Source organism: Bradyrhizobium sp. LeoB3 (genome assembly GCF_055456055.1).
Window position 1 is genome coordinate 1 of record NZ_JBVBEF010000006.1, and the last position, 114182, is coordinate 114182.

General features: G+C 63.0%; 101 protein-coding genes, 3 tRNA genes and 3 pseudogenes (1 of these 107 running past the window's edge). 64 read left to right on the forward strand and 43 right to left on the reverse strand.

Annotated elements, in window-relative coordinates; translation table 11 throughout:
- Positions 1–351: 351 nt before the first annotated feature.
- The 5 genes from ACZXDY_RS07310 to ACZXDY_RS07330 form a co-directional block, all read right to left on the reverse strand.
- Entirely contained in the window at positions 352–618 is a 267-nt protein-coding gene (locus tag ACZXDY_RS07310) for a hypothetical protein (protein WP_464345004.1), read from the reverse strand.
- A 673-nt stretch (positions 619–1291) separates the two neighbouring features.
- A complete protein-coding gene (locus ACZXDY_RS07315; RefSeq protein ID WP_155255395.1) occupies positions 1292–1450 on the reverse strand; it encodes a hypothetical protein in 159 nt (52 codons plus the stop codon).
- Positions 1451–1630: 180 nt separating this feature from the next.
- Positions 1631–1981, reverse strand: coding sequence for a hypothetical protein (locus ACZXDY_RS07320; protein WP_028166795.1), 351 nt, complete (start codon positions 1979–1981; stop codon positions 1631–1633).
- Between the two features lie 174 nt (positions 1982–2155).
- A complete protein-coding gene (locus ACZXDY_RS07325) occupies positions 2156–3337 on the reverse strand; it encodes an acetate/propionate family kinase (RefSeq protein ID WP_464345005.1) in 1182 nt (393 codons plus the stop codon).
- A gap of 31 nt (positions 3338–3368) precedes the next feature.
- Complete coding sequence (locus ACZXDY_RS07330) at positions 3369–5777, reverse strand: phosphoketolase family protein (RefSeq protein ID WP_464345006.1); 2409 nt, start codon at positions 5775–5777, stop codon at positions 3369–3371.
- Between the two features lie 132 nt (positions 5778–5909).
- Here ACZXDY_RS07330 and ACZXDY_RS07335 point away from each other — a divergent pair, with 132 nt between their 5' ends.
- Positions 5910–6032, forward strand: a complete 123-nt coding sequence (locus tag ACZXDY_RS07335) for a hypothetical protein (RefSeq protein WP_464345007.1) — start codon at positions 5910–5912, stop codon at positions 6030–6032.
- A gap of 40 nt (positions 6033–6072) precedes the next feature.
- Here the strand turns inward: ACZXDY_RS07335 and ACZXDY_RS07340 are convergent, their stop codons facing one another.
- The gene (locus ACZXDY_RS07340) at positions 6073–6312 is read right to left on the reverse strand and encodes a hypothetical protein (RefSeq protein ID WP_130225705.1); all 240 of its coding nucleotides are present in this window, start codon (positions 6310–6312) and stop codon (positions 6073–6075) included.
- Between the two features lie 205 nt (positions 6313–6517).
- Here ACZXDY_RS07340 and ACZXDY_RS07345 point away from each other — a divergent pair, with 205 nt between their 5' ends.
- Positions 6518–7294, forward strand: coding sequence for a cyclase family protein (locus ACZXDY_RS07345; protein WP_028166799.1), 777 nt, complete (start codon positions 6518–6520; stop codon positions 7292–7294).
- 98 nt (positions 7295–7392) lie between these two features.
- On the opposite strand, the gene ACZXDY_RS07350 is transcribed toward ACZXDY_RS07345, so the two are convergent.
- On the reverse strand, positions 7393–7668 hold the full coding sequence (locus ACZXDY_RS07350; protein WP_130225706.1) for a hypothetical protein: 276 nt from the start codon (positions 7666–7668) through the stop codon (positions 7393–7395).
- Between the two features lie 355 nt (positions 7669–8023).
- On the opposite strand from ACZXDY_RS07350, the gene ACZXDY_RS07355 reads away from it, so the two are divergent.
- Complete coding sequence (locus ACZXDY_RS07355; protein WP_464345008.1) at positions 8024–9835, forward strand: carbamoyltransferase family protein; 1812 nt, start codon at positions 8024–8026, stop codon at positions 9833–9835.
- Positions 9836–10017: 182 nt separating this feature from the next.
- Here ACZXDY_RS07355 and ACZXDY_RS07360 read toward each other — a convergent pair whose 3' ends face one another.
- Positions 10018–11172 carry an OpgC domain-containing protein gene (locus ACZXDY_RS07360; RefSeq protein ID WP_028166802.1) on the reverse strand — a complete coding sequence of 385 codons (1155 nt, stop codon included), beginning with the start codon at positions 11170–11172 and terminating at the stop codon, positions 10018–10020.
- A gap of 223 nt (positions 11173–11395) precedes the next feature.
- Between ACZXDY_RS07360 and ACZXDY_RS07365 the strand changes: the two genes are divergently transcribed.
- A complete protein-coding gene (locus ACZXDY_RS07365) occupies positions 11396–11704 on the forward strand; it encodes an ETC complex I subunit (protein ID WP_035691450.1) in 309 nt (102 codons plus the stop codon).
- 240 nt (positions 11705–11944) lie between these two features.
- Here ACZXDY_RS07365 and ACZXDY_RS07370 read toward each other — a convergent pair whose 3' ends face one another.
- A complete protein-coding gene (locus ACZXDY_RS07370; RefSeq protein WP_456641585.1) occupies positions 11945–12397 on the reverse strand; it encodes a DUF2000 domain-containing protein in 453 nt (150 codons plus the stop codon).
- Positions 12398–12490: 93 nt separating this feature from the next.
- Between ACZXDY_RS07370 and ACZXDY_RS07375 the strand changes: the two genes are divergently transcribed.
- The gene (locus tag ACZXDY_RS07375) at positions 12491–12907 is read left to right on the forward strand and encodes a MarR family winged helix-turn-helix transcriptional regulator (protein WP_464345009.1); all 417 of its coding nucleotides are present in this window, start codon (positions 12491–12493) and stop codon (positions 12905–12907) included.
- On the opposite strand, the gene ACZXDY_RS07380 is transcribed toward ACZXDY_RS07375, so the two are convergent.
- Together ACZXDY_RS07380 and ACZXDY_RS07385 are read right to left on the reverse strand one after the other, a co-directional pair.
- The gene (locus ACZXDY_RS07380) at positions 12904–13368 is read right to left on the reverse strand and encodes an Lrp/AsnC family transcriptional regulator (RefSeq protein ID WP_028166805.1); all 465 of its coding nucleotides are present in this window, start codon (positions 13366–13368) and stop codon (positions 12904–12906) included. The two genes, ACZXDY_RS07375 and ACZXDY_RS07380, sit on opposite strands and share 4 nt — an antisense overlap.
- A 26-nt stretch (positions 13369–13394) precedes the next feature.
- Positions 13395–14045, reverse strand: a complete 651-nt coding sequence (locus ACZXDY_RS07385) for a TetR/AcrR family transcriptional regulator (protein WP_464345010.1) — start codon at positions 14043–14045, stop codon at positions 13395–13397.
- 319 nt (positions 14046–14364) lie between these two features.
- Here ACZXDY_RS07385 and ACZXDY_RS07390 point away from each other — a divergent pair, with 319 nt between their 5' ends.
- The 3 genes from ACZXDY_RS07390 to ACZXDY_RS07400 are packed head-to-tail and all read left to right on the forward strand — an operon-like array spanning position 14365 to position 18877.
- Complete coding sequence (locus ACZXDY_RS07390) at positions 14365–15969, forward strand: carboxyl transferase domain-containing protein (protein WP_464345011.1); 1605 nt, start codon at positions 14365–14367, stop codon at positions 15967–15969.
- 2 nt (positions 15970–15971) lie between these two features.
- On the forward strand, positions 15972–17978 hold the full coding sequence (locus ACZXDY_RS07395; protein ID WP_464345012.1) for an acetyl/propionyl/methylcrotonyl-CoA carboxylase subunit alpha: 2007 nt from the start codon (positions 15972–15974) through the stop codon (positions 17976–17978).
- Complete coding sequence (locus ACZXDY_RS07400; RefSeq protein ID WP_464345013.1) at positions 17978–18877, forward strand: hydroxymethylglutaryl-CoA lyase; 900 nt, start codon at positions 17978–17980, stop codon at positions 18875–18877. Before ACZXDY_RS07395 ends, ACZXDY_RS07400 begins: the two co-directional genes overlap by 1 nt.
- Positions 18878–18975: 98 nt before the next feature.
- Here ACZXDY_RS07400 and ACZXDY_RS07405 read toward each other — a convergent pair whose 3' ends face one another.
- Genes ACZXDY_RS07405 through ACZXDY_RS07415 form a run of 3 tightly spaced genes read right to left on the reverse strand, consistent with a single transcriptional unit; the run spans position 18976 to position 21904 of the window.
- Positions 18976–20334, reverse strand: coding sequence for a TRAP transporter large permease (locus ACZXDY_RS07405; protein ID WP_456641591.1), 1359 nt, complete (start codon positions 20332–20334; stop codon positions 18976–18978).
- On the reverse strand, positions 20331–20885 hold the full coding sequence (locus tag ACZXDY_RS07410) for a TRAP transporter small permease (protein ID WP_464345014.1): 555 nt from the start codon (positions 20883–20885) through the stop codon (positions 20331–20333). The genes ACZXDY_RS07405 and ACZXDY_RS07410 overlap by 4 nt, the downstream gene beginning before the upstream one ends.
- Positions 20882–21904 (reverse strand): TRAP transporter substrate-binding protein, encoded by a 1023-nt coding sequence (locus ACZXDY_RS07415; RefSeq protein WP_464345015.1) that lies wholly within the window; start codon positions 21902–21904, stop codon positions 20882–20884. The genes ACZXDY_RS07410 and ACZXDY_RS07415 overlap by 4 nt, the downstream gene beginning before the upstream one ends.
- A 322-nt stretch (positions 21905–22226) precedes the next feature.
- On the opposite strand from ACZXDY_RS07415, the gene ACZXDY_RS07420 reads away from it, so the two are divergent.
- Entirely contained in the window at positions 22227–22472 is a 246-nt protein-coding gene (locus tag ACZXDY_RS07420; RefSeq protein ID WP_028166814.1) for a pentapeptide MXKDX repeat protein, read from the forward strand.
- Between the two features lie 211 nt (positions 22473–22683).
- Here the strand turns inward: ACZXDY_RS07420 and ACZXDY_RS07425 are convergent, their stop codons facing one another.
- Both ACZXDY_RS07425 and ACZXDY_RS07430 read right to left on the reverse strand, forming a co-directional pair.
- On the reverse strand, positions 22684–23040 hold the full coding sequence (locus ACZXDY_RS07425; protein ID WP_464345016.1) for a DUF6481 family protein: 357 nt from the start codon (positions 23038–23040) through the stop codon (positions 22684–22686).
- A gap of 217 nt (positions 23041–23257) precedes the next feature.
- Entirely contained in the window at positions 23258–23473 is a 216-nt protein-coding gene (locus ACZXDY_RS07430) for a hypothetical protein (protein ID WP_464345017.1), read from the reverse strand.
- A gap of 208 nt (positions 23474–23681) precedes the next feature.
- Here ACZXDY_RS07430 and ACZXDY_RS07435 point away from each other — a divergent pair, with 208 nt between their 5' ends.
- From ACZXDY_RS07435 to ACZXDY_RS07445, 3 genes are all read left to right on the forward strand, one after another.
- Positions 23682–23858, forward strand: a complete 177-nt coding sequence (locus tag ACZXDY_RS07435) for a hypothetical protein (RefSeq protein WP_165435193.1) — start codon at positions 23682–23684, stop codon at positions 23856–23858.
- Positions 23859–23964: 106 nt separating this feature from the next.
- Positions 23965–24198 (forward strand): hypothetical protein, encoded by a 234-nt coding sequence (locus tag ACZXDY_RS07440; RefSeq protein WP_028166817.1) that lies wholly within the window; start codon positions 23965–23967, stop codon positions 24196–24198.
- A 377-nt stretch (positions 24199–24575) separates the two neighbouring features.
- Entirely contained in the window at positions 24576–25682 is a 1107-nt protein-coding gene (locus ACZXDY_RS07445; RefSeq protein ID WP_464345018.1) for a helix-turn-helix transcriptional regulator, read from the forward strand.
- A 612-nt stretch (positions 25683–26294) separates the two neighbouring features.
- Here the strand turns inward: ACZXDY_RS07445 and ACZXDY_RS07450 are convergent.
- A complete protein-coding gene (locus tag ACZXDY_RS07450) occupies positions 26295–26561 on the reverse strand; it encodes a hypothetical protein (protein WP_464345019.1) in 267 nt (88 codons plus the stop codon).
- 329 nt (positions 26562–26890) lie between these two features.
- Positions 26891–27136 (reverse strand): H-NS histone family protein, encoded by a 246-nt coding sequence (locus ACZXDY_RS07455; protein WP_464345020.1) that lies wholly within the window; start codon positions 27134–27136, stop codon positions 26891–26893.
- Positions 27137–27484: 348 nt separating this feature from the next.
- Between ACZXDY_RS07455 and ACZXDY_RS07460 the strand changes: the two genes are divergently transcribed.
- Positions 27485–27955: an arsenate-mycothiol transferase ArsC gene (locus ACZXDY_RS07460; protein WP_464345021.1), complete on the forward strand. Its 471-nt coding sequence runs from the start codon at positions 27485–27487 to the stop codon at positions 27953–27955.
- Positions 27956–28482: 527 nt separating this feature from the next.
- Here the strand turns inward: ACZXDY_RS07460 and ACZXDY_RS07465 are convergent.
- The 4 genes from ACZXDY_RS07465 to ACZXDY_RS07480 form a co-directional block, all read right to left on the reverse strand.
- The gene (locus tag ACZXDY_RS07465; protein ID WP_464345022.1) at positions 28483–28857 is read right to left on the reverse strand and encodes a helix-turn-helix domain-containing protein; all 375 of its coding nucleotides are present in this window, start codon (positions 28855–28857) and stop codon (positions 28483–28485) included.
- Between the two features lie 4 nt (positions 28858–28861).
- Positions 28862–29116, reverse strand: coding sequence for a type II toxin-antitoxin system RelE family toxin (locus ACZXDY_RS07470; RefSeq protein WP_130223516.1), 255 nt, complete (start codon positions 29114–29116; stop codon positions 28862–28864).
- Between the two features lie 313 nt (positions 29117–29429).
- Positions 29430–30077 (reverse strand): hypothetical protein, encoded by a 648-nt coding sequence (locus tag ACZXDY_RS07475; protein WP_464345023.1) that lies wholly within the window; start codon positions 30075–30077, stop codon positions 29430–29432.
- Between the two features lie 101 nt (positions 30078–30178).
- The gene (locus ACZXDY_RS07480; protein ID WP_464345024.1) at positions 30179–31126 is read right to left on the reverse strand and encodes a hypothetical protein; all 948 of its coding nucleotides are present in this window, start codon (positions 31124–31126) and stop codon (positions 30179–30181) included.
- 767 nt (positions 31127–31893) lie between these two features.
- Here ACZXDY_RS07480 and ACZXDY_RS07485 point away from each other — a divergent pair.
- Together ACZXDY_RS07485 and ACZXDY_RS07490 are read left to right on the forward strand one after the other, a co-directional pair.
- Positions 31894–33555, forward strand: a complete 1662-nt coding sequence (locus tag ACZXDY_RS07485; RefSeq protein ID WP_464345025.1) for an AAA family ATPase — start codon at positions 31894–31896, stop codon at positions 33553–33555.
- A 616-nt stretch (positions 33556–34171) separates the two neighbouring features.
- The gene (locus ACZXDY_RS07490) at positions 34172–35809 is read left to right on the forward strand and encodes a terminase large subunit (RefSeq protein WP_464345026.1); all 1638 of its coding nucleotides are present in this window, start codon (positions 34172–34174) and stop codon (positions 35807–35809) included.
- 3 nt (positions 35810–35812) lie between these two features.
- Here the strand turns inward: ACZXDY_RS07490 and ACZXDY_RS07495 are convergent, their stop codons facing one another.
- Positions 35813–36076: a hypothetical protein gene (locus tag ACZXDY_RS07495; RefSeq protein WP_464345027.1), complete on the reverse strand. Its 264-nt coding sequence runs from the start codon at positions 36074–36076 to the stop codon at positions 35813–35815.
- Between the two features lie 792 nt (positions 36077–36868).
- Between ACZXDY_RS07495 and ACZXDY_RS07500 the strand changes: the two genes are divergently transcribed.
- From ACZXDY_RS07500 to ACZXDY_RS07535, 8 genes are all read left to right on the forward strand, one after another.
- Positions 36869–38029, forward strand: coding sequence for a phage major capsid protein (locus ACZXDY_RS07500; protein WP_464345028.1), 1161 nt, complete (start codon positions 36869–36871; stop codon positions 38027–38029).
- A 3-nt stretch (positions 38030–38032) separates the two neighbouring features.
- Positions 38033–38311, forward strand: coding sequence for a head-tail connector protein (locus ACZXDY_RS07505; RefSeq protein ID WP_464345029.1), 279 nt, complete (start codon positions 38033–38035; stop codon positions 38309–38311).
- On the forward strand, positions 38311–38838 hold the full coding sequence (locus ACZXDY_RS07510; RefSeq protein WP_464345030.1) for an HK97 family phage prohead protease: 528 nt from the start codon (positions 38311–38313) through the stop codon (positions 38836–38838). Before ACZXDY_RS07505 ends, ACZXDY_RS07510 begins: the two co-directional genes overlap by 1 nt.
- Positions 38835–40100, forward strand: a complete 1266-nt coding sequence (locus tag ACZXDY_RS07515; RefSeq protein ID WP_464345031.1) for a phage portal protein — start codon at positions 38835–38837, stop codon at positions 40098–40100. Before ACZXDY_RS07510 ends, ACZXDY_RS07515 begins: the two co-directional genes overlap by 4 nt.
- Positions 40097–40438, forward strand: coding sequence for a phage head closure protein (locus ACZXDY_RS07520; RefSeq protein WP_464345032.1), 342 nt, complete (start codon positions 40097–40099; stop codon positions 40436–40438). Before ACZXDY_RS07515 ends, ACZXDY_RS07520 begins: the two co-directional genes overlap by 4 nt.
- Complete coding sequence (locus tag ACZXDY_RS07525; protein ID WP_464345033.1) at positions 40407–40874, forward strand: hypothetical protein; 468 nt, start codon at positions 40407–40409, stop codon at positions 40872–40874. Before ACZXDY_RS07520 ends, ACZXDY_RS07525 begins: the two co-directional genes overlap by 32 nt.
- The gene (locus tag ACZXDY_RS07530; RefSeq protein WP_464345034.1) at positions 40871–41128 is read left to right on the forward strand and encodes a hypothetical protein; all 258 of its coding nucleotides are present in this window, start codon (positions 40871–40873) and stop codon (positions 41126–41128) included. The genes ACZXDY_RS07525 and ACZXDY_RS07530 overlap by 4 nt, the downstream gene beginning before the upstream one ends.
- Positions 41129–41756: 628 nt before the next feature.
- Positions 41757–42467, forward strand: coding sequence for a tyrosine-type recombinase/integrase (locus ACZXDY_RS07535; protein WP_464345103.1), 711 nt, complete (start codon positions 41757–41759; stop codon positions 42465–42467).
- On the opposite strand, the gene ACZXDY_RS07540 is transcribed toward ACZXDY_RS07535, so the two are convergent.
- Positions 42426–42502 (reverse strand) — tRNA-Arg (locus ACZXDY_RS07540). The genes ACZXDY_RS07535 and ACZXDY_RS07540 overlap by 42 nt on opposite strands.
- A 454-nt stretch (positions 42503–42956) precedes the next feature.
- On the opposite strand from ACZXDY_RS07540, the gene ACZXDY_RS07545 reads away from it, so the two are divergent.
- The 7 genes from ACZXDY_RS07545 (at position 42957) to ACZXDY_RS07575 (ending at position 55172) form a co-directional block, all read left to right on the forward strand.
- Positions 42957–43616 (forward strand): class I SAM-dependent methyltransferase, encoded by a 660-nt coding sequence (locus tag ACZXDY_RS07545; RefSeq protein WP_464345035.1) that lies wholly within the window; start codon positions 42957–42959, stop codon positions 43614–43616.
- A gap of 287 nt (positions 43617–43903) precedes the next feature.
- Positions 43904–49111 carry an alpha-2-macroglobulin family protein gene (locus tag ACZXDY_RS07550; protein ID WP_464345036.1) on the forward strand — a complete coding sequence of 1736 codons (5208 nt, stop codon included), beginning with the start codon at positions 43904–43906 and terminating at the stop codon, positions 49109–49111.
- 83 nt (positions 49112–49194) lie between these two features.
- The gene (gene pbpC / locus ACZXDY_RS07555; protein ID WP_464345037.1) at positions 49195–51309 is read left to right on the forward strand and encodes a penicillin-binding protein 1C; all 2115 of its coding nucleotides are present in this window, start codon (positions 49195–49197) and stop codon (positions 51307–51309) included.
- A 74-nt stretch (positions 51310–51383) separates the two neighbouring features.
- Positions 51384–53129, forward strand: a complete 1746-nt coding sequence (locus ACZXDY_RS07560) for an ArnT family glycosyltransferase (protein ID WP_464345038.1) — start codon at positions 51384–51386, stop codon at positions 53127–53129.
- A gap of 3 nt (positions 53130–53132) precedes the next feature.
- Positions 53133–53990, forward strand: a complete 858-nt coding sequence (locus ACZXDY_RS07565; RefSeq protein ID WP_464345039.1) for a phosphatase PAP2 family protein — start codon at positions 53133–53135, stop codon at positions 53988–53990.
- A gap of 82 nt (positions 53991–54072) precedes the next feature.
- Positions 54073–54834: a glycosyltransferase family 2 protein gene (locus ACZXDY_RS07570; protein ID WP_028166826.1), complete on the forward strand. Its 762-nt coding sequence runs from the start codon at positions 54073–54075 to the stop codon at positions 54832–54834.
- Positions 54834–55172: a lipid-A-disaccharide synthase N-terminal domain-containing protein gene (locus ACZXDY_RS07575; protein WP_028166827.1), complete on the forward strand. Its 339-nt coding sequence runs from the start codon at positions 54834–54836 to the stop codon at positions 55170–55172. Before ACZXDY_RS07570 ends, ACZXDY_RS07575 begins: the two co-directional genes overlap by 1 nt.
- A gap of 24 nt (positions 55173–55196) precedes the next feature.
- Here the strand turns inward: ACZXDY_RS07575 and pdxR are convergent, their stop codons facing one another.
- Entirely contained in the window at positions 55197–56609 is a 1413-nt protein-coding gene (pdxR, locus tag ACZXDY_RS07580) for a MocR-like pyridoxine biosynthesis transcription factor PdxR (protein ID WP_464345040.1), read from the reverse strand.
- An 89-nt stretch (positions 56610–56698) separates the two neighbouring features.
- Here pdxR and ACZXDY_RS07585 point away from each other — a divergent pair, with 89 nt between their 5' ends.
- A complete protein-coding gene (locus ACZXDY_RS07585) occupies positions 56699–57115 on the forward strand; it encodes a cupin domain-containing protein (RefSeq protein WP_028166829.1) in 417 nt (138 codons plus the stop codon).
- A 25-nt stretch (positions 57116–57140) separates the two neighbouring features.
- Complete coding sequence (locus ACZXDY_RS07590) at positions 57141–57614, forward strand: carboxymuconolactone decarboxylase family protein (protein ID WP_464345041.1); 474 nt, start codon at positions 57141–57143, stop codon at positions 57612–57614.
- A 39-nt stretch (positions 57615–57653) separates the two neighbouring features.
- Here ACZXDY_RS07590 and ACZXDY_RS07595 read toward each other — a convergent pair whose 3' ends face one another.
- Positions 57654–57938: a hypothetical protein gene (locus ACZXDY_RS07595; protein ID WP_464345042.1), complete on the reverse strand. Its 285-nt coding sequence runs from the start codon at positions 57936–57938 to the stop codon at positions 57654–57656.
- Between the two features lie 400 nt (positions 57939–58338).
- Between ACZXDY_RS07595 and ACZXDY_RS07600 the strand changes: the two genes are divergently transcribed.
- The gene (locus ACZXDY_RS07600; protein WP_028166831.1) at positions 58339–58746 is read left to right on the forward strand and encodes a hypothetical protein; all 408 of its coding nucleotides are present in this window, start codon (positions 58339–58341) and stop codon (positions 58744–58746) included.
- Between the two features lie 75 nt (positions 58747–58821).
- Here ACZXDY_RS07600 and ACZXDY_RS07605 read toward each other — a convergent pair whose 3' ends face one another.
- Both ACZXDY_RS07605 and ACZXDY_RS07610 read right to left on the reverse strand, forming a co-directional pair.
- Complete coding sequence (locus ACZXDY_RS07605; protein ID WP_464345043.1) at positions 58822–59118, reverse strand: EF-hand domain-containing protein; 297 nt, start codon at positions 59116–59118, stop codon at positions 58822–58824.
- 58 nt (positions 59119–59176) lie between these two features.
- Positions 59177–60871: a Na/Pi cotransporter family protein gene (locus ACZXDY_RS07610; RefSeq protein ID WP_464345044.1), complete on the reverse strand. Its 1695-nt coding sequence runs from the start codon at positions 60869–60871 to the stop codon at positions 59177–59179.
- 280 nt (positions 60872–61151) lie between these two features.
- Between ACZXDY_RS07610 and ACZXDY_RS07615 the strand changes: the two genes are divergently transcribed.
- Positions 61152–61397, forward strand: a complete 246-nt coding sequence (locus tag ACZXDY_RS07615) for a PilZ domain-containing protein (protein WP_028166833.1) — start codon at positions 61152–61154, stop codon at positions 61395–61397.
- A gap of 164 nt (positions 61398–61561) precedes the next feature.
- A complete protein-coding gene (locus ACZXDY_RS07620; RefSeq protein WP_464345045.1) occupies positions 61562–62389 on the forward strand; it encodes a tetratricopeptide repeat protein in 828 nt (275 codons plus the stop codon).
- A gap of 13 nt (positions 62390–62402) precedes the next feature.
- Here the strand turns inward: ACZXDY_RS07620 and ACZXDY_RS07625 are convergent, their stop codons facing one another.
- The 5 genes and pseudogenes from ACZXDY_RS07625 to metC all read right to left on the reverse strand — a co-directional run bounded on the left by ACZXDY_RS07625 (position 62403) and on the right by metC (position 68102).
- Positions 62403–63692, reverse strand: coding sequence for an AAA family ATPase (locus ACZXDY_RS07625; protein WP_464345046.1), 1290 nt, complete (start codon positions 63690–63692; stop codon positions 62403–62405).
- Positions 63689–64423 (reverse strand): CpaD family pilus assembly protein, encoded by a 735-nt coding sequence (locus ACZXDY_RS07630; RefSeq protein ID WP_464345047.1) that lies wholly within the window; start codon positions 64421–64423, stop codon positions 63689–63691. The genes ACZXDY_RS07625 and ACZXDY_RS07630 overlap by 4 nt, the downstream gene beginning before the upstream one ends.
- Before the next feature lie 16 nt (positions 64424–64439).
- The gene (locus ACZXDY_RS07635; protein ID WP_208826332.1) at positions 64440–65891 is read right to left on the reverse strand and encodes a type II and III secretion system protein family protein; all 1452 of its coding nucleotides are present in this window, start codon (positions 65889–65891) and stop codon (positions 64440–64442) included.
- 14 nt (positions 65892–65905) lie between these two features.
- Positions 65906–66702: pseudogene (cpaB, locus tag ACZXDY_RS07640) on the reverse strand (Flp pilus assembly protein CpaB).
- Between the two features lie 206 nt (positions 66703–66908).
- On the reverse strand, positions 66909–68102 hold the full coding sequence (gene metC, locus ACZXDY_RS07645; protein WP_464345048.1) for a cystathionine beta-lyase: 1194 nt from the start codon (positions 68100–68102) through the stop codon (positions 66909–66911).
- 317 nt (positions 68103–68419) lie between these two features.
- On the opposite strand from metC, the gene ACZXDY_RS07650 reads away from it, so the two are divergent.
- From ACZXDY_RS07650 to ACZXDY_RS07665, 4 genes are read left to right on the forward strand one after another with little or no spacing between them, the layout of a single operon-like run.
- Positions 68420–69436 carry an amino acid ABC transporter substrate-binding protein gene (locus tag ACZXDY_RS07650; protein ID WP_028166840.1) on the forward strand — a complete coding sequence of 339 codons (1017 nt, stop codon included), beginning with the start codon at positions 68420–68422 and terminating at the stop codon, positions 69434–69436.
- Between the two features lie 15 nt (positions 69437–69451).
- Positions 69452–70654, forward strand: coding sequence for an amino acid ABC transporter permease (locus tag ACZXDY_RS07655; RefSeq protein ID WP_464345049.1), 1203 nt, complete (start codon positions 69452–69454; stop codon positions 70652–70654).
- Complete coding sequence (locus ACZXDY_RS07660; protein WP_464345050.1) at positions 70654–72177, forward strand: amino acid ABC transporter permease; 1524 nt, start codon at positions 70654–70656, stop codon at positions 72175–72177. The genes ACZXDY_RS07655 and ACZXDY_RS07660 overlap by 1 nt, the downstream gene beginning before the upstream one ends.
- An 11-nt stretch (positions 72178–72188) precedes the next feature.
- Entirely contained in the window at positions 72189–72929 is a 741-nt protein-coding gene (locus ACZXDY_RS07665) for an amino acid ABC transporter ATP-binding protein (RefSeq protein ID WP_028166843.1), read from the forward strand.
- A 125-nt stretch (positions 72930–73054) separates the two neighbouring features.
- Here ACZXDY_RS07665 and ACZXDY_RS07670 read toward each other — a convergent pair whose 3' ends face one another.
- On the reverse strand, positions 73055–74089 hold the full coding sequence (locus ACZXDY_RS07670; RefSeq protein ID WP_464345051.1) for a cysteine synthase A: 1035 nt from the start codon (positions 74087–74089) through the stop codon (positions 73055–73057).
- Positions 74090–74650: 561 nt separating this feature from the next.
- On the opposite strand from ACZXDY_RS07670, the gene ACZXDY_RS07675 reads away from it, so the two are divergent.
- From ACZXDY_RS07675 to ACZXDY_RS07695, 5 genes are all read left to right on the forward strand, one after another.
- Positions 74651–76063: an efflux transporter outer membrane subunit gene (locus ACZXDY_RS07675; protein ID WP_464345104.1), complete on the forward strand. Its 1413-nt coding sequence runs from the start codon at positions 74651–74653 to the stop codon at positions 76061–76063.
- Positions 76053–77471 (forward strand): efflux RND transporter periplasmic adaptor subunit, encoded by a 1419-nt coding sequence (locus ACZXDY_RS07680; protein ID WP_464345052.1) that lies wholly within the window; start codon positions 76053–76055, stop codon positions 77469–77471. The genes ACZXDY_RS07675 and ACZXDY_RS07680 overlap by 11 nt, the downstream gene beginning before the upstream one ends.
- A gap of 105 nt (positions 77472–77576) precedes the next feature.
- Positions 77577–80705 carry an efflux RND transporter permease subunit gene (locus ACZXDY_RS07685; RefSeq protein ID WP_464345053.1) on the forward strand — a complete coding sequence of 1043 codons (3129 nt, stop codon included), beginning with the start codon at positions 77577–77579 and terminating at the stop codon, positions 80703–80705.
- Positions 80705–83809: an efflux RND transporter permease subunit gene (locus ACZXDY_RS07690; RefSeq protein ID WP_464345054.1), complete on the forward strand. Its 3105-nt coding sequence runs from the start codon at positions 80705–80707 to the stop codon at positions 83807–83809. Before ACZXDY_RS07685 ends, ACZXDY_RS07690 begins: the two co-directional genes overlap by 1 nt.
- 34 nt (positions 83810–83843) lie before the next feature.
- Positions 83844–84563, forward strand: a complete 720-nt coding sequence (locus ACZXDY_RS07695) for a tRNA-uridine aminocarboxypropyltransferase (protein ID WP_464345055.1) — start codon at positions 83844–83846, stop codon at positions 84561–84563.
- A 44-nt stretch (positions 84564–84607) separates the two neighbouring features.
- Here ACZXDY_RS07695 and ACZXDY_RS07700 read toward each other — a convergent pair.
- Both ACZXDY_RS07700 and ACZXDY_RS07705 read right to left on the reverse strand, forming a co-directional pair.
- Positions 84608–84681 (reverse strand) — tRNA-Cys (locus tag ACZXDY_RS07700).
- A gap of 109 nt (positions 84682–84790) precedes the next feature.
- Positions 84791–84973 carry a hypothetical protein gene (locus ACZXDY_RS07705; RefSeq protein ID WP_028165620.1) on the reverse strand — a complete coding sequence of 61 codons (183 nt, stop codon included), beginning with the start codon at positions 84971–84973 and terminating at the stop codon, positions 84791–84793.
- Between the two features lie 556 nt (positions 84974–85529).
- Here ACZXDY_RS07705 and ACZXDY_RS07710 point away from each other — a divergent pair.
- From ACZXDY_RS07710 to ACZXDY_RS07730, 5 genes and pseudogenes are all read left to right on the forward strand, one after another.
- Entirely contained in the window at positions 85530–86432 is a 903-nt protein-coding gene (locus tag ACZXDY_RS07710) for an ABC transporter substrate-binding protein (RefSeq protein WP_028165621.1), read from the forward strand.
- Positions 86432–88060, forward strand: a complete 1629-nt coding sequence (locus tag ACZXDY_RS07715) for an amino acid ABC transporter permease/ATP-binding protein (protein WP_464345056.1) — start codon at positions 86432–86434, stop codon at positions 88058–88060. The genes ACZXDY_RS07710 and ACZXDY_RS07715 overlap by 1 nt, the downstream gene beginning before the upstream one ends.
- Positions 88061–88112: 52 nt before the next feature.
- On the forward strand, positions 88113–89354 hold the full coding sequence (locus ACZXDY_RS07720) for an acetamidase/formamidase family protein (protein ID WP_464345057.1): 1242 nt from the start codon (positions 88113–88115) through the stop codon (positions 89352–89354).
- A 746-nt stretch (positions 89355–90100) separates the two neighbouring features.
- Positions 90101–91855 (forward strand): annotated as a pseudogene (locus tag ACZXDY_RS07725) (acetamidase/formamidase family protein); the annotation flags it as partial.
- A 16-nt stretch (positions 91856–91871) separates the two neighbouring features.
- The gene (locus ACZXDY_RS07730; protein WP_464345058.1) at positions 91872–92255 is read left to right on the forward strand and encodes a RidA family protein; all 384 of its coding nucleotides are present in this window, start codon (positions 91872–91874) and stop codon (positions 92253–92255) included.
- Positions 92256–92458: 203 nt separating this feature from the next.
- Here ACZXDY_RS07730 and ACZXDY_RS07735 read toward each other — a convergent pair.
- The 3 genes and pseudogenes from ACZXDY_RS07735 to ACZXDY_RS07745 all read right to left on the reverse strand — a co-directional run bounded on the left by ACZXDY_RS07735 (position 92459) and on the right by ACZXDY_RS07745 (position 94461).
- A pseudogene (locus ACZXDY_RS07735) lies at positions 92459–93347 on the reverse strand (NAD(P)/FAD-dependent oxidoreductase).
- A complete protein-coding gene (locus ACZXDY_RS07740) occupies positions 93337–93501 on the reverse strand; it encodes a hypothetical protein (RefSeq protein WP_464345059.1) in 165 nt (54 codons plus the stop codon). The pseudogene ACZXDY_RS07735 and the gene ACZXDY_RS07740 overlap by 11 nt, the downstream one beginning before the upstream one ends.
- Positions 93502–93639: 138 nt before the next feature.
- Positions 93640–94461: a phytanoyl-CoA dioxygenase family protein gene (locus ACZXDY_RS07745; RefSeq protein WP_464345060.1), complete on the reverse strand. Its 822-nt coding sequence runs from the start codon at positions 94459–94461 to the stop codon at positions 93640–93642.
- Between the two features lie 155 nt (positions 94462–94616).
- Between ACZXDY_RS07745 and ACZXDY_RS07750 the strand changes: the two genes are divergently transcribed.
- From ACZXDY_RS07750 to ACZXDY_RS07790, 9 genes are all read left to right on the forward strand, one after another.
- Positions 94617–94949: an ArsR/SmtB family transcription factor gene (locus ACZXDY_RS07750; protein WP_208826363.1), complete on the forward strand. Its 333-nt coding sequence runs from the start codon at positions 94617–94619 to the stop codon at positions 94947–94949.
- A gap of 14 nt (positions 94950–94963) precedes the next feature.
- A complete protein-coding gene (locus ACZXDY_RS07755; RefSeq protein ID WP_464345061.1) occupies positions 94964–95425 on the forward strand; it encodes an SRPBCC family protein in 462 nt (153 codons plus the stop codon).
- 12 nt (positions 95426–95437) lie between these two features.
- Positions 95438–95875: a YybH family protein gene (locus tag ACZXDY_RS07760; protein WP_464345062.1), complete on the forward strand. Its 438-nt coding sequence runs from the start codon at positions 95438–95440 to the stop codon at positions 95873–95875.
- A gap of 136 nt (positions 95876–96011) precedes the next feature.
- Positions 96012–96086: transfer RNA gene (locus tag ACZXDY_RS07765), tRNA-Asn, on the forward strand.
- A gap of 228 nt (positions 96087–96314) precedes the next feature.
- Positions 96315–96494 (forward strand): hypothetical protein, encoded by a 180-nt coding sequence (locus ACZXDY_RS07770; protein ID WP_208826368.1) that lies wholly within the window; start codon positions 96315–96317, stop codon positions 96492–96494.
- Positions 96495–96629: 135 nt separating this feature from the next.
- Positions 96630–97295 carry a protein-L-isoaspartate O-methyltransferase family protein gene (locus ACZXDY_RS07775; RefSeq protein WP_028165629.1) on the forward strand — a complete coding sequence of 222 codons (666 nt, stop codon included), beginning with the start codon at positions 96630–96632 and terminating at the stop codon, positions 97293–97295.
- Between the two features lie 330 nt (positions 97296–97625).
- Positions 97626–99005, forward strand: coding sequence for a TolC family outer membrane protein (locus ACZXDY_RS07780; protein WP_028165630.1), 1380 nt, complete (start codon positions 97626–97628; stop codon positions 99003–99005).
- A gap of 397 nt (positions 99006–99402) precedes the next feature.
- Positions 99403–100167, forward strand: coding sequence for a PopZ family protein (locus tag ACZXDY_RS07785; RefSeq protein ID WP_464345063.1), 765 nt, complete (start codon positions 99403–99405; stop codon positions 100165–100167).
- A 134-nt stretch (positions 100168–100301) separates the two neighbouring features.
- Positions 100302–103175, forward strand: coding sequence for a valine--tRNA ligase (locus ACZXDY_RS07790; RefSeq protein WP_464345064.1), 2874 nt, complete (start codon positions 100302–100304; stop codon positions 103173–103175).
- Between the two features lie 62 nt (positions 103176–103237).
- On the opposite strand, the gene ACZXDY_RS07795 is transcribed toward ACZXDY_RS07790, so the two are convergent.
- Together ACZXDY_RS07795 and ACZXDY_RS07800 are read right to left on the reverse strand one after the other, a co-directional pair.
- Positions 103238–105490 carry a glycoside hydrolase family 113 gene (locus tag ACZXDY_RS07795; protein WP_464345065.1) on the reverse strand — a complete coding sequence of 751 codons (2253 nt, stop codon included), beginning with the start codon at positions 105488–105490 and terminating at the stop codon, positions 103238–103240.
- A 245-nt stretch (positions 105491–105735) separates the two neighbouring features.
- Complete coding sequence (locus ACZXDY_RS07800; RefSeq protein WP_464345066.1) at positions 105736–106347, reverse strand: DNA-3-methyladenine glycosylase; 612 nt, start codon at positions 106345–106347, stop codon at positions 105736–105738.
- Between the two features lie 131 nt (positions 106348–106478).
- On the opposite strand from ACZXDY_RS07800, the gene lipA reads away from it, so the two are divergent.
- The 3 genes from lipA to ACZXDY_RS07815 all read left to right on the forward strand — a co-directional run bounded on the left by lipA (position 106479) and on the right by ACZXDY_RS07815 (position 108460).
- Positions 106479–107438 (forward strand): lipoyl synthase, encoded by a 960-nt coding sequence (gene lipA / locus ACZXDY_RS07805; RefSeq protein ID WP_464345067.1) that lies wholly within the window; start codon positions 106479–106481, stop codon positions 107436–107438.
- Positions 107439–107540: 102 nt separating this feature from the next.
- Positions 107541–107993, forward strand: a complete 453-nt coding sequence (locus tag ACZXDY_RS07810) for a P-loop NTPase family protein (RefSeq protein WP_245287379.1) — start codon at positions 107541–107543, stop codon at positions 107991–107993.
- Positions 107993–108460, forward strand: coding sequence for a type II toxin-antitoxin system RatA family toxin (locus ACZXDY_RS07815; protein WP_028165637.1), 468 nt, complete (start codon positions 107993–107995; stop codon positions 108458–108460). The genes ACZXDY_RS07810 and ACZXDY_RS07815 overlap by 1 nt, the downstream gene beginning before the upstream one ends.
- Before the next feature lie 103 nt (positions 108461–108563).
- Here ACZXDY_RS07815 and ACZXDY_RS07820 read toward each other — a convergent pair whose 3' ends face one another.
- Together ACZXDY_RS07820 and ACZXDY_RS07825 are read right to left on the reverse strand one after the other, a co-directional pair.
- Positions 108564–109169, reverse strand: a complete 606-nt coding sequence (locus ACZXDY_RS07820) for a CinA family protein (protein WP_464345068.1) — start codon at positions 109167–109169, stop codon at positions 108564–108566.
- Between the two features lie 2 nt (positions 109170–109171).
- The gene (locus tag ACZXDY_RS07825) at positions 109172–110368 is read right to left on the reverse strand and encodes a bifunctional 2-C-methyl-D-erythritol 4-phosphate cytidylyltransferase/2-C-methyl-D-erythritol 2,4-cyclodiphosphate synthase (protein ID WP_464345069.1); all 1197 of its coding nucleotides are present in this window, start codon (positions 110366–110368) and stop codon (positions 109172–109174) included.
- Positions 110369–110656: 288 nt separating this feature from the next.
- On the opposite strand from ACZXDY_RS07825, the gene dusB reads away from it, so the two are divergent.
- The 3 genes in view from dusB to ntrC are tightly spaced (at most 9 nt apart) and all read left to right on the forward strand, a layout consistent with a single transcriptional unit that may run on beyond the window.
- On the forward strand, positions 110657–111658 hold the full coding sequence (gene dusB / locus ACZXDY_RS07830) for a tRNA dihydrouridine synthase DusB (RefSeq protein ID WP_464345070.1): 1002 nt from the start codon (positions 110657–110659) through the stop codon (positions 111656–111658).
- Complete coding sequence (locus ACZXDY_RS07835) at positions 111655–112830, forward strand: two-component system sensor histidine kinase NtrB (protein ID WP_028165641.1); 1176 nt, start codon at positions 111655–111657, stop codon at positions 112828–112830. The genes dusB and ACZXDY_RS07835 overlap by 4 nt, the downstream gene beginning before the upstream one ends.
- A 9-nt stretch (positions 112831–112839) precedes the next feature.
- On the forward strand, positions 112840–114182 hold the 5' portion of the coding sequence (ntrC, locus tag ACZXDY_RS07840; RefSeq protein ID WP_028165642.1) for a nitrogen regulation protein NR(I). 100 nt of this gene lie beyond the right edge of the window; 1343 of the gene's 1443 nt are visible here — the first part of the coding sequence; its start codon is at positions 112840–112842; the stop codon falls past the right edge of the window.

A 114182-nucleotide genomic window follows, 5' to 3' on the forward strand; every position in this document is an offset into this window, starting at 1 on the left:
AGGTTCTGGCTGGCTGGTTACCCGCCTCGATACGCCGCCCTTCTCAGGCCGTCATCACCCAGATTCCGCCATAGCTCCAGTCGTGAGGCTCAACCGCAGATCCCCTCATAACGGGGAGGTAGAAATGCGCCCTTGGCACCGACGAGGGGCCATAGACAACGGACCGCGAACTCTAGCCGCCAGCCAGCCATCGGTCCACTCCCTTCAGGGTGGAGTGGGCATCGCGCTGGAGATCAGGGAGCGTGTGAGGTCCGCTGGGCCCCTGATAGCGCCGCGGTAGCAGACCTCACCGAGGGGCCAGAAGCGGAAGTCGCACCGTTCGCGACAGCCATCGATCGATGCGCGTTCGCCTCACTTGAGGACGTGAGGAAAGTACTTTTCATCCCACTCGTCGGTCCGAAGGTAAACCTTTCCCCACTCAAGCACGCGATCGCCTTCGTGATAGGCTTTAGTGGCGACTTCAAGTTCTCCAACAGGCGCAGGGCCTAGATGAAAGTGCTCGTTCTCGCATGTAAGCGCTTGCAGCTTCTGGACGAGGAGGTCACGCCCCTCGGGATTGAGCCACATCTCAAACAGACCATCGGCAGCCAAACTTAAGGTGATGCGGGGTGGTGCCATGAGGTTTCTTTCTAAGAGGCACGATCAACAGGCTAGCTATGACGACGGCGACCGATCAACATCCAACTTTACGTGCCAATTGCCGACAAGCAGTTGATGTCGGAAGGCCTGCGAGAGCCTCCCTAGCTTATCTTCTCGCCTGACCTAAGCTGGCGGCTTTCGGGAGTATGTCTTTGGGTCAAGAAGTGCGGCCAAACCGGCGACAAGTGCGATCGCCGCGATAAACAGGACCGTGATAGGATCTATGAATAGATACAAGACTGCCGCTATTGCCAGCAACGTCAGAGCAGGACCGACGAGCGCAGGGTGCATCTTAAGCGAATTGATCACCCTGTTGCGAACTTCAGGAATGCAGGCCGCGGTGGCGACAAGGCCAACAATTACGACAAGCCATTTCGGCATAACTTGCGCGCCTCGTTAGTAGCATTACGAATACGTAAGCACCCTTTCGCTCCGATTAAAGAACATAGTGCAAATCACATGGTTTCCGGGGGATGGCCGCCTCGGGGCAAACTCAGACCTGTGGCTGTCAGGACGTTCGTTTAGCAAAGAACCGTGTGTCGCAATTCATTTCACCCGTGAAGCTGGTCCTAGTACTCTCAGAGGCTGACATCTAACCTTTGTGAGAACACACCCTAGCCATTCACTCTCTTCAGGCGAGCGCGCAACTCCCTTAGTCGTTTGACGTGAGGAACGGCAGAACCGGCACGTCGATGCCGATGGCCAATTCGAGCACCGCGCCGATCGCAGCGATTGCCGCGCACAATTCAAGCAGGACGAATGCGAACAGCGCGCTGAGCCCAATAAGTGCGTTCTTGCGGCCGTTCCACATGATGTCACCTGCAATCCTGGCTGTCGGAAAGAAAGCTCGATTTAGCCCGGTCGGGTCATAAGCCGGAAATCTGGTACGGTAAACTCGCTTACCATCGCGGCCACCAAGCTCAAGACAAGCCTGATCTTAACCTAACCGATCAACCTTAACATCCGGCCGCGAGGTGCTTTTGCTGCCGCTTCAGCATCCGCGGCAGATCGATCCGATCATCTTGTCGACTTTGGCGTCCTCGCGATCGAGCGAGGGATCGGTGCCAAGCAGCGGGCCTTTCTGGGGACCGTTGGCGATGCCTTCGGAGGAAAGTGCGGTTCCGAGCGAGTTGGTGCCGGGCGTGGTGGGGCTGGTTCCGAAAGCGCCGCCGGTCACCGGCAGGCCCCCGCTGGTGGGCAGGCCGCTGCTCATGGGCATGCCTCCGTGCATCCCCATGCCACCCATACCGTGTCCCATGCCGCCTCCGCCGCCGCGTGCGAATGCTGCGGTGGTCGAAAGGCCGACGGCGAGGGCGATGCAGAGCAGGGATAGTTTCTTCATGGCGAGACTCCTGTCTTCGCGAGACGGCTGAGCCAGCCCGTCCGGCCGGCGCCAGTAGAAGTGAAGTAGGTGTTGTGGTGCCGCGCGAATGCGGTCTCGCTCATCAAATCCTTTGGCGCGAACCGTCCCGCCGGATCGCGGCCGTGAGAGCGACGGCAATGCCGTTCGTCATTCTCAACGATTTGTAATCAAGGCCTGGCTGTGAGCGGCGATAGCCGCTTCCTCATCGGTCGGGACTACCAGGGTTGCAACGCGCGCCGTCTTCGCACCGATCCTGAGTTCATTGGCGCTGTTGGCGCGATCATCGATCTCCACGCCGAGCCAGCCAAGGCCGGCGCAGATGCGCTTCCGCACCTCGGGGCTGTTCTCGCCGATCCCGGCGGTGAAGACGATCGCATCCAGGCCGCCCAAGCTGTGGGTCATCGCGGCGATTGCCGCCCCCGCGCGGAAGGCGAACAGTTCGAGCGCCTCGGCGGCACGCGGATCGTCGCTCGTGGTGAGCACGCGCACGTCGGCGCTGATCCCGGACACGCCGAGCAGTCCGGACTCGTAATAGAGCACGTGCTCGATCTCGTCGGCCGAGAGCCCACGCTGCTGCTGCAGGTAGAGGGGCAGGCCGGGATCGATCGCCCCGCAGCGCGTGCCCATCATCAGCCCGTCCAGCGTGGTGAAGCTCATCGTCGTGTCGATGCTGCGCCCGTTGCGCATGGCGCACAGGCTGGCGCCGCTGCCGAGATGGGCGGTCACGACCCGTCCCGTCGCCAGATCCGGCGCGATCTCGCGCAGGCGGCGGGCGATGAACTCGTAGGAGAGCCCGTGAAAGCCGTAGCGGCGCACGCCTTCCTGTTCGAAATGCCGCGGCAGCGCAAAGCGGCTCATGGGCGGCGCGACGCTGTGGTGAAAGGCGGTATCGAAGCAGGCCACCTGCGGCAGGTCCGGCCGCAGCTTCTGCATCGCCTCGATCGGCGCCAGACAGGCCGGCTGGTGCAAGGGCGCGAGCGGGGTGAGCTCGCGCAGCGCCTGCAGGATGGCCGGCGTCACCTGCACCGGCGCAAAGAATTTCAGGCCGCCATGGACGACGCGGTGACCGACCGCGACGAGAGTTCCGCCGGCGAGGAATTCGTCGAGCCAGTGCAACAGATCCGAGAAGAAGCTCTCGTCGTCCGCTTCCGCCGCGGCGTGCCGCTCGAACAGCACGTTGCCGTGCAGGTCCTTCACGACCATCTGCGGCTGATGCTGATGATGGTCGAGCATGCCCTTGCACAGCAGTGCGGGATCGCCTGAGCCGCCGCTCGCAAACAGCGCCAGCTTGATCGTGGACGATCCCGCATTGAGGACGAGGAGGGCGTTTGGCATCTTCTTCAGCCTCAACGCTTGTGATCGGAGATCAGTCGCCGGCGTTTGCCGCAGTGCCATATGGCCAGGACCAGTCGCGGATATCGGGCATGTCCTCGCCGTGCTCGCGGACATATTTGCCGTGCTCGATCAGGCGGTCGAGGCAATGCTGCTTGACGGCCGCTGCGGAGGCCGCAAGTCCCGGCACGCGGTTGATGACCTCGATCGCCAGGTGGAAGCGGTCGAGCTCGTTGAGCACGACCATGTCGAATGGCGTCGTCGTCGTTCCCTCTTCCTTGAAGCCGCGCACATGGATGCCGGAGTGGTTGGTGCGCGCATAGGTGAGGCGGTGGATCAGATAGGGATAGCCGTGATAGGCGAAGATCACCGGCTTGTCGCGGGTGAACAGGGTGTCGAAGTCGCGGTCGGTGAGGCCATGCGGATGCTGCTCGCGCGGCTGCAGGGCCATGAGGTCGACGACGTTGACGACCCTGATCTTGAGCTTGGGGATCTGCTTGCGGAGAATGTCGACAGCGGCGAGTGTCTCCAGCGTCGGCACATCGCCGGCGCAGGCCATCACCACGTCGACGTCGTTGTCCGGTGTTTCCGTTCCGGCCCACGACCACGCGCTGATTCCGGCCTCGCAATGAACTGCGGCCTCCTTGATCGTCAGCCATTGCGGCGCTGGCTGCTTGCCGGCCACGATGACGTTGATCCGGTCGTAGGTGCGCAGGCAATGGTCGGTGATCCATAGCAGCGAGTTGGAATCCGGCGGGAAGTAGACGCGTACGATGTCCGCCTTCTTGTTGGCAACGAGATCGACGAAGCCCGGATCCTGGTGGCTGAAGCCGTTGTGATCCTGCCGCCAGACATGTGAGGTCAGCAGATAGTTCAGCGAGGCGATCGGGCGCCGCCAGGGCAGGCCGCGGGAGACCTTCAGCCATTTGGCGTGCTGATTGAACATGGAATCGACGATGTGGATGAAAGCCTCGTAGCAGGAGAACAATCCGTGTCGCCCGGTGAGCAGATAACCCTCGAGCCATCCCTGGCAGAGATGCTCGCTCAAGACCTCCATCACCCGGCCGTCCCGGGACAAATGGACGTCGTAGGGCTCGATCTCCTCCATCCAGACCCGATCGGTCGCTTCGAACACGGCATCGAGCCGGTTGGAGGCGGTCTCGTCCGGACCCATGATGCGGAAATTGCGCGTGCTTTCGTTGCGCTTCATGACGTCGCGCAGGAATTTGCCCATTGTGCGCGTTGCTTCATCGATCACGCCCCCGGGCGTCGTGATCTCGATCGCGTAGTTGCGATAGTCGGGCAATTCCAGTTCGCGCCTGAGCGTGCCGCCATTGGCATGCGGATTGGCGCCCATCCGCCGCGCGCCGTTCGGCGCCAGTTTCTGCAATTCCGGAACCAGCCTGCCTTGCTCGTCGAACAGCGTTTCCGGCTGGTAGCCGCGCATCCATCGCTCCAGTATCGCGAGATGGCCTGGATTGCTGCGGACTTCGGCAATCGGCACCTGGTGCGCGCGCCAGAACCCTTCCACCCTGAGGCCGTCGACTTCCTTGGGTCCGGTCCAGCCCTTTGGGCTGCGCAGCACGATCATCGGCCATCGTGGCCGCTCTTGTGATGGCGATACGCCTCGCGCGGCCTGCTGGATGGCGCGGATGCGATCGGTCGCCGCATCCAGCGTGGCAGCCATCTGCCGGTGCATTGTCGCGGGATCCTCGCCCTCGACGAACATCGGCTCATGGCCGAAGCCCAGGAACAGATGGCGGATTTCCTCGTCGCTCATCCGCCCGAGCACGGTCGGGTTGGCGATCTTGTAGCCGTTCAGATGCAGGATCGGGAGCACCGCGCCGTCGCGCGCAGGGTTGAGAAACTTGTTCGAATGCCAGGAGGCGGCGAGCGGGCCGGTCTCGGCTTCGCCGTCGCCGATGACGCAGGCAACCAGAAGATCGGGATTGTCGAATGCCGCGCCATAGGCATGAGCGAGTGCATAGCCGAGTTCGCCGCCTTCATGGATCGAGCCAGGTGTCTCCGGCGCGGCGTGGCTCGGGACGCCTCCGGGAAAAGAGAACTGCCGAAACAGCTTGCGCAGGCCGTCGACGTCGCGCGTGATGCTGGGATAGATCTCGGTGTAGCTGCCTTCGAGATAGGTATTGGCGACCATGCCGGGGCCGCCATGACCGGGGCCGCAGATATAGATGACGTCGAGATCGCGGTGTTTGATCACGCGATTGAGATGGGCATAGACGAAATTCAAACCGGGCGTCGTACCCCAATGGCCGAGCAGTCGCGGCTTGATATGTTCCTTGCGAAGCGGCTCACGGAGCAGGGGATTGTCGAGCAGATAGATCTGGCCGACCGAGAGGTAATTGGCGGCGCGCCAGTACCGATCAAGCAGATCGAGTTCGGCGCTATCGAGAACGGCGGACGTGCTGCCTGCATCTTGCATTGAACGCCTCGTTGTTTTCCTGGCGACGATTGCCAATCGTGACGGCTTTTGCTGGACGCGCCACTGTCCATTTCTGCGCGGTACGGGTGTTGAGCCAAATCAACCGCATCCAGCCATCATCGATCTGGCGCCATGCGCATGCGCCAGCCGCGCCATCTGTTCGACGACAACGAGCGCGGATCGGCGCCGTTCCGGCGCACGAAATGCCAAATTGTGGCGGCGGCGTTTGACAAAACTGCGATGCCGCGCTTTTGAGCAGAGGCGTGCGCCCCAAGCCCGGTAGGATGCGTCGGCGCTACCGGCTGGAGATCAGTTTCAGCGGAGGCTGGAGGGTCGCTTCGAGTTCCACCCGCAGGCGCTGGACTCGGGGGTCGCTCGATCGCTCGGCGCAGACCGTGTACTGATGGACGGATTGAGCCAGCGCCCGCCGCTCCGCCGCGGTCTTCGACACCGAGGCGAGCTTGAGCACGATGGCGCCCAGGTTCACCAGCATTTCGTCGAGCGTCCGGTCGATCTTGTCGAGCTCGTTCGTCATCCGCACTCCTTGCAGGTCAATGAAGGCTGGTGAATGACGTTCCTGTGGCAACATCGGTAAGGCTAACCATTGGTAAAAGGCCCGCCGTGTGTGTCCGTAGCCCGGATTGCGCTGCGCTCCACCCGGACTACGAGATTTCTGCTGACGTTGCAGGGATCGTTGTACTGATCCAGAATTTCATCGAGGAAACCCGAGAGGACAGACCATGGCGCGCAAACTGATCGACATCTCCGTCCCCCTGCAGAACGACGTGCCGGCCGATCCGCCGGGCAACCATCCGACCATCCAGTATATCGACCACCAGCAGGGCCTGCCGCGGATGCTGGAATTCTTCCAGGGGTTACGAGCGGAAGATCTACCGGACGGGCAGGGCTGGGCGGTCGAGCAGGTCAATCTCTCCACCCATAACGGCACGCATCTCGATGCGCCCTGGCACTTCCATCCGACGATGAACCGCGGCGAGCGCTCCTGGACCATCGACGAAGTGCCGCTGGAATGGTGTTTCCAGCCGGCCGTCAAGCTCGACTTCCGGCATCTACCGGACGGCTATGTCGCGAGCGCCAAGGATGTCGAGGAGGAGCTCATCCGCATCGGCCATACGCTCAAGCCGCTCGAGATCGTCGTCGTCAACACCAGCGCCGGCGCAAAATTCGGCCGGCCGGATTATGTCGTCTCCGGCTGCGGCATGGGCTATGAGGCGACGATGTATCTGTTGGAGCGCGGCGTGCGGCTGACCGGCACCGACGGCTGGAGCTGGGATGCGCCGTTCGTCTACACCGCGAAGAAGTATGCCGAGACGAGGGATGCCAGCCTGATCTGGGAAGGCCACAAGGCCGGCCGCCACATCGGCTATTGCCACCTCGAGAAGCTGCACAATCTCGAACTGTTGCCCTCGACCGGCTTCATGGTGTCGTGCTTCCCGGTGAAGATCGAGCGCGCTTCCGCTGGCTGGACGCGGGCGGTCGCGATCCTCGAGAGCTGAGCCGCGAGAGCTCTCTTGCCAAAAGAAAATCAGGTGCGCCGTTTCCGACGCACCTGATTTTTCCTTTGATCTAGTGCAGTAGCGTCGGGCTAACGCCACTACCTGCAGACGCGAACGCCGCGCGGGGTCCACCAGCAGCGCGGGCCACCATAGCCGCCGTAGTAGCCGTAGCCGCGGGGATACCAGCCACGCCGATAACCGCCGCGATAACCCCATCCGCCGCGACCGCGACCCCAACCGCCGCGTCCGCGATACTGCGCCTGCGCCGACGAGGTGGTCGCGCCGACCAGAATCGCCGAGGTGCTGGCGACATAGACGAACAGCAATGCCACCGCGGCAAGGCAGCGCGTCAGGAAATTGTAGCGTTTAACCATTCAGTAATCTCCCGGTCACTTCCAGACATCCAAACAATCCGAACTGTCTTGCTTAGACGTTTGAGACAGCCACTAGTTCAGATGCACTAAGACAAAATTTTGTCGAACGTTCTTGCGCTTCGCAAAAACTCTATTGGGCGGGTCGGGGGAGGTCAAGTTATAGTCCCGCTTGCAGAAATGCATCGTTTGTCTTGCCGTTCATCCGCCGTTCATCTTGTTCATCTTCGTCGTATCCAATGATTTGTGCGCCGCCGGACCATGGCGAAAAAGATTTCGACAAAATCCCGCAGAGAACTTGATGTCGACACGATCGCGTATCCTAAGCCACGCGATGATTCCCGCCTGACGAGTCCCCATGCCCAAGCAGCACACCTACGTCCTCGGCCTCAACACCTACGATCATGACGTCAGCGCCTGCCTGTTGCGCGACGGCGCGATCGCCTTTGCGATCGCCAAGGAGCGGATCACGCGCGAGAAGCACGCGTCCGGATTCTACAAGGAGGCGATCGACTATTGCCTCAAGGCCGAGGGCATCACGCTCGATGATGTCGATCTGGTTGTCAGCAATTGCTACATCCTGCCGGTGCCGGAGCTGGAAGAGCGGCTGATCTATCAGGACATGGCCGGCTTTCTTCCGTATCCCGAGCGGCAGGAAGCGTCCAAACATCCGCTGTTTCGTTCGACCTCGGGCAAGGTGGTATCGCTCTCCCACCATCTGGCGCATGCCTACAGCGCATTTGCGGTGTCGCCGTTCGATGAGGGTGCGGTGATGGTGGTCGACGGCGTCGGCAACTATCAGTCCGACGTCATGGAGCAGTATCCGAATGCGGATGCGGCGTCGCCGCTGGCGCGCGAATCCGAAAGCTACTACCGGTTCGAGGGCGAGAAGCTGGAGTGCCTGAAGAAGGTCTTCATGGAGCCTTCGCGCGGCATGCTCAGCGACGAGTTCTACAACATGCCGGGCCTCGGCGCGCTCTATAGCCGCGTCTCGTCCTACGTGTTCGGCGACTGGAACAAGTGCGGCGAATTGATGGGCCTTGCACCCTACGGCCGTCGCGAGCAGGTCAAGCATCTCATCGACATGAGCGACGGCAAGTTGCACGTGCCGCCATGGACCAGCGAATTCAATCAACCCTATCTGCTCGACAGCGGCAGTTGGGAGAAGAGCCCGGCGATGCGTCACTGGGAGGACATCGCCTGGCGCGTGCAGGACGACACCGAGAACGTGCTGCTCGCCCGCGCGCGCTGGCTGCGCGAGACCACGGGCGCCAAGAACCTCTGCATCGCCGGCGGCGTCGCGCTGAATTGCGTGGCCAACGGACGGATTGCGCGGGAAGCCGGCTTCGAGAACGTCTGGATCCAGCCGGCGGCGGGCGATGACGGCACCGCGATCGGCTGCGCTTATTACGGCTGGCTCGAGATCCTGAAACAGCGGCGCAACTTCGTGATGGAGCACGCTTTCGTCGGCAGGCCCTATAGCGAGGCGGAGGTCGCGGCCGCGTTGCAGAAGTTCCTGGTGCGTGTGCAGGTGGACGCCAGGCGCAGCGACGATATCTGCCGCGATACCGCCAAGCTGCTCGCCGACCAGCGCGTGATCGGCTGGTTCCAGGGGCCGTCCGAGTTCGGGCCGCGCGCGCTCGGCAATCGCAGCCTGATCGCCGATCCGCGCCGGGCTGAGATGAAGGATATCCTCAACAGCCGCGTCAAACACCGGCAGGCGTTCCGCCCGTTTGCGCCGCTGGTGCTGGCCGAGCGGATGACGGAGATCTTCGAAGGTGAGGAGGATTCGCCGTTCATGCTGATCGCCAAGCCGGTCCGTCCCGAGTGGCGCGACAAGATTCCGGCCATCGTCCATGTCGACGGCTCGGCGCGCGTGCAGACTGTGCGCGAGGCGACCAATCCGAGGCTCTACCGGCTCCTGAAGGAGTTCGAGGCGCTGACCGGGGTGCCGGTGTTGATCAACACCTCCTTCAACGTCAAGGGCGAGCCGATCATCGAGACGCCGGAGGACGCCGTGAACTGCTTCCTCGCCACAGGGGTCGACAACCTGATCCTGCACGACACGATCGTGTCGAAGGGCCGGATGCACAAGGTCGTCGCGCCGCTGGTCAGGACCTATGGCGATGTCGCCAGCATCGTCGCCTCGACTGCCCCGCCGCCGAGTTGAGATTACCTCGCCCCGCTTGCGGGGAGAGGTCGGATCGCATCGTAAGTGCGATCCGGGTGAGGGGGTCTCCGCGAGTCAGACTCTCACCGTTTTTGCGGAAGCAGCCCCTCACCCCAACCCTCTCAGGGCGAGACCTGCTCGTCCCGGCCCCGTGAAGAACGGGGGAGAGGGAGAAGATGGCGCTACGTCGCCTTCGCCGGGGTCGGTGGCGTCTTCGGCAGCGGCTTGTCCTGCCGTTTCGACCAGGAGATGTAGTAGGCCACGATCGTCATGATCGCGATGCCGGTGACGCTGACGAAGATCTGCGCGAGCAGCGAGCCAGAGCTCATCGACAGCTCGAAGTGCCCGACAAAGGACAGGAACACGCCGACACAGAACACCGCGAGCGACTGCTGGCCACAGACGATCAGCGGATCGAACACCTTCCATTCCAGTGCCGCCCAATCCTTCGGGATGAAGCGGATCACGAGGATGACGATCACCGCGAAGTGGATAAAGCGGTAAGGCGCGAGGTTGGTCTTGTCGTTCGGGTTGAAGGCCGAATAGAGCCAGTCCGGGAACATGGCGCCGAAATCCGGGAAGCGGCCGGCCATGGTCATGATCAGCGCGAAGATCATATAGGCGACGCAGAACCAGAGCGTGTAGGGCGAGTTGATGATGTTGGCATTCTGCCGCGCGCCGCCGAGTGCGCACCAGGCGCCGAACACGAACAGAACCTGCCAGGCGAACGGGTTGAAGTACCAGACGCCGGCCGGATAGGCCGGCAGGTTCCATCCCACCTGGCGCGACACCAGCCACAGCGCGATCGAGGCGAGCATGGTCAGGTTCGGTTGCCGCAGCATGAACCAGAGCACCGGCGGGAACAGGCCCATCAGCACGATGTAGAGCGGCAGCACGTCGAGGTTGACCGGCTTGAACTTAAGGAACAGGCCCTGGCGCAGGGTCTCGGTCGCGTTGTCGACGAGGCCGGCGACGTTGAATTCGTTGATCAGGTTGGAATCGCCGAAACGCAACGCCAGGTAGCTGATTGCAGCGATGTAGATCACAAACAGGATGATGTGGGCGACGTAGAGTTGCCAGACGCGCTTGGTCAGCCGGGTCGCGCCGACGACGAAGCCGCGCTCCAGCATCATCCGGGCGTAGACGAACGAGGCGGTATAGCCGGAGATGAAGACGAACAGGTCGGCGGCGTCGCTGAAGCCATAATTCCGCGTGGTGATCCAATTCACCACATTGTCGGGGATATGATCGAGATAAATCGCCCAGTTCGCGACCCCGCGAAACAGGTCGAGCCGGAGATCGCGTCCCTTTTCGGGCAGGGTGGCGTTGATTTTCATGGGTCCCGCTTCGAAGTGATGCTTTCGAGAAGGCCGCGCCGCGAGACATTCGAGCCCATCCGCGGCCAGATTGTCACAGCGCGGTAGAATGGCTATACCGAACGGGAAGGTAACATCCGGGTTCAGGAATCACCCATCACATCCGTGAAAGGTGTCTCTATACTATCCCAGGCGTTCCCTCCACACGCTCCATGTCGCACAATTCCCGAAGGTTCGACGATCCATGACGACAGCTCGCATTTTTAAGCCCGCCAAAAACGCGATGCAATCGGGGCGTGCCAAGACCAGGGAATGGCAGCTCGATTACGAGCCGGAACAGCCGCGGATGGTTGAACCCCTGATGGGTTGGACCTCGTCCGGCGACATGAAGCAGCAGCTCACGCTGCGCTTCCAGACCAAGGAAGAGGCGATCGCCTATTGCGAACGCAAGGGCATCCCCTATCAGGTGCTCGAGCCGAAGGAATCCCTGCACCGGCAGATCGCCTATGCCGACAATTTCTCGTTCCGCCGCGGCGAGCCCTGGACGCACTAAAGCCTGTAAGATCAGGTTGAGTGGCATCCGCAAGGGATGCTGTGCTCCCTCTGCCGCTTGCGGGGGAGGGCGGGGTGGGGGTGTTTCCGCGATTCACACTGTTCGACCGTGGGGAGAGAGCCCCCACCCGGCGCTATGCGCCGACCTCCCCCGCAAGCGGGAGAGGTGAAGTGAACTCGCCGCCGATTCAACCAACTAACATCACGTTCTAGCAGGCGCGCCGTGGCGGGCCTGCCGGCCTTAGGGCGCCCGTAGCAGCGAATATTTGCCGACGATGCGGCCGACCCGCTTCCTCGTGCCGAACAGCATGATCCCGAGATATTCGATGCTATCCGGCGCAAGGCCGCTCATCATGCGCCGGAATTCGCCGTAGTCGTTGGTCTCCTGTCCCTGCACGGGGAAGTCGACGATCTCAATTCCCGCCTCGGCCGCCTTCTGCCGGATTCGCGGCAAATCCTCCTTCGGCGCGCCCAGCACGGGAATTCCGATCGGGATCAGTCCCGCATGGGGATTGCCCGCGGCATCGATCAGCGCATCGCCGACGAGGTGAGGGTGGCGGGCGCCCATCGTCAGGGCCATCACGGCGGCGGCGTTGGCGGCCTTGCCAAGTGGCAACCCCGCATCGATCACCGCCACGCAGCGTTGCGGCTCGGACGCGCCTTCCTCGGCATTGCGATCGGCAGGATGCGACATCACCAACCCCCACTGTACAAGTAACTTGTACACAAGTAACATGCGTGCGTGAAAAACGTCAACCCAGAACGCCCCGGCGGCTGTAAGGGAACGATGGACAAGATCGAGGACTGCATCAGCTTCCTGCTCGGAAAGGCGCAGCAGCGGGTGACACGGCGCGCCAAGGAATTGCTGTCCGAGCACGATGTGACGCCGGTGCAGTACGCCGCGCTATGCGTGCTCTGGGAAGAGGACGCGCAGACGGCGGCTGAGCTCGGCGCGCGCCTTGTGATCGACAGCGCGACCATGACCGGCGTCATAGACCGGCTCGAGCGCTCGGGTCTGATCAGGCGCCACGCCGATGAGAGCGACCGGCGCATTTACCATCTCTACCTGACCGATCGGGGGCGGGCGCTGCGAGCCCCGCTGGATTCCGCGATGGAAAAGCTCAATGCCGAAGTCGCAGAACTCCTCGGCAAGGATTGGCCGCGCTTCCACCGCATGCTGCGCAAGGTTGGTACGTCTGGCTAGGGAAGCGGGAGCGGCAGCGGTGCGTCCTTGGAGACGCCGAGCACCGGAAAGCTCCTGATGGTGCGCACCTCAGCCATCGCCGAGAACTGCAGGAGCTGCTGGTGCATGCCCTGAACACCGGTTGCCACGCATTTGAGCAGGAAGTCTGCCTCGCCTGAAATGCGCCAGCATTGCTGCACCAGGGGCAGACGGGCGATCGATGCCTCGAACGCCTCCAGCGTGGCCTGGTTCTGGCTGGTCAACTGTATCAGGACAAAGGACACCACCTCGTAACCGAGCGTCCGCTCGTCAAGGCTCGCACGGACGTCCCTGATCACGCCGCGGCTACGCAGCGCGCGGACGCGGCGCAGGCAGGCCGGCGCGGAGATGCCAACCCGCTGCGCCAGATCGTTGTAGCGCAGCCGGCCGTCCTGCTGAAGCTCGGACAAAATCTTCCGGTCGATCTCGTCGAGCTCCGTCATGAATGCCTCATACCTTGACGAACGAACTATCCTGCGGCGACACGCCGTGTTGCCCTGCGGCCGATGCGGGCAGGGGGAGCAGCCGCCTGCGGCGCGATGCCCGATAGCACCAGCTTTTCATGGGTGGCGATGATGGCTTCCTTCGAGAGCCGGCCGCCGGGACGATACCAGGTGCAGGGCCCGGTCAGCATCGCCAGGATCGCAAAGGTCGCGACCTGCACATCCACCAATTCGAAGACGCCCTGCGCAACACCTTCCTCGAGGATATCGGCAAGGCGCCGCTCATAAGCCTCGCGCAAGGCGATCACCGCCACATAATTCTTCGGCTCCAGGCTGCGCAGCTCGGAATTGGCGATGTAGACCTCGCGCTTGCGCGTCATGTGATAGCTGACGTGGAAGGCAACGAAGGCGCGGATTTTTTCCTCAGGACCGCTCTTGCCGTCGAGCGCAAGATCGAGCTGGCGCAGCAGCTCGTTGATATGGTGCTGCACCAGGTCGAACAGCAATTCCTGTTTGGTGCTGATGTGGTTGTAGAGCGAGCCCGCTTGGATGCCGACCTCGGCGGCGAGCTGGCGCAGGCTCATGGCCTCATAGCCATGCTCGAAGATCAGGCGCGTTCCGGCTTTGCGGATCGCCTCCAGCGTCGTTGGGCCGTGTGAGCCGATCGTGCGTGCCATCGGGACCCTCGCGGGAGCGTTAGAAAGAGCGGGAAACTAGCGAACGATCGTATGTTTATAGTCGGAAAATCAAGCGAAATCAATGTGCTATAACCTTGGTAATCGCTCAATGTCGACCTCTTGAGACAATGCCAAAAAAACGTATGATCGTTTCGATATAGGATCCATAGCGACGGGAGGAATCATGGCGTCGAAACCGGCGGCGGTGGTCAATTTCGCAAGGCGGGAATCATCCGGCTTGAGTGGCGGGCCCTATCGCGCGATGAGCCGCGATATTCTAGTTTGAAGATTGTCGAAACACGCGGCAGAAAAGCGCAACATGCAGCTTCATTCCACGATCGATCCCAAATCCCAGGAATTTTCCGGCAATGCCGAGGTGATGCGCGGCCTGGTCGCCGAGCTCCGCGATAAGCTCAGCCAGGTTGCGGGCGGCGGAGGCGAGGCGTCCCGTATCAGGCATACCTCGCGCGGCAAGATGCTGGCGCGCGACCGCGTCGACCTCCTGGTCGATCCCGGCACGGCGTTCCTGGAATTGTCGCCGCTCGCGGCCAATGGCCTCTATGGCGGCGACGTGCATTCGGCGAGCGTGATCACCGGGGTCGGGCGCATCGCGGGCCGCGAATGCGTCATCGTTGCCAATGACGCCACCATCAAGGGCGGCACCTACTATCCGATGACGGTGAAGAAGCACCTGCGCGCCCAGGATATCGCGCGGCAGAACAATCTGCCCTGCGTCTACCTGGTCGATTCGGGCGGCGCCTTCCTGCCGTTGCAGGACGAGATATTCCCGGACGAGCGCCACTTCGGCCGCATCTTCTACAACCAGGCGCAGATGTCGGCCGCGGGCATCCCACAGATCGCGATCGTGATGGGCTCCTGCACCGCCGGCGGCGCCTATGTGCCGGCGATGTCGGACGAGAGCATCATCGTACGCAATCAGGGGACGATCTTTCTCGGCGGCCCGCCATTGGTGAAGGCCGCGACCGGCGAGCTCGTCACCGCGGAAGAACTCGGCGGTGCCGACGTGCATTCGCGGCAGTCCGGCGTCACCGACCACTACGCGCAGAACGATGCGCACGCGATCGGCATTGCCCGGCGCATCGTCGCCACATTGAAGCCGTCGGCGCGCGCCACGCTCAACATGCGCGAGCCGCGAGAGCCTTTGTATCCGGCCGAGGAGATCTATGGCGTGGTCTCCTCCGACGGCCGCAAGCCGTTCGACGTCCACGACATCATCGGGCGGATCGTCGATGGCTCCGAGTTCGACGAGTTCAAGCGGCTTTATGGCACCACGCTGATCTGCGGCTTTGCCCATATCTGGGGCTTCCCGGTCGGCATCATCGCCAACAACGGCATCCTGTTCAGCGAGAGCTCGCTGAAGGGCGCGCATTTCATCGAGCTGTGCTGCCAGCGCGGCATTCCGCTGGTGTTCCTGCAGAACATCACCGGCTTCATGGTCGGCAAGAAATACGAGGCCGGCGGCATCGCGCGCGACGGTGCCAAGCTCGTCACTGCGGTGGCGACCGCCGGCGTGCCGAAATTCACCGTCGTGATCGGCGGCTCCTATGGCGCCGGTAATTACGGCATGTGCGGCCGCGCCTACAGCCCGCGCTTCCTCTGGCTGTGGCCGAATGCGCGCATCTCCGTGATGGGCGGCGAGCAGGCTTCGATGGTGCTGAGCCAGGTCCGGCGCGACAATATCGAAGCCAAGGGCGACACCTGGTCGGCGGAGGAAGAGGAGAAGTTCCGCGCGCCGATCCGGGCGCAGTATGAGAGCCAGGGCAATCCCTATTACGCGACCGCGCGGCTCTGGGACGACGGCGTGATCGATCCTGCCGACACGCGCCTCGTGCTTGGGCTCGGGCTATCGGCCGCCGCCAATGCGCCGATCGAGCCGACGAAGTTCGGCCTGTTCAGGATGTGACGATGGACCGCTCAAAGCTCTACCGGCGTTTTCGCACCCTGCTGATCGCCAACCGCGGCGAGATCGCTTGCCGCGTGATCCGCACCGCCAAGGCCATGGGCCTGCGCACCGTCGCGGTTTATTCCGAGGCCGACCGCGATGCCCTGCATGTCGCGCTCGCCGACGAGGCCGTGCTGCTGGGCCCGGCCCGGGCGCGCGACAGCTATCTCAACATCCAGCGCGTGATCGAAGCGGCGCGCGAGACCGGGGCCGAGGCTGTTCATCCCGGCTACGGCTTCTTGTCCGAGAACGCGGAATTCGCACAAGCCTGCTTCGAGGCAGGGTTGGTGTTCGTCGGTCCGACGGCCGAGATGATGAACGCGATGGGCTCGAAATCCGGCTCCAAGGCGCTGATGGAGAAGGCTGACGTGCCGCTGGTGCCCGGCTATCACGGCGAGGCGCAGGACGAGGCCACTCTGGCGAATGCCGCGGAGCGTATCGGTTTCCCGGTGCTGGTGAAGGCCTCGGCCGGCGGCGGCGGCCGCGGTATGCGGGTGGTCAATTCAGCAGCCGAGCTGTCGACTGCAATCATCAGCGCCAAGCGCGAGGCCAAGGCGGCATTCGGCGACGACCGCATGCTGATCGAGAAATACGTCCAGAACCCGCGCCACATCGAGGTGCAGATCATCGGCGACAGCCATGGCAATCTGCTCTCGCTATGGGAACGCGAATGCACACTGCAGCGCCGGCACCAGAAGGTGATCGAGGAAGCGCCGTCGCCGACACTGAATGCCACCCAGCGCGAGACCGTCTGCGCCGCCGCGCGAAAGGCGGCCGCGGCCGTCAACTATGTCGGCGCCGGCACCATCGAATTCGTCTCCGATGGCAGGGACGTGTTCTTCATCGAGATGAACACGCGCCTGCAGGTCGAGCATCCCGTCACCGAACTGATCACCGGCGTCGATCTCGTGGAATGGCAACTCCGCGTCGCCTTCGGCGAGAAGCTGCCGCTAAGCCAGAACGAAATCAAGCTGAACGGCCACGCCATCGAGGCGCGGGTCTATGCGGAAAATCCGCAGAAGAACTTCATGCCGTCGGTCGGACGCATCAAGACCTGGCGCGCGCCGGAGGAGGGCGGCGGCTTGCGCATCGATGCCGGCTATCGCAGCGGCGATAACGTCTCGCCGTATTATGACGCGATGCTGGCAAAGGTGATCGCGTGGGCGCCGACGCGCGAGATCGCGATCGAGAAGCTCAATCGCGGGCTGGAAGAAACCGATGTCCGCAGCATCGTCACCAACATCCCGTTCCTGTCGGCGCTGGTGACGCATCCTGCTGTGGTTGCGAATGCCATCGATACCGGCTTCATTGAGCGCGAACTGAAGAGCCTGACCGCAGAACGTGGGGCTGCCGGTGCGTTCGAGCTGTGCGCCGCGGTCGCTGCGATCTTGAATGAGGAGCAGAAGGCTGCACGGAAGGAGGCGCATTCGCCGTGGCAGACCTTCGGCTGGATGCCGGTCGGCCAACGGCAGCGGGTGTTTTCGTTCCGGCAGGGGCAGGGCGCGGAACAGAAGGTGACGCTGCGCTATGGCAACCGGCCATCGACGGTGTCGGTCGGCGATCGCACGTTCGCGCTGGCGCTGGCGCCGTCCGCGGATGAGGGCTTTGATCTGACGCTTGATGGCACGAAATCCGGTGTCGTGGCCGTGATCGAAGGTCACGAGCTCTATTTGCGCACCCGCAACGGCCGCTTCGACCTCCACTGGGTCGATCCGTTCGGCGGCGAGACCGAGGAGCAGGTCGGCGAGGACAAAATCGTCGCGCCGCTGCCGGGCACCGTTGTCGCCCTGCTTGCCGAAGAGGGCGCGATGTTGGAGAAGGGCGCGGCGATCCTGACGCTGGAAGTGATGAAGATGGAACAGACGTTGCGCGCGCCGTATGCCGGCGTGCTGAAGAAGTTGAAATGCAAGGTGGGCGATATCGTCGGCGAGGGCGTCGAGCTCGCCGAAGTCGAGCCGGTGGCCGCGTGATGAGCGAGCCCGTCCGCATCGTCGAGGTCGGCCCGCGCGACGGGCTGCAGAACGAGAAGACGCCGATCAGCGTCGCCGATCGGATCGCCTTCATCGAGCGACTGATCGGCGCCGGCTTGCCGATCGTCGAGGTCGGCGCCTTCGTGTCGCCGAAGGCGGTCCCGCAGATGGTGGGATCGGCCGAGGTGCTGCGCGGCGTCAGCCATCTGCCCGGCGAATTCCACGTGCTGGTGCCGAACGAGAAGGGCTATGAGGCCTCGCAGGCCGCCGGCGCCAAGGTGATCGCGGTGTTTGCCTCGGCCTCCGAAGGTTTCTCGCGCGCCAATATCAATTGCTCGGTCGCGGAATCGATCGAGCGCTTCAAGCCTGTGCTGGCGCGTGCCAGGGCCGACGGCATCGAGGTGCGCGGCTATATCTCCTGCGTGCTCGGCTGCCCCTTCGACGGCGAGGTGAAGCCGCAGGCGGTCGTCGACGTTGCCAGGACGCTGTGGGATCTCGGCTGCTATGAGATATCGCTAGGCGACACCATCGGCGTCGGCACGCCGGTCAAGGCGCGGCACCTGATGCGAGCGGTCGCGGGCGAGATACCGGCACAAAACCTCGCGATGCATTTCCACGACACCTACGGCCAGGCGCTCGCCAACCTCTACGCCGGCATGGAGGAGGGCGTCCGCGTCATCGATTCCGCCGCGGGCGGCCTCGGCGGCTGCCCCTATGCACCCGGCGCCACCGGCAATGTCGCGACCGAGGACGTCGTCTACATGCTCGAGGGCATGGGCATCAAAACCGGCGTCGATATGGAGAAGCTGCTCGCCGCGACTAACGAGGTGAGCCGCCTGCTCGGCCGCCCGCCGGTCAGCCGCGTCGCCAACGCGCTGAACGCGAAGAAGAAACGCTAAATTCGTAGGGTGGGTAGAGCGGAAGCGAAACCCACCATTCGCGCGGCTTGCTCCGAAAGTGATGGGTTTCGCTTCGCTCTACCCATCCTACGGGAGCATCACCGCACGCTCTCCGGCCCCATCACGAGATCCGGCAGCCACGTCGAGATTCCCGGGAAGAAGCAGAGCAACAGCACCGCCAGCATCATCAGGAGCACGAACGGCAGCGTGCCCCAGATCACCTCGCTCAAGGGAATATCGGGCGCGACGTTGCGGATGACGAAGATGTTCAATCCGACCGGCGGATGGATCAGGCCCATTTCCATCACGATGGTCATCACCACGCCGAACCAGATGATGTCGAAATTGGCGGCGCGGAGCGGCGGCAGGATGATCGGCGCGGTCATCAGGATGATCGAGACCGGCGGCAGGAAGAAGCCGAGCACGATCACCATGAGGAGGATCGCCACGAGCAATTCCCAGCGCGGCAGGTGCATCGCGACGATCGCCTCCGCGGCCGACTGCGAGATGTGCAGATAGCTCATCACGTAGGAATAGAGCAGCGACATGCCGATGATCATCATCAGCATGGTCGACTCGCGGATGGTGGATTTCAGGATCGGCTCGAGGTCGCTCGGCTTCCAGACGCTATAGATCACCGCGATCAGCCCGAGCGCCAACAGCCCGCCGAGGCCGGCGGTCTCCGACGGCGTCGCGTAGCCGCCATAGAGCGCGATCATCACGCCGGTCAGGAGCAGGACGAACGGCAGCACCCGCGGCAGCGCGTTGAAGCGGTCGGCCATCGTGAACTCGTCGCGCTGCAGGATCGCGGCATCCGCACCGGTCGCGTCATAGGCGGCGCGCGCGGCCGCATACTCCTTGCGGAAACGGAACATCGCGTAGATGCCGAACAGCGTCACCAGCAACAGGCCCGGTCCGATGCCGGCAAGGAACAGGCGCCCCAGCGATTTCTCCGCCGCGACTGCGAACAGGATCATGGTGATCGAGGGCGGCAGCAGGATGCCGAGCGTGCCGCCGGCGGCGATGATCCCCGCGGCAAAGCCGCCGGAATAGCCGCGCTTGCGCATCTCGGGGATGCCGGCCGAGCCGATCGCCGAGCAGGTCGCCGGCGAGGATCCCGCCATCGCGGCAAACAGCGCGCAGGCGAACACGTTGGCAACCCCGAGCCCGCCGGGCACGCGGTGCAACCATGCGTGCAGCGCCGAATAGAGATCCTGGCCCGCGCGGGATTTGCCGATCGCCGCGCCCTTCAGGATGAACAGCGGGATCGACAAGAGCGTGATCGAGGCCATCTCCTCGTAGACGTTCTGCGTCACCGTATCGAGCGAGGCCGTCGGCATGTAGATCGCCATGAACACGACCGCGACTGCGCCCAAAGCAAACGCAATGGGCATGCCCGAGAACATCGCAAACAGGGTGGCAAGCCCGTAGCTGATGCCGATCCCAAGTACAGTCATCGGCGCGCACCACCCATCAGGGGAATGATGATCTGCAGCAGGAGCTGCAGGCAGAGCAGCGACATACCCAGCGCCATCAGCACGTAGGGGATCGCAAGCGGCGGCGACCACATCGAGTTCGAGACTTGGCCATCGACATAGGCTTCATGCGCCAACGTCCAGGATTTCCAGGCAAAGAAGGCGCAGAAGGCCAAGCTTGCGACATCGACCAGCCACAGCCTGATGCGATTTGCGAGCGGCGACATCAGCCCGACGAAGGCTTCGATGCTGACATGGCCGCGCTGGGCCTGCACGTACGCGGCGGTCATGAAGGTCGCGCCGACCAGGAGGAACACCGCGGCTTCGTCCTGCCAATAGTTCGGGCTGTGAAATAGCGCGCGGCCGAGCACGCTGTAGCTCAGGATCACGCAGGCCGCGATCAGTGCGATGGACGCGAAGACGACGACGATGTTGTTGCAGAGGCCAAGCCCGCGCGACAGCGCCGCCACGAATACATTACCCGTGACGGCGGTCTGGCGTTCGGCTTGATCCGCGACCGGACCATGCATCATGCGGCGACGTCGCTTGCGAGCTTCAACAGATTAGCTGCCGTCGCGGTTTTAGCACCATAGTCCTTCCAGGCGGTATCGCGCGCGATGTCGCGCCACTTGTTGACGGTGACTGCGTCAAGCGCGCTGACCTTTGCCCCGGCCTTCTCGTAGACCTTGGCGACCTCGACATCGTCGTCCTGCGCGCCCTTCTTGCCGAAGGCCTCGAGCTCCGCGCCGACCGCAAGGATGACGTCCTGCTGCTTCTTCGGCAGCTTGTCGAAGATCGCTTTCGACATCATCAACGGCTCCAGCATGAACCAGTAGGAGGTGCCGGCGCCGGAGGTGAGCGATTTCGCGACTTCTTCCAGGCGGAACGAGATCAGGCTGGTGGAGGAGGTGATGCCGGCGTCGCAGGCGCCGGTCTGCATCGCAGCATAAAGCTCGTTGGAGGGCACCGACAGCACGGCCGCGCCGGCCGTCTGCAGCACCATGTCCATCTCGCGGGAGCCGCCGCGCACCTTCATGCCCTTGGCGTCCTCGGGCGCCACGATCGGCTTGGAGCGGCTGGCGACGCCGCCGGCCTGCCAGACCCAGGTCAGGAGGATGATGCCCTTATCCGCCAGGAAGTCGGAGAGCGCCTTGCCGACCGGTTCCTTCTTCCAGCGCAGGCCCTGGTCGTAGGTCGTGACCAGGCCCGGCATCAGGCCGATATTGGTCTCCGGCAGCTCGCCCCCGGCATAGGGCATCGGGTAGAGGCTGATATCGAGTGCGCCCTTGCGCATGGCCGAGAACTGCGCATTGGTCTTGATCAGCGAGGAATTCGGATAGATTTCGGCAGCGATCTCGCCGCCCGAGCGCTTCGCCACCTCAGCGGCGAACATCCGGCACAGCCGGTCGCGAAAATCGCCCTTGTCGATGGTGCCGCCGGGGAACTGGTGCGAGACTTTCAGCGTGGTCGCGGCATGAGCGGTTCCGACGCCGAAGCGCAGCACCGCGGGCGCGGCAAGCGCCGTGGCAAAAAGGTGGCGGCGAGTAAGCATAAAGTTTCTCCCAGTGGCAAAAGCTGTTCTTGTTTGGCGATAAGGCGGAACTTGAGGGCCGCATTTAGGCGAATTTGCCAGAATTTTCTCTAGTCTGATAGTTTGAGGCGGCCGGTGCATTGACGCCAAGCGTCACACCTGGAGCGGGTATTTTTGCACCGCACACTGCGGCGGACGATGTGCCAAGGCCTAATTTTCGGGCAGCGGCGCTCCGCACACTCTTTCAAGACTTTGTGAGAGGGTAACAAGGGCCGTTCCGGCCGCGTCGAGGGGAGAGCGGCAGACGTCGCTCCACGATCACCCCTCAGCAAGGATAACCACCATGACCTTCTCGACCCGTATCGGCCTCAGCGTCTCGGCCGCTCTTGTCGCCCTCAGCGTCGCGCTCTCGCCTGCAGCCTTCGCTCAGGACAAGATGGGCAAGGACGACGCCATGAAGAAAGACACGATGTCCAAGGATACGATGTCCAAGGATGCCATGTCGAAGCATGACGGCATGAAGAAAAGCGACGGGATGATGAAGAAGGACGACGCGATGAAGAAAGACGACGGCATGAAGAAGAACTGATCGCCGTCGCGTCCTTACTTCGTTTTCCGGATGCGGGGGACGAAATTCGAGCGCAGCTTGAAGGAGGCTAACCCGGGTGAAACGCCAGCGTAACCCGGACCGCTCGTAGACCAGGATGCAAATGTCCCGGGTTGGGCGTTCCGCTCCACCCGGGCTACGAGATCTCCGCTTCAGTTCGTGCTGCGTGCGGCGCGTGAGAGGCGGAAACGCCTCACCGCTTTTTCTTGCCGCGTTCCTTGCGGGCGGCGTAGCGTGCGTCGCGCTTGGCCTTCTGCTCGGCCTCGAGCGCGGCTTGCCGCGCGGATTCCTCTTCCTTCTCGCGAGCGATTCGCGCCACTTCCGCGGCGGCAGCCTCTTCCGCGAGGCGCTGTTGCTCGGCCTTGGCCGCCTCGCGCGCAAGCCGAGCCTGCTCGCGGTTGGCCGCGATCGCGGCGCGCTCGGCGGCGCGCGCCTGCACCCCGGGATCATCGGGCCCGGGGCGGGAACGGAATTTTTGCAAAATGTTCTGCCGGGACTGCTGCGCAGCCTTCTGGCGGTCGGAAAAGTTCGGTTCCTTGAAGCCGCTCATAGAGAGAGCCTTGTTATCTTCACTGCTGATTGGAGGGATGATGAAAATCGGGTTCGGCGCAGCACATAAGTGAACCCGGGGCAAAATGCCAGCGTCCAATTTGGCATGCCAAACGCGGGAGCTATCCGTAGTCAGCAATGTGCGCGCGGGAGAAGCGAGCCCATCGCCGAGAGCAATACGGTCATGCGCTTCGAACTTCGCTAAAGTTCTAGCCGAGCTAGAAGCTGTCGCGGTGGCGGGAGGTTCCCAGCACCCTGGCGACCGTCTGCGCCGTCATGGCCACGCGATCGGAGGTCCGCTGCGCTTCGAGCTTGTCCCGGGCTTTCTCGCGGATCAGGAGCTGGATCAATTCGAGCCGCTTGTTCTCGTCGACCGCTTCCGCCAGCAGTTTTTTGTAGCGATGATAGTCGTAGCCCGTTTCTTGTTTACCCATGTTGTTTACCCATGGCGCGCTCCGCACACGCGCTTCCCGGAAGGCGCGCAGTGTTGAGCAGCGCGGGGACGTGCGCAACGGATTTGCGACACTTATGCCCAGGCTTTGCATATTTGATCTGAAGTTGTTGTGATCACACGGGTACTTGCGAAGCAGCTACTGCAACCACGATCTCTTCTGCGGTGACGGTGCGGGAACCGACACGATCATGACAGACCCAAGGGGAGGCGGCAGCCGCCGCGGCGCAATTGCCGGTCTCTTGATTGCGGCCGCGATGCTGGCAGCGGGCTTGTGGCTGGCGCGCGAACTGACCGCGGCGAGCAAGATGCAGGACTGCCTGATGTCCGGGCGGACCAACTGCAACGTGATCCAGCCGGCGCAATAAGCGGCGGGCGCCAGCGCTAAAACGCCGCGGGGCGACTGTGATTCCGATCACAGGAAGAGGGGCGACGAGGTCCTATGCTCCGCGCAAACTGAACAGGAACGATCGCATGATCCACCAACTCTATAGCCGCAAGGGATTAGCGCTGCTGGCCGCTATCGTCGTGATCGGCCTTGGCGTGGCGCTCCTGTCAGCCGGCAGCCTCTCTCAGGAGACGGTGGCGAGCGCGGCGCTCGGGCCGGGGTGGCAATGCAGCCGCATCGCCTTTGTCATGACGACCTGTACCAGGGATGCAAGGCCGGAGCGCGCGCGTGCGCATGCGGAGCAGCCGTCGCCCGGCTAGGCTTCCCGTTGACTGACAGGTCAGCGCGCATCACGTGTGACCGCCGCAACATAACCGCGGACGTGACCGCTATACCCTGAGATTCGCGCGGACCTTCCCGCGTTGGCGCGAGGCGGGCTTTCGTGGTCTAGTGCGTGCATTGCACGAAGCGACTGGCGTTCGACACTCTTGGAGTTTTCCGTCCGGTAAGCAGTGATTTGCGCCTCACGGGATGGCTGACCGCGATCGGCCGTCAATGGTTGCGCTTACCCATGCAAAGGCCGTGATCGTACGGACTTGCCCGTTATCGTTTCCTGACATCCAAATGCATTGTGCGGGGCATTCAATCCTCGTGATTGATTGCCACGCGTTCACTCGTCATTCGGTTTGTCGGTTCAATGTCGCATCATCTGCTGAAGGCCATCGACGCCATCTATCAATCCGCGGCGGAGCCGTCGCATTGGCCGGTGGCCCTGCAGAGCATTGCCGATTGCCTCGACGATGTCGGCGCTATTCTGCTCTATGGCAGGGACGACGGAAGTTTTGGCGCCATCCAGTCCGCCTCGCTCGATGTGATCGCTGAAGAATACATGCGCGAGTGGACGTTTCGGGATATCCGCGCGATCCGTGCATTCTTCAATCGTGATGTCCTGACCGACCGTGACGTCGTCTCCGACGAGGACATCGCAACCGACCCCTTCTATTCCGAGCTGCTTCGGAAACACGGCCTGAAATATTTCGCCGCCGCAACGGTCTCGCCGGATGCGAAGATCGAGGTGGCGATGAGCATCCAGCGCGCGAGCAGCAAGCCGGTCTATAGCGACGCTGAGCTCGATCTCGTGGCCCAGCTCGGCCGTCACGTCGAGCGCTCGCTTCGCCTTGGCATTCGCTTGATGGACTCCGAACTAAGCAAGCTCGGCCTCGGCGCCGCGCTCGCGAGGTTGGGAACCGGGGTCTTTGTGCTCGATTCGGTCGGCCGCGTGATCTTCTCCAATCCGAAGGCGGAGTCGCTGCTCGGGGATGGGCTCGAGATCGTGGAGGAGAAGCTTGCCGCGGGATCGCTCGCGCTGAATTCGCCGGCCTCCGCGGCGATGAAACGTCTCGCGGCGTACCGCGCCGAGGATGTTCTGGCTGGCGAAAAGCCGATCATCGTGCACCGGCGGACGTCGGGACGGCCGCTTGCGCTCTATGTCCTGCCGGTCTCGATGGCGGCCAACAGCATCAACCAGTTCCTGACCCAGGCCAGGCTGCTCATCCTTGTCGTCGACCCCGACAACAGCAGCCCACCGGACCCGTCGCTGATCCGCGATGTGCTCGGCCTGACGCTGGGCGAGGCGAGGGTGACGGCGCTGGTCGGCACCGGCCAGTCGCCGCGCGACGCCGCCGACAAGCTCGGCATCACCGAGGAGAGCGCCCGGACCATCCTCAAGCGCGTGTTCTCGAAGGTGGGCGTGTCGCGGCAAGGCGAACTGGCGGCGCTATTGGCGCGGCTGGTGCTCAGATAGCACGGTTGCCGGCGCAAGACCCAGCAGACAGGCCGTATCGCCCTCGAACGCCAGAGAAAATCACCGGACAGTTCCCATTTGGGGAATGTCGGCGCGCCCGCGACCGGTGAAGAGATCAGGCTGACCGACGGTCGGGTGAGGCGGGCGCCAGCAGCGCCTCACCTCCGACGATGGCAACGAGACCAAGCTTTGGGAATTGGCGCGCCCGGGTTTTGCTCGGGGCGTGGTTGGCGGGGCCAAACCACGCGGCGGCATTGATCTTCGCCGCTCGCGTCAGCTCTGCCCTAATTCAGGCCATTGTTCCAGGGCCGAAAACGGCGGCGAATTTTACCGGCAGGACATTCCGGCTTCCATCTCGCCCCAGAAGCCGCACTGCGTGGCGGGCCTTGCGTGCAGTTCGTTCCGGAGTACCAGCAGGCAGGCCCCCACCAGAAGGGCAGCCGAGAGCGTGACAAGCAGTTTTCGCATCGAGTTCCAGTGAATCGCGGACGGGGTATCTGCGGGCCGCCTTAAGGCATGCCGGCGACGCCAGCAAGGCGCGCTGGACGCAAACCTGCCCATCTTCTCTGGCCGCCAATAACCGGCAGCCCGCCTATCCACCCGAACAGGGGGCTACGCCGTTGCCGTCAGTTGGCCCAGGCGGTCGCTCAGCGCTCGGATGGTCGATTTGAGATTGTCCCGTCGCGTCGAGAGCGTTCTGGCGAGCAGCGGATATCGCGGGTCCGCAGCATTGCTGACCCCTCCGGAGGCTTCCTCCGTCGCGATATCGCAATCGAGGATCCGGACAGACCTTTGCAGATCCTCGAGCATCGTCTGGATGACGAGGACATCACGTAACACGGTGATGCTGGAATTCCCAGTCTGAGACGCGGCACCCATGGGCATTGCTCCCGCTTGATCCAACTCGGCGCAGCCTCGTCGGGGGCTGCAGTGTCGGAGCAGCGATTAGCAAGACCTTTGCCAAATTCGGCAACCAGGGATTAACCATGCCAAAGCGCCTCCCGCGTGCCTCTCCAGCGGTCGTGCGAGCCGCGGAGCCTTGCCCCGGAAGACGTCTCGCCCGAGCGCGCTACTCATCAAACGGCCCCAGGGTGCGCTGGGGCCGCCAACCTTGGAGGTTTTCCTCCGGCCGGTGGGGGTAGGGGGCGTTCGACCGGAGGCTGGGACTCGACGCTGGCCCCGCGGTTTCGTTCCTCGCCCGCCGGACACTACCTGCCGATGCGCGCCAGGCGGTCGGCGATCCGGCTCTTTTTCCGCACCTTGATTCTGAAATCCTCGATCCGTTTTCCCAACCTCAGCTGCGCGACCAGCCACCGCGGCTTCTTGCCTCGACCGGCCCAGATTTCCGATGGCTGATCAGGATTGCGGTACTTGGGCTGTATCTCCGGATATGGCCGACGCGCGGAAGCGGGGACCCGCAGCTTCCTCAGACGATCTTCCAACTGCGCCTTCATCGACAGAATCTTCTGTCGCAGGACGCCAGCGAGTTCGACACGCAACGTCCACAGGCGGTCAGAACTCATCCGCTTGAGTTCGGTTCGTCTCATGACATGACTCCATCACGATCCCAACCTCATAATGATCGCTCATTATCCACCCGCCTCCCGCTGGGTACGCTGCGACAAAACGTGCCTCAACAATGACGAATCCGTGTAAGGGCGCATCATCGTCTGCAACATGATTTGATGATCAAATTCGTACCTTGCGAACCGCTCTGCGGCCGTCGCGCAATTGCGCAAGAAAGCGACCATCGATATCAATCGGTGTAGCGGCGCCCCCTCTCAGCTCATGATTCTTTCGCGATGGCTCATCAACTGTTGTTCCTGTGCACAGGCAATTATTACCGCAGCCGGTTTGCAGAAGAGCTATTCAATCACCGCGCAGGGCTGGCCGAGTTGAACTGGCGCGCCTTCTCGAAAGGGGCCGCGGAAAGAGGATCGCCCGACAACGTCGGCCCAATGTCGCCTTTCGCTCTCGATGGTCTCCAGGCCAGGGGCGTCCGGCCGGTCGGAAACTTGCGGTACCCTCAACCCTGTACCCTGCCTGACCTGGAGAGCGCGGATCTCATCATCGCGCTGAAGGAAGCAGAGCATCGGCCGCTCATCGAACGGCGTTTTCCGGAGATGGCGGACAGAGTGAGATACTGGCATGTGGACGACGTAGACGTCGCCAAGCCTGCCATTGCCTTGGCCTTGATCGACCGCCACGTCGACGATCTATTGGGCTCGCTTTCGGACGCGCGTCATAACCGCAATCCAAAGCTTCGATTCTGATTCCATCAGAACCGAAGCTCTAGTGCGCGCTCCGCCTGGCTTTGGTCGTTTTCTGCTGCCGGTAAGCCTTGAATTGAGTCAATATCTGCTGCGGATTTAGTTTTTCCGCTTGCCTGACCTGCTCTCTCAACCATTCCAACTCGGCGAGCTGTTCGAGTAGATCAGGTGAAAATAGTTCCAATAATGATCGTCGGTTCCTGGAAATCCGGAGCTTCTGCCGCAATTACGCAACTCCCATACGCACGCGTGCATTCTCTGGATACCTTTTACGCTGAGCGGTGATCGCGATATATCCGGGAAACCACTGCCACTACTTAAGGCTGAGATTCCGCGTTGCAGCGACCGGATATCTCAGGAGCGAGCGGGTTAATCCCCTTCCGTAGTAGCTCCCGCTTGTCAACCTTTCCCGAAACTCGCCGGAAAGGCCGAACCGGAGGCTTCGCGGATCGAACAGCCCCGTCCGGAGACGGATTGGGAGGGAACTTCGAACCACCAGCAGGTGCCTTCACTTGCTTGCGGGAGCCACTCTAAGCGATGTCGTCGATATCGACGCGCAGCGCCGCGGCGATCTTCTTGAACGTCTCGATGGTCCCATCTCGCTTACCGGTCTCGAGCTGCGAGATATACGGCGCGGCGAGACCGGCTGCTTCGGCCAATTCCTTCGCGGACATGCCGCGATACTCGCGCCAAACGCGAAGCTTGTTCTCGCCGTCGATGAGTCGGTCCACGACTTCCGCGGGGATCAATTCCTCTTCGCCGGATGCAAGGCGACGCTTGATCTCGTCAATATTACGCGTATCGGCCGTATCCTCGGCGGCTTCGACTAGGCGCTCATACTCCTCGAAAGGAATGAGCACCATGCGGTCCCCGCTCGGAGTGGTGATAATATTCGGTTTGCTCATAGACCTAGTCCTCGTAAGCGCTGCCGCGCGGACGCACCTTCAATACATCCAGAACAACGCCGTCCTGGGTGAAGATGACGCGCCAATCCCCCACACGCAGCCGGTATTCGTCCTCTCGCCCCTGAAGCTTCTTGACGTTGTTAGCTAAGCTTGCGGGGTCCGCCGCATATTGTCGAATTTTTCCCCGGATCAGTTGGGCCGTGTTGGTAGGCATCTTCATCAGGGCCTTAGCAGCGGCTTTGGTATAGCGAATTTCCATGTGCTAAATAATTAGCATATCGCTAATGTATGTCAATGTAGGTATAGCATTTCGCTAATCATCCGAGTGCCGTTCCTCGACATATACGGCTTCCATGGAAGCAGCCGATATCGACTCTTGCAGGCTCGGGGCAATGCTCCCGACAGGAGGCAATCAAGCTTTGCCTGCGAGTATCCCATGATGAAAGTGGAGCGGGTGCGAGATTATAGATCCTAGGATCTCGTCGACTCGGTCGCGGTATTCCGGCGGCGGAGTCCAGTTGGATAGCTCTGCCTCCTAGGCGCATCCACAGGCTGCTTCGAAATTCGATCGATCAGAAGTCGGTCACGCGGGCGGATTGCCATTTGTCGAACGTGTACGCTCCGTCCTCCCAAAACCTGTAGAGCGTGCCCTCACATAGGTCAAAAAGATGTCTGAATGCATCTTTTGCAGGGAAGGTACCTTTACGAAGTATCGGCAGCCCTTCATCGACATAGGCTCCGTAGCAGCCAAGATTGATGTAGATTACTAGGTTGGTATCTGGTCGATATTCCTTGCTCAATTTCTTGCTGATCACGCGATCGAGTGCTGCCGGAATTGCCTCGAATCTCTTGCGCCAATCCTCGACCGGGTCCTGCCTTATAGCCGACCCATTTGGTTCATCGCCGCGACGACGTCCATCCATGTCGGCCTCAGTCGCTTCGAACTGATCGATTTGCCCTTTGGTCTGAACTTCGAAGTCCGGTCGGTCGGCGGACACTAATCTGACGGCGTCCGATGACAGTGCGTCAGCGACGCGGCTGGCAATCCAGGCGTCACGCAGAAATGTGAGGCCGGCTTGCCGGAAAAAGATCGATCGAGGGATAGATCGAAGAATCTCATCGAGACGGTGACGGTATTCCGGCGGCTGCATCCAGTTGGCGAGCTCCGCTTCCCAGGTGTCGAGGGTTCGATTTGGAATCCGATCGATCCGCTTCGTCATTTTTCGCTTTCAGTTGCTTGAGGCGTTCGGCTCCGTTTTGCCATCCGATCTGATGCCGAGCACGCAGCCCGTTGGGGTGGATGCACGCAGGACGCTCTGCTCTAGGTCGCCCCATCGTTTTGGGGCAACAGCGGAAGGCCCCGAGGCCCGGGCACCGCATCTTGTAAGTTAGCGAGGCAGTCCTTCATCATTGTCAAAATCGCCTCCTTATTCTCGCGGCCCTTGTCCCAGACGTAGCCATGGGCGAGGCTTATCACGATGCCGCTACTAAGGTGCACCAAGAAGCCACCCGGTATGACGGTGATTAGCAGAACGGTAGCGCCATTGCGCGCCAGACCTTTCAATGCTGGCTCAATCAGGTCTTGGAGATCATCGTGCTCAGATTTCCTAACCAGGAAATAGGCTCGCCCGAGGGCGATGAGACCAACAAGCGGGGCCACTACGTTGGCGTAGACAATGCCGCTGCATTGAGTCGCCGTGACCGATGCCACTAATTTGGCCGGGTCGTTCCAGTTGCAGTAGATTGACACGCCGCAAACGTCGCCACCTACAAGCTGAGCCACGTTTACACAATCTAAGTGCTTGAAGTATTCGCTGACTTGATCGGCATGATCGAGGATTATGATCGGCATACCGCGAGCCGTGATTAAGTCTTTCCAATATTCGTTCGCCCAGGTGCCAAGTTGCTCCAGCGCGCCAAGGTCGGGCAACGCCGTGCTAACGGCCTTCCAACTACCCGCAAGGGTATGGCCACCGTCGTAGAGCCTGTGCCAGCTGCCGCCGATGTGTGTGCGAAGATACTCAGCATCCATAGCCTTACTAGCAATGGTCGCGTACTGGTTGCTCAAGTGATCTGCCAGCCAATTGCTGAATTCGCTGTTGTTCTTCCAATCGAGCGCGGCCGTATACGCCTCGCCGGCAACAGAGGCCGTCGCGGTCAGTCCGCTTGTTATTGACCTACGGACGCGTTCCGAGGCCACGCGTCCGGCGTCCCGCCAGCCGGATGCGACTTGCGTGGCGCGTTGGCGCCAAGCATCCAGAAAATCCATCTTGCCCCCTAAACGCGAGTGGAATCTTACTGAATGTCAGTCAAAGGTCGGCGGCACCGTCCTTGTGGTCGCGCAATCGGTAAGCGCTCCGAGGAAATGGATATTGCGTGCTAGACAAGCCTTCGAAACCGGGATCGCGAGAACCACGTGGGTTTCGTTTTCTGCGATGATTCGTGGCAATGCGGTGAACTCGAATTGTGCTCGCCCCATAGATGGCCTCCAATTTTTTCAACTATTGGCTGCTCCTTCGGATGCAGCAACCCTAAAACTAGGTCTCAATCTGATATCAAGGAACGCGCGATGCTGTCGCATCGAAATGTGATCCACCGAACGGGCGTCCGAAAAGGTGGTCAATCAGAGTTCTTTTCTTCAATGACTTTAGTGACCGTTTTGGACGATGGCGATCCCGGCAGGATCAATAGTTTTCAATGATTACAGGTACTTAACGGCAAGGTTAGGCAATTTTGCCGCCATTGTTTCCCAAGGGGAAATTTGGCGATTGCCTAACCGATAGACGCCGGCCAACGGCGCACCATCTCCGGCAACGTCCGGTTTTTCCCATATAGGACTGCACATTTTGAAAGTTACCTCATTCCGGCCGAAAGGCTCCGGACGACGTATCGGCACATTCTGCGTTGAAGAAATCAGCCTGCAAAAGTTGACTCTAATACGCAACGCCAGGGGCGAGCTTCGCATCTACGGCGACGACTGGCAAAAGCTTGCGGCCGAAATCGCCAAGGCCGTCCTCGCACATGCGGAGGCTGGCAATGTCTGACGAAACCCGCGACCTTACCTTCGGCATTTACGACAGCCTGATAGACCAGCGTCATTGCCACGCCGACGTGGTGCTTGCACCGGCCGGTGAAGATGGCGAGCCGGATTGGGCCAAGGCCGACCCGGCCAACGTCCGGAAGCTACCAGCCGATGAATGGCCGGAGGACGAGCCTTCCGCCCGTGCTGCTTGCGTCATTGTAAGCGACGTCGACGGCTGCGACCGTGATGCAACGTTCCTAATCCGGCTGGCTGATGGCAAGCCCGAGCTAATCCAAATCCACGGCCCGGAGTCTGACCGTGCTGTTGCCGAGTCGATTATCGCGCGGGATATGGGTGCGGAGCCGCCGAAGCGCGAGCCGACCAAGCTGCAGAAAGGCATGGCGCTGCTGCAGGCACGGCTATTGTCCAAGCCTGCTGCGGCTAACGACAACACCCCGTCGCCATCGAAGATGGAGTCGTGGGGCAAGCTGACCTTCACTTGGTTCGACGACATCGGCACCGAGGCAAAGAAGGAAACTGTCGTCAAGGGCATGCTCACCGCTGGCGAATTCACGATGATTAGCGGCCTGCCAGGCACCGGCAAGTCGGTCATCGTGACTGACCTTGCATGCCACATCGCGGCAGGCATGCCGTGGATGGGCAAAAAGGTGAAGCAGGGCTTGGTTGTCTATGTGGCGGCCGAGCGGAAGAAGCTGACCGAGCGGCGCATGCTCGCCTTCCGCAAGAAGCACGGCGTCAAAGACCTTCCACTACTTGTGCTTGGCGGCCTGATAGACATGACCACGGGCATGCTACACGCCACGGCCATTGCCATGGCAGTCAAAAAGGCAGCGGAGATAACTGGCCAGCCGTGCGTCTGGATTATCATCGACACGGTGACGCGAACCTTCGGCGGTGGTGACCAGCATCAATCCAAGGACATGGCCAAATATGTCCGGTCCTGCGACACCATCGTTGCCGAAACCGGCGCGCACCTGACCGTGGTCCATCATACCGGCTGGGCTGGCGACCGCGGCAAAGGTGCTATCGACTTGGACGGCGCCGTTGATGCGTCGTTCATGGTCAAGAAAAACGCTTCCGGCCATGTGCTGGAATGCGACGGCACCAACGACGGCGAGGAAGGCGTCATCTGCCATTTCCGCATGGAGTCTGTGAACGTCGGCACGGACGAGGACGGCGAGCCGATTACCGCGCCTGTGGTGGTGAAGGCGGCTGACGTTTCGGGCTTTGCCAAGGCTGCAAGCCAGACCGTGCAGGCCAAGGCCGAGACCGAGGTGATGGAAATCCTGACCGAGCTATCCGCAGGCGGCCATCCTGTCGGCGGTGGCATGTGGCAAGCGAGGTATCACCAAATGCATCCCGACGCGAAAGAGAACACGATTGCGTCGAGATGGAAGCGAGCCGTCAAGGCATTGGAGGAGGACGGCCGCGTCACATCTTCCGGAACCCCGAAAGTCTACGTCCCGGCCGAGGTGCAAAATCTAGGTGCAAACGAGGTGCATGCACCTGATGCACTTGCACCTGCACCAAGCGACCATTCAGACAGGCTAGGTGCAAAGGTGCAGGTGCACACCCCCCTTAAGGGGTGCACCAATGCACCTGCACCTGCCTATGGTGAACTTAAAGATGAACTAAAGACCGCCGACGCAGCATGAGCGGCTGGCCATACACAACCACGGCATGGCGCAACCTGCGCCGTGCCAAGCTGGCAAGCGATCCGCTGTGCCATCCCTGCGAACTACGTGGGCGCACCACGCTAGCCAAGGCAGTAGACCACCGTGTTGCTATTGCGGCCGGTGGCCCGGCATTCCCGCCTTTGGATGGCCTCATGTCGATGTGTGAGGCGTGCCACAACTATAAAACGAACGTGGCAGACAGGCCGGACAGGCGCGGCAAGCTAGGCAGCCCGTTTAAGGGCTGCGATGTGCATGGCAACCCGATTGGCGGCGATTGGTAGCGGCGATGTCGCCAATTGGCGTCAACGCCCTAGCAGCGCGCTTGCGTGGTGCGTTCATTCGAATTCGCATGAACGCGACAGCGCTGCTGACGCAAACCGCACCAGCGGCCCGCGCTGGGCATCCTAGGGCATATGCGTTATATGCATACCATATGCAGTATGTATGCGTGCAATGCATACCACGTGTGGTGTGACGCTATTTTTGTCGCCATCCACCTAGGGGGCTTCCAGAGATATGCGTTTATGCATACCAGACCGGCGTCTCAGAAGGGCAAATACTTAGTTTTGTGACGCATGTCACACAAGGAGGAAAAATGGGCCTACGTGGGCCGGGTGCCAAACCCAAAAAAGGTAAGTCGATACTCTCTCCAAAGCTGCGCGAAACCCTGCCATGGGAAGCTGAAGGCCTCTCAAGGCTGGAGCGGGTTATCGCCTTTTGTGAGGACATGCGGGTGACGCAAGGCTCGCTGCGCGGCACGACGATGAAACTGCGCCAGTGGCAAATCGACGACATCCTTGCGCCCATTTACGCGGAGGACGCGCCAGGCATTCGGCCTGTGCGTACGGCCGTGGTGAGTATGGGCCGGAAGAATGGCAAAACTTTTCTGTCGGCTGCGCTCGCGCTCTGTCACACCTGCGGCCCGGAATCAGAAGAGCGCGGCGAGGTGTATTTCGCGGCTATCGACAAGCTACAGGCCGGCAAGGCTTGGGCCGAGGCGAAGGCCATGCTTGAGGTGCACCCGGAGCTTTCCGAGCGCGTCAACATCATTCGCTTCAGCAAGGAAATCGAGGTGCTGGAAGGCCCCGGCAAGGGCTCGGTTTTGAAGGCCGTATCTGCCGACGCGGACTCCAAGCTCGGCATGTCGCCCTCGTTTGTGCTCTGTGACGAGGCAGGTTACTGGCCCAACCGGCACCTGTTTGACGCCTTCGACAGCGCCCTCGGCGCGCGCGACAATCCCTTGATTGTGCTTATCAGCACGCAGGCCAAAGACGACTCGCACTTCTTCTCAGAGATGCTGGACTACGGCACGCGAGTGAAGGCCGGCGAGATTGACGACCCGTCCTTTCACCTGTCGCTGTTTGCGGCCAGCGATAAGGACGACCCGTGGAGTCCTGAAACTTGGGCGAAGGCCAACCCTGCGCTCGGCGATTTCAACAGCCTAGAGCAGATTGAGCGCATGGCTGCGCAGGCGAAGCGCATTCCGTCTAAAGAGGCCGATTTCCGTAACAAGGTGCTGAATCAAAGAACTGACGGCACGGTGCGCTTTATCGCGGCCCGTGAATGGAACGATTGTAATCTAGGGCCTATCGACGACAAGGCGCTAGAAGGCCGGCCCTGCTTTGGCGGCTTGGATTTGAGTGCTGCCCGAGATTTGACGGCGTGGGTGCTGGCGTTTCCGATGGAGGACGGCACGGTGCAATTGCTGCCGCGCTTTTTCCTTCCTGATTTTGATATCAGCGGCAAATCTGACTTGGACAGAGTGCCGTATGATTTGTGGGCGAAACAGCCCGACGCGCGCCTAACGCTACTACCAGGCAAGGTTATCGATCCAGTGCTGGTGGCCGAGGCCATGGCCGAAGACGCGGCCCGGTTTGATATTCAAGCAATCGCGTTCGATCGCTGGCGCATCGAGGACTTGAAGCGGGAGCTTGAGCGCATTGGCGTCACGTTGCCGCTGGAGCCGTTTGGGCAAGGCTATAAGGATATGAGCCCGGCCGTCGACAACCTCGAAGTGCTGGTGGCGCAGCAGAGAATAAACCACGCAGGCAATCCGATTATGAGGATGTGTGCGAGCAATGCCGTTGTCACCACGGATCCGGCCGGCTCGCGCAAGTTGGATAAATCCAAGGCCAGCGGGCGCATTGACGGAATTATCGCGGCGGCCATGGCGCTCGCGATTGCAGCCAGGCATGAGCCGGAAAGTTTGCCCGCGTGCCTACTCGCTGCGTAGCGCTTACACCCGTCCGTTGTTCCAGTGATTATGTTCTCTCGGGATGTTCAACGGCGAGGTGGGAAATCCAATCAGATCGTCAAGCTTGCCAGCGGCCACCAAGGCCGCCAATCCATAGGGCAGGCCCGCATACGCGTAAATGTGGCGCTTATCGAGAAACAGAACGCATCCCGCATCGCGGCCATAATAGATTTTGAACAAACCCTTCAGCGTCCAGTGTGTGCAAAGTGGCGGGTATGGTGGCACCCATGTTTTGTCGACAAGCATTTTTCGCTTCAACTCCAGCGTGCGATTGGATTTAGAGCCGGCTGCACCAACTATTTTGCGTTTACAATGCGACATATTGTCGCACATAAGCGGTTGAAGCCTCTGCCATTCCCATAGAAGTAGGGGCGTAACCCATTGATATTAAAGCATGTCACAAATGCCCAAGGATGTGGGAGAGATTTTTTCTCGCTTGCGCCTGCCCGGCTCGCCGCTTGCTAAGCTATAGGGGCATGCGTTTTCGTTGACAGTTAAGCAGGGGGTATTGCGGTTTGCCTGCCTCGCCGGGCGGTTATTAGAGAGGGGCAAATCCGAAGTTGACTTCGTATATGGCGAAAGCCCGGCTTTTTTGGACAGGCCGCCTTATTTAGATGACTACCCTACGAGGGGCACCTCGTCCCTAACAGGCCGCTCGGGCACTTGGTTATATGAGGGCAAAATTTTTCAGAGCGCGCCCTTGTCGGTTTTCTTCGACATGGCCTAGCTTTTAATCGACTGCGGACTCAACCGCAGCGTTGGCCAGCAACGACTGGCCTTCTCTATCCGGGCAACGTAGCCCGCAAAACCAAACAACAAGCGCCACCAAGCTGGAAACCAGCACGGCGCATTTAACCGGAAACATCCCGGCATTCATGGCCAATCCGGCCTGCGCACCTCGCGCTCCACACTTCCCAATCTGATTAGCCCGCCAGGCACCGCCTGCGTGGGCATTTTGCGTTGGACTCGAGCCAACGTTTTACCGGCCTTCGGGCCACACCCGGCCGTGAGGCCACTTTCGAAAGGACTACCAACTACATGACTACTATTGCTTCTCTTCAAGAAACCCGCGCCTCGAAAATCGCAGCGATGCGAGCGCTGGGCGATAATCCGGATCCCGCAAAGTTTGACGCGCTGGAAACCGAAGTCCGCGCAATCAACGGCCAGATTGAGCGTGCCGCCAAGATTGCCGAATTCGAGCGCCTGTCCGACGCTGCGCCGGATGCACGCCTCGATGCCGAGGTGCGCGAGTTCAGCGTGGCCAAGGCTATTCGCGAAAGCGTTGCCGGTAAGCTGTCTGGCCGCGAAGCCGAGGTTAGCTCCGAGCTTGGCAAGGGCCGTGAAGTGCGCGGTGTCATGATTCCGACTGCGGCCCTCTTCGGCGAGCAGCGCGCCATGTTGGTTGGCGGCTCGGCCGGTGCCACGGTCGCAACGGACCAGGGCGCTATGATTGACAGGCTGCGGCCCGTACTCGCGATTCAGCGGCTCGGCGCGACTGTCATTCCGGGCCTTGTCGGCAACCTCGATTTGCCTCGTTTGGACTCCGGGCCGACGTCGTATTGGGTTGCTGAGGACGGCGCGCCCACTGCGTCGGACAGCACCTTTGATAAGGTGAGTCTGTCGCCCAAGACGGTTGCCGGTGAAATGTATATGTCTCGGCGCCTGACGCTGCAGTCTGGCGTTGCGATTGAAAACATCCTTCGCAGCGACTTGGCGTTTGTGCTCGGCCAGGCGATGGACTCCGCAGCCATTCAGGGCGGCGGCACCAATCAGCCCACCGGCATCCTGACGGAAGTCACCGAAAACGCCACCACTGACACGGCGCTCGGCGATATCTCTTCCGACTTAATGTCGGCGCTCGAAACCGCCAACGTCACCGGCACCACCGGCTTCCTCACGCATTCCGCCGTTACTGGCGTTGCGAGGAAGATTAAAGACACTCTCGGCCACTACATCGCGCTGTCGGAAACCTTCCACGGCGAGCCGATTGTTGTCTCCAACAACGTGCCGGTAGTCAGCACCAAGCATCCGCTTATCTACGGTGATTGGTCGCACTTGGTAATCGGCATGTGGAGTGGTGTCGATATCCTCGCAAACCCGTTCAGCGACGCGAGCAAGGGCGGCTTGCGGCTTCACGCTTTCCTCGACTGCGACATTGCGTTGCGGCACCTGGAAGCGTTCTCCTACAAGAACGTCTAATCAATGTCCGCCGTGTTGTTGGCGGACGCTAAGGCGCACGTCCGAGTCAGTTTTGACTCGGACGACGTCCTTATCCAGTCCCTGATTGATGCCGCGGAGTCGTATGTCGACTCCGTTGGCGTCACGATTAGCTCGCCACCGCAGCCGGCCGTTGTACACGCCGTGAAACTGTTGGTGGGCCACTGGTACAATAACCGCGAGGCCGCAACCGAGACTCCACCGCAGGCAATTGCGCTTGGCGTCGATATGTTGCTCCAGCCCCACAGGCAGGTGAATTTCTAATGACGACAGAGATTGAAAAGCGCACGGCAACCGAGGTGCGCGCGGTTGGCCGCACGCTGACGGGCTACGCTGCAACGTTCCACAATGAAGCGCGGATTGCGGACTTCTCGGAGGTAATTGCGCCCGGTGCATTCGCGGCCAGCCTTAACAGCGGCCGGGATATCTTGGCGCTCGTAGACCACCAGCGCGATAAGGTGCTGGCCAGGACGAAAAGCGGCACGCTGCGCTTGTCTGAGGACAGCAAGGGCCTGCGCTTTGAAATCGATATGCCCGCAACACAGGCGGCTAACGATGTGCTGGCGCTTGCTGCGCGAAACGATTTGGGCGGCATGTCGTTTGGATTTTCCGTCGACAAGGAGTCTTGGCAAGGCGACAAGCGCACGCTGCAATCCGTCACGCTTCATGAGGTGTCGGTGGTTTCCGCATGGCCCGCCTATGACGGCACTTCGGTTAGCGCCCGCGCACGCCAACAGCGCACCGCTGCGCAACGGCGCATCGCGTTGCTTGAGATGGAGGCCGCGCGATGAATTGGAAATTCTGGAAGAAGGCCGAGCAGCGCGATACCGTCGCCTCTAGTGACCCTTTCCTCGGGCAATTCCTCGGCTCGCGATTTGCCGGCGCGCAGGATGTTGAAAAGGCCAGCGGCCACAACGTTGCGTTTGCTTGTATCGCAGCTATCACCGGCCCGCTGGCGGCGGTGCCTCTGAAGCTTTACCAGCATCAGGACGATGGTGGCCGGGAAGCTGCTACCAGCCACCCGCTTTACGATGTGCTGGCAACAACGCCAGACGGCATTCACACCTCATTCGAGGCGCGCGAGCGGCTGATTGCTGACGTGCTGATGTACGGAAACGCCTATGCCAAGATAGAGCGCAACGGACGCGGCCAGGTGACTGCGCTGCATCCGCTGATTGCCGGCCAAGTCTGGGTAGATTGGATGCCCAACGGCCGGGTGCGTTACCAGTACACTCCCTTGCGCGGCCCGACGCAGGTGCTGTTGCAAGAGGAAGTGCTACATATCCGGTATCGCAGCCACAACGGCATCTGGGGAATTTCGCCAATCCAATACGCGGCGGCAACCTTCGGCTTGGCGCTGGCGCAAGAGGATACGGCTGGACAGGCGGCAACCAATTCCTTCAGGCCGGCCGGTGCTATTGTGTTTCCGGAAAAATTAGCCTCTGCCGCTGGCAAAGGCGCTGGCAACGTCGATGACGTGATTGCAAAATTCAAGGCGCGCTTTACGGGCGCAATGAATGCGAATGAAGTCATGGTGCTAGACGGCGGCGCGAAATTCGAGACGTTCCAATTCAACAGCAAGGACAGTGAATTTCTGGCCAGCCGGCAACTGAGCAATGCCGACATTTGCCGCGTATTCGGCGTGCCGCCGAGTGTTGTCGGGCTCTCCGATGGCGCAAACTATGGTGCAGCAGTTGAGGAAAGCCGCGCTCTAGTTACCCGTTGTCTCGCACCGATGGCCGCGCGCATCGAGCAAGCAATGAACGTGTCACTGTTGACGCCGGAAAGCCGCAAGTCGCTCTTTGTCGAGCATGATTTATCGGGCCTCCTGAGAGGAGATGTTGCGCAGCGTTTCAGCGCATATGCTGTTGCAAAAACGAATGGTTGGATGAGCACCAACGAAATCCGCAATCTCGAAAACATGTCGTCAATCGAGGGCGGCGACGAATACGTGAGGCCGCTCAACATGGGCGTCATTGGCGCGGCGAATGACAATAAAAATGTCATCGACGATAGCCCGGCCGCACCCTCCGACAACAAGGTTGCAGCATGACGGCGCCAACAGCGGGAGAGTTACGCGAGGAAATCAAACTCGAAAAGAAAGTGACAGTCCCAGATGGTGCCGGTGGCACCATCACTACCTGGGAAGAAGTCACCACGGCGCCAGCAAAGATTCATTCGCTCCGGGCCGGCGAGCAAGTGATGATTGGCCGGCTCGCCTCAATGCAGACGTTGCTGATTACAATCCGCAACCAAGCCGCCTTGGCCGTCGCCGATACGACTTGGCGATTAACAAACACTCGCACAGGCAAGATTTACAACATTAAGGGCTTCACGCCGACGCCGGACAGGGCGTGGGTTGATATCCTTTGCCAAACCGGAGTGTTTTAAAATGAATTGCAATGTTGAGGGACTAACGTTTTTACGCGACGACGACGGCACGCGGGCGTTTATCACGCTGGCGCTGGCCGAAGTGGATTTTCCGGAATTGGGCATGCGACTGGCTGGCGTGCGACTGACGCATTCCAAAAATCACGGGTATGCCGCCCTGGCGCCGGCTGCGTCCGTTCGCGGTGTCAGGACTATCGCGATACGCTGGAGTTTCAAATCGCCTCTGGCTCTGGCGGCTCGCGACGCGATGTTGGCGATGTACGAAAAGATGGGAGGCCCAAAACCGGAGGCGGTGGCCAATGATGTTGCGGCCAAGCGGCGCATTGCGGAGCGGAAGGTAAAGCCCGAGCCGGTGCCCGTGCCCGACATGCCGGTTGCCGAGATGGGCCTCTCGATTGATACCGGCCTGGCCAGGACGTTGGGAGTTGCGTCGTGAGTGCTAAGGTTGTCACGATGCGGCTAACGCCCGAGCGGAAGCACGAGGCGCAAGCCATTGTGAAATGGCACGGCGTCGACCTGAAGGACGTGCGAATGTTTGTAATCGACGGCGAGCCTCGCGCGGTACCGGGCAGTAGTGGGAAGTACTACTGGCCGCCCGGCTCCGACATAGAGCGCGAAATCACCGAGGCGATGTTGGCTTATAATCTGCCACAAGGAGAGGCGAGTCGCCAATGCAGCCAAGAGGACTGAGGCGGGCAGATGCCGCAAGGTATTTAGGTATCTCGCCGTCGCACTTCGACAAACAGCGCGCGGCCGGTGCAATACCGGCTCCGCGTCAGATTCTAGGCGTGGTACTATGGGATAGGCACGAGCTAGATTCGCTCTTCGACGGCAAGGCACCCGCCGCTGCCAACGATAACGATTACTGGGACAAACATTGCGGCAGCGCAAACCCAAATATGTGAATGAATACCTTGATAGGCACGGGCAACCGCGCATCTATCTGCGCAGGCCGGGCAAGCCGCAACTTGCTTTGCCTGCACCGCTGTATTCTGAGGAATTCTGGACGGCCTATCGTGCCGCTATGAGTGCCGACGAGCCAACGCCAGCGGTGCGGCGTATCAAGGCGGGCTCGATTGCTGCCGCCGTCAAAGGGTACTACGGCAGCGCGGAATTCAAGGCGCTGGCCGCAACCACGCAAGCGGTTTATCGCGGCGTCCTCAACCGCTTTGTCGACAAGCATGGCGACGGCCCGATTGCCAGCCTTCAGCCGAAGCACATCAACAACATGATTGACAAAATGGCCGACACGCCATCGGCGGCCAGCAATTTCCGCAAGCGCTTAAAGGCCGTGATGGACTACGCCGTATCGGCCGAGATGCGCGCCGATAATCCCGTTGTCGTCGCCAAGCGTGTGAAGTTGAAAACCATCGGCCACCGCACCTGGACAGAGGAAGATATTACCGCATTCCGCAAGCGGTGGAAGGAAGGCACAGCGATACGGCTCGCCTTTGAGGTGTTGCTCCACACCGGCCTGCGCCGCTCCGACGCCGTGCGGCTGGGCTGGAAGCACCTAACCAAGGACGGATTCGTAATCAGCACCAAAAAGAGCCAAGGCCATGTCGAGTTGTGCATTCCGGTGCATCGCGACTTAGCCAAAATTTTGGCTAAGTGCCCGAAGGACGGGCCGGCCTTTATCGCAACCATGTATGGCAAGGCGCGCTCCGAGAAAGCCTTCAGCCAGTGGATTAGCGAGGCTGCTGGCGACGCTGGCCTGCCGCCACGTTCCTCGCCGCATGGAGTCCGCAAGGCCGCGTGTCGACGGCTGGCCGAGGCTGGTTGTTCCGCGCTCGAAATCATGAGCATCACCGGCCACACGGATATCCGCGAAATCGAGCGCTATTGCCGCGAGGCCGCGAAGAAGAAACTCGCGGTTGCCGCGATGACGAAGCTGCAGAGCGAATTCGATATCAGATTGCCTAACCCATCCCAGAAGTTAGGCAAAAGTGCCCGTAAGTCATTGAAATCACTTGACGGGAAAGCCGAATGGCGATCCCGGCAGGATTCGAACCTGCAACCCGCGGAGTAGAAATCCGCTACTCTATCCGGTTGAGCTACGGGACCGTCTTGGCAAGGCATCACGCCATCAGGCCTTTCTTTAATATAATCATAGGCCTGTCGCCAGCACGGCAGAGCGCAAAATAACAGGAAAAACATAAGGCTGGGGTCCCGACTGGGCCACTGGCCAGCCGTCTTGAAATCCGGCAGGCTGGCCTTCCGAGCCCGGAATGCGCCCACTCGGGGCGAACCGACAGGGCCGAATCGCGGCGTCCACGCATTTGCTGGAAATAGCCCCCGGACATTAAGACCGGGACCCCACGGCTTTAGCCGTCGGTATCATTGGCTGGCTGCATCAGTTACCGGCGCGGCGTCCACCGCAAGGGTCGCAAAGGCCTCCTCCTGCGCCAGACGCAGGTAAGGGCCGCGACCGTAATTCGCACCCGGTCGAATTGTTTCCAAATGTTTCTGACAGTAGGGAGATGAGCACTGCCGAGAAAAGCTTGGACGGGAGGCGTCGATGACCTTGATGCAGAAACTGAGACGCAGGCTGTTCCCGCCTCGCGAAGTCATCGAGGGTTATGAGAGCGAGGAGTTGGTCGAGACGATCTTCAACAAGACCATCGCTTACGATCCTACCGGCGACTGGCCGCTCGTGGCCGGGATCAATTCAGTGCTCGATTTCGGAGGCGGCGCCGGCCTGCATTACAAGCTCGCCCGCAAGCAGGCGCCGGACATCCGCTGGGCGGTGGTGGAAACGCCGGCCATGGCGCGCCGCGCGCGTCAGTTGGCGACCAATCGGCTGATGTTCTTCAGCGATATCCGCGAAGCCGCTGACTGGCTCGGAGACATCGAGCTGATGCACTCGAACGGCGCCATCCAGTACGTCCCGGAAGCAATCGAGACCATCCGCACTTTGTGTGCCACGCGGCCGGCGGCGATGGCATGGTATCGCGTGCCGATCAGCGACGCCGACGCCAAGGCAGAGGTGCAGACATCCTTCCTCAGCGACAATGGACCGGGAGCGCTGCCGACGTCGAAGGACAAGCTCGTCAAGTACGCCAGGAACTGGATTCCGGCGCAATCATTCCTCGCCGCGCACGAGGGCTATCGCGTCGCCGAGCACGGTCCGGATCCGCGCGAGCACGGCACCCTGCAGTTCCGCTTCGTTCGACACTAAGGCTGGGTACCCGCCCAGCTTGCCGATGCGAAAGATCCGATTTTTCGGCAACCCGATCCGAACCATTTTCTCGTATCGGGCGACAAAGGCGTGCGGGTGGAGCGCGGGTTGCGGTCCACGGTCACCGCCTGCCGTGCCGGCGCTCCGCCGGCCGGGCAATAACGACTGGTTTGGCAATGCCTGTTTGCGACTTCTTCGCTACGTTGTTTCCGCGCCATCAGTCTGTCACCTTTTCGCGCCGTTTTATTCGTCACGCGGCGTTCGTTCGCCGCCCCGGGAGATCCGTCATGATTGGTTTGGTTCGTGTCGCAGCTTTTTGCGCAGCGCTGGCGCTTGGCCTCGCGACGGCGCAGGCGGCTGACAAGGCGTTCAAGCGCGACGACCTTGCCGATTCCGCGATCAAGCTGGAGGCGCAGATCAAGAGCGAGGCGGGGCCGGTCGCCAAGAGCACGGCGACGCTGAAGACCGATGCGGATGCCGCCTTCCGCCGCGCCGACTTCCGCTCCGGCTTGCAGATCCTCGGCCAGATCGCCGCCACCACGCCGGAGGACAGCGGCAACTGGCTGCGGCTCGCCCGCACCATCTTCCAGATCCGCACGTCGACCTCGAGCGAGCAGACCTTCCTGCTCGAGCGCGCCTCGACCGCCGCCTACATCGCCTACCAGCGTGCTGGCAACCAGGCAGAGGAGGCCGATGCGCTGGCCGTTCTCGGCCGGGCGTTTTCGGATCGCAAACTGTGGCGGCCGGCGCTCGATGCGCTCCGGATGTCGCTCGACATGCGCGAGGTCGCCGAGGTCCGCGGCCAATATGAGAAGATGCGGGACGAGCATGGCTTCCGGCTGCTCGACTACAGCGTGGACTCTGATGGCGCGACGCCGCGGACCTGCTTCCAGTTCTCCGAGGAATTGGCCAAGCGCGTCGATTTCGCGCCGTTCGTGGCGCTTGCCGGCAACGACAAGCCGGCGCTCACCACCGAGGGCAAGCAGCTCTGCGTCGACGGGCTGAAGCACGGCGAGCGCTACAACATCAACCTGCGCGCCGGCCTGCCGTCGACCGTGAAAGAGGTGCTGCCGAAGTCGGCCGAGTTCAACATCTATGTCCGCGACCGCAAGCCGTTCGTGCGCTTCACCGGTCGCGCCTATGTGCTGCCGCGCACCGGCCAGCGCGGCATCCCCGTGGTCAGCGTCAACACGCCGGCCGTCACCATCAACGTGTTCCGGATCGGCGACCGCAACCTGATCAACACGGTGATCGACAGCGACTTCCAGCGCACGCTGAGCAGCTACCAGCTCTCCGACCTCGGCGACCAGCGCGGGATGAAGGTCTGGTCCGGCGAACTCGCGACCGCGACCACGCTCAACCAGGACGTTGTCACCGCGTTCCCGGTCGACCAGGCGCTCGGCGATCTGCAGCCCGGGGTCTATGTCATGACCGCCGCCGCCAAGGGGCCGAGCAGTGACGATGACGGCGCGCTGGCGACGCAATGGTTCATCGTCTCCGACATGGGGCTGACGGCGTTCTCCGGCAATGACGGCATCCATGTCTTCGTCAATTCGCTGGCGTCCACCGAGCCGGTCGCGAAAGTCGAAGTGAAGCTGGTCGCCCGCAACAACGAGATCCTGGCCACGCGCAAGACCGATGAGACTGGCCACGTGCTGTTCGAAGCCGGGCTGGCGCGCGGCGAGGGCGGCCTGTCGCCGGCGCTGCTGACCGTGATGAGCGAGAAGGCGGACTATGCGTTCCTGAGCCTCAAGTCCGACGCGTTCGATCTGACCGATCGTGGTGTCGCAGGTCGCGCGGTGCCCTCGGGCGCCGATGCCTTCGTCTATGCCGAGCGCGGCGTCTACCGCTCCAACGAGACCGTCTATCTGACCGCGCTCTTGCGGGACGGGCAGGGCAACGCCATGACCGGCGGCCCGCTGACGCTCGTCATCGAGCGTCCCGACGGCGTTGAATTCCGCCGCGCCGTGCTGCCCGACCAGGGCGCCGGCGGCCGCAGCATGGCCGTTGCGCTGAATTCGGCGGTGCCGACCGGCACTTGGCGGGTGCGTGCGTTCACCGATCCGAAGGGTTCTTCGGTCGGCGAAACCACCTTCATGGTCGAGGACTACATCCCTGAGCGGATCGAATTCGACCTGACCGCCAAGGACAAGGTCATCAAAGCTGAAGTTCCAGTGGAACTTAAGGTCGACGGTCATTTCCTTTACGGCGCGCCGGCGTCCGGGCTGCAGCTCGAAGGCGACATGCTGGTGACGACGGCGGCCTCGGGGCGTCCCGGCTATCCGGGCTACCAGTTTGGCGTCGCCGACGAAGAGAGCGCCAGCAATGAGCGTACCCCGATCGAGAACCTGCCGGAGTCGGACGCCAAGGGCACGGCCGTCTTCCCGGTGAAGCTGGAGAAGGCGCCGACCTCGACCCGGCCTCAGGAAGCGCAGATCTTCGTCCGCATGGCGGAGACCGGCGGTCGCTCGGTTGAGCGCAAGATCGTGCTCCCGGTGGCGCCGGCGAGTTCGCTGATCGGCATCAAGCCGCTATTCGGCGACAAGAGCGTGGCCGAGGGCGACAAGGCCGAGTTCGACGTCGTGTTCGTCGATCCCGACGGCAAGCAGCTCCCGCGCAACGGTCTGCGCTACGAACTCCTGAAGATCGAGTCGCGCTACCAATGGTACCGCCAGGGCTCGTCCTGGGATTTTGAACCCGTGAAGTCGACCAGCCGCGTTGCCGATGGCGACGTCAATCTTGCCGCCGACAAGCCGTCACGGCTGTCGTTCGCGCCGCAGTCGGGCCGCTACCGCCTCGACGTCAAGTCGAGCGATGCCGACGGTCCGCTGACCTCGGTGCAGTTCGATGTCGGCTGGTATTCCGATGGCAGCGCCGACACGCCGGATCTGTTGGAGACCTCGATCGACAAGCCGGAATACCAGTCCGGCGACACCATGGTTGTGTCCGTCAACGCCCGTTCGGCGGGGCGGCTGACCGTGAACGTGCTCGGCGATCGCCTGCTGACGACGCAGACCGTTGACGTCAAGGAAGGCACGCAGCAGGTCAGGCTCACCGTCGGCAAGGACTGGGGCACCGGCGCTTATGTGATGACGACGTTGCGCCGTCCGCTCGACACCGCCGCGCAGCGCATGCCGGGCCGCGCGATCGGCCTGAAATGGTTTGGTATCGACAAAAAGGCTCGCACGCTCGCGGTGACGCTCTCGCCGCCGTCGCTGGTGCGGCCGGGCTCGGCGTTGAATATCCCGGTCAAGCTCGACGGGCTCAATCCCGGCGAGGACGCCAAGGTCGTGGTGGCTGCCGTCGATGTCGGCATCCTCAACCTCACCAATTACAAGCCGCCGGCGCCTGATGATTACTATCTCGGCCAGCGCCGCCTGACGGCCGAAATCCGCGACCTCTACGGGCAGCTCATCGACGGCATGCAGGGCACGCGCGGCCAGATCAGGACCGGCGGCGATTCCGGCGGCGCCGAATTGCAGGGCTCGCCGCCCACGCAGAAGCCGCTTGCGGTCTATTCCGGCATCGTCACCGTCAGCGCCGATGGCACCGCCGAGATCAGCTTCGACATTCCCGAATTCGCCGGCACAGCGCGGGTGATGGCGGTGGCATGGAGCGCCACCAAGCTCGGCCGCGCCACCACCGATGTCATCGTGCGCGATCCCGTGGTGCTGACCGCGACGTTGCCGCGCTTCCTGCTCAATGGGGATCACGGCACCATGAGCATGGATATCGACAATGTCGAGGGCGCAGCCGGCGACTACATCATCAACGTCAAGGCGTCCGGTCCGGTGAAGCTCTCGGGCAATCCTGCCACCACGGTGAGGCTCGCCGCCAAGCAGCGCACCTCGCTGTCGCTGGCACTCGATGCCGGCGGCGCCGGCGCGGGCAATCTCGATGTCGACATCACAGGCCCGAACGGCCTGACGCTGGCGCGCCACTACGCGCTCGATGTCAAGCCGGCGACGCAGGTGCTCGCGCGGCGCTCGGTCCGCACGCTGGCCAAGGGCGACAGCCTGACGCTGACGTCTGATATGTTCACCGATCTCGTGCAGGGCACCGGCGGCGTGTCGGTGTCGGCCAGCCTGTCGACGGCGCTCGACGCCGCCACCATCCTCAAGGCGCTCGACCGCTATCCGTACGGCTGCTCGGAGCAGATCACGAGCCGCGCGATGCCGCTGCTCTATGTCAATGATCTCGCCGCCGGGGCGCATCTGGCGATGGACACCGCGGCCGACCAGCGCATCAAGGACGCGATCGAGCGGCTGCTCGCCCGCCAAGGCCCGAACGGCTCGTTCGGCCTGTGGTCGGCCGGCGGTGACGACGCCTGGCTCGATGCTTACGTCACCGACTTCCTGACCCGCGCCCGCGAGAAGGGGTTTGTGGTGCCGGATGTGCTGTTCAAGAGCGCGCTCGACCGCATCCGCAACGCCGTCGTCAACGCCAACGAGCCGGAGAAGGACGGTGGCCGCGATCTCGCTTATGGCCTCTACGTGCTCGCCCGCAATGGCGCGGCCCCGATCGGCGACCTGCGCTACCTCGCGGACACCAAGCTGAACAACCTCGCGACCCCGATCGCCAAATCGCAACTCGCGGCCGCGCTGGCGCTGGTCGGCGACCGGACGAGGGCGGAGCGGGTCTATGCCGCCGCGCTCGAGGCGCTCAATCCAAAGCCGGTGCTTGAGTTCGGCCGCACCGATTACGGCTCGGCGCTGCGCGATGCCGCCGCGCTGGTCTCGCTCGCCGGCGAGGGCAACGCAGCGCGTGCGACCATGATCGGCGCCGTCGCGCGCGTCGAGGCGGCGCGGGGGCTGACGCCTTACACCTCGACCCAGGAAAACGCCTGGCTGGTGCTGGCTGCCCGCGCGCTCGCCAAGGAAACGCTGAGCCTCGACATCGAGGGCCAGCCGGTCAAGACCGCGGTATTCCGCAGCTACAAGGCTGAGGCGATGGCCGGCAAGCCGATCAAGATTACCAATAACGGTGAAGCGCCGGTGCAGGTCGTCGTCTCCGTCTCGGGCTCGCCGGTGACGCCGGAGCCGGCCGCTTCGAACGGCTTCAAGATCGAGCGCAATTACTTCACGCTCGACGGCAAGCCGGCCGACGTCAGCAAGGCGAAACAGAACGATCGTTTCGCGGTGGTGCTGAAGATCACTGAAGCCAAGCCGGAATACGGCCACATCATCGTGTCGGACTATCTGCCGGCCGGCCTCGAGATCGACAACCCGCACCTCGTATCCTCCGGCGACTCCGGCACCCTCGACTGGATAGAGGACGGCGAGGAGCCCAAGCACACTGAGTTCCGCGATGACCGCTTCACCGCGGCGATCGACCGTGCCAGCGACGCCAAGTCGGTGTTCACGGTGGCCTATGTCGCGCGCGCGGTCTCGCCGGGCAAATACGTGCTGCCGCAGGCCTATGTCGAGGACATGTACAACCCCTCGCGCTACGGCCGCACCGGCACCGGCACTGTCGAGGTACGCGCGGCGAAATGAGTGGTCGCCTGGACCAGCAACACTCTCCGTCATGCCCGGGCTTGACCCGGGCATCCACGCCTTCGCCCGCCGCGGAGAAGAACGTGGATGGCCGGGACAAGCCCGGCCATGACGCCGGTGGTGGCAGGCGGCTCGTCACACGCATCGCCGCGCTTGCTGCGGCTGTTCTTATTGTCACTGCAACTGCCTTCACCGTCTGGGCCATCTCCCTCGGCCCATTGCCGCTGGCAGACGCACGAAAGGTCTCCACCACCATCGTCGACCGCAATGGCAAACTGCTGCGTGCCTACGCGATGGCGGACGGTCGCTGGCGGTTGCCGGTCGATGCGAAGACATCCGTCGATCCGACTTATCTGAAGCTGTTGCTCGGCTACGAGGATCGCCGCTTTTATTCCCATCGCGGCGTCGATCCGCTGGCGCTGTCGCGCGCCGCGTTGCAACTCGTCACCTCCGGCCACATCGTCTCCGGCGGCTCGACCATCACGATGCAGCTCGCGCGGCTGATGGAGCCCCGGCGCGAGCGCTCGCTCTACGCAAAACTGCGCCAGATCGTGCGCGCCGTGGAGATTGAACGGCAACTCGACAAGGACGAGATCCTCAACCTCTATCTCGCGCTGGCGCCGTTCGGCGGCAATCTCGAAGGCGTGCGCGCGGCATCGATCGCCTATTTCGGCAAGGAGCCGAAGCGGCTGACATTGGCGGAAGCGGCGCTGTTGGTCGCGCTGCCGCAATCGCCGGAGCGGCGGCGGCTCGATCGCTATCCGGACGCCGCGCGCGAGGGGCGCGACCGCGTGCTCGATCGCATGGTGGAAGAGGGCGTGCTGCCCGTCGATGATGCGGCGCAGGCCAAGTCGGAAGCCGTGCCGAAATATCGCAAGCCGATGCCGATCCTGGCGCCGCATTCCGCCGACCAGGCGCTCGCGACGATGAAGGATGCGTCCGTCATCCGGCTGACGCTCGACGCCACGCTGCAGAAGAATCTCGAATCGCTCGCCCGCGATCGTGCCATCGCGCAAGGGCCGAACATCTCGGTCGCGATCATCGCGGTCGACAATGAAAGCGGCGACATCCTCGCCCGCGTCGGCTCGCCCGATTATTTCGATGAACGCCGGGCAGGGCAGGTCGACATGACGCGCGCGGTGCGCTCGCCCGGCTCGACGCTGAAGCCGTTCATCTATGGTCTCGCCTTCGAGGACGGCTTTGTGCACCCCGAGAGCTTGATCGATGACCGCCCGATCCGCTTCGGCTCCTACGCGCCGGAAAATTTCGACATGACCTTCCAGGGCACCGTGCCGGTGCGCAAGGCGCTGCAATTGTCGCTCAACGTGCCCGCGATCGCGCTGCTCGACCGCGTCGGCGCGAGCCGGTTGTCGTCGCGCCTGAAGCAGGCGGGCACCAGCCTGGTGCTGCCGAAGGACGAGGCGCCCGGGCTGGCGATGGGGTTAGGGGGCGTGGGCATCACCCTGCAGGATCTGGCGCAGCTCTATGCCGGCTTCCCCCGGCTCGGCACCACCAAGCCGCTTCGCGAAATCATGCTGGCACAGGACGAGCGCGAGCCGATGCGGCTGATGGACCAGGTTGCCGCGTGGCAGGTCGGCAATGTCCTGATCGGCACGCCGCCGCCGGAAAACGGCGTGCACAACCGGATCGCGTTCAAGACCGGCACCAGCTATGGCTACCGGGACGCCTGGTCGGTCGGCTTCGATGGTCGTATCACCATCGGCGTCTGGGTCGGCCGTCCCGACGGCGCGCCGGTGCCGGGGCTGATCGGGCGCAGCGCGGCGGCGCCGATCCTGTTCGACGCCTTTGCGCGGACCGGCAGGATTCCGGCGGCGCTGCCGAGGGCGCCGAAGGGAACGCTGGTCAGCGGCAACGCCAAGCTGCCGCTCCCGCTGCGCCGGTTCCGTCCCCTGGGGGAACTGGTCCGGGCGGGCAGCGATCAGGCACCGCATATCCAGTTCCCGGTGAACGGCTCGCGCATCGATGTTGATCGGGCGGCCGGCGGCGAGGTCACGCCAATGCCGGTCAAGGTCGCCGGCGGTGTCCTGCCGTTAACCATGCTGGTCAACGGGGTCGCAATTGGCGATCTCGATAGCCGCCGCCAGCGCCTGATCGATCCGCCGGGCCCCGGCTTTGCGCGATTGACCGTGATCGACGCCACCGGGGCCGCCGATACGGTGGTCATCCGGGTGCAGTGACCCGGAGCCCACACAGGGGACAAAACGGAACCTCTGCGGTTGTTTGGCCTACGGTTTCATCGTATGCGAAGCCCATGGTTGAGACCGTCAATGTCAGACGTTTCGGAGCAGGGCAACAGCCTGTAAAACCTGCGCATTCCAGCCGCAGGCTGGCGCTCGCATTCGAGTTTGCGACCGCCAATCATAAGCGCTCGGTCCTGTTCCTGGTGCTGTGCTGCCTGATCCTGTTCCTGCCCGGCTTCTTCGCCATCCCGCCGATCGACCGCGACGAGGCGCGTTTTGCACAGGCGACCAAGCAGATGGTCGAGAGCGGCGATTTCGTCGACATCCGCTTCCAGGATGACGTCCGCTACAAGAAGCCGGTCGGCATCTACTGGTTGCAGGCCGCAGTCGTTGAAACGGCGTCCGCCCTCGGCATGCCGCGGGCGCAGACACGGATCTGGCTCTACCGGGCGCCGTCGCTGATCGGCGCGATCGGCGCCGTGCTTCTGACCTACTGGACCGCGCTTGCCTTCGTCACCCGGCGCGGGGCGGCGCTGGCGGCCCTGATGATGGCAAGCTGTGTGCTGCTCGGGGCCGAGGCGCGTCTGGCGAAGACCGATGCAATGCTGCTGCTGTCAGTCACGGCCGCGATGGGGGCGCTGGCACGGGTATATCTGTCCTGGCAGCGCGGCGAGGATCCCGCGCATCCGCCGTGGGCGCCGCCTGCGATCTTCTGGACTGCGCTGGCCGGCGGCATCCTGCTCAAGGGGCCGCTGATCCTGATGTTCGTCGGGCTCGCCATCGCGGCCCTGGCGATCCTCGACCGCTCGCTGGAGTGGTTCTCCCGCATGCGCCCGGTCTGGGGCCTGATGTGGTGCCTGGTGCTGGTGCTGCCGTGGTTCGTCCTGATCTTCTTGCGCGCCGGCGAAACCTTCTTCGCCGACTCCGTCGGCGGCGACATGCTGAGCAAGCTCGGCGCGCAGGAATCCCACGGCGCGCCGCCCGGGCTCTATCTCGTCCTGTTCTGGATCACGTTCTGGCCGGGCGCGCCGCTGGCAGGTATGGCGGCACCGGCGGTGTGGCGGGCGCGCCGCGAGCCCGGCGCGCAGTTTCTGCTGGCCTGGCTGATCCCGTCCTGGATCGTGTTCGAGGCGGTGCTGACGAAATTGCCGCATTACGTGCTGCCGCTCTATCCCGCCATCGCGATCCTGACCGTCGGTGCGCTGGAACGGCGCGTGCTGTCGCGCTCCGTCTGGCTGATCCGCGGCTCGGCCTGGTGGTTCGCGATTCCCGCGATCGCCGCCGTGATTGCGGTGGCTGGCGCAATCAAGCTGACCCATCAGCCGGCGTTTCCGGCCTGGCCGCTCCTGGCGGGTGCGATGATCTTCGGCCTGGCCGCCTGGTGGATGTTCGAGGACAGCCGCGCCGAGCGCTCGTTCCTGAATGCGGTGATCGCGGCGATGCTGCTTGCGATTGCCATCTATGGCCTGGTGGTGCCGTCGTTGAAGCCGCTGTTTCCGAGCGCCGAGGTCGGGTACCTCCTGCGCTACGCCAATTGCCCAAGTCCGAAGCTGGCCTCGGCCGGCTATCACGAGCCGAGCCTGGTCTTTTCGACCGACACCTCGATCGTTCTGACCGACGGTTCGGGCGCTGCGGATTTCCTGGCGCAGGGCGCATGCCGGTTTGCGCTGGTGGAGGCGCGTTCCGAGCGCAATTTCGTGCAGCGGGCCGAGGCGATCGGTTTGCGCTACAGCGCGGCGATGCGCATCGATGGCTATAACATCTCGCAGGGCAGGCCGATCTCCATTGGCATCTACCGTTCCGAGGACGTGCAGTAGAAAATGTCGGCGCCGGTCGTTCGCCACGAATCCGCAAGCTATCCAGCGCGCTTGGCCACGCTGACGGGGCGGTCGCTTGCCCAGCTTGTGCGCGCGCCGTCGCATTCGCGTCGCGCCGAAGCCGGCCGGCGCGCGGCGCGGCAGGGGCTGGCGCTGATCGCGATCATCGGCGCCGCCATCATTGTGCTGATGCTTGCGTTCGATGTGCCTGAGATCAAGCTGATGCCGCCGCGCGGTACTGCAAGCCTGTGGTGGGTCCGCATTCTCACCGATTTCGGCAAGGATGCCTATGTGCTTTGGACCGTGGCCGGACTGTTGATCCTGGTTGGGATCATTGCGCCGGCGCTGCACGGCATTCGGCGATCCCTGTTGCTCGGAATGGGAACGCGGCTGCAGTTCCTGTTCTTCGCGGTGTTGTTCCCGGTCCTGGTCGGCGACCTCCTGAAATGGATCGTCGGGCGCGGCCGGCCGTTCGTCGGCGGCGAGCCCAACGCCTTCAACTTCTCGCATTTCGCCGGCAGCGAAGCCTATGCGAGCTTTCCCTCCGGGCATGCGACCACCGCCTTTGCGCTGGCCTTTGCGATCTCCGCACTGTTGCCACGGCTGCGGTTCGTGATGCTGATTTATGCGCTCGTGATCTGCGCCACTCGTCTGGTATTGCTGGCACATCACCCGAGCGACGTGGTCGGCGGCGCGCTGGTCGGCGTGATCGGCGCCATGGCGGTGCGCTACTGGTTTGCGGCCCGGCGGCTCGGCTTTGCGATCCAGCGCGACGGCACGATCTACCCCCTTGCCGGCCCGTCACTGGACCGCCTCAAAAGGGTTGCCAAAAGGGTTGCCGGCCGCGCTTCCGCCCCATAAAAGCGGGCGCCGTCCCGCCCTATCAGGCGGTTCCGGCCGCAAGGCCGTCCAGAGAGCAAAAAATCCAGCCAAGAGTGCCGAATTGCCTTCTTCCGACCAGACTGCGGTGGCCGTCTCCATCGTTGTGCCCGTGCGCAACGAGGCCGAGAACATCGCGCCGCTGATTGCGGAGATCGCTGCCGCGCTCGGCCGCCGCTGGGTCTACGAGATCATCTATGTCGATGACGGTTCGACCGATGCGACCGCATCGCGGATCGGCGCGGCCATGAAGGAGCGCTCCAACCTGCGCCAGCTCCGGCACGTCGTCTCTTCAGGGCAATCGGCGGCGGTGCGCAGCGGCGTCCGTGCCGCGCGGGGCGCGATCGTCGCGACGCTCGATGGCGACGGCCAGAACGATCCCTCGTTCCTGCCGGACCTGATTGCCGCAGTCGAGAGCGGGGGCGGCCGCATCGGGCTTGCTGCCGGCCAGAGGGTAGGGCGCAAGGATACCGGCTTCAAGAAATTGCAGTCGCGCATCGCCAACGCCGTGCGCGGCGCGATCCTGCGCGACGGCACCCGCGACACCGGCTGTGGATTGAAGGCATTTCCGCGCGAGGTGTTCCTGATGATGCCCTATTTCGATGGGCTGCATCGCTTCCTGCCGGCGCTGGTCCGCCGCGAGGGCTTTGAGATCGCCTATGTCGACGTGGTCGATCGTCCCCGCCATTCCGGCGTCTCGAACTACGGCTTCTTCGACCGGCTCTGGATTGGGATCATGGATCTCGCCGGCGTCTGGTGGCTGATCCGCCGCAAGAGGCCGACGCCCGTGGTCACGGAAGTGACCGAGGTGACCGAGGAGCAGTGATGCTGATTCAGTACGGTGAGGCGCTCGGCAACTACCTCTACGACGTCTTCGTCGCCAAGTTCGATTTCTGGCTTGCGTTCGGCCTGGTCGCGCAATTGCTGTTTACCGCGCGTTTCCTGGTGCAGTGGATTTCGAGCGAGCGCGCCGGACAGAGCGTGGTGCCGATGGCATTCTGGTTCTTCTCGATGGGCGGCGGATTGATGACGCTGATCTATGGCATCGCCAAGCGTGAGCCGGTCATCATTCTTGGCCAGGGACTGGCCACGATCATCTATGTCAGAAACATCATGCTGATCGTGAAGAGTCGCGGGAAGGGATCGAGGACGCTGGATCGCTGAGGGAACGCGGTAACCGCAAGACTCTCACTTGAAGCGCTCGATGATCCCGCAAAGACGATCGCAGGATCTCGCCAGATGCTTGTTTGGCACCGTCGCGATGCCCAGAAGAAGCCCCGATCGTCCGGAATCCGGCCGTGCGTACCAAGTTGACAAAGCGGATGGTGCCATTCCGAACGCGAGGGTTTCCCTGGCGATGGATGTGTCCGGCGCGCCGTCGGGTAATCGCAGCAGCACCGCCAATCCCGCCGTTGTGATGCTGGCAGCCTCGACGTGCGGCCGCAGGCACTCCAGCAAGGCGTCGCGCTGAGCAAAGTAGGCACGTTTGGTGCGCCGAAGATGGCGCAGGTAGTGGCCTTCGCGCATGAATTCGGCGGTCGCGAGCTGCACGGACGGCCCGGGCGGCGGCGCCAGGCACGCGGCGACCTCCGCGAAGCGCGACGAGAGCGAGGCGGGCGCGACGAGGAAGCCGAGCCGCAAGGTCGGACTGATGGTCTTGCTGAAGGAGCCGATGTGGATGACGCGCCCGGCGCGATCAAGTGAGGCGAGCGCCGGCGCGGCTCGCCCCCTGAGCTGCAGTTCGCTCAGATAGTCGTCTTCGATCACCCATACGCTTGCTTGAGCGGCCCAATCGAGCAGACGCAATCGGCGTTCCAGTGATAGAGTAACCCCGAGCGGCGCCTGCTGCCCCGGGGTGACGACAACCAGCTTGGCGTCCGGGGCGTGGCGCAGCCCATGGTCGACATCGATGCCGCTGTCGTCGACTGGTATTGGTACAAGCGATAATCTTGCGAGCTCCAGGCCGTGGCGGGTGAACGGGAAGCCGGGATCCTCTGTCCAGGCTTTCTGTCCCTCGAGGCCAAGGACGCGGAGCGCCAGTCCGAGTCCGCCGCTGTATCCCCCGGTTATGATGACCTGCCAGGCCGAACATTCGATACCACGGGCGATGGCAAGATAGGCGGCGATTTCCCGCCGCAGTTCAAGTTCACCGCGAGGGTCCGGGTAAATGGGTGCTGCGCGCGCCTCGGTGCGAATGGCATGGGCGCGGATTCGTGCGAACAGCGTGGCCGGAAATGTTTCCTTTGCAGGTACCCCCATCTGAAAGATGGCCGGCCCCTGGGTCATCTCCCGATACGTCTCCATGAACGAGCCCGGATCAGGCGGCTGCTCGGAGCGGGTGACTGCGCGAGGCCGATCCGCGACATGGGTGCCGGCGGCCCGCGAAGCGACGATGAGCTGCGCTGCGGACAGCTTCTCGTAAGCGGCGCGCACAGTGCCGCGGGCGACGCCAAGCTGCGCCGCAAGGTCCTGCCAGGACGGCAGGCGCGCGCCGGGTGCGAGCACGCCGCTCTCGATCGCCGCGCCGATACCCTTTCGGATCTGCTCAGCCAGCGGCGTCTTCGCAGAGCGGTCGAGTTCCAATTTGAGCGGCTTGGTCACGTGGCTCGTAGTACACGATTTTCGTGCGTTCTTGGTGCTTTTTTCCGACCTAAGGGGAGGACATTTAATGGAGCGAAAGGAGAAGAGCCATGAAGATACGAACTGTCATCGCCGCAGCATCCGCTGCCATTGCCATTGCATCTGCTTCGCCCATTTCCGCCCAAGATGTCGGCGGCAAGGTCACGACGAACTTCGAGCAGACGATACCCAACGTTCCCGGCAAGTCTCTGATCGCGGTGGTCGTCGACTATCCGCCGGGTGGAGCCTCGGCTCCGCATACCCACGCAAAATCGTCATTCATCTACGCCTATGTCATTTCCGGAAGCATCGAGTCGAAGGTGAACGACGGAGCAACGCGGGTCTACAAGGCGGGCGAGAGTTGGTCCGAACCACCCGGCGCCAGCCATTCGATCAGCCGCAATGCGAGCAGGACCGAGCCGGCAAAGCTGCTCGCTGTCTTCGTCGTCGATACCGACGACAAGGCACTGACCACACCAGTCAAATAGAGCCTGAAGATCAAGGAGAATAACGATGACCAAGCGTCTCGATTACAGCCAAATCGCGCCGAACGGGGTAAAAGCCCTTGGCGGCGTCTACGGCTATATCATGCAGAGCGGTCTTCCCGCCGAGCTGGTTGATCTGGTTTACCTACGGGTTTCGCAGATCAACAACTGTGCCTATTGCCTCGACATGCACACCCGCGACCTCATCAAGAAGGGTGTGAAGGTCGAGAAGCTTGCGCTGGTGCAGGCCTGGGCGGAGGCTGGCCATCTCTTCAGCGAGCGTGAGCGTGCCGCGCTTGCCTGGGCCGAAACGGTGACACGTGTGTCAGAGACCGGCATACCGGATCAAGCATTCAAGGCCGCGCGCACAGTCCTCGAGGAAAAGGAACTGGTCGATCTCACGATCGCGATCGGCTTGATGAATGTCTACAACCGGTTGGCCATCGGCTTCCGGAACACGCCACAGGCAGTACTCGAAAATAACAGGGCTCTCGTTCAGTAATCGACGCCCGGTCGTCGACACCGGGCATCCAAGTTCGTGCTATTTGATTTCCCACGACGTGTTGTGCGGGATGTCCATCGCAAAATAGTCACCCGGGCCTGCCAGCGCAGGCATATTGATGCAAGCAAATGGTTCGCTCCCGGTGATCCCCTTATACTTCCCGGTACCGCCGGTGATGATATGAATGCCGCAATCCATCTTCGCCTGGGACTTGTCGAGATCGCGCGTATCGAAGGTCGAGAAAATCTTGTCGCCCTCGCTGTCGGCCAGCACGCAGGCACCGTCAATATACTTCTTGTCGCCGGATGAGACATTAAGCGCCAAAGCGCCGCACGTATCGTCAGTTGTCCTGACGTTATTGCGCCATGCGGAATCTTACGCGCTGGTCGATCTCTCGTCGGATGAAATTACGTCGGATATGATTGACGCACTTCTGCGTGGCTCGTAGCGTTTGCGGCCTCACGGTGCACGCCTCCGAACGTATGGCAATCGTGTCTTCGGGCGACGCAACCTGTTTCCCAGGTGCGTCAGGTCACGTAGAATGTAGTTGCCCTTCAGGCGGGACGTGCCGAAATCACCGTCCGGGGCGAACGAGCAGCACTGGCGCCATCGGCAGGCACGCGCTCTTAAGAGGCCGTTCTTTTTTCGGTTCGCACCACCATTCACCACGAACTTTGCGCGCCGCTTTTGCAGCGGCTCGTTGCGCAACGTCGGGAGAAAAGCGATGAGCAAGATCGATCGAAGGTCCGCGCTGGGAATCGGCTTGGCAGCGGCTTCGGCGGCTATGATGAAGCCAGCCGCCGCTCAAACCTCGGGCTACAAGGACACCACGCCGTGGCCAGGTGTCGTGGTCCGTGCCTACGACGGTGAGACACCATCCATCATTCCCGGCTTTAAGACCGTCTCAATGCGCGATGTCATTATGCAGCCGGGATCGAAGACGATGGGTCCCCCGATGATGAATGCCATGATCTGTCATATCCCGGAGGGGGAGCTTCGGATTGAACAGGAAGGAAAGACCTTTACGGCCAAGAAAAACTTTGTCTGGACCTGCAACAAGGACACAAAAGAGCAGGCGTACAACGATGGGAATGTGGTCGCGATAATGCGGATCACGGACCTGAAGGCTTAAGGCTCGCTTGTTCGCAAAAGATCAATTGCAGGAGCGGATGGCGCACGAGACGAGGCGCCACCCGCTCGGAGCCGATCACCTCGTCCCGTGTATGAACGCTTGCATCTGCTCCAGGGTAAGCTTGCCATCTCTATTGCTGTCCATCGCCTTGAAAATCGGTTCGTGAGCTGTCTGAAACTCCTGCAGTGAGATGGTCCCATCGCTGTCGGCGTCCATCAGAGCGAACATCATACGCATCATAAAGGGTGGACCCATCGCGCTACCACCCATCATGCCGCCCCCCATCATATGTCCTCCCATCATGCCGTGCCCCATCATACCGCCTTGTCCCATCGTGCTCGCGCCGTCCTGGCCGGTGGGATGGGATTGCATTTGTTGCTGATCTGGCTGAGGCGTCATTCGGCGGGGTAGGGCCTGACGCAGCGATCAACTACCGCGGCGTCGGCTGTGCCACGGTCGCCGGCAGCGCACCGACATCACTTTCGGTGCTGCGATCGGCGGCGAGTTCGCCGGCGGAGACGAGCGCGGTATAGGCGACCGAGCAGATGTGCGAATGGATACGGCGGAGGTCGCGCAGCACGTCGAGGTGCAGGGACGTGGTCTCGATGGTTTCTGGGCGACCTTCGCGCAGGCGTTCGAGATGCCGCTCGGTGGCGGCGAACTCAGCGTTGCGCAGCGCGGCTTTTTCTGCAACCAGCTTGCGCGCCTCATTGACGTCGCCCGACATGAACACGCCGAACGCGATCCGGAGCGAGTCCAGTGTGCGCTTGTGGAACGCCTGCAATTCCTCGGTGCCCTCGGGCGAGAACTGCAGCCGGCGCTTGATCTTCTTGGTGGCGAGCTCGCTCAGGTTCTTGTCGATGATGTCGCCGATATGTTCGAGGTTGATCGCAAACGAGATGATCTCCATCGCGCGCTGGCCTTCGCGCTCGTCGAGACTGCCGCGGGTGAGCTTCGTGACATAGAGCTTGATCGCCTCGTCGAGGCTGTCGACGCTGTTGTCCATCCGCGATACCTGCTCGACCAGCACCCGGTCGCCTGTCATCATCGCCGCCATCACCTTGCGCAGCATCTCTTCGACGATATCGCCCATGCGCAGTGCTTCGCGCGCGGCGTCGGCGAGCGCAAGCGACGGCGTTTCCAGCGCGCTCTCGTCGAGATGGCGCGGCCGGGCCGGATCGGTATCCCGGATGCGGCGAGGCAGCAGCATTCTGAGCAGCCGTGCCAGACTGTCGAGCACGCCAATGAAGAGAACCGCTGTCGCGACGTTGAAAGCGATGTGGAACAGCGCGGTTGCCTTGGCGAGATCGGGCTGGAAAGCGTACAGATGCGCGGCGACCGGACCGAGGAACGGGGCGACCACGAGGATGCCGATGACGCGATTGATGAGATTGCCGAGCGGCAACCGGTAACTCGCCGGATCGTCGCGTCGCGCGCCTTCGAACAGCGGATTGATCGCGCTGCCGAGGTTGGCGCCGAGCACCAGCGCGAACGCCGCATAGGGTGTGATGAACTGCGAATAGGCGAGCGACATCACCAGGAGCACGCTGGCGACGCTGGAATGCACAAGCCAGGTGACGACGGCGCCGATGAAGATGCAGAGCACGGGATCGCCGGTGATCGCATTCATGACGACGCGCACGCCGGGCGCATTCTCCGCCGGCGCCAGCGTGTCGAGGAGAATGTGCAGCGCCAGCAGCATCAGTCCGAGCCCGATCGAGACGCGGCCGATATCCTTGATACGCGAGCGCGGCCCGCTGCGGAACGCGACGAGCCCGATGATGAAGAGGAGCGGGGCGATCGCGGCGATGTTGAACGACAGGATCTGCACGATCAGCGTGGTGCCGACATTGGCACCCAGCATGATTGCCAGCGCCGGAACCAGGCTCACGAGCCCTTCAGATGCAAACGAACTTGTGATCAGGGCGGTGGCGGTCGAGCTCTGAAGCAGGGCGGTGAGGCCGAGGCCCGCGGCGAAAGCGGTGAATCGGTTGTTCAGCGCTTTTGCCAGCAGGATGCGCAGATCCGGCCCGAATGCGCGCAGAATCCCGCTGTGGACCATGTGCAGGCCCCACAGCAGCAGTGCCACGCCACCCATCAGATCGAGGAGAACCATGCTTCCCATGCTCGTCAGTTTCCTGGAAGTCCGGACAAAGGGTCAGGCTATCGCCAAACGACGGCGGATCAACCCATTTGTTCCCAAGGAATGGATGCGGGAGTTCATCTGTGCCAGTGCCCCGTTTGCCCGAGATTACGTCATTTCGAGGAAAAGGCCCGCAGAGCCGGTAAATGGAATCTGAAGCCCACAGTTCAACTGCGAGCAGTCCCGCTAGCCGGATTCCAACGATTTCTCGCTACAGCAGAAGAACAAACGGGCTAATCAATGAGCAGGGGCCGGGGTCGACATGTTCGTCAATCGACGTAAGAGCGAGCGTCGTCTGTGCAGGAGTCTCGCCAAGATCCAGTTCGGCACCGGCACCCTGCCGCGGGACTGCATGATCACTGATATCTCCGATGGCGGCGTCAAGGTGATCGCCGAATATGCGGAAATTCCCTCTGAGTTCACCATCATCCTGTCGAACGGCAGCCCGCGCCAATGCCGTCTCGCCTGGCGGATCGGCTGCGAGTTCGGCGCACAGTTCGTCGATTAGACTGCAAGTTGTGCCGCTGTCGATGATGCATGTCGTCGGTAGCAACAAAGGCGCGAAGGTGGTTCGATATCGGGTCGAACATCCTGTGTAGCGCGCCTCCTTAACCCGGATTTAGGGTTAAGCTGCGAAGCATTCTGGGCAATCGCCGACCGTGGTCAGGGTACATGTCCCAGAAGTTGCTTCACCGATTTTCCGCCGCAAGGCTCCTCGTCGGCGCGGCAGCATCGGCGGCCCTGGTGCTAGCGCTTAGCGGCTGCCAGACCTCCCTCCCTTCCGACATCACCGGATCCCTCGGCGACACGGCCGAGGACAGCCGGCCAAGCGCCGACCCGCGGCGGGACCTTCAGACCTATCACGAGCGCTTCAAGGCCAATCCGAAGGACGCTGCCGCAGCCTTGCAATACGCCAAGGCCCTGCGCGCCACCGGGCAGCGCGCGCAGGCGGTCGCGATCCTCGAGCAGGCCTCGATGAGCCAGCCGAACAACAAGGCGCTGCTCGCCGGCTATGGGCGCGCGCTCGCCGACAACGGCAATTTCCAGCAGGCCTTCGACGTGCTCGGCCGCGCCCACAGCCCGGATGATCCGGATTGGCGGATCCTGTCCGCCCAGGGAGCCGCGCTCGATCAGCTCGACCGCCACGACGAGGCGCGGCAATACTATGCGAGCGCGCTCAAGATCGCACCCGACGAGCCGTCGGTGCTGTCCAATCTCGGGCTGTCCTACGTGCTGTCGAAGGAATTGCCGCTGGCCGAGGAGACGCTGCGCAAAGCCCGCAGCCGCGCGCCGAACGATCAGCGGATCAAGGCCAATTTGGCGCTCGCAGTCGGCCTGCAGGGCCGCGCCGGCGAGGCGGAGAGCATCGTGAAGGCGGATGTGCCGCCGGAGGAAGCCGTCGCCAATGTCGCCGCATTGAAGCGTGTGCTGGCCCGCAAGGAAGGACCGCGGGGAGGTACCGAGAAGATCCCAGTGGCGGCGGTCGGCAGCTCCGATTGACGCGCGGTGCCTACTAGGCTGAGGCGCCTTTCGATCGGGCGCCGACCGCGCGCAATTTCTTCATGATCGGTGACAACAGCGAATTGCGCTGGGCCCTTGTGTCGGCGCGCCCGGTCATCCGCTGCGCGATCTGCAGGAACGTCTTGGTGATGCGATGATTGGAGGCGATCTCCGCGATCATCTGGCCGTTATTGGCGGCGGTGCCGAACAGTTTCGAATCGAAAGGAATGGTGGCGATCGGCTGGCTGTCGATGGTTTTGGCGAAAGCGCGCACCTCGATCTCCGGCCGCTTGGTCATGCCGACCTGGTTGAGGCAGTAGAGCGGAGGACGGTCGTTGGGCCGCGCCGCCTTCAGCGTGTTCATCATATTCTTGGTGTTGCGCATGTTGGCGAGATCGGGCTCGGCGACGATCAGGATGTCGTCGGCGCCGATCAGGGCGCGGCGGGCCCAGGCGGTCCATTGGTGGGGCACGTCGAGCACGATGCAGGGCGTCGTCATGCGCAAGGTGTCGAAGATGGCATCGAACGCGTCGGCGCCGAAGTCATACACTTGATCCAGCGTCACCGGCGCCGCCAGCAGGCTGAGATGGTCGGTGCATTTGGCAAGCAGGCGCTCCATCAGCGCGCTGTCCGGGCGCTCCGGCTGGAACACCGCATTGGCGATGCCCTGGACCGGGTCCTGGTTGTAATCGAGGCTGGCCGTGCCGAATGCGAGGTCGAGATCGATCACGACCGAATCAAGCCCGACGTCGCGCGCGATCGCCCAGGCGATGTTGTGCGCGACCGTGGACGCACCGACGCCGCCCTTGGCGCCGCAGACCGCGATCATCCTGCCGACAGTGATTGCCTCGGACGCCGAGAACAGGCCGCAGATCGAGCGCACCACGTCGAGCACCTCGACCGGGCCGACCACATAGTCGTTGACGCCGCGGCGCACCAGTTCGCGATAGGGCGCCTTGTCGTCGGCCCTGCCGATCACGACGACGCGGGTGCCGGCGTCACAGACGGCTGCGAGCTCGTCGAGGCCGGCGAGGAAGTCGCTGCCGCTCTCGGTCTCGAGCACGATGACGTTCGGGGTCGGTGCCGTATGATAGGCGTCGATCGCCGCGGCGATGCCGCCCATATGCACCGAGAGATGCGCCTTGGCGAGACGGCGGTCCTCGCTCGCGGCCTTCACGGTTGTCGCGGTTGCCACCGTCCCGCAGAACGCCTGCACCGACACGCGCGGGACAGGAGCGATATAGTCGTCGGCATGCGGCGCGGCGTCGGTCTCGTTATCCGGATGTTGTGCGCGGCTGATCATTTGCCTGTGTCGCTGAGTTTGGCCTTGTCGGCTTCGGGGTAGGTCGTGGTGGTCGAAACACCCTTGCGGTACCTCTCGAACGCCACGTCACGCCGCGGCGAGTAGGCTGGCGTCTCGGCGCGGGGCTGCTCGAGGTCGGCGGGATTGTCGATCATCGCCGCCAGGTTGCGCTGGCTCGCGCAACCCAGATTGTAGTACGGCCTGTTCTGGTTGTAGCCGAAATCGTCGATCGAGGGGCCGAGATCCTCTGGCCACAACCCGCAAGGACCCGCGACGGCGGCGATCTTCGGATAGCTCAGACGGATCGTCGCCAAGGTGCGCGGATCGTCGGGATGATAGTTGCGCAGCGTGATGGCGCGCGCGGGCACGCCGCCGGCCGTGAGCAGCGAGCGGATTTCCTGGTAGGTCGCGCCGGCCGCCCGCGCGTTCTGCGTATCGACCGGCACCTCGGCGATGATCGCGCCGGTGCCTTCGCGGGTCCAGGTTCGCGCCAGTCCCATCACATCGGCGCGCTGCGGGGCGGTCAGACCGGGCCGGCCGTGCCCGACAAAGACGACCATCGAGCGATCGGCCTCGGTCACGGCAATCGGATGCCGCAGACGGTAGTCGTTGGGAACGCTCGCGGTCGTGAGCTCGTCGCCGCCGCTGCGGCAGGCGGCAAGCGCAACCGACACACCGACAAGGGCGCCCAGCCGGTACAAGGTGCGATGGTGATCTGCTCTGCCCGTCATCGTTGCGCCCCCAAGCTCAGTCAATGATGAAGCCGAAATTGGCGGGATAGGCTCCGACCGGCTCGGCGCGGGCCGCCACGCCGTAGATGCGGTTGATGCGGGCGAGCAGCGTCGATTGCGAGTCGGCGGCAGGCGCGAACCCGTCATCGGGCCGCGACAATTCCTTCTGGGCCACCGCACGCACGACATAGGGCGTGACCAGCACCATCAGCTCGGTCTCGTTGTTGACGAAGTCCTGGCTCCTGAACAGCGCGCCGAGGATCGGCAACTGGTCGACGCCGGGCATGCCGTTGATGGCCTGCTTGGTCTTCTGCTGGATCAGGCCGGCCATCGCCATCGAGCCGCCGGAGGGGATCTCCAGCGTGGTCTCTGCGCGGCGGGTGGTGATCGAAGGAATGGTCAGCGACGCGCCGCCCTGGTTCAGCGTGATGGCGTTGTCGGTGGAGAGCTCGGACACTTCCGTCATGACGCGCAGGCTGATCCGTCCCTCGGTCAGCACCACCGGGGTGAAGTTGAGGGAGATGCCGAACTTCTTGAACTGGATTTGGGTCGTGCAGACATGCGTGACCGGATCGCAGGAATAGCCGGCGGGGATCGGAAATTCGCCGCCGGCGATGAAGGTCGCCGATTCCCCGGAGATCGCGGTCAGGTTGGGCTCGGCCAGCGTCCGCGCCACACCCGCGCTTTCCATCGCACGCAAGGTGGCGGTGACGGTCGGGAGGCCCTTGGCGACCGCCGAGACGGCGGCGCCATTGTCCGCCACCAGCGGGCGGCCAAAGGCCGTGAACGGGGTGGAGTTGTTGAAGTTCACGATCGCCGTGCCGTAGTTCATGTTGGCCGAAAGATCGACGCCCATCTGCTTGACGATGTCGCGCCGCACTTCGGAAACATTGACCTTCAGCATCACCTGGTCGCGGCCGCGCACCGTGATGGAGTTGACGACCTTGTCGGCGCCGCCGACCAGCCGCGCCGCGAGGTCGCCGGCCTGCTGCGCCTCGATCGGAGACGACACCGAGCCGGTCAGGATCACGCCGTCGCCGACCCCTTCGATCTGGATGCCCGGCAGCGTCTGCTTCAGCGCGGCGCGCACGCCGTTGAGATCGCGCTTCACCGCGATGTCATAGGCGGCGACCTGCTGGCCGTCGGCATCGAAGAACACGACGTTGGTCTGCCCGACCGCCGCGCCGATGATGTAGGCACGCTGCGCGGAGCGAACGACTGCGTTAGCGATCTTGGGATCGGCAACCAGCACGTCCTTCACGTCGCGCGGCAGGTCAATGATCACGGATTTGCCGACGCCGAGCGCCAGGAATCGGGTCTTGGCCGGCGAACTCGCAACCGGTTGCGCGCCTTCGGTCTCGGGATCGGCGGCAATGACCGGCGAGAGAGTCAGTGCGGCCGCGGCCGAAAGCAAGAGGATGCGGACCAGCGAAGACCGCACCGCAAATCTGGTTCGACCGCATTTCATGGCAGGCGTCCTTCTCACTTCTGTGTCGTTGTCGAGCTCGGAACGCCGTAGCGAACCACGTTGATGCTCTGGCCCCGCTTCGGGGGCTGATCTTGTGAGGCGTCGTCGGCCACGTTGACGTCGGCGATGCTGCGTAGCGCGAGCGACAGGACGCCGGATTGGCGCGACCGCGCCAGCGTCTCGGTCTGCTCGGGCTTCAATTCAAGCGTGACGGTCTTGCCGAGCAGGGAATTGGCACCGTCTTTTTCTTTCGGCGCCTGGTCGATGGCGAGCACGCGGATATTGCTCAGGATGATCTCCGAACGGACGAGATCCGCGCTGTGCTGGTCCGGGTTCTTCTCGCGCCCGGAGAGGATGACGTCGACGCGGTCGTTTGGCAGGATGAAGCCGCCGGCAGCAGTCTCTGCCGAGATTTCCGTCGAGACGGCGCGGCTGCCTGAGGGCAGGATTGCCGCCATGAAGCCCGATCCGTCCGCCTTGACGAGCTTCTGCTCCCGGATCGGCTCGCCGGCGATGAGCGGCGCGCGCGCGATCGAGCCGATCACGTCCTTGATGGCATCTGGCCTGTTGTTACGGCGGATGAAATTGTTGCTTGCGGTCGCAGCCGGCCAGGCCTGCCATTGCAGGTTCTCCTGCTTGACCGACTGCCCGAGGCCGATGTCGGACTGCGCGACCAGAACTTCGACGGTCGCAGTTGCTGCGCGACCGGCGCGGCCGGACCAGGCTTGGTCTCGAACTGGGGAACCAAATAGACCACGCCACCGCCAGCACCAAGCGCGATGGTCAGTACGACGATCTGTGCGGTCTTCATACGCTTGACTGCTTACGCTTACCCCAGACTGCCAACGCAGCACGGCGATGGCAGCCCAACCCGGGAGCATGACTAAGGCAGCAAAGGTGTAAGGGAACTTGATGAGCGGGATGATTTGCCTGACGAGGATTTGGAGTTCTTCGTCATGGTGAACGCGCGGTTATTTGGCCGCGCCGAAAGCCCGCAAAATTCCGGTACTTGCGCGCTTACATCGCCGCCTTGAGCGCCGCAAAGCCACGATCGAGATCGGCCTTGAGGTCGTCGATGCTCTCGAGGCCGATATGGAGCCGCAGCGTCGGGCCGCCCGGCGCCCATTTGGTCGCCGTGCGATAGTCGCTGCAGTCGAAGGGGATGACCAGGCTTTCGAACCCGCCCCAGGAATAGCCCATGCCGAACAGCTTGACGGTGTCGAGCAGGGCGTCGACTGCTTTCTGTGGAGCCGGCTTCAGCACGATGCTGAACAGCCCGCAAGCGCCGGTGAAATCGCGCTTCCAGATCGCGTGGCCGGGATCGGTTTCGATCGCAGGGTGCAGCACCCGCGCCACTTCCGGACGTGCCTGCAGCCAGCGCGCCATCTCCAGCCCCGAACGATAATGCTGCGCGAGCCGGACCGAGAGCGTGCGGAGGCCGCGCAGCGCCAGATAGACATCATCGGGCCCGGCGCAGACGCCGAGCAGGCGGATGCCCTCGGCGAGCAGCGGCCACGCCCGGGCATTCGCCGAAATGGTGCCGAACATGATGTCGGAGTGCCCGCCGATATATTTCGTCGCGGCCTGGATGCTGATGTCGACGCCTTGCTCCAGCGAGCGGTGATAGAGCGGCGTTGCCCAGGTGTTGTCGTCGATCACGAGCGCGCCCCGCGCATGCGTGACGGCAGCGATGGAAGGAATGTCAGGCATCTCGAAGGATTGCGAGCCGGGCGCTTCGACCAGCACCGCGCGGGTGTTCGGCTTGAACAGCGCTTCGATGCCGGCACCGATCAGCGGATCGAAATAGGTGGTCTCCACCCCGTAGCGCGCCAGCATGCCGTTGCAGAAATTACGCGAGGGGCGATAGACGTGGTCGCAGACCAGGAGATGGTCGCCAGCCTTGAGCACCGACAATAGTGCCGTGCTGATCGCCGCGAGGCCAGACGGCGCCAGTCCGACGCCGGCGCATTGCGGCCCCTCCAGCCCCATCAGCACGTCCTGCAGCGCCCGCGTCGTCGGCGTGCCGTGGCGGCCATACTGATACTCACCGCGATGGGCATGGAGGTCGTCCGCGGTCGGATAGAGCACGGTGGAACCGTGGACAACCGGCGGATTGACGAAGCCCTTCTGGGCCTCGGTGTCCCGGCCCGCGGTCACCAGGCGGGTTTCGGGCTGTTGTGGGGGGACCGGTCCGTCGTTGGAAAAGCTCATGCGCTCGCCGTTAAAGACTTTTTGCCGCAGCAGCCATGACGCGTCGGAAGAAGCGGGCCCCGGCCGGGTTTTTAATAACAGGACAGGGAAGAGCTACGTCAACCCCTTGACCCGGCTCGCCAGTCACTATGTGATGCCCCCAACTTCTAGTCGCCGCACGTTGAGGGGCCTGCCGCGACCTTCGATCCAACGCTTGGCTGATTGGCACGCAAGATGCAGGCCAGATCGGCGATTCGCTGGGGATCATCGGTCGGTCCGTTAACGTTTGAGGCGACCGCACGCAAACCTTCCCGGACGACCCCTTGAAAGGCCCTGCCATGAAACGCGTATCGCTGGTTCTCACTCTTGCCCTTGCTGCCGGCCTCTCGGCGCAGGGCGCTTCGGCGCAAACTCTTAAGACGGTCAAGGACCGGGGCATGCTGTCCTGCGGGGTCAGCCAGGGCCTGCCCGGATTCTCGTCCCCCGACGACAAGGGGAACTGGACCGGACTTGATGTGGATGTCTGCCGCGCAATCGCGGCGGCGATCTTCAACGATGGCACCAAGGTCAAGTTCGTGCCGCTGTCGGCGAAAGACCGCTTTACCGCGCTGCAGTCCGGCGAGATCGACGTGCTCTCGCGCAACACCACCTGGACGCTGTCGCGCGATACCTCGCTCGGCGCCAACTTCACCGGCGTGACCTATTATGACGGGCAGGGCTTCCTGGTGAAGAAGTCGCTGAAGGTCAATTCAGCGCTGGAGTTGAACAGCGCCTCGGTTTGCGTGCAGACCGGGACCACGACTGAGCAGAACCTCGCCGACTACTTCAAGGGCAACAACATGAAGTATGAGGTGATCGCGTTCGCCTCAGCCGACGAGACGGTGAAGGCCTATGAATCCGGCCGCTGTGACGTCTTCACGTCCGACGTCTCCCAGCTTTATGCCGAGCGCCTGAAACTCGCCAATCCCGCCGACCACGTCGTGCTGCCTGAGGTGATCTCCAAGGAGCCGCTCGGCCCGATGGTCCGCCACGGCGACGACCAGTGGTTCGACATCGTGAAATGGACGCTGTTTGCGATGGTCGATGCCGAGGAGCTCGGCGTCACCCAGAAGAACGTCGACGAGATGGCCAAATCCGACAAGCCGGAGCTGAAACGGGCTTTCGGCACCGACGGCAATCTCGGCGAACAGCTCGGCCTGACCAAGGACTGGTTCGCACGGATCGTGAAGGCGACCGGCAATTACGGCGAGGCGTTCGATCGCAACGTCGGCGCAGGCTCCAAGCTCGGTATCGCCCGTGGTCTCAACAACCTCTGGAATAAGGGCGGTATCCAATACGCGCCGCCGATCCGCTGATCCAGGCGTGCGGCGATGGCCATCGAGCCCCGGAAACCACCGTCGCAGTTTGTGCTCAAGCTGCAACGTGCGCTTGGCGGCCGCGCAGGGTGGGGAGGATTCGTCCTCCAGCTCCTGTTCGTCGCCGTGCTCGCCTGGATCTCCTATGAGATCGTGGCCAATGCGCGCGCCAACCTACAGGCGCAGCGGATCACCGCGGGCTTTGGCTTCCTGCAGAACACCGCCGGCTTTGACGTCAGCCAGAACCTGATCCCGTATGCGGGCTCGGACACTTATACGCGTGTCTTCTTCGTCGGACTGCTCAATACGCTGCTGGTCTCGGTGATCGGCATCTTCTTCGCCACCGTGATCGGCTTCATGGTGGCGCTCGGGCGGCTGTCGCCGAACTGGCTATTGTCGCGGATTTCCGGCGCCTACGTCGAACTGGTGCGCAATCTGCCGATCTTGTTCCAGATCCTGTTTTGGTATCTGGCGGTGCTCGCGGCCCTGCCCAGTCCGCGGCAGAGCGTCTCCGTGTTCGGCATGTTCTTCCTCAACAACCGCGGCTTGGTGATTCCAAGGCCGATCGGCAATCCTGGCTTCGAGCCGTTTGTCGTGGCGGTCTTGGTTGCGATCGTGGCGGCGCTGGTGCTCTGGCGCTACGCGCGGCGGCAGCTCTACCAGTATGGCAGGATGATCACGACCTGGCCCTACCTGCTCGGCCTCCTGATCGGGCTGCCGCTGGTGACGTCGCTGATCTTCGGCGCGCCCGTGACCTTCGAGATGCCGGTGCTGAGGGGCTTCAATTTCGCCGGCGGCGCGCGCCTGATTCCGGAGTTCGTGGCGCTGACGCTCGCGCTGTCGACCTACACCGCCGCTTTCATCGCCGAGATCGTGCGTGCCGGGATTCTCTCGGTGCACAAGGGACAGATGGAGGCGGGCTCCTCGCTCGGGCTGCATCGCGGTGAGGTGCTGCGGCTGATCGTGATCCCGCAGGCGATGCGCGTGATCCTGCCGCCGCTCACCAACCAGTATCTCAACCTGACCAAGAACTCCACGCTCGCGGTCGCGATCGGCTATCCCGACCTGTTCTCGGTGTTCGCCGGAACGACGCTGAGCCAGACCGGCCAGGCGATCGAGATCATCGGCATCACCATGGGCGTCTATCTCCTGATCTCGCTGGTGACGAGCGCGATCATGAGCTTCTATGGCTGGCGGATCAGTCGGAGCATGGGCTGATGAGCGATATCGCCGTTTCCAATTTCGTCCGCGAGGAACTCGTTCCGCAGCGGCCGGCGCCGGTGAAGACCACGGGTCTCGTAGGCTTCCTGCGCACGCGGCTGTTCAATTCGCCGACCAACATCCTGATCACGATCGTCAGCGTGCTCCTGCTGTGGTTCGTGCTCGTCCCCACGGTCAAATTCTTGTTTGTGGATGCGGTCTGGACCGGCAAGGACCGCGCCGCGTGCCTGGCCGAGAATGTCGGGCATCCGGTCGGCGCCTGCTGGCCGTTCATCCAGGCCAAGCTCAGCCAGTTCATCTATGGATTCTATCCGGAGCCGGAGCGCTGGCGGGTCAACCTGACGTTCTTCCTGGCGGCTGTGCTCCTGCTGCCGCTGTTGATTCCTCGGCTCCCGGCCAAGGGCATCAATGCCAGCCTGTTCTTCCTGGCTTTTCCGGTGGTGGCGTTCTTCCTGCTGCGTGGCGCCGGGCTCGATGGTTTTGCCGTGAGCTGGGTCACGTCGCTATTGTCGGGCTTCAACGACAGCATCGGCGACGGCGGGCGTAAGCTCGCGGCAGCCGGCGAAGCCTCCGCCGTGATCGGGCCGGTGCTCTGGGGACTCGGAAAGCTGATCGTCCTGATCAGCACGGTGATCTCCTGGGTGCTGTTGCCCCTGCAATGGCTGCGCGACCAGATCCAGAGCGGCGGTCAGCCGGTCTGGACTGATTTTGCGCTCACTGCCGCGATCGTCTCGCTGCTGCTGTTCTTCCTCGGCGGCGGCTTCCGCACCGGCTGGCGGCCGCTGGCCGTCAGTCTCGCGACCTTCGCCGGGATTGGTCTGGTGATAGCCGTCATGAAGCTCGACCGCGGCGGCTTCCCCGTGGTCGACACCAGGCTATGGGGCGGCTTGCTGGTGACGCTGGTCGTTTCGGTGACGGGCATCGTCACCTCGATGCCGGTCGGCATTGCGCTGGCGCTCGGCCGACGCTCGACCATACCCTTGATCCGTATCTTCTCGATCGCCTTCATCGAGTTCTGGCGCGGCGTGCCGCTGATCACGGTGCTGTTCTTTGCGACCTACATGCTGCCGCTGTTCGTGCCGACCGGCTTCACCATCGACGGTCTGGTGCGCGCGCTGATCGGCATTGCGCTGTTCGCCGGCGCCTATCAGGCCGAGGTCATCAGGGGTGGGCTGCAGGCGATCCCGCGCGGGCAGGGGGAGGCGGCAAGCGCGCTCGGCCTGTCCTGGTGGAAGACGACGGCGCTGATCGTCCTGCCGCAGGCGCTGCGCCACGTCATTCCCGGCCTCGTCAACAGCTTCATCGCGCTGTTCAAGGACACCTCGCTGGTGTCGATCGTCGCGCTGTTCGACCTGCTCGGCCAGTTGCGCGCTTCCTTCAGCGATCCCACCTGGGCGACGCCGACCACGGCTTTCACCGGCTTTGCCTTCACCGGGCTGATCTATTTCGTCTTCTGTTTCGGCATGTCGCGCTATTCTCTGTTCGTCGAGAACAGGCTGAACGCGCACCGGCGCAACTGAGTGAATTCGCCATGAGTTCGAATCCGATCGTCAGCATCAAGGACCTCAACAAGTGGTACGGCGAGTTCCACGTGCTGCGCGACATCAATCTCGAAGTCGCCCGCGGCGAGCGCATCGTGATCTGCGGCCCTTCGGGCTCCGGCAAGTCGACGCTGATCCGCTGCATCAACGCGTTGGAGGAGTTTCAGGAAGGCGAGATCATCGTCGATGGCATCGAGCTTGGTCCGAACTTGCGGCGCGTCGACGAGGTCCGGCGCGAGGTCGGCATGGTGTTCCAGAGCTTCAACCTGTTTCCGCATCTGACGGTGCTCGAAAACTGCACGCTGGCGCCGATCTGGGTACGCAACATCCCGAAGAAGGACGCGGAGGCCTCCGCGATGAAGTTTCTGGAGCGGGTGAAAATCCCGCATCAGGCCAGCAAATATCCGGGCCAGATGTCGGGCGGCCAGCAGCAGCGCGTCGCGATCGCGCGTGCGCTCACGATGAATCCGAAGGTCATGCTGTTCGACGAGCCGACCTCGGCGCTCGATCCGGAAATGGTGAAGGAAGTCCTGGACACCATGGTCGACCTCGCCAAGGAAGGCATGACCATGCTGGTCGTCACCCACGAGATGGGATTTGCCCGCGAGGTCGCCGACCGCGTCATCTTCATGGACGCCGGCCAGATCATCGAGTCGAACACGCCGAAGGAATTCTTCGCTCATCCGCAGCACGCGCGGACGAAACTGTTCCTCAGTCAGATTTTACGGTGACTGTCTCCCTCATGGTGAGGAGCGCGCGATAGCGCGCGTCTCGAACCATAGAGCCCGTGGCCCATCCTTCGAGACGCGGCCTTGCGGCCACTCCCCAGGATGAGGTTCGCGAGTGTTGCCAAGTCTTAGACAAACGGCACGTCGATCTTGGTGCGCTTCTCGAGCCATGCCGGCACCGGCAGGTTCTTCGAGCGCATGAAATCCGGATTGAAGAGCTTGGACTGATAGCGGTTGCCGGAGTCGGCGAGAATCGTGACGATCGTCTTGCCGGGCCCGAGCTGTTTTGCCAGGTGGATCGCGCCGGCGATGTTGATGCCGGTCGAGCCGCCGAGGCAGAGGCCCTCATGCTCCAGGAGTTCGTAAATCACGGTGACCGCTTCTTCGTCGGAAATCAGGAAGGCGTCATCGACCTTGGCGGTCTCGATGATGGACGTGACGCGGCCAAGACCGATGCCCTCGGTGATCGAGTCGCCCGGCGTCGATTTGGCCTCGCCATGCTTGAACAGTTCGTACATCGCGAAGCCGTGCGGATCGGCGCAGGCAGTGACGATGGCGTTGTTCTTTTCCTTCAAATAGCGGCTGGTGCCGGCGAGCGTGCCACCGGTACCGACCGAGCAGATGAAACCGTCGACCTTGCCGCCGGTCTGCTGCCAGATCTCCGGGCCGGTCGAGTCGTAGTGCGCCTTGGCATTGTCGAGGTTGTTCCACTGGTCGGCGAACAACACGCCGTTCGGCTCGGACTTGCGAAGTTCGTCAGCCAGCCGTTTGCCGACATGCTGATAGTTGTTCGGATTGGAGTAGGGCAGCTGCGGCACCTCGATCAATTCGGCACCGCACAGCCGCAGCATGTCCTTCTTTTCTCGGCTCTGGGTTTCCGGGATCAGGATCAGGGTCCGGTAGCCGCGGGCGCTGGCGACAACCGCAAGCCCGATGCCGGTATTGCCGGCGGTCGATTCCACCACCAGCCCGCCCGGCTTGAGCGCGCCACGTTTCTCGGCCTCCAGGATCATCCATTTGCCGGCGCGGTCCTTGACCGACTGACCGGGATTCATGAACTCGGCCTTGCCCAGGATGGTGCATCCGGTCAGCTCGGAGGCACGCTTCAGCTTGATGAGCGGCGTATTGCCGATGGCTTCGACGACGTCGTTGTTGATTGTCATGTCGGGGGTATTCTTTGCCGGTTATTTCGCTCCCGACTGACCCTAGTGCGGGGGCGGCAAAAGGGAAAGACCCTTGCGCCGCGGTGCGCGACGGCCCGAATCGACCCACCGGTCCGCGGCAATCTGCCTCGCGACTCTCGGTCCGCGAAATGGGCCGCCGGATGGCGTCGGAGCATTGGGGATTTGGGGCAACAGGCGCTCGGAAATCCCCATGAAATCTTCGTAAGATTCCGGCAGCTTCCGGTGCCGACGAAATTGAAGTAAGGCCCGTAACATAAGGACAACTTGCTATTCGGCGGTTCCCTGGTTGAACTTGGCCGGAGTCTCTCGTCGGGTTGGCAGGACTGTCCGCTTGCCATGCCCTCGGAGTAGTATGACGGCGCGGTTCCATTGGAAGCATCACTCCGTGAACGTTCGACAGACCATCCCCCAACGCGTTGCGAACTCATCGCGACTTGATTCGGCGCGCGGAGGAGAACGGAGGTGACCCAACGCATCCGGGGGGCTGCTGTCAGCGCACGGCCGCGCGCGCCTGTGCCAAGCCTGCGAGGCGTGTTGCGCATGTTTGCGGGTTTTGTGATTGCCGCGAGTTTGGCCGGCTGCATCCTGACCAAGGATATTCCCGATCCTGCGCTGGATATTCCCGGCGGCTACAAGGCGGCGCGGCCGGCAAAGGCCTCCGACGCGCCGCCGACGCTCGACTGGTGGCGCGGCTTTCGCTCGACAGAACTAACGACGCTGATGGAAGAAGCCCAGCGGGTCAATCTGGACATCGCGGCGGCAGTGGCGCGTTTCAAGCAGGCGGACGCGCAGGCTCGGATCGCCGGCGCGGCCTTGCTGCCGACGCTCTCCGGCTCTGGGTCCGAGACGTATTCACGTACCTCCGGATCGAGCGCGAGTGGCCTCAGCATCGGCGGGCGCGAGGTGGTCAATTACAACGCCTCGCTTGCCGCGAGCTATCAGCTCGATTTCTGGGGCCAGAACCGCGACGCTGCGCAGGCGGCTGAAGAGACCGCGGTCGCCAGCCGCTTCGACCGCGAGGTGGTGGCGCTGACCACGCTGACCGCCGTCGCCAACGCCTATTTCCAGGTGCTGACGTCGCAGGATCGAATTCGCACCGCCCAGCGCAACATCGCCAGCGCCGAGCGTGTCCTCAACGCGATCAAGGATCGCTTCAAGGCCGGCACCGGCACCGATCTCGATGTCGCGCAGCAGGAGAGCTTGGTGGCCAATCAGCGCGCGCTGGTGCCGCCGCTGCGGCAAACCCTCGACCAGAACATCAATGCGCTGGCGACGCTGGTGTCGCGGCCGCCGGAGAGCGTGCGCGTCACCGGCGGCTCGCTCAACAACATCGCCATTCCCCGGGTGACGCCGGGCTTGCCGTCGGCATTGCTGACGCAGCGTCCCGACATCAGGCGACAGGAGGCGCAGCTCGCCGCCGCCACCGCCAATGTCGGCAGCGCCCGCGCGCAGTTCTTTCCGAGTATCCAGTTGACCGGACAAGGCGGCTATCAGAGTTCGGCGCTGTCGGCACTATTCCAGCCGCATGCCGCCTTCTTCAGCCTGGTCGGCGGCGCGACGCAGCCGATCTTCGACGGCGGGCGGATCCTCGGCAATTTCGAGTTGACGCAGGCGCAGCAGGAAGAACTGCTGCAAACCTATCGCAAGACAGTGGTGCAATCCTTTGCCGACGTCGACAACGCGCTGGTGGCGATCCGCGAGACTACGATCCGGCTGAAGCTGCAGCGTGACGTCGTGGCGTCGTCACAGCGGGCATTCCAACTGGCCGAACAGCAGTTGCGGGCTGGAACTGCTGACATCGTAACTGTGCTACAGACTCAACAGACTCTGTTCCAGGCCGAGGACGCGCTGTGGCAGGCGCAACTGGCGCGGCTGCAGGCGATCATCAGCCTGTATCAGGCCCTGGGTGGCGGCTGGGAGCCAAAGGTGGAGAGATCGGTCGATGCTCTTTAAGCCGGAAGCAAAGGACAACGCGAAGGCTGCGGAGGTGAAGAAGCAGGGCTTGTTGCCGCGCCTGCTCAAGCGGATGGTATCGCTGATCATTGCCGCCGTGATCCTCGGCGGCCTCGGCTATATCGGCTGGCTGGCCTGGCAACAGAAGGGCGGCGGCCACAATGCCAACGCGCGGCCGGACCTGCCGGTGCCGGTGCTGGCGGCCATGCCGCGCGTGCAGGACATGCCGGTCTATCTGGACGGCGTCGGCTCGGTGCGTGCGCTAAATACCGTTACGGTTCGCTCGCAGGTCGACGGCAAGCTGATCAAGGTGAACTTTGTCGAGGGGCAGGACGTCAAGAAGGACGACGTGCTCGCCGAAATCGATCCCGCGATCTATCAGGCCCAGTACGATCAGGCCGTCGCCAAGAAGGCGCAGGATGAGGCGCTGCTCGCCAATCAGCGGCTCGACCTCGCCCGCTACCAGCAGCTCGCCCAAACCAACGCGGGCTCAAAGCAGCAAGCTGACACCCAGAAGGCGGTCGTTGCGCAGCAGGAAGCGCTGGTGAAGGCCGATCAGGCCGCGATCGACAACGCGGCGGCGACGCTGAGCTACACCAAGGTCATTGCGCCAATCTCAGGGCGCGCGGGCCTCCGCCAGGTCGACCAGGGCAACATCATTCATGCCTCCGACACCACCGGCCTCGTTGTGCTCACCCAGTTGCAGCCGATCGCGGTGTGGTTCAGCCTGCCGCAGCAGCAGATCGTGCGGGTGAATGCCGCCGCCGGCCAGGGCACGCTCGCGGTCGACGTGTTCGGCAATGACGGCGTGACTGTGATCGATACCGGCAAACTTACCGGCATCGACAATCAGGTCGACCCGACCACCGGTACGCTGAAACTGAAGGCCGAATTTCCCAACGGCAATTTCCAGCTCTGGCCCGGCCAATTCGTCAATGTGCGTCTGAAAGTCGAGACGCTGCCGAAGGCGATCGTGGTGCCGACCTCGGCCGTGCAGCGCGGGCCAGCCGGAACCTTCAGCTATGTGATCGGCGAGGACAATATCGCCACTGCAAAACCAGTGACGGTCATTCAGCAGAACGAGCATGACGCCGTGATCGGCAAGGGGATCACGGCCTCCGACCGCGTCGTCACCACGGGATTTGCCAATCTCGCCGATGGATCGAAAGTCATCATCGGCAAGGACGATGCCGCGCCGACCGCCGATCTCGCGCCGCGCAAGCGCAGCCGCAGCCCGGATGCCAAGAACGGCCAGGCCAAGGATGGTCAGGCCAAGGATGGTCAAGCGAAGGACGGCGAGCATCGTTCGCGGCGCGAGCGCACGCAGGGCGAAGGCGATCAGAAGGGCTCGAGCGGGGCAGCAACGGGGGGTGAAACGTCAGGCGGCGCAGCGAAGTCGCAGCCGTGACGCGACGATTATCCCAGAGCATGATCCGGAAAAGTGGAAACCGGTTTTCCGAAAAGATCATGCTCCAGCAAAGAGATCACTTCGCAAGGACGAGTACGCAAAGCCATGGGCGTCTCTGAACCGTTCATCCGCCGGCCGATCGCGACCTCGCTGCTCGGGATCGCGCTTTTGATCGGCGGTGCTCTCGGCTATTTCGCGCTGCCGGTCTCGGCGCTGCCCCAGGTCGATTTCCCGACAGTGCAAGTGTCGACGCAACTGCCGGGCGCCAGCCCCGACGTGATCGCTTCCCTGATCACGGCACCGCTCGAACGCCAGCTTGGACAAATCCCGTCGCTGTCGTCGATGAACTCGACCAGTTCGTTCGGCGTCAGCCAGATTTCGCTGCAGTTCGATCTCAACCGCGACATCGATGGCGCGACCCAGGACGTCCAGGCCGCGATCAATGCCGCCGCCGGCGTATTGCCGAAGAACCTTCCGTACCCGCCCGTCTACGCCAAGGTAAATCCAGCGGATGCGCCGGTCATGACGCTGGCGCTCACGTCGGAGACGATCTCGCTGCGCGCGATGAGCGACCTCGCCGACACCATCCTCGGCCAGCGGCTGAGCCAAATTTCGGGTGTCGGCCGCGTCGCCGTATTGGGCGGCCTGAAACCGGCGGTGCGGGTGCAGGCCGATCTGGCGCGGCTTGCAGCCTATGGCATCTCGATGGAGGACCTGCGCAACGCGATTGCCGGCGCCAACGTCTCGGGCCCGAAGGGATCGCTCGACGGCGCGCAGCAAGCCTATACGATCGCCGCCAATGACCAGATCGCGGTGGCGGAAGCGTACAAGCCGATCATCATCGCCTATCGCAACGGCTCGCCGGTGACGATCGGCGACGTGGCCGTGATCGTGGATGGGCTCGAGAACGACCGCACCGGCGGTTGGTATCAGGGCACACCGGCTGTTATTATCGACATCCAGCGCCAACCCGGCGCCAATGTCATCGAGGTCGTCCGCCAGATCCGCGACGAGATCCCGCGGCTGCAGCGGCTGATTCCGGCCGGCGTCAACCTGACCGTCGTCAGCGATCGCACCGTCACCATCCGCGCCTCCGTACGCGACGTGCAGTTCACGCTGATCCTGAGTGTCGTGCTGGTGACGCTGGTCGTGCTGCTGTTCCTGCGGTCACTGCGCGCCACGCTGATCGCGGGCGTCGCGCTGCCGTTGTCGCTGATCACGAGCTTCGGCATCATGTATTTTGCCGGCTTCAGCCTCGACAATCTGTCGCTGATGGCGCTGACGATCGGCACCGGATTCGTGGTCGACGACGCCATCGTGATGATCGAGAACATCGTCCGCCACATGGAGGAGGGCGAGTCGGTCATGGAAGCGGCGCTCAAGGGCGCGAGCGAGATCGGCTTCACCGTGATCTCGCTGACGCTGTCGTTGATCGCGGTCTTCATTCCGCTGCTGTTCATGTCCGGGCTGGTCGGGCGCATGTTCCGCGAGTTTGCGCTGACGTTGACGATCGCGGTCGTGACTTCGGCGGTGGTCTCGCTGACGCTGACGCCGATGATGTGCTCGCGGCTCTTGAAGCGCGTCGACGAGGAATTCGTGCTGCCGGGCCTTGGCGCCATCAGCCGCTTCATCGACCGCATGGTCGAGTTCTACCATCGCACGCTGTTGTGGGTACTGCAGCGCCAGCGCGCGACGCTGCTGGTGACCTTCGCCACCATCGCGCTCACGCTGTTCATGTATGTGATCGCGCCGAAGGGCTTCCTGCCGCTCCAGGATACGTCCTCGATCACTGCGGTAACCGAGGCCGGCCCGGACGTCTCTTTCGCTGAAATGCAGGCGCGACAGAGCAAGGCGGCGGACCTGATCAAGTCGGACCCCGACGTGACCGGCGTGGTTTCCGTGATCGGCGCCGGTTCGGTCAACCCGACCACCAATGTCGGCCGGCTCGTGATGACGCTCAAGCCGCTCGGCGAGCGCCGCGACGACATTTCGAAGGTGGTGGCGCGGCTGAAGCAGAAGACGGCCTTGATCCCCGGCATGACCATCTATTTCCAGCCGGTGCAGGACGTGCAGATTTCGACACAGTCGAGCCGGTCGCAGTACCAATACACGCTGAACGGCACGGACGCGAAGGAAGTCTCGCTCTGGGCGGGCAAGCTGGTCGCCGAGATGCGGCGTGATCCGATGTTCCGCGACGTGTCGTCGGAGGCGCAGGAGGCCGGCCTGCGGGCGGCACTCGATATCAATCGTCAGCGCGCCGGCCAGCTTGGCGTCAGCCTGCAGGCCGTCAACGACACCCTGAACGACGCATTCGCGCAGCGGCAGATTTCGACCATTTACGGGCAGGCCAACCAGTACCGCGTCGTGCTCGAGGCGCTGCCGATGTATCAGCGCGATCCGTCGATCCTCGACAAGCTGTATTTGCCCGGAGTGAACGGCGCGCAGGTGCCGCTGTCGGCAGTGGCGACGCTGACGCGCACCACGGCGCCGCTTGCGATCTCGCACCAGGCGCAATTCCCGGCGGTGTCGCTCAGCTTCAACCTCGCGCCCGGCGAGGCGCTCGGCGATGCCGTTGCAGCGGTGAAGGCGATCGAGACCCGGATCGGCATGCCCAACAGCATCGTCGGAGTCTATACCGGCGACGCCGCGGAATTTTCCAGATCGCTCGCGGGCCAGCCCTGGCTGATCCTCGCCGCGATCATCACGATCTACATCGTGCTGGGCGTGCTCTATGAGAGCTACATCCACCCGATCACGATCCTGTCGACGCTGCCTTCGGCTGGTGTCGGCGCCATCCTGGCGCTGATGCTGTTCGGGCAGGACCTTTCGGTCATCGGCCTGATCGGCATCATTCTGCTGATGGGTATCGTCAAGAAGAACGCGATCATGATGATCGACTTCGCGCTGGAGGCTGAGCGGCACAAGGGCATGTCACCCTATGACGCGATCGTGCAGGCCTGCCTCTTGCGCTTCCGGCCGATCATGATGACGACATTGGCGGCGCTGTTCGGCGCGCTGCCGCTTGCGATCGAAAGCGGCACCGGCGCCGAGCTGCGCTTCCCGCTCGGCATCTCCATCATCGGCGGCCTCCTGCTCAGCCAGTTGCTGACGCTCTACACGACGCCCGTGATCTACCTCGCGCTCGACCGGCTGAACCGCAGGATCGAGCACGCGCTGCCAAACCCGGGGCCGCAGGGCCCGCCGGTCGCGGGGGCGACCGAGGGGATGCAGTGATGGCATCGATCTCGATCTCGGAACCCTTCATCCGCCGTCCGGTCGGCACCACGCTGATGGCGATCGGGCTCTTCCTGCTTGGGATCGTGGCGTACGAGTTCCTGCCGGTGGCGTCGGTTCCGAACGTCGATTTTCCGATGATCAGGGTGTTCGCGTCGCGGCCGGGCGCCGACCCTTCGGTGATGGCTGCGACAGTGGCGGCGCCGCTGGAGCGCCGGCTCGGTGAGATCGCGGACGTGGAGCAGATCACGTCGGTGAGCTCGCTCGGCAGCACCAGCATCCAGGTGCAGTTCGCGATCGGACGCAATATTGACCGCGCTGCGCGCGACGTGCAGGCGGCAATCAACGCCTCGATGGCGGATCTGCCGACCGACCTGCCGACATTGCCGATCTTCAGGAAGGCCAATCCAGCGGCGGCGCCGGTATTCGTGCTGGCGCTGACATCGAAGACGATGTCGACCAGCGCGATGTACGACGTCGCGGATACCGTGCTCGCGCAGCGCATCTCGCAAGTGCCGGGAGTGGGCGAGGTCACGGTCTCGGGCGCTGATCAGCCGGCGGTGCGGATCTCGCTCAATCCGGTCGCGCTGTCGAATGCCGGCATTGCGACCGAGGACGTCCGCCAGGCCATCGTCAACGCCAATCCGCTCGGACCGGTCGGCATCTTCAATGGCGGCCGCCAGAGCGAGACGCTCTCGATCAATCCGCAGATGCGGACCGCCGCCGAGTTCCGCAACATCCTGATCAAGAGCTCGAGCGGCAATTTCGTCCGCCTGTCGGATGTCGCCGAGATCGAAGACAGCGTACGCAACGTCCGCTCGGTCGCCTGGTTCAACAAGCAGCCGGCGGTCCTGATCCAGATCACCAAGCAGGGCGATGCCAACGTCATCGATACCGTCGACCGGGTGACGGCGATGCTGCCGGAGCTGAAGCAGTGGATTCCCGCCGGTCTCGAGATTTCCACGCTCGTGGACCGCACCGGCACCATCCGCGCCAGCGTGCTCGACATGCAACTGACGCTGCTTGCCACCGCCGGGCTGGTCATGGTGGTGGTGTTCGTGTTCCTGCGCCGCTTGACGCCGACGATTGCGGCGGGCGTCTCGGTGCCGTTGGCGCTGGCGGGCACCTGCGCCGGCATGTGGCTCGCCGGTTTCTCGATCGACAATCTGTCACTGATGGCGCTGGCGATCTCGGTCGGCTTCGTGGTCGACGATGCGATCGTGATGATCGAGAACATGTACCGCAATCTCGAGCAGGGCATGGCGCCTTATCCGGCGGCGCTGGAGGGGGCCAAGCAGATCGGCTTCACCGTGGTTTCGATCTCGCTGTCGCTGATCGCCGCCTTCACGCCCCTGATTTTCATGGACGGTATCGTCGGACGGCTGCTCCGCGAATTCTCGCTGACGCTGACCTTCGCCATCCTGGTCTCGACCTTGGTGTCGCTGACGATCACTCCGATGATCTGCGTGCACTACATCAAGGAAGCGACCTCCGCCCGCGCCACCTGGTTCGACCGCCTGATCGAGGGAACCCTGTCGCGCATCGTGCGCTTCTATACGTGGACGCTGCGCGGCGTGCTCGATTTTCCGTTCCTGACCTTGCTCGTGTTCTTTGCCACCATCGCGCTGACCGTGACGCTCTACATCAAGACGCCGAAGGGCTATTTTCCGACCGACGACAGCGGCTTCGTCATCGGCGCGACGCGGGCATCGGCTGACACCTCGTTCCAGGCCATGCTCAAGCTGCAGCAACAGGTGGCCGACATCGTGATGGCCGATCCCGCGGTCGCCGGCATCGGCTCATCGCTTGGGAGCGGCGGGATGGGCGGCGGCGCCAGCCGTGGCACCATGTTCATCAGCCTGAAATCGCCGGAGGAGCGGGGGGGAGTTTCGACACAGCTTGTGATCGATCGCCTGCGCCGCAACCTGTTCATGGTGCCGGGGATCCGTCTGTTCATGTTCGCGGCTCAGGACGTCCGCGCCGGCGGGCGACAGAGCGATTCCGACTACCAGTACACGCTCTCGAGCGCCGATCTCGATTTGTTGCAGAAGTGGGCGCCGATCGTCGCCAAGCGCATGGAGACCGTCGAAGGTATCACCGACGTCTCCAGCGATCGCGACCCCGGCGGATTGCAGCTCAACCTGGTGATCGACCGCAAGACCGCCTCAAGCCTCGGCGTCCGTGTGCAGGATATCGACAACGCGCTCAACAACGCTTTCTCGCAGCGGCAGATCTCGATCGTCTATACCCAGCGCAACCAATACATGGTGGTGCTGGAGATCGATCCGAAATTCCAGACCGATCCGTCCAATCTCGAGCGAATCTACGTGGCGGGCGCCAACGGCGCCCAGGTGCCCTTGTCGGCTGTGGTCCACTATCAGCGAGGGCTGGCGCCGCTCGCCGTCTATCACACGCAGTCCTTTCCCTCGACCACGGTATCGTTCAATCTGCTGCCGAACGTGCCGCTGGAGCAGGCGACGTCGAATATCCAGCGCGCGGTCGATGAATTGCATATGCCCGAAGGCATCCGTGGCAGCTTTGACGGCAACGCCGGCGACTTCAACAAGACCAGCGGAAGGCAGCCGCTCCTGATCCTGGGGGCGCTGGTCGCGATGTATATCGTGCTCGGGGTGCTCTATGAGAGCCTGGCGCATCCGCTGACAATCATCTCGACCTTGCCCTCCGCAGGACTGGGCGCGCTGCTGGCTCTGCAACTGACCGGTACGCCCCTGACCGTGATCGCCTTTGTCGGCATCATCCTCTTGATCGGCATCGTCAAGAAGAACGGCATCATGATGGTCGATTTCGCGCTGGACGCCGAGCGGCAGCGCGGCCTGTCCTCGGCGGACGCGATCTTCGAGGCCTGCAGCGCAAGGTTCCGGCCGATCCTGATGACGACCATGGCGGCGCTGTTTGCCGGCATTCCGCTGGTGCTCGCCACCGGTCCCGGGACGGAGCTGCGCCGGCCGCTCGGCATCACCATCATCGGCGGCCTGTTCGTTTCGCAGATCCTGACGCTCTACACCACGCCGGTGATTTACCTGTTGATCGACCGGTTGCGGCGGCGCGCCGAACCTGCCGCGCTGGCAGCGCCCGCGGAATAGTTGAATTGGCGGCCGCGTAGCGTATAGCGGGCGGATGACGGAATCAGATCAGACAATCCTTGCCGAGCCGGTCGCGGACTGCCCGCATTGCGGCAAGCCGATGCCGCTGTGCATCTGCGACAGTGTTACGCCGATCGAGAGCCGGATCGGGCTCCTGATTCTGCAGCATCCGCAGGAGCAGGATAGGGCGCTCGGCACCGCACGGCTGACCGCGCGCCACTTCGAGGACGCGGTGGTGCGGATCGGGCTGTCCTGGCCGAGCCTGTCGAAGGCGCTGGGGCGACCGGTGGCGGACCCGTCGCGCTGGGCGGTGCTCTATCTCGGCTCCGCCAAGGTCGCCGATCTCGACACCGATGCGGAGGTCGTTGCCGTCGACCGCAAGGCCGAGCTGGAGCCGAACCAGCGTAGCGTCCTCGGACGCATCGAAGGCATCGTGCTGCTCGATGGCACCTGGAGCCAGGCCAAGGCGCTGTGGTGGCGCAATCCCTGGATGCTGAAATGCCAGCGGGTGATTCTGGGCCCCCGCCAGCCGTCACGCTACGGCCAGCTTCGCCGCGAACCGCGCCGCGATGGACTTTCCACGATCGAGGCGGCCGGCCTGCTGCTCGCCGCGCTCGAAAAGCGGCCGGACATTGCCGAAACCCTGAATGCGAGCTTCGAGCGGATGCTGGCAAGATATCGCCAGGTGCAGCGGACGATGCCGGAACTCGCCCCAAAGCCGAAAAAGCGCGATTTTCGGCGACGGAAGCGATGAAAGCGACGCCTCATCTATCAGGCGTAAGCCATTGATTGTATGAGTGGAGGCCACGACCAGAATTGAACTGGTGTACACGGTTTTGCAGACCGTTGCGTAACCACTCCGCCACGTGGCCTCAAGCGGGGCGGATCAATACAGAGGTTCAAGGACTTAGGCAACCGGCCCCGAACCGGTTCCTGCAGAATTCTGAAACTCCAACTGCGTCGCCGGCATTGCGGCGCTCTTTAGCAGGAGGCGTACCAACCATCCGGAAATGGGATGAGCGGCCAGGGCGTCTGGTTGTCATTCGCCGGGCGTGGCGGCGGCTGGAAGCGGGGCAATGGCTGAGCCATGAAATCCTCCTGCGGCGTCGGGGCGACGGCTGCTCGCACAGCGTCCAACACCAGATCAAATTCAGCTTCGCTCATTGCGCTCTCCGGGGGTTGTGAGCGCAACGTCGCAAAATGGGTTTGTGGGCGGATTGAGCGGATCGCTTCAATTTTAGCGATCCGGCAGCCGCCCCCTCACTTGGTTACCAGAGTCTTGCTAGTGCCGTATGAACGCTATTGCCGGCGCGGTCCCACCGCACTGTGAGAAAAATCACATTTGACCAAAATGAATTCGCGTAAGTCCCAATCTCGCCTGCAGTGGAGCAGGCAGGATTGAGCTTAGGGAGACGCGGTCATGAAGGCAAGCGTTACGCGATCGGCAGCCTTGAAAAGCCGCGCCCGTCGCCTGCCTGCGTCGGCAGAAGGCTAGTCTGAGCGCGGTGTGCTCCGCGGTGTTCGAGCAGTGAATCGCGCGCCCCAAACGTCCGGCCATGACTCGAATACAATTTGAGCAGCCGTTGCCCAAACCGCAGGCCCGCTTCATCCAATTTTTTGTACGCCGCCAGACAAGCTTTTGCGGAGCGGTTCCCCGTAGCCTTCGTTCCGAGCTTTGGGACATGGCCGTGGCCATGACAACGTCGGAGGAGCTGGCAACATGCAGAAATGGCTTTGTGGGGAAGCACGGCACGCGTCACTTCCGTGGCGTCGCGCGATTCTGGGCGCGATCGTCGCCGCGGGATGTCTAGTGCCGCTAAGCGCGCAGGCGGCGGCGCCGGCGGCATGCGCGGCGCTTCAGGAGAAATATCCGGACTGGAAGGGCAAGACGCTCGTCAACGCGATCAACCCGCATACGCCGGGCTATGAATCGATCGACCCGAAAGACCCGAGCAAGTATGTCGGCTTCGACATCGATCTCGGCGAAATGATCGGTGAATGCCTCGGCTTCAAACTGACCTACAAGGCCGTGACTTTTGCCGCATTGCTGACGACGCTCGCCAGCGGGCAGGCCGACATCGTGATCTCGGACATCTACGCGACCGAGGAGCGCGCCAAGGCGGCCGACTTCATTACCTATTCGAAGGTGTTCGACGGCGTGCTGGTTGCCAAGGGCAATCCGAAGGGCATCAACGGCATCAACCTGTCGCTGTGCGGCGCGGCGGCGGCCGAAAACACCGGCTTCGTCGAGGTGCCGCTGGTGCAGGCCCTGATTCCCCAGTGCAAAGCTGCCGGCAAGCCCGAGCCGACGCTGCAGCTCTATGACAACAACGCCAACTGCATCCAGGCGATCCTGGCCGGCCGGGCCGACACCTACATCAACGACGTCAACACCGTCGACAACGCGGTGAAGGCCTATCCGGACAAGCTCGAGAAGGCGATCGCGGTGACGATCCCGTACTCTGTCGGCATCGCCGTGCCCAAGGACAAGCCGAAGTTTCGCGACGCGGTGATGGCCGCACTGACGGAGATTTACAAGTCCGGCGATCAGCTCGCGCTGCTCAAGAAGTGGGGACTTGATCCCGACAATCTCAAGGAACCGGGCCTGCTGACCGTTAACTGATGTCCCTGTTCCTGCACTATCTCAGCCTGCCTTACCTGCTCGCGGGCATCGAGCTCACCCTGGAGGTGACCGCCCTCGGGCTCGCAGGCGGGCTGATCCTCGGCCTGATCCTGGCCTGGATGCAGCTCAGCCACCTCTGGTGGCTGTCGGCGATCGCGCGCGGCTACACCGTGATCTTCCGCGGCACGCCGCTGATCCTGCAGATGGTGTTCGCCTACGACGCGCTGCCGCATATCGGCATCAAACTGCCGGCCGTGCTGGCGGCCGGCCTCGCGCTCGCCTGCAACGAGGCGCCATTCATTGCCGAGATGCTGCGCGCCGGCGTGCTCGGCGTCGAGCGCGGACAGATATCAGCGGGACAGGCGCTCGGCATGACGCCGGCAGTGCTGATGCGGCGGGTGATCGCGCCGCAGGCGATTCGCACTATGATCCCGGCCTTCGGCAATGAGTCCGTCAGCGCGTTGAAGAATTCGTCGCTGGCCTCGGTGATCGCGGTCCAGGAATTGACGCTGCGAAGCACGCAGCTTGCGTCCTCGACCTTCGATTTTTTCTCGATCTTCTTCGCCTCCGGCTTGATCTATCTTGTGCTGACCGGCGCGATCAGCGGCATTCAGCTCGCCTTGGAATGGTTGCTCGATCTCGATCGTGCCTCACGTAAGCGCACGCTCGCCGATTATCTGCCCTGGCGTCGGATGGATCTCCTGACCAAGCTGGAGCTTGCGGAGAAGACTGCGCCGCCGGTCGACGTTGCGGCACGCATAGAGCCGGACATTCCGGCGCCGCTGTCGAGGACGCTGACGCCGGAGGAGCGTGCCAGACGCACCGCGACGATCGCGCGCAACAATGTCGCCGTCGAGGTGAAGGATCTGCGCAAGAGCTATGGCGCGCAAGATGTGCTCGACGGCTTGGATCTCACGGTTCGCGTCGGCGAGGTCATCGCGCTGCTCGGACCCAGCGGCTCCGGCAAGAGCACGCTGCTGCGCTGCATCAATCATCTGGAGAATTGGGATGCCGGCACGGTGCGTGTCGGGGGACGGCGGCTCGGCTTCGACGACGACGGCAGGCCGCTGTCGCCGCGCGCGATCGCCAATGAGCGCGCCAATGTCGGTGTCGGCATGGTGTTCCAGCAGTTCAACCTGTTCAGCCACCTGACGGCCAAGGAGAACGTCGCGGGTCCCTTGCGCTGGGTCCATGGCATGACACGAATTGACGCCGAGCGTCGCGCACGCGAACTGCTCGACCGCGTCGGCCTGAGCCATCGCGCTGATGCGCTGCCGCGGCACCTGTCGGGCGGGCAGCAGCAGCGGGTGGCGATCGCCCGTGCGCTGGCGCCGAACCCGAGCGTGCTGCTTCTGGACGAGCCGACCTCGGCACTCGATCCCGAACTCGTCAACGAAGTCCTGGAAGTGATCCGGCGGCTCGCCATCGACGACGGCCTGACCATGATCATCTCGACGCATCAGATCCGCTTCGCCGATGAGGTGGCCGACCGCGTCGCCTTCCTGAGCGGCGGCAGGATCCTGGAGGAGGGGCCGGCGCATGAGGTGCTGTCCAATCCGCGCCATCCCGTCACCGCGCGCTTCCTCAGCGTGATGGAAGCCGACAAGACGCCGGAGCCGGTGAGATGAAGCGTCACGCGCCAGAACTTCGATCGTTCCGATCCCCCGAAGAGGCACTTGCATGAGGCACTTTACGCTGCCGGTCTCGCCGGCCACCGTCCACTGGGGCTACTTCAGCAAGAAGGTCGCGCCAGCGCTGACATTGCGCTCGGGCGACCGCGCCACCATTGAGACGCTGACCCATCACGCCAATGACGATTACGAGCGGATGATCGCAGGCGATCCCGGGGCCGAGAGCGTGTTCCACTGGACGCGCGAGCACAAGGCGGTGGCGCGCCGCGGTTCCGGCCCGACCGAGGGGCCGTTCATCCGCGGCGCGGGCGAGGGGCTTGGCGTACACCTTTTGACCGGGCCGGTTGCGATCGAGAACGCCGAGCCCGGCGATGTTCTGGAGGTGCGCATCCTCGACATCAGGCCGCGTCCGAGCTGCAGCGCTTGCCACGCCGGCCGCTGCTTCGGCTCGAACGTCGCAGCCAATTGGGGCTTCCATTATCACGATCTCATCGAAGAGCCGAAGCCGCGCGAGGTGATCACGATTTTCGAGCTCGACACCTCGGGCGAGCCGTTCGCGAAGGCCGTCTACAACTACGTCTGGACGCCGCAGACCGACCCTGATGGCATCGTGCACGCCACCATCGATTATCCCGGCGTGCGGGTCGACCATGCGACCATCCGCAAGCGTGAGAACATCCTCACCGGCATCAAGGTGCCGGCGCGGCTGCACTTTGGAACGATGGGGCTGGCGCCGTCGGAGGCCGACTTCGTCAGCTCGATCCCGCCGAGCTATACCGGCGGCAATATCGACGACTGGCGGATCGGGAAGGGCGCGCGGATGTATTATCCGGTGACCGTCCCCGGCGCGTTCTTCTCGGTCGGCGATCCCCATGCCGCACAAGGCGACAGCGAACTCGGCGGCACCGCGATCGAGACCTCGCTGACCGGGGATTTCGAATTTATCCTGCACAAGAACAATGATCTCGGCGGAACCGCGCTCGAGGGCCTCACGCATCCGATGCTGGAGACCGACCATGCCTGGTCGGTCTATGGCTTCACCTATCCGAACTATCTCGCCGAGCTCGGCGCCGGTGCGCAGACCGAGATTGCCAACCATTCCAGCCTCGACCGTGCGATGCGAGACGCGTTCCGCAAGCTGCGGCGGTTCCTGATGACCGTGCACCGGCTGAGCGAAGACGAGGCGATCTCGTTGATGTCGGTCGGCGCCGATTTCGGCGTTACCCAGGTGGTCGACGCCAATTGGGGCGTGCACGGCACGATCCGCAAGAACGTCTTCAGGTGCGACTAATGCCTTGAGAATGGACCGCTTTTGATCATGGGTTGAATTTGCCGGCGTCGTTTTGACGCCGCCATTTTGGCGGAGGACTGCGCTTGTCTGGCACGCGGGTTGCTTCGATCGGCCCTGATTGGGTTGAACCGATGAGCTTCCGTCCGTTCACGAGTGAATCCTACGCGCGAGACGACCGCCTGGAGGCCTGGCGGGACGTGCTGGCTGCGGTCGGCCTGCAGCCGGCTTCCGCAAGCGCATTCGACGACGGTCACGCGACGGCCTCGCATCGCAACGCCGTGGGCGTGGCGCTGACCCGGATCGCGGCGGGATCGCAGGGGATCGCGCCGCTGCCGCAATCGGGCGAGGGATTGCCGATCGCGCTGCTCCCGATCGAGGACGGCGTGATGCTGCGGCAAGGCGCGAGCCACCGTATCGTTCCCGTTGGCCATCTCCTGCTGCTGCCGCGACATGGCGACTGGAGCCTGATGTTCCAGCGCGATATGCGCGCGATCATCCTCTCTGTTGCAGCCGAAGCGCGGCACGGCCGCCTCATCGGCAGGCCGATCGCGTCCGAAGCCCGCGTCGTCGCGCCCACCGGCCTTGCCGATGTGTTCTCGCGATTGCTGGATGCAACCTCCCGCACTCTGGAGACGCTGAGCGACGTCGAATGGGCGGCCATTGCGCAAAGCCTCGTCGATCTTCTCTTGACGCTTGCGCACCAGTCCACCTCTCCCGCCTCAGAGGTCGCCGGTACGGCCACGCAAGCCGCGATCCTGCACCGGATTTGCCAGAGCATCGAGCGCAACCTCGACAATCCCGAGCTTGCGCCGTCGCGTGTCGCGCAGGCCGAAGGGATTTCCGAGCGCTACCTGCAGAAGCTGTTCGAGGGCGTCGGCGACAATTTCTCGCACTATGTACGCGAGCGGCGGCTGCAGCGCGCCTGGGCTGATCTGTCGAACCTGGCCGAGGCGCATCGATCAATCTCGGAGATCGCCTATCGGTACGGCTTTAGCGACTCCGCGCATTTCAGCCGCGCCTTCCGTCATCGCTTTGGTCTGCCACCGCGCGAGTTTCGCCAGCAGGAGGCCGAGCGCGCGGCGCCGTCGTCGATCGCCGCGGGTCAGCGCGGCTGGCCGCAGGAGGCGCTTGCGCAACTGCGAACGCATCAGCCATCGAGCGTCGGAAGGAATATGGCCGCCGTCACAACGGGGCCGGCGCACGAAGGGGAACGGGAGCATCGCGCGGCCCACCACCATCTCTCCGTCGACGCGAACCGCGTGCATTGGGGCTACTTCAGCCGCACGCTTGCGCCGCAGGCCGAGATCAATTCCGGCGACACGATCACGATCGAAACCCTGACCCAGCATGCGTCTGATGATCCTGAAAGAATGATCACGGGTGATGCCGGCGCCGAAAGCGTGTTCGGCTGGACCAATGACCGCAAGAACGTCGACCGTCGCGGCGCCGGTCCGATGGACGCCTCGGTGTTCGGGCGCGGCGCGGGCGAGGGGTTCGGCGTGCACATCTGCACTGGCCCGATCGCTGTCAAGGACGCGCAGCCTGGCGATGTCCTGGAGGTGCGCATCCTCGATATCGTGCCGCGGCCGAGCCGCAATTCGCATTATGAGGGCAGGGTATTCGGCTCCAGCGTCGCGGCCTGGTGGGGCTATCACTACAACGAGTTGCTCGCCGGCCCCAAGCCGCGCGAGGCGGTGACGATCTACGAAATCTACTTCGCGGGTCGCGAAGGTGACCACGACGAAACACCGCATGCGCGTGCGCTTTATTCCTACCGCTGGGAGCCGCAGACCGATCCATTCGGCGTGGTCCATAGCACCTACGATTACCCCGGCATTCCCGTCGCGCCTGGTTCGGTGAGGCGCCGCCACGCCGTGCTCGACGGCATCCGCATTCCGCTGCGGCCGCATTTCGGCGTGATCGCGGTCGCGCCGCGCGAAGTTGATTTCGTCGATTCCGTGCCGCCGTCCTATTTCGGCGGCAATCTGGACAATTGGCGGCTCGGCAAGGGGACGACCATCTATCTTCCGGTATCGGTGCCAGGCGCGCTGCTCTCGGTCGGCGATCCCCATGCCGCCCAAGGCGACGGCGAGTTGAGCGGGACGGCGATCGAATGCTCGATGACCGGCACGTTTCAGGTGATCCTGCACAAGAAAGGCAATCTGGCCGGCCAACCGTTTGCCGATCTCAGCTATCCCCTGATCGAGACCGCGACCAATTGGGTGCTGACCGGCTTCAGCCACCCGAACTATCTCGCCGAGTTCGGCGCGCAGGGACAGAGCGAGGTCTATGCAACGTCCTCGCTCGACCTTGCGATGAAGGACGCCTTCCGCAAGATGCGGCGCTTCCTGATGAACATCAAAGGTCTCAGCGAGGACGAGGCGATCGCGCTGATGTCGGCAGCGGTCGATTTCGGCGTCACCCAGGTCGTCGACGGCAATTGGGGCGTGCATGCGATCCTGAGCAAGCGGTTGTTCGAGGACGCGGCACTGTCGCGATAACAGAAGGATACCGACATTGAGATTCCACATGATCGCAGGCGGGCCGAAGCCCGTCGCGCCCTTCAGCCACGCTGTCGAGACCGACGGCTTTGTCTTCGTCACCGGCCAGATGCCGGACACGCCCGCTAGTCCCGGCGTATTGCCTGATGGCATCGTCGCGCAGACCAAGGCGGTGATGGAAAATCTGCGCGTTGTGCTCGAGGGTCTCGGTCTCGGTTTCGAGCACATCGTGATGTCGCGCATCTATCTCACGCGCTTCAAGGAAGACTACGCTGCCATGAACGAAACCTATCGCAGCTATTTCCCGCCGGACCGCCTGCCGGCACGCACTTGCGTCGGCGTCACCGGGCTTGCTTATGACGCGCTGATCGAGATCGATCTGGTGTGCCGCCGGCCGTGAGTGCCGGCGCATTCACGATTGATCGCGCGGCCCGCCACGCCGTCGTCCTCGCGAAAGCGAGGACCCATAACCACAGGGTGTTGTGGCGCGAGCAAGCGGTTGCAGCGCAGCACATTGCGCACGGAAATAGCTTCCCCGACGCGCGTTCGTCGCAAACGTCTGTTGTCTCGCTACGTTGCTGGACCGCTCCCCAATGCGGGCCCTCAAAACACCAGTGAACGGTGCACATGCACCCCCGCCATTGCGCCATCGCCGACCGCAAGCGATACCGAATGCGGTGCTCGCGCGACGTCTCCGCACGCAAAGGCGCCGCGCACCGTCGTTTGCTTGGTCTCGTCGGTTCGGATCTGGGTGCCGAACGGAGTCGTTTCCAATTCGCAGCCAAGCGTCTCAGCCAATGGCGTGGAGGGCGCGTTGCGCGTTGCGCGTTGCCGTGAACAGGCCGGCGAAAGGCAGGACGCGTCCGTCTTGCAGCCTCACGTCTGCGTGGCCTTCGATGCCTGCGATAGGACCTGTCTCGATCATGACGCCCCGTGCAGCAAGCTCGGCGCGGGCGTCCGCGTCCGGCTCGAAGGCGCCGTTGAGCAGGAGCGTCACGTCTCCCCATTCCGTAAACAGAACGACGTGATGGAGCACGTCGGGGCTCGTGGCGATTACACCGATCCGTCCCTCATTCAGTTCATATCCGTGACAATAGGGGCAGTGAAAGATGCTACTGCCCCAGCGCTCGGCGAGCCCATCAAGAGGAGGGAGTGCATCGCTGACTCCGGTGGCAAGGATAAGCCTCTTGCCACGATAGAACTCGCCGTCGGCTGTTGTCACCGCGAAACCATCTCCTTGCCGCTTGGCGTCGGTAGCGGTTCCCTCGAGCCATGTGAGCGTCGGATAGGCCGTGAGCTGTTCTCGCGCAGTGCGCGCGATCTCGGCCGGATCGACCCCGTCCTGACCAAGAAAGCCATGGGATTCCAAGGCGAACCGGTTGCGCCGGACGCCTGCGTCAACGACGAGCACCTTGCGCCGGGCGCGCAACAATTGAAGGGCCGCAGCCATGCCGGCGTAGCTGCCGCCAATGACGATCACGTCATGAAGCATTTCGGTTCCTTTCCTTGTGCGCCACATGACGCCGCGAAAATTCCGCACTGAGATCGGCGATGGTGATGGCGCCGAAGCGATCGAGCAGTAGCGCCTCCGCTTCGGCGAAAGCTCCGTCCAAAACGGCGTTCAGCGCTTCGCCGGGCTCAGCCATGCAAAAGAGTATGAAGCACGGAGGAGGAGCGGCCGTCTCGCATCATGTAACTTCGTATATTACATGATGTGCCGAGTTTCAAGGCGGCCTTGGCACAAGTCATCCCGTTGCATCGAACGCGACGGGACGCTGTGAACGCTATGTGCGCGGCGGCGCTATTCTATTGATCTGCAGGGAAGTCGGCGTGCCGTCGTATCGTGGAAAGGGATCTTCTCCCCACTCGGCGATGGTGGGCCATTCAGCAGCACTTGGCAGGGCCGGATGCATTGCGAGATGCGCGCGAATGGAGTCAGGAAGAAAGCGCCAATTCGGCGTGAAAGAAAAGAGCAGCGCATCGCGCCGTGAAGGGCCGCGATTTGGATGCGTTCCATGGAGGAGACGATAGTCCACCGCCACTGCATCGCCACGGCGCAGATTGAGCGTGATCTGTCCTTCGTGGTCACTGAGAGCAGGGTGGTCGGGCGCCAACTGCTCGGCGGCTGCGCTATGCGGCTCGGGCAGTTCGGAGTGGATCGGCAGACTGCGCAGATGAGAACCCGGAAGAACTCGCAACGCGCCCGTCCGGTCACTCGTGTCTGAGAGGTAGCACAGGATTGCGATCTGCGGGGCGGTCGGCGCGAAACTGATGGAGTGGTCCCAGCACCACCAGTCCTGGTGCCATAGCAGCGCAGGCGTAGAGGCGCCTTTGGATGAGATGTAGGCCGAAATCCAGCGCAGGTCGTCAGCCGCGACTGTAGATCTGATCCGACCGAGCACGGATGTCCGGCAGAGCAAGCGCGTGACGATTGGATCATTCCAGCGCAACGGGACGAGATCGTTCCCAACGCGGTTCATCATCGGATCATGCGGCTGTGCGAGCCGGTGCTGAACCTGCTTTTCGATCTCTTGCAAGTCCGGCTCTTCAAAGAGCGCCGGGATGGTTGTGAAACCGTCGACAGCAAATTTGCTCGAACCAGACATGCGGGCTCCATTAGGCGGATGAAATCCCATTAGGAGATTCATCCAACGGCCGAAAGCTGAGCGATCGGCTCAAGCGATTCGAACGCGTGCGCCCTTGACGAAAGGTGCACGCTCATATAGGAACCAATCAGTTCCAGAACTATTTGGTTCCAAATATGCCAACCCAAGACACGTTGAGCGCCACGTTTGGCGCGCTGGCTGATCCGACGCGCAGGGCCATCCTCGCGCGGCTGTTGGAAGGGGAGGCCTCGGTCGCCGAACTGGCCAAGCCGTTCGCGCTGACGCCCCGGGCTGTCTCCAAGCATGTCGCCGTGTTGGAAGCGGCGGGCCTGGTGACGAAGGGCCGCGATGCGCAGCGGCGTCCGTCACGGATCGTCGCCAGTCCGTTGATCGAGATCGATTCCTGGCTCGCCAACTATCGCAAGCTCTGGCTGCGGCGTTTCGACAAGCTCGAAAGCCATCTGGCAAAGCAAACGGGAGGAGAATGATGGAGAGAGGCAAGGTGACCTTGGACGAGAGGCCGCTGGGCGCCACCATCCACCGCTGGTTTCCAGCCCCGCCCGAGCTCGTCTACCGCAACTGGATTGAAGCCGAACAGATCCGGCATTGGTTTGCGACCGACGGCTACGAGGTTACTGGCTGCGAGATTGATGCACGGCCGGGAGGAAAGTGGCGGGTCGATTTTCGCTCCTCGACCGGGCACGTCTATTTCGAGCGCGGTGAGTTCCGGGAAATGGTGCCGGGGAACTTGCTCGCGCTGACCCTGACCCAGGTCGATGGCGCCCACTCAGGACCGGAGACTCTGATCACCGTCACCTTCGAGGCTTCACGCGGCGGCACTGACATGACGTTCCATCAGGTTGGCTACGACAGCAGTCTGCGCCGCGACAGCAATGCCGAGGGCTGGCAGGAATGCTTCGACAAGCTCATCGCCCGCCTGCCGAACTCGGACATCACCACTTGAAAGGAAAAGCATATGAGCAGGAATGCAGCAGACGAGCAGGAGGTCCGCGCTCTTTTCGCCGACTGGCTGCGCGCTTCATCGGCGCTGGACATCGACGGCGCCATGCGTCCTCTCGATCCCGATATTCGTTCCTATGAACATGTGGCGCCACTTCAGTACCGCGGTATCGATGCCATTCGCGAAGTCTGCCAGCAGGGCTTCGACCTGATCAAGGGCGACTTCGAATGGGACATTCCTGATCTTCAGGTGATCGTGCGCGATGACATTGCCATCGCGTGGGGCCTCAACCGCATGCGCTACCGCTCAGCTTCAGCGCCGGAGATCGAGAATTGGTCGCGAAGCACGAGAGTGTTTCAGAAGAAGGATGGGCAATGGAAGATGATCCACCAGCATCTTTCCGTCCCGGCCGATCCAAAGACCGGACAGGCCAGATTCGACCTGAAGCCCTGAAATGGCGATTGCCGAGCAGCCCGGTGGTTCGCGCCGTTATATCTCTTCAACTGTGCGGAGGGTCCATTTGGTCCTTTGCAAGCCGGGAAGGCTTTGTTATAGGGCTGACCGCAAGCGAAACGCCGGTTTCGCCCATTCCTCGGTAGCTCAGCGGTAGAGCATTCGACTGTTAATCGAATGGTCGCTGGTTCGAATCCAGCCCGGGGAGCCAATCTCTCAATTAAATCAAGCTATTAGCCAAATTTCCTAAGCCCCTGGTTTCGCGCTTGCGCGGCTCGGGCAAGGCGGATTCGCATCCAACCTCCAGATTCGACTCGTCCTGACGGGCGCGACTCAGTCACATCCGCGTGGCGCTTTGCGGATTTGATGCGGACAGCCGCCAAATCGACTCATTCATCGTCGATTTTTGGTTAAGCAGGGCTCCTTGCGAGGTGATTCCATGGCCGTCTTCGACACCGAGGTGCCGAAAACAACACCCTCGATCGTCCCGAGCGATATCCCGACCATGAGCGACGACGAATGCCTTCGGCGGCTAGCGCAGATCGTCGAAGAGCACGATTCCACGTGTCTTGACGAAGCTGCGAGGCTGATCGGCCGGCTTGCCGTCGCGATCGAATAAGCGCTGTTCCCCTGCAAGAACTCGCGGGGCCGGTATGGCCCATCGGGCGTGTTGCGTTTTGATCCTGCTTGTTCCAAAAGACGGGCGGTCTCACTCCCGTCGCGGCCGCGCCGCGCGACTTGCAGGTTTCAGCCCATGTCCGGTTTCTCGACCGCGCGCCAGAAAATGGTCGATGGCCAGGTGCGCACCAGTGACGTCACCGACGCGCGTATTCTCGACGCGATGCTTGCCGTGCCGCGCGAGGCCTTCGTTCCCGAAAGCAAGCGCGCGCTGGCCTATCTCGATCTCGACCTCGATGTCAGCGAGGGCGGCGCGACGAAGCGCTACCTGATCAAGCCAGCCGTGATGGCGAAGATGCTGCAGGCGGCTGAGATCAATTCGACTGACCGCGTTCTGGTCGTCGGCTGCGCGACTGGCTACGCGGCTGCCGTGGTCGCACGGCTCGCCGGGGAGGTGTTTGCCACCGAAAGCGAGCCCGCGCTCGCCGACCAGGCCAAGGTCGCGCTTGCGGGGACCGGTGCCGCCAACGTGACCGTGCGCGCGGCGCCGGCGGCGAAGGGCGACGTCGCGGACGCGCCGTTCGACGTCATTTTCCTCAATGGTGCCACCGAGATCGTGCCGCAGGAACTCTACGAGCAGCTCCGCGAGGGTGGGCGATTGGTCGGGGTGTTTGCCTTGTCGCAGCCGCAACGGGCCGCCGTCGTGACACATACCCACGGGGATTTCGGGCATCGGCCGCTATTCGATGCCGTGGCGCCGCTCCTGCCGGGCCTGGAGCGCTTGCCGGCTTTCGTGTTCTAATAAGATGCATCGTCCCGGAGGGAGGAGGGCCTCTTTCCAGGCGTTCCGGCGAATGCGGATTCACAACTAAAGGCGGATTCACGGCCGGCTTGAAGAGAGGGAGTTCGCATGGTGGCGGCTTGGTGGCGATTCGAAGCGTTAAAATCCCGTTCTGAATCAGAAGTGTGGCCCGTTTGCCCCACGTGAAGAGTTTCCACCGGGTTCCGTTGCGAGGTAGTTCCGTCCAGCCTAGCTGCGGAATAAGGTGAGGCGGGACTCACTTCGATCGAAGCGGCGCCCGGTTCATGGTCTCGAGCCGGGTGGTGAATAGCAATGGATGGATTATTGGGGATGCGTGGGGTGAAGGTTGTCACCGGAGCCGCGGCAGCGGTCCTTTTGTTGGCGTGCATGGGACCGACGCCGGCCCTGGCCGACACGATCGAGGCCGCATTGGTTCGGGCCTATCAGACCAATCCGCAACTCAATGCGCAGCGCGCCTTCGTGCGATCCACCGACGAAAACGTGCCGCAAGCGTTGTCGGGCTACCGGCCGAGAGTGTCGATCACGGCGAGCGGCGGTTATCAATATACCGATGCCATCTCGGGTGGGGTGGCTGCGCATGGAACGCAGGTCCCGCGCGCCGTCGGCGCCACGATTTCGCAGACCCTGTTCAATGGATTTCAGACCGGCAACCGAACGCGGGCCGCGGAGAGCCAGGTGTCCGGCTCGCGCGAAGCGCTGCGGAATATCGAACAGACCGTGCTGTTCAGCGCTGCCTCGATCTACATGGATTACCTGCGCGATGCGGCGATCGTGGAGGTTCAGCGCAGCAACACACGCGTGCTCGAGCAGACGCTCAAGCAGACCCGCGACCGATTCAATGTCGGTGAGGTGACGCGCACCGACGTCGCGCAATCGGAGGCGCAACTTGCCGCCGGCCGCACGCAGCAGCTCACGGCCGAATCGCAACTGACCACGACGCGATCGAACTTCCGGCGCATCATCGGCAGTGAACCGACGAATCTCGCGCCGGGCTCACCGGTCGACCGTTTCCTGCCGCCCACCCTCAATGCCGCCATCGAACTCGCGCTGACGCAGAACCCGAACGTGACCGCGGCGATGTTTGGCGTCGACGTCAACTTCCTCAACGTCAAGATCGCTGAGGGCGCGCTCTTTCCGAGCGTGACGCTGCAGGCGAGCGCGCAGCAGGCCTACGATCAGACGCTGGTCATCCAGCGCCAGTTCCAGGCGTCGGCGATCGCGCAGATTGCGGTGCCAATATACCAGGGCGGTGCCGAATATTCGCTGATCCGCCAAAATAAGGAATCGCTGGCCCAGCAGCGCCTTGTGCTCGAACAGACGCGCGACCAGGCCCGAGCCAATGTCGTCACGGCATGGGGCCAGTTGGTGGCTGGTAAGGCCCAGGTGTCTTCGGCGCAGGCGCAGGTGACGGCATCCGAGATTGCGCTCAACGGCGTGCGCGAGGAAGCCAAGGCCGGACAGCGCACCACGCTCGACGTGCTGAACGCGCAGCAGGCGCTGGTCAACGCCCGCAACGCGCTCGTGGTCGCGCAGCATGATCGTGTCGTTGCTTCCTACAGCGTGCTGCAGGCCGTGGGCCGGCTGCAGCCCCAGGTGCTCAACCTGCCGACCCAAACCTACGATGCGAGCGTTCACTACCAGCAGGTGCGTGATAGCTGGGCCGGGGTTCGAACGCCCGACGGCCGCTGATCGTCGCTTCGGCATATTGCTCTAAATAGACAGATGGGCCCGCTTGCTAGCGGGCCCATCGCATTTCTGAACATTCGTTTGTCCCGCGCGCGACCGCCAATTCCATATGTCGCGTGGCGGTCATGAAGACGCCGCAAAACTTCGAAGCGCGTTGCTTGCAATCGATTGTTGCCCTGACATACCGTTTCCATAGGCAACACAACGATTCGCAACGGCTTTTTGCGTCCATCGCTGCGGATCGGTTGCCGTGAGGGCGAACGCACCGCGTGCAACGCACCGGTAACCGTTGATCTGGGGACAAGTCCGGACTCGAGCGATGAAAAATTCCGGCCGCTTCATCCGGAACCGCCGAATCTCGTGTGGCTTGGTGTAGGATAATTTCGATGTGGAGTCGGAAATGACGCAACCTGCAAAGGTCCAAGAGCCCTCCATGGAGGAGATTCTGGCGTCGATCCGTCGCATCATTGCCGATGATGAGGCCAAGCCCGCTTCCGCGGATAAACCCGCAAACGACAGGCCGGCAAGCGTTGCGACGCCGGAGAAACCGGCGGTCGCCGCCGCGCCTGCCCCCAAGCCGGTGGTGAAGGACATTCCGCCGCCGCCGACTCCCGCAGCGGCGAAGCCGGCGCCAGCAGCGCCAAAACCTGCGCCGGCGCCATCACCAGCCAAAACGAACAGCCAGGACGACATCGACGCCATGCTGGCGAGCCTCGATGAGGCGACGCAGGAGGCCGAAGTCAGGCCGCCGCAACCCGACGGCGACGTATTCGAACTGACTGACGAAATGGCCCTGCCGGATCCGGCGCCGACGCCCAAGCCGCCGCCACCGACCTTTCAGAAAGTTGAACCGCAGGACGACATCGAATTCACGGAAGCCACCAAGCCACCGCCGTCTCCACCGCGGCAGCCGGCCTATGAGCCGGCGACCGAGAGTTCCTCCTATGGTCAGCAGCCAATCCTGTCGCGCACGACCATGAACGCGGTCGAAAGCGCGTTCAATTCGCTGGCCAATACCGTGCTCAGCAACAATGCACGGACGCTGGAGGATCTGGTCAAGGAAATGCTGCGGCCGATGCTCAAATCATGGCTGGACGACAACCTGCCGGGGCTGGTCGAGCGGATCGTGAAAGCCGAGATCGAGCGGGTTTCGCGGGGGCGTTAGCCGCCCGGGCCGCGAAGCCCCCTCAATTCAGCCATCCCTAATGGGTGTTATGGCGGTTTGGACGCGCCAGTCCGGTTGACTTGGCGCGTTCGGACGGCTTTTTAGCGCTCTCAAGCATCCCCATTTGTAGTGCCATGATCGAGAAAAACTACCAGCCTGCCGATATCGAAAGCCGGATGTCCCGCGTCTGGGAGGAGAGTGGCGCCTTCAAGGCCGGCCGCCCCGAGCGGCGCGACGCCGCGCCGTTCACCATCGTGATCCCGCCGCCGAACGTGACGGGCTCGCTGCACATGGGACATGCGTTGAACAATACGCTGCAGGACATCCTCTGCCGCTTCGAGCGCATGCGCGGACGCGACGTGCTCTGGCAGCCCGGCACCGACCATGCCGGCATCGCCACCCAGATGGTGGTCGAGCGGCAGTTGATGGAACGGCAGGAGCCGGGCCGTCGCGAGATGGGCCGCGCCAAATTCCTCGAGCGGGTCTGGCAATGGAAGGCCGAGAGCGGCGGCACCATCATCAACCAGCTCAAGCGGCTGGGCGCCTCCTGCGATTGGTCGCGCGAGCGCTTCACGATGGATGAGGGCCTGTCGCGCGCGGTCGTGAAGGTGTTCGTCGAACTCCACCGCCAAGGGCTGATCTACAAGGACAAGCGGCTGGTCAACTGGGACCCGAAGCTGCTCACCGCGATCTCCGATCTCGAGGTGCAGCAGGTCGAGGTCAAGGGCCATCTGTGGTACCTGCGCTATCCGCTCGAGGGCAGGGCGTTCAGCCCCGACGATCCCGCAAGCTTCATCGTGGTCGCGACGACCCGTCCCGAAACCATGCTCGGCGATACCGCGGTGGCCGTGCATCCGGACGACGAGCGCTACAGTGCGCTGGTCGGCAGCCACGTGATCCTGCCATTGGTCGGCCGCAAGATTCCGATCGTGGCAGACGAATATTCCGATCCGGAGAAGGGCTCTGGCGCTGTGAAGGTCACGCCGGCGCACGACTTCAACGACTTCGAGATCGGCAACCGCCACGGGCTGCCGCGGATCAGCGTGCTCGACCAGGAAGGCAAGCTCTCGCTTGTCGGCAACGAGGACTATCTGCGCGGCCTGCCCGAGGGCGCGCTGCATTTCGCCGAGGAATTCCATGGCATCGAGCGCTTTGCCGCGCGCAAACAGCTCGTCGCGCGGTTGGAGGATTTCGGCTTTCTCGAGAAGATCGAGCCGAACACGCATATGGTGCCGCATGGCGACCGTTCCGGCGTGGTCATCGAGCCGTTCCTCACCGACCAATGGTACGTCGACGCCAACACGCTGGCGCAGCCGGCGATCGCGGCCGTGCGCGCGGGCGAAACCAGTTTCGTGCCGAAGAACTGGGAAAAGACCTATTTCGAATGGATGGAGAACATCCAGCCCTGGTGCATCTCGCGCCAGCTCTGGTGGGGCCATCAGATCCCGGCGTGGTACGGGCCCGACGGCAAGGTGTTCGTCGCCGAGACCGAGGAAGAGGCCGTGGGCAACGCGCTCGGCTACTACGTCGAGCAGGAAGTCATCACGCCGGAGCAGGGCCACGACATGGCGGTGGACCCTGCCAAGCGCGAGGGCTTCATCACCCGCGATGAAGACGTGCTCGACACCTGGTTCTCGTCCGCGCTGTGGCCGTTCTCGACGCTTGGCTGGCCGGACGAGACGCCGGAGCTGCAGCGCTACTATCCGACCAACACGCTGGTCACCGGTTTCGACATCATCTTCTTCTGGGTGGCGCGGATGATGATGATGGGCCTTCACCTCACGAAGGAGGTGCCGTTCTCGACCATCTATATGCACGCCCTCGTCCGCGACGAGAAGGGCGCCAAGATGTCGAAGTCGAAAGGCAACGTCATCGATCCTCTGCATCTGGTCGACGAATACGGCGCCGACGCGCTGCGCTTCACGCTGGCGGCGATGGCGGCGCAGGGGCGCGACATCAAGCTGTCGACGCAGCGCGTCGACGGCTATCGCAGCTTCGCCACCAAGCTCTGGAACGCCTGCCGTTTTGCCGAGATGAATGGCGCCGCCCTGACGGCCGGATTTGATCCAACCAGCGTGAAGGAGACGCTGAATCGCTGGATCATGCATGAGACCACGCTTGCGGCTCGCGAAGTGACCGAAGCGATCGAGGCGTACCGCTTCAACGACGCGGCAGGCGCGGTCTACCGCTTCGTCTGGAACGTGTTCTGCGACTGGTATGTCGAGCTGACCAAACCGCTGTTGATGGGCGAGGACGGACCCGCGAAGACCGAGACCCGCGCCATGATCGCATGGGTGCGCGACGAGATCCTGAAGCTGCTGCACCCGTTCATGCCGTTCATCACCGAGGAGCTCTGGGCCGTCACAGCGAAGCGCGACGGTGTTCTGGCGCTGGCGCCATGGCCGCGCAAGGCGCGCGCGCTAACGCCTGAGCAGATCGCCACGCTTTCGCTGGCAGGGCCGACCGACGCGCTCATCCCGCCCGTGATCGGCGCGTTGGAAGATGACCCCGAGGAATTCAGCGACCCTGAAGCCGAGGCCGAGATCGGCTGGGTGGTCGATCTCGTCAGTGCGATCCGTTCGGTGCGCGCGGAGATGAACATCCCACCGTCCACGTTGACCCCGTTGGTGCTTGTGGACGCTTCCGCTGAGACAAAGGCGCGGGGGCAGCGCTGGAACGATGTCGCCAAGCGGCTGGCGCGGCTGGCCGACATCTCCTTTGCCGATGCTGCCCCGGAAGGCGCCGTGCAGCTATTGGTGCGCGGCGAGGTCGCGGCGCTGCCGCTGAAGGGCGTGATCGATCTTGGCGCCGAGCGCGCGCGGCTCGAGAAGGAAATCGCCAAGGCCGACGCCGACATCAAGCGCGTCGACGCCAAGCTTTCCAACGAGAAGTTCGTCGCCAACGCGCCAGAAGAGATCGTCGAAGAGGAAAAGGAAAAGCGCGAGGCGGCGCTGGAGCGCAAGGCAAAGATCCTCGAGGCGCTCGAGCGGCTGAAGAAGGCGTCTTGAGAGAAGTTGTAGGGAGGGCACGCTGCGCTTTGCCCACCCTACAATCCGTGGCGAAAGCTCGCTTAGACGAACGTGAAGTCGCTCGCGTGGAGCTGATCGAGCGTCGTGTTCCTGATCTCGACCGAGTTGTTGTCGTCGAAGGTGATCACGACGCTCGTTCCGTTTTGTGCCATGTGCGACTGCACGGCGTTGAAATCGGCAAAGACCGTGCGGTTGATCTGAATCAGATCCTGCGCGCCATCGGTGTTCTGGAAGTCGAGAATGACATCCTTGCCGAAGCCCGGGGCGAACATGAAAGTGTCGTTGCCCGCGCCGCCTGACAACGTATCGTTACCGCCGCCGCCATTGAGCCGGTCGTCGCCGCTGCCGCCGTACAGGAGCTCGTTGCCGGTTCCGCCCATCAGCGTGTCGTTGCCGTCATCGCCGAACATCTGGGTCGCCGCCGGACCGCCCTTTATCGAGTCATTGCCGGCGCCGCCGTAAAGGGTGTCGTTGCCGCCGCCGCTGGACAGGTAATCATTACCGTCGCCGCCCTTGATGACATTGGTGGCCCATCCGCCATAGAGCTGATCGTTGCCGGCGCCGCCGTCGAGCAGGGCGCCGGTATCGGCATTGCCGGCCTTGATGATGTCGTTGCCATCGTCGCCGTAGAGTTGATCGGTCGCGGTCGCAATGCCGGGTCCGCCATCGATCGTGTCGTCACCGGCGCCGCCATGGATCACGTCGGCACCGGCGCCGCCGTAGATCACGTCCTTGCCCGGACCACCGTCGATGACGTCATTGTCGGTCGACGCGCCGAAGAACAAGTCCTGGCGGCCGCTCATGTCATAGTGGATCGCCTTGTTCTGATAGAGATTCCAGGTTCCCGGCGAGCTCGGATTGACCGCGTCGGCGGCCGACAGATGCTCGCCGTTGACCGTGATGTCCTTGATGTAGAGGTTGCGGTCGCCACTGGCGCCCGCGATGTCATTGATGAAGGCGAGATCGAGACTTGAGATTGCCGCGGGATTGGCGAACGTGAAAGTGAAGGTCTGGAAGCCGGCTGGATTGGTCGCATTGTGGAACTCGACCGTGTTGCCGACCTGCTGGCCATTGACCAGAAGCTGCATCTGGGCGCCGATGCCGTCGACGACGGAGCTGTAGCCCGTCACCGTGACGGTGGTTTCCGTCAGTTTCGGAATCGTGTCGGGGCCGCCCCTGATGGTATCGTTGCCGGCGCCGGCTTTGATCGTATCGTTGCCGGCGCCACCCGACAGAACGTCATTGCCGCCGCCGGTGTCCATCAGATCGGCCGCCGGAGAGCCGGTCAGCGTCTGGCCGGGCGGCTGACGCTCGCCGCCATACCATTCCGTGATGAGCCCCTGCGCCGGCTTGCCCTGCGGCGAGTAGCCGAGTTCCGAATATTTATTGTTCGCATCCCAGTTCCAGATCGATGCGCCCCTGAACCAGCTCCCGCCTTCCGATCCCCAGACCTGAAAGAAGGCGTTGAACGCGTCATATTGCTCCTGGACATCCGGCGTCGAGCTTCCGGCCCAGCCGCCCGGGCTGATATTGGTGCCGTCCACGCTGCGATAGCCGGTCTCGGTGAAGACCACCTGCTTGCCGTACTGAAGGGCAAGCGAGTGGAAGAAATCGACCGGCGATTTGTGATCCATCACTTTCGCCCAATAGTCATCGGAGGACATGGTGTTCCACGCGTTGACCATTTCCTGGACCGTCGGATCCCGGTCGGTGGTCAGCGGCGGATAGGCGTTGACGCCGATGACATCGACCTTGTCCCAGAAGCTGACATTGATGGCTTCGTCGGTGGCGGCGGCGTAGGTGATTTCGCCGTGATACACGGCGCGCACGGCATTGATGATGTCCACCCATTGGTCGCGATATTCGGGACCGGAGAGCTTGGCGAGCTCATTGCCGATCACCAACATGCTGACGCCGGCTTGCTGGGCGAGTTCCGCCATGTGAACGATTTCGGTCTTGTAGGACGCGAAAAAGGCGGCGGGATCGTCTGGTGTCAGCACATGTGCAAGCGAGCCATCGAGGGCCGAGACCATGGGTTTGAGCGAAACCGAAAGGCCGAGCGCCTGCGCATCCGCGATGGCCTTAAGGATGTTGGCGTCGCTCTCGGTCTTGCCGGGATCGGCGAACACGTCGTCCGAATGCCTCGTGTTCGTGAAGAGCCGAGGCGCAAGCTCGATCGAATTTGCATTGGTGTCCGCGATTGCCTGCATGGCATCGTGCGCCGCGCTCGTGACGAATGCACCATTGTAGTTGGATGGGAATCCGAATCCTTCGACAGTAAAAACGCCCGCCATCGGCCAGCTCCTTAGCTTCTATGTTTTCTATTTCGCTGTTTCGGTGGCCAGCATTCTGCGCAGGACTTGTTCACCTGCGTTGTGTTCCGTCTTTTCAGCAGAGCACAATTCATAAGCAACTCACACGCGTGCAGCGACGCACGCGCGCTCAGTCTGCACACGCAACGTGGGCGCGTCGTGACAAGATTGCGTCGATGTTGCGATTGTTGATGCGCATCTCGTTACAATGGCGCTTCAAGTTCAACTTAAACTGGAAACCGCTTGCTCAGGAATTTCGAGCCCTTCATGCCGTAACGCCAAGGAAGATCGATTGCCTTGGTGATTCCGATTCGCACGCCTGCGACAACTTCGACAGTGCCGACGCGCGCGTGCAGCGAGAACGGTGCCTGATCGAGCGGCAGGGCGTTGTGCTCAATCGTTATGCCGAGTGCTTCGGTCAGCTTTCCCGGACCGGAACATAGCGCGTGCACTTCCTTGAGATGGCGCCGCCGCCGCATCGTCGCGATCCCATGCGTGGGCTCCAGCGCGCGGATCAGCACGGCGCTCGCCGAGCCTGCTTCTTCGCAGACCAAGTTCACGCACCAGTGGATGCCGTAAGAACGATAGACATAGGCAAATCCGGGCGAGCCGAACATCACCTGGTTGCGCGCCGTCGGCCCGCGATAGGAATGGGCCGCCGGATCGGTGTGGTGATAGGCCTCCACCTCCACGATCAGGCCGCCGACGCCATTGAAGAGCAGGGTCGCACCGATCAGGTCGGGCGCGACCTCATGCACGCTGCGGCCAAAGAATGAACGTTTGAGCGTCTTGCCGAGGCGGATCGGCGCTTCGCCCGGCAGTCTGGGGTTTTGAACCATTTTGGTGGGAATCAGAGGGAAACGCGGGGGATTGCTGCCTTATGTTGCACGTTCTGCTAGCATGCGCGAGCCGGGTTGCGGGTTCGGGCAATACGGATTAGCTAACAGTTCCAAAGATCCGTAGATTTCCCATGGTCACCCTGATCGACACCATCTCAGCCAATCCGTTGCGTCCGCGCCACCCCGAAAAGGTGAACCGGCCCGACGCGCTGTCGCCGCCGAAGCCGGACTGGATACGGGTGCGCGCGCCGAATACACGCGGCTATGCCGATACCCGCAACATCGTGAAGGAGAATGGCCTCATCACGGTCTGCGAGGAGGCCGGCTGCCCGAATATCGGCGAGTGCTGGGACAAGAAGCACGCCACCTTCATGATCATGGGGGACACCTGCACCCGGGCCTGCGCGTTCTGCAACGTCAAGACCGGCATGCCCGGCGCGCTTGACGCCGGGGAGCCGGAGCATGTGGCGGAGGCGACCTTCAAGCTCGGGCTCTCCCATGTCGTCATCACCTCGGTCGACCGCGACGATCTAGCCGACGGCGGCGCCGAGCATTTTGCCCAGACCGTCCGCGCCATCCGCGCGCGCTGCCCGAACACCACGATCGAGCTCCTCACTCCCGATTTCCTGCGCAAGGACGACGCACTTGAAGTCGTGGCAGCGGCGAAGCCCGACGTGTTCAACCACAACCTCGAAACCGTGCCCTCGCGCTATCTGTCGGTGCGGCCCGGCGCGCGCTATTTCCACTCGATCCGCCTGCTGCAGCGGGTGAAGGAGATCGACCCGACGATCTTCACCAAGTCCGGCATCATGGTGGGCCTGGGCGAGCAGCGGCACGAAGTGTTGCAGGTGATGGACGACCTGCGCTCGGCGGATGTCGATTTCCTCACCATCGGGCAATATCTGCAGCCGACCCGGAAGCATCACGCTGTGATGAGCTACGTCACGCCGGATGAGTTCGCAGGCTACGAGAAGGTCGCCTATACCAAGGGTTTCCTGATGGTATCGGCGAGCCCGCTGACGCGCTCGTCCCATCACGCGGGCGACGATTTCGCCAAACTGCAAGCGGCGCGCGTGGCGCGGTCACGCTAACGCCGGATCGCACCGATGCGACGCATTCTTGTGATGGGGTCTTCGGGATCCGGCAAATCGACTTTTGCGCAACGGCTTTCGGCGACTACGGGCATTCCGTTCGTGTCGCTCGACGCGATCTACTGGAAGCCAGGCTGGGTCGCGTCCGATAACGCGGAGTTCCACGAACGCGTGACTGAGGTGGCGCTTCGACCGCGATGGATCATGGACGGAAACTACATTTCACATGGGGCCGGCGAGCTGCGCCGCCAGGTTTGCGATACCGTCATCTGGTTTGATCTTCCGCGCCGAAGCTGCATGCTCGGCATCGCGAGACGGGTAGCCGGAAGCTATGGCCAAGTTCGCGCCGAAATGGCCGAGGGTTGCCCGGAACGAATCGATCTTGAATTCTTTCGATACGTCTGGACGTACCGGCAGAAACAGCGGCCGAAGCTCCTCAGATATTTCGAGGGCCTGCGACCGGACCAATCACTTGTCTGTTTCACGGATCGGACACAGGCGGGCCTGTATTTGAAGGAGATCTCGCTGATGACTCACGCGGCGAGTATCCACTGATGCCGAGGTTTTCCAGCAAGCGGCGGGTCCGTCACTCCGCATCGCAGATGTTTGATCTGGTCGCCGATGTCGAGCGCTATCCGGAATTCGTGCCGCTGTGCCATGCGCTGAAGATCCGGCAGCGCACGCCGAAGGAGGACGGCACCGAGGTCCTCGTTGCCGATATGACCGTGTCGTTCAAGCTGGTGCGCGAGAGCTTCACCAGCCGCGTCACGCTGGACCGGCCGAACCTGAAGATCATGGTTGAATATCTGCGCGGCCCCTTCAGCAATCTCGAGAACCGCTGGACCTTCGAGCCGAAATCAGACACCGAATGCGATGTCGGCTTTTTCATCTCATACGAGTTCAAAAGCCGGATGCTGGGAATGCTGATGGGATCGATGTTCGACGCAGCGTTCCAACGCTTCGCCGGCGCATTCGAAAAGCGCGCCAACGTGATCTACGGCAAACCGGCTACCGCATCGTAAGCTCTCACCGTCATTGCGCGCGAAGGAAGCAATCCATCGCGCCGCTTGCGGAGGCATGGATTGCTTCGTCGCTTCGCTCCTCGCAATGACGGAGAGGAAGCTGTTAGGCCCGCGGCGGTCTTCGGCGCTTGACGGCGCTGCGGCGCGGGGAGCGCGCGACGCGGGGACGCAGGCGGCTGCTGGCAGCTTCCCGGCGCGGCTTGGTTGCGGCCTGGGGGCCGCGCGCCAGTTCCATCAGCATGCGCAGAGCTTCCACCACGGAGCGTTGCCGCACCGCGCTGCGTCCGATCGCGCCGAAGCGGTGCTCGCGATGCATGATCCGGCCATCGCGGGCGGCGACCGCGAAATGCACAAGGCCCACGGGCTTGCCCGGGGTGGCGCCGCCGGGGCCGGCGATGCCGGTGGTGGAGACCGCAAGATCAACGCCGGCGCGCTCCAGGGCACCGACCGCCATGGCGGTTGCGGTCTCCTTGCTGACTGCGCCGAAAGTCGAAAGCGTCAGCGCGTTGACGCCGAGCATCGCCCGCTTGGCCTCGTTGGAATAGGTGACGAAGCCGCGATCGATGACGTCGGAGGAGCCGGGGATATCGGTGAGCGCGCCCGCGACCAGCCCGCCGGTGCAGGACTCCGCCGTCGCGATGGTCAATTTCCGCATCCGGCACAGATCGAGCAGCGAGCGGGAGAGGGCGCGCGCGTCGCTGCCGCTCATGGTTACTCGCTCCAACCTTTGTCGTTCCAAGGAAGGCGAATGGTGGCGCTTGCGGTGGCGGCGATGCCTTCCTCACGGCCGGTGAAGCCCAGTCTCTCGCTGGTGGTCGCCTTCACCGCGATGCGCGAGATGTTCACGCCCGAGATCTCGGCGATCTTCGCCCGCATGGTGTCGCGCAAGGGGCCGATCTTCGGCCGCTCGCAGATCAGCGTCACCTCGAGATTGGCGATGCGGCCGCCGCGCGCGGCGACGCGATCAACGGCATATTTCAGGAACCGGTCGGAAGAGGCGCCCTTCCACTGCGGATCTACAGGCGGAAAATGCGAGCCGATGTCGCCGTCCGCGAGCGCGCCGAGGATGGCATCGACCAGCGCATGCAGGCCGACGTCGCCGTCGGAGTGGGCGAGAAACCCCTTGGTGTGCGGCACGCGCACGCCGCAGATCATCACGTGATCACCTTCACCGAAGGCATGCACGTCATAGCCGGTGCCGGTCCTGATGTCGCCGAGCAGGCTGGCGAGGCGGGCTTCCTCGCGGACGAAGTCTTCAGGTGTGGTGAGTTTCATGTTCGCAGGATCGCCCTCAAAGGTCGCCACCGTCAATCCCGCCCATTCGGCAATCGCGGCATCGTCGGTGAAATCGCTTCTGCCCTCGCGCGCAGCGCGGCGATGCGCATCCAAGATCACGTCGAAACGAAAGACCTGTGGCGTCTGCGCGATTCGCAGCATCGCACGGTCGGGCGTCGCTTCGACATCGCCGCTCGCACCGGTCAGCTTGATGGTATCGGTGACCGGGACCACGGGAATGGCCGCACCGGTACGGCCGACCGCATCGATCGCGCGCGAAATCAGCGCCTGCGTGACGAAGGGCCGGGCGGCGTCGTGGATCAGCACGATGTCGGGCTTCTCGCTTGCGAGCGCTTCGAGACCCGCACGCACGGAGGCTTGTCTGGTTGCGCCACCGTTTGTCGGCGGCCGATGGCGAAGGCCGACCACCGCTTCGTTGAAGAGGGCGGCATCATCGGGATTGACGACGGGCTGCACGGCGAAAACATCGGGATGGCGGCTGAACGGCTCCATCGCCCGGAAGATCACCGTCTGTCCGCCGATCATTCGGTACTGCTTCGGCCCGCCTGCGCCGGCGCGAAGCCCGCGGCCGGCTGCGACAAGGATGGCGGCGGTACGCTCAGGTCTGGGCATCGGGGCGAAACTGTATACGAGAGCGGTTGAGGAGAGGGTGCCGGGCTTTTCGCCGGCGCACAGCCCTTACCATGCTGGATGCGCAATAACAGAGCTATTCCCATTCCCTGTGGGAAAAGCAGTTCTTGTTGCAGTGCACTTGCGCAAATGATAGAAATGTCTAAACCGTAGGCATAACGCTTGACTGCACAAGAATTGTGCTCAAAATATAGGGCAGCGGCGCGATGGGGCTGCCGCCAGGAACACGAGAAGCCTGTGACCGGCCTCGCAAGAATACGTCCTAACTCGTTGAAAATCGGTGACATTGCTGTCGCCAACCCGGTGCTTCTCGCCCCCATGTCCGGCGTGACCGATGCCCCGTTCCGGCGTCTCGCGGCGAGTCTCGGCGCGGGGCTCGTCGTGTCCGAGATGACAGCAAGCGACGATCTTGCGCGGGGCAGGCCGATCTCGCTTTTGCGCTGCGAGGCGGCCGGGATCGGGCCGCATGTGGTCCAATTGGCGGGCTGCGAGACTCGCTGGATGGCCGAGGGCGCGAGGATTGCGGAAGCCGCCGGTGCCGACATCATCGATATCAACATGGGTTGCCCGGCGCGCCACGTCACCGGGGGCCAGTCAGGCTCCGCTTTGATGCGCGACCTCGATCACGCGACGAGCCTGATCGAGGCGACGATCGCGGCGGTCAAGGTGCCCGTGACGCTGAAGATGCGGCTCGGCTGGGACGACCGCTCGCGCAACGCGCCGGAACTGGCGCGCCGCGCGCAGGCCGCCGGCGTGCAGATGGTGACGGTGCACGGCCGCACCCGCTGCCAGTTCTACAAGGGCGAGGCGGATTGGACCGCTGTGCGCGAAGTCAGGGACGCCGTCTCGATCCCGCTCGTCGTCAATGGCGACATCACCTCCTTCGAGAGGGTGGTGACCGCGCTCGATGAGTCCGGCGCGGACGCGGTCATGATCGGACGCGGCGCGCAGGGGCAGCCCTGGCTACCCGGGCAGATCGCGCGCCGGCTCGAGACCGGCATCGCCGAGCAGGCGCCGCCGCTCGCCGAGCAGCTCAGCCATATCCGCGAGCTCTATGATGCTGTCCTGAGCCATTACGGGGTCCGTGTCGGGCTCAAGCATGCGCGAAAACATCTCGGTTGGGCGCTGGAGATCGCCGCCCACTGCAGCCGCGCTCCGGCCGCGACGCTGAAGGGCTGGCGGCAAAGCATCCTGACCTCGGACGAGCCCTCGCGTGTGCATCAATCGCTTCGGGATGCTTATGACGATTTTGCATGGAGTGCTGCTGCATGACATCAGCCGCAGAGAATCGCCGGCGCATGCCCTCCGACGGCGAGGCCATCCTCAACGCGCTGCCGAACCCGGTGCTGCTGGTGGCGCCGGATGGCCGTATCGTCGACGCCAATATCGCCGCCGAATCATTTTTCGAAATCTCCACGCAATTCCTGCAGCGGCAGTCGCTGAAGGAACTGGTGCCATTCGGCAGTCCGCTGCTCGCGCTGATCGACCAGGTGCGTACCAGTGGCTCGCCGGTCAACGAATACAAGGTCGATCTCGGCACGCCGCGGATCGGCGGCGACCGCCAGGTCGATCTGCATGTGGCGCCGGTCACGGAGCGGCCGGGGCATATCGTCGTGATGCTGCAGGAGCGCACCATCGCCGACAAGATGGACCGGCAGCTCACCCATCGCAGCGCCGCGCGCTCCGTGATCGCGCTGGCGGCGATGCTGGCGCATGAGATCAAGAACCCGCTGTCGGGCATCCGCGGCGCGGCGCAACTGCTGGAGCAGCAGGCGTCCTCCGATGATCGCATGCTGACCCGGCTGATCTGCGACGAGGCCGACCGCATCGTCACCTTGGTCGACCGCATGGAAGTGTTCGGCGACGACCGGCCGGTCGCCCGCGGCCCGGTCAACATCCATTCGGTGCTCGACCACGTCAAACGGCTGGCGCAGTCCGGCTTCGCGCGCAACGTCCGTTTCATCGAGGACTACGACCCGTCGCTGCCGCCGGTTCTCGCCAACCAGGATCAGCTCATCCAGGTGTTCCTCAACCTGGTGAAGAACGCCGCCGAGGCGGTGGCCGATCTCGGCACAGACGCGGAAATTCAGCTGACCACCGCGTTCCGTCCAGGCGTCCGGCTTTCGGTGCCCGGCAAGAAATCGCGGGTGTCGCTACCGTTGGAATTCTGCGTCAAGGACAACGGCTCCGGCGTGCCGGAAGACCTGTTGCCCAATCTGTTCGATCCCTTCGTCACCACAAAACAGACCGGCAGTGGCCTCGGGCTTGCGCTCGTCGCCAAAATCGTCGGCGATCACGGCGGCATCATCGAATGCGAATCCCAGCCGCGGAAGACCACCTTCCGCGTGCTGATGCCGATGTACAACCCCGCCAAACAAATCGACCAAAGCAGCCGCGAGGACGTTCCGGGTACGCCATCGCATGCCTCACAGGACGCAAGATGAGGAAAGACAATGCCCGCAGGTAGCATTCTCGTCGCTGATGACGACACCGCCATCCGCACGGTTCTCAACCAGGCTCTGTCACGCGCCGGGTACGAGGTGCGGTTGACCGGCAACGCGGCGACGCTGTGGCGCTGGGTCAGCCAGGGCGAGGGCGATCTCGTCATCACCGACGTGGTGATGCCCGACGAGAACGCGTTCGACCTATTGCCGCGGATCAAGAAGATGAGGCCGAACCTGCCCGTCATCGTCATGAGCGCGCAAAACACGTTCATGACGGCGATCAGGGCTTCCGAACGCGGCGCCTACGAATATCTGCCGAAGCCGTTCGACCTGAAGGAGCTGATCACCATCGTCGGCCGAGCACTCGCCGAGCCGAAGGAGAGGGTGACGAGCGCCGCCGACGACTCCGAGTTCGACTCGATCCCGTTGGTCGGCCGCTCGCCGGCGATGCAGGAAATCTACCGCGTGCTGGCGCGGCTGATGCAGACCGACCTCACCGTGATGATCTCGGGCGAGTCCGGCACCGGCAAGGAACTGGTCGCTCGTGCGCTGCACGACTACGGCAAGCGGCGGAACGGCCCCTTCGTCGCCGTTAACATGGCCGCGATCCCGCGCGACCTGATCGAGTCGGAATTGTTCGGCCATGAGCGCGGCGCGTTCACCGGCGCCAATACCCGCGCCTCGGGCCGCTTCGAGCAGGCGGAGGGCGGCACCCTGTTCCTCGATGAGATCGGCGACATGCCGATGGAGGCGCAGACCCGGCTGCTGCGCGTGCTGCAGCAGGGGGAATACACCACCGTCGGCGGACGCACCCCGATCAAGACCGACGTGCGCATCGTCGCCGCCAGCAACAAGGATTTGCGGATACTGATCCAGCAGGGCCTGTTCCGCGAAGACCTGTTCTTCCGCCTGAATGTGGTGCCGCTGCGGCTGCCGCCGCTGCGCGAGCGGATCGAGGATCTGCCCGACCTGATCAGGCACTTCTTTGCGCTCGCTGAGAAGGACGGTCTGCCGCCGAAGAAGCTCGACGCCCAGGCGCTGGAGCGGCTGAAGCAGCACCGCTGGCCCGGCAACGTCCGCGAGTTGGAAAACCTCGCACGCCGGTTGGCGGCGCTTTATCCGCAGGATGTGATCACCGCGTCCGTCATCGACGGCGAACTGGCCCCGCCGGCCGTCAACTCCGGCGGCAACACGCCGCACGGGGTGGACAATCTCGGCGGCGCGGTCGAGGCCTATTTGTCCTCGCACTTCTCCGGCTTCCCGAATGGCGTGCCGCCGCCGGGGCTCTACCACCGCATTCTCAAGGAGATCGAGGTGCCGCTGCTGACGGCCGCGCTCGCGGCCACCCGCGG

Bases quoted from the DNA above. Each gene is read 5' to 3' on its own strand.
- ACZXDY_RS07325 (WP_464345005.1), bottom strand. From the start codon at position 3,337: ATGCCAAACGCCCTCCTCGTCCTCAATGCGGGATCGTCCACGATCAAG.
- ACZXDY_RS07685 (WP_464345053.1), top strand. From the start codon at position 77,577: ATGGGCGTCTCTGAACCGTTCATCCGCCGGCCGATCGCGACCTCGCTG.
- ACZXDY_RS07550 (WP_464345036.1), top strand. From the start codon at position 43,904: ATGATTGGTTTGGTTCGTGTCGCAGCTTTTTGCGCAGCGCTGGCGCTT.
- ACZXDY_RS07470 (WP_130223516.1), bottom strand. From the start codon at position 29,116: ATGGAAATTCGCTATACCAAAGCCGCTGCTAAGGCCCTGATGAAGATG.
- ACZXDY_RS07410 (WP_464345014.1), bottom strand. From the start codon at position 20,885: ATGATGCATGGTCCGGTCGCGGATCAAGCCGAACGCCAGACCGCCGTC.
- ACZXDY_RS07760 (WP_464345062.1), top strand. From the start codon at position 95,438: ATGAGCAGGAATGCAGCAGACGAGCAGGAGGTCCGCGCTCTTTTCGCC.
- ACZXDY_RS07610 (WP_464345044.1), bottom strand. From the start codon at position 60,871: ATGGGAAGCATGGTTCTCCTCGATCTGATGGGTGGCGTGGCACTGCTG.
- ACZXDY_RS07745 (WP_464345060.1), bottom strand. From the start codon at position 94,461: ATGTCTGGTTCGAGCAAATTTGCTGTCGACGGTTTCACAACCATCCCG.
- ACZXDY_RS07490 (WP_464345026.1), top strand. From the start codon at position 34,172: ATGGGCCTACGTGGGCCGGGTGCCAAACCCAAAAAAGGTAAGTCGATA.
- ACZXDY_RS07715 (WP_464345056.1), top strand. From the start codon at position 86,432: ATGTCCCTGTTCCTGCACTATCTCAGCCTGCCTTACCTGCTCGCGGGC.
- ACZXDY_RS07635 (WP_208826332.1), bottom strand. From the start codon at position 65,891: ATGAAATGCGGTCGAACCAGATTTGCGGTGCGGTCTTCGCTGGTCCGC.
- ACZXDY_RS07420 (WP_028166814.1), top strand. From the start codon at position 22,227: ATGACCTTCTCGACCCGTATCGGCCTCAGCGTCTCGGCCGCTCTTGTC.
- ACZXDY_RS07710 (WP_028165621.1), top strand. From the start codon at position 85,530: ATGCAGAAATGGCTTTGTGGGGAAGCACGGCACGCGTCACTTCCGTGG.
- ACZXDY_RS07345 (WP_028166799.1), top strand. From the start codon at position 6,518: ATGGCGCGCAAACTGATCGACATCTCCGTCCCCCTGCAGAACGACGTG.
- ACZXDY_RS07740 (WP_464345059.1), bottom strand. From the start codon at position 93,501: ATGGCTGAGCCCGGCGAAGCGCTGAACGCCGTTTTGGACGGAGCTTTC.
- ACZXDY_RS07600 (WP_028166831.1), top strand. From the start codon at position 58,339: ATGAGCAAGATCGATCGAAGGTCCGCGCTGGGAATCGGCTTGGCAGCG.
- ACZXDY_RS07315 (WP_155255395.1), bottom strand. From the start codon at position 1,450: ATGTGGAACGGCCGCAAGAACGCACTTATTGGGCTCAGCGCGCTGTTC.
- ACZXDY_RS07785 (WP_464345063.1), top strand. From the start codon at position 99,403: ATGACGCAACCTGCAAAGGTCCAAGAGCCCTCCATGGAGGAGATTCTG.
- ACZXDY_RS07535 (WP_464345103.1), top strand. From the start codon at position 41,757: ATGCGCGCCGATAATCCCGTTGTCGTCGCCAAGCGTGTGAAGTTGAAA.
- ACZXDY_RS07630 (WP_464345047.1), bottom strand. From the start codon at position 64,423: ATGACGGGCAGAGCAGATCACCATCGCACCTTGTACCGGCTGGGCGCC.
- ACZXDY_RS07445 (WP_464345018.1), top strand. From the start codon at position 24,576: ATGTCGCATCATCTGCTGAAGGCCATCGACGCCATCTATCAATCCGCG.
- ACZXDY_RS07370 (WP_456641585.1), bottom strand. From the start codon at position 12,397: ATGTCGCATCCTGCCGATCGCAATGCCGAGGAAGGCGCGTCCGAGCCG.
- ACZXDY_RS07380 (WP_028166805.1), bottom strand. From the start codon at position 13,368: ATGACGGAGCTCGACGAGATCGACCGGAAGATTTTGTCCGAGCTTCAG.
- ACZXDY_RS07815 (WP_028165637.1), top strand. From the start codon at position 107,993: ATGCCGAGGTTTTCCAGCAAGCGGCGGGTCCGTCACTCCGCATCGCAG.
- ACZXDY_RS07330 (WP_464345006.1), bottom strand. From the start codon at position 5,777: ATGCAAGATGCAGGCAGCACGTCCGCCGTTCTCGATAGCGCCGAACTC.
- ACZXDY_RS07560 (WP_464345038.1), top strand. From the start codon at position 51,384: ATGGTTGAGACCGTCAATGTCAGACGTTTCGGAGCAGGGCAACAGCCT.
- ACZXDY_RS07655 (WP_464345049.1), top strand. From the start codon at position 69,452: ATGGCCATCGAGCCCCGGAAACCACCGTCGCAGTTTGTGCTCAAGCTG.
- ACZXDY_RS07435 (WP_165435193.1), top strand. From the start codon at position 23,682: ATGACAGACCCAAGGGGAGGCGGCAGCCGCCGCGGCGCAATTGCCGGT.
- ACZXDY_RS07500 (WP_464345028.1), top strand. From the start codon at position 36,869: ATGACTACTATTGCTTCTCTTCAAGAAACCCGCGCCTCGAAAATCGCA.
- ACZXDY_RS07660 (WP_464345050.1), top strand. From the start codon at position 70,654: ATGAGCGATATCGCCGTTTCCAATTTCGTCCGCGAGGAACTCGTTCCG.
- ACZXDY_RS07520 (WP_464345032.1), top strand. From the start codon at position 40,097: ATGACGGCGCCAACAGCGGGAGAGTTACGCGAGGAAATCAAACTCGAA.
- ACZXDY_RS07650 (WP_028166840.1), top strand. From the start codon at position 68,420: ATGAAACGCGTATCGCTGGTTCTCACTCTTGCCCTTGCTGCCGGCCTC.
- ACZXDY_RS07790 (WP_464345064.1), top strand. From the start codon at position 100,302: ATGATCGAGAAAAACTACCAGCCTGCCGATATCGAAAGCCGGATGTCC.
- ACZXDY_RS07545 (WP_464345035.1), top strand. From the start codon at position 42,957: ATGACCTTGATGCAGAAACTGAGACGCAGGCTGTTCCCGCCTCGCGAA.
- ACZXDY_RS07615 (WP_028166833.1), top strand. From the start codon at position 61,152: ATGTTCGTCAATCGACGTAAGAGCGAGCGTCGTCTGTGCAGGAGTCTC.
- ACZXDY_RS07485 (WP_464345025.1), top strand. From the start codon at position 31,894: ATGTCTGACGAAACCCGCGACCTTACCTTCGGCATTTACGACAGCCTG.
- ACZXDY_RS07385 (WP_464345010.1), bottom strand. From the start codon at position 14,045: ATGGCACGCACGATCGGCTCACACGGCCCAACGACGCTGGAGGCGATC.
- ACZXDY_RS07475 (WP_464345023.1), bottom strand. From the start codon at position 30,077: ATGACGAAGCGGATCGATCGGATTCCAAATCGAACCCTCGACACCTGG.
- ACZXDY_RS07505 (WP_464345029.1), top strand. From the start codon at position 38,033: ATGTCCGCCGTGTTGTTGGCGGACGCTAAGGCGCACGTCCGAGTCAGT.
- ACZXDY_RS07770 (WP_208826368.1), top strand. From the start codon at position 96,315: ATGGCCGTCTTCGACACCGAGGTGCCGAAAACAACACCCTCGATCGTC.
- ACZXDY_RS07720 (WP_464345057.1), top strand. From the start codon at position 88,113: ATGAGGCACTTTACGCTGCCGGTCTCGCCGGCCACCGTCCACTGGGGC.
- ACZXDY_RS07585 (WP_028166829.1), top strand. From the start codon at position 56,699: ATGAAGATACGAACTGTCATCGCCGCAGCATCCGCTGCCATTGCCATT.
- ACZXDY_RS07590 (WP_464345041.1), top strand. From the start codon at position 57,141: ATGACCAAGCGTCTCGATTACAGCCAAATCGCGCCGAACGGGGTAAAA.
- ACZXDY_RS07625 (WP_464345046.1), bottom strand. From the start codon at position 63,692: ATGATCAGCCGCGCACAACATCCGGATAACGAGACCGACGCCGCGCCG.
- ACZXDY_RS07320 (WP_028166795.1), bottom strand. From the start codon at position 1,981: ATGAAGAAACTATCCCTGCTCTGCATCGCCCTCGCCGTCGGCCTTTCG.
- ACZXDY_RS07395 (WP_464345012.1), top strand. From the start codon at position 15,972: ATGGACCGCTCAAAGCTCTACCGGCGTTTTCGCACCCTGCTGATCGCC.
- ACZXDY_RS07375 (WP_464345009.1), top strand. From the start codon at position 12,491: ATGGACAAGATCGAGGACTGCATCAGCTTCCTGCTCGGAAAGGCGCAG.
- ACZXDY_RS07820 (WP_464345068.1), bottom strand. From the start codon at position 109,169: ATGAGCGGCAGCGACGCGCGCGCCCTCTCCCGCTCGCTGCTCGATCTG.
- ACZXDY_RS07690 (WP_464345054.1), top strand. From the start codon at position 80,705: ATGGCATCGATCTCGATCTCGGAACCCTTCATCCGCCGTCCGGTCGGC.
- ACZXDY_RS07750 (WP_208826363.1), top strand. From the start codon at position 94,617: ATGCCAACCCAAGACACGTTGAGCGCCACGTTTGGCGCGCTGGCTGAT.
- ACZXDY_RS07695 (WP_464345055.1), top strand. From the start codon at position 83,844: ATGACGGAATCAGATCAGACAATCCTTGCCGAGCCGGTCGCGGACTGC.
- ACZXDY_RS07390 (WP_464345011.1), top strand. From the start codon at position 14,365: ATGCAGCTTCATTCCACGATCGATCCCAAATCCCAGGAATTTTCCGGC.
- ACZXDY_RS07340 (WP_130225705.1), bottom strand. From the start codon at position 6,312: ATGACGAACGAGCTCGACAAGATCGACCGGACGCTCGACGAAATGCTG.
- ACZXDY_RS07355 (WP_464345008.1), top strand. From the start codon at position 8,024: ATGCCCAAGCAGCACACCTACGTCCTCGGCCTCAACACCTACGATCAT.
- ACZXDY_RS07825 (WP_464345069.1), bottom strand. From the start codon at position 110,368: ATGCCCAGACCTGAGCGTACCGCCGCCATCCTTGTCGCAGCCGGCCGC.
- ACZXDY_RS07430 (WP_464345017.1), bottom strand. From the start codon at position 23,473: ATGGGTAAACAAGAAACGGGCTACGACTATCATCGCTACAAAAAACTG.
- ACZXDY_RS07835 (WP_028165641.1), top strand. From the start codon at position 111,655: ATGACATCAGCCGCAGAGAATCGCCGGCGCATGCCCTCCGACGGCGAG.
- ACZXDY_RS07460 (WP_464345021.1), top strand. From the start codon at position 27,485: ATGGCTCATCAACTGTTGTTCCTGTGCACAGGCAATTATTACCGCAGC.
- ACZXDY_RS07515 (WP_464345031.1), top strand. From the start codon at position 38,835: ATGAATTGGAAATTCTGGAAGAAGGCCGAGCAGCGCGATACCGTCGCC.
- ACZXDY_RS07365 (WP_035691450.1), top strand. From the start codon at position 11,396: ATGACGACAGCTCGCATTTTTAAGCCCGCCAAAAACGCGATGCAATCG.
- ACZXDY_RS07510 (WP_464345030.1), top strand. From the start codon at position 38,311: ATGACGACAGAGATTGAAAAGCGCACGGCAACCGAGGTGCGCGCGGTT.
- ACZXDY_RS07465 (WP_464345022.1), bottom strand. From the start codon at position 28,857: ATGAGCAAACCGAATATTATCACCACTCCGAGCGGGGACCGCATGGTG.
- ACZXDY_RS07425 (WP_464345016.1), bottom strand. From the start codon at position 23,040: ATGAGCGGCTTCAAGGAACCGAACTTTTCCGACCGCCAGAAGGCTGCG.
- ACZXDY_RS07310 (WP_464345004.1), bottom strand. From the start codon at position 618: ATGGCACCACCCCGCATCACCTTAAGTTTGGCTGCCGATGGTCTGTTT.
- ACZXDY_RS07795 (WP_464345065.1), bottom strand. From the start codon at position 105,490: ATGGCGGGCGTTTTTACTGTCGAAGGATTCGGATTCCCATCCAACTAC.
- lipA (WP_464345067.1), top strand. From the start codon at position 106,479: ATGGTCACCCTGATCGACACCATCTCAGCCAATCCGTTGCGTCCGCGC.
- ACZXDY_RS07480 (WP_464345024.1), bottom strand. From the start codon at position 31,126: ATGGATTTTCTGGATGCTTGGCGCCAACGCGCCACGCAAGTCGCATCC.
- ACZXDY_RS07415 (WP_464345015.1), bottom strand. From the start codon at position 21,904: ATGCTTACTCGCCGCCACCTTTTTGCCACGGCGCTTGCCGCGCCCGCG.
- ACZXDY_RS07680 (WP_464345052.1), top strand. From the start codon at position 76,053: ATGCTCTTTAAGCCGGAAGCAAAGGACAACGCGAAGGCTGCGGAGGTG.
- ACZXDY_RS07620 (WP_464345045.1), top strand. From the start codon at position 61,562: ATGTCCCAGAAGTTGCTTCACCGATTTTCCGCCGCAAGGCTCCTCGTC.
- ACZXDY_RS07335 (WP_464345007.1), top strand. From the start codon at position 5,910: ATGCGCATGCGCCAGCCGCGCCATCTGTTCGACGACAACGAGCGCGGA.
- ACZXDY_RS07450 (WP_464345019.1), bottom strand. From the start codon at position 26,561: ATGGGTGCCGCGTCTCAGACTGGGAATTCCAGCATCACCGTGTTACGT.
- ACZXDY_RS07495 (WP_464345027.1), bottom strand. From the start codon at position 36,076: ATGCTTGTCGACAAAACATGGGTGCCACCATACCCGCCACTTTGCACA.
- ACZXDY_RS07405 (WP_456641591.1), bottom strand. From the start codon at position 20,334: ATGACTGTACTTGGGATCGGCATCAGCTACGGGCTTGCCACCCTGTTT.
- ACZXDY_RS07565 (WP_464345039.1), top strand. From the start codon at position 53,133: ATGTCGGCGCCGGTCGTTCGCCACGAATCCGCAAGCTATCCAGCGCGC.
- ACZXDY_RS07705 (WP_028165620.1), bottom strand. From the start codon at position 84,973: ATGAGCGAAGCTGAATTTGATCTGGTGTTGGACGCTGTGCGAGCAGCC.
- ACZXDY_RS07775 (WP_028165629.1), top strand. From the start codon at position 96,630: ATGTCCGGTTTCTCGACCGCGCGCCAGAAAATGGTCGATGGCCAGGTG.
- metC (WP_464345048.1), bottom strand. From the start codon at position 68,102: ATGAGCTTTTCCAACGACGGACCGGTCCCCCCACAACAGCCCGAAACC.
- ACZXDY_RS07665 (WP_028166843.1), top strand. From the start codon at position 72,189: ATGAGTTCGAATCCGATCGTCAGCATCAAGGACCTCAACAAGTGGTAC.
- ACZXDY_RS07670 (WP_464345051.1), bottom strand. From the start codon at position 74,089: ATGACAATCAACAACGACGTCGTCGAAGCCATCGGCAATACGCCGCTC.
- ACZXDY_RS07780 (WP_028165630.1), top strand. From the start codon at position 97,626: ATGCGTGGGGTGAAGGTTGTCACCGGAGCCGCGGCAGCGGTCCTTTTG.
- ACZXDY_RS07675 (WP_464345104.1), top strand. From the start codon at position 74,651: ATGTTTGCGGGTTTTGTGATTGCCGCGAGTTTGGCCGGCTGCATCCTG.
- ACZXDY_RS07575 (WP_028166827.1), top strand. From the start codon at position 54,834: ATGCTGATTCAGTACGGTGAGGCGCTCGGCAACTACCTCTACGACGTC.
- ACZXDY_RS07350 (WP_130225706.1), bottom strand. From the start codon at position 7,668: ATGGTTAAACGCTACAATTTCCTGACGCGCTGCCTTGCCGCGGTGGCA.
- ACZXDY_RS07455 (WP_464345020.1), bottom strand. From the start codon at position 27,136: ATGAAGGCGCAGTTGGAAGATCGTCTGAGGAAGCTGCGGGTCCCCGCT.
- ACZXDY_RS07800 (WP_464345066.1), bottom strand. From the start codon at position 106,347: ATGGTTCAAAACCCCAGACTGCCGGGCGAAGCGCCGATCCGCCTCGGC.
- ACZXDY_RS07440 (WP_028166817.1), top strand. From the start codon at position 23,965: ATGATCCACCAACTCTATAGCCGCAAGGGATTAGCGCTGCTGGCCGCT.
- ACZXDY_RS07605 (WP_464345043.1), bottom strand. From the start codon at position 59,118: ATGCAATCCCATCCCACCGGCCAGGACGGCGCGAGCACGATGGGACAA.
- ACZXDY_RS07360 (WP_028166802.1), bottom strand. From the start codon at position 11,172: ATGAAAATCAACGCCACCCTGCCCGAAAAGGGACGCGATCTCCGGCTC.
- ACZXDY_RS07400 (WP_464345013.1), top strand. From the start codon at position 17,978: ATGAGCGAGCCCGTCCGCATCGTCGAGGTCGGCCCGCGCGACGGGCTG.